This window comes from Nocardiopsis quinghaiensis (assembly GCF_008638365.1).
Taxonomy (GTDB): Bacteria; Actinomycetota; Actinomycetes; order Streptosporangiales; family Streptosporangiaceae; genus Nocardiopsis; species Nocardiopsis quinghaiensis.
This window is the reverse complement of sequence record NZ_VWVU01000002.1, coordinates 1-115,050: the sequence shown is the minus strand read 5'-3', so window position 1 is coordinate 115,050 and position 115,050 is coordinate 1. Positions and strand designations below refer to the sequence as shown.

Here is a 115,050-nt window from a genome sequence, read left to right as displayed (position 1 = left end):
GTGCTCGCTGTTCGAGGAGCACGGCTTCCGCGACATCAAGATCTCGGTCAAGCACAACGACCCCGTGGTCATGGTCAACGCCTACCGGCTGCTGTCCGAGGCGTGCGACTACCCGCTGCACCTGGGCGTGACCGAGGCCGGCCCGGCCTTCCAGGGCACCATCAAGTCCTCGGTGGCCTTCGGCGCGCTGCTCTCGGAGGGCATCGGCGACACCATCCGCGTGTCCCTGTCCGCGCCCCCCGCCGAGGAGGTCAAGGTCGGCAACCAGATCCTGGAGTCGCTGGGACTGCGCGAGCGCGGCCTGGAGATCGTCTCCTGCCCGAGCTGCGGCCGGGCCCAGGTGGACGTGTACACACTCGCCGAGGAGGTCACCGCCGGCCTCGAGGGCATGGAGGTTCCTCTGCGCGTGGCCGTCATGGGCTGCGTCGTGAACGGTCCGGGCGAGGCGCGCGACGCGGACCTGGGTGTGGCCTCCGGCAACGGCAAGGGCCAGATCTTCGTCAAGGGCGAGGTCATCAAGACCGTGCCCGAGTCCAAGATCGTGGAGACCCTCATCGAGGAGGCCATGCGCATCGCCGAGGAGATGGGCGAGGCCGGGGCCGAGTCGGGCGAGCCGACCGTCTCCGTGGCCGGCTGACCCTTCCCCTGCTCCGAACGGGGCGCGCGGCGACCGCCGCGCGCCCCGCTTTCGTGTGTGGCGGGTCGGTCCGCACGAGGCCGGTCCCCGGGGCCTCCGCGCGGGGAAGCGATGTCCTCGCAGGTCAGGCGGAATTGGTGACCTAACGTGACGATATGTGGCATGTATCACGCTTGCGTGCGTTATGTTGCACGAGAACGCAGGATTGCTTCACTTGTCCCTGAGAGACGCAACGAATGTGGGTCATGTTACGTAGGTAACGCCGCTACCGTTGCTGAGGGCATTTTCGGGTCGTTGCAGGTACGAAGCGCCCCCTTCCGCCCCCCACCGTTCCTTCTCCCGGGGATCGGTGTGCCCGTGTACAGGAACGAGGAGTAGTCACGTGGTGGACCAGAAGAGCCCGGCGGGCAACCGCGGGCCCGGAGGCCCGGGCGGTGCGCCCGCGCTGAAGGAGCGTCTCACCCGGCGTAAGCCGATCGAGAGGCTCATCGCCGAGACGGAGGACAGCGAGGGCACCGGCCTCCAGAGGCACATGGGCTTCTGGCAGTTGTCCATGATCGGCATCGGCGCCACCCTCGGCACCGGGATCTTCGTCGTGCTGGGCGAGGCCGTGCCCGTCGCCGGACCCGCCGTCATCCTCTCGTTCGTGCTCGCCGGGATCACCGCGCTGTTCTCCGCGCTCGCCTACGCCGAGATGGCCGGGATGATCCCCGCCTCGGGGTCGGCCTACTCCTACAGCTACGCCACCATCGGCGAGTTCATGGCCTGGGTGTGCGGCTGGTGCCTCATGCTCACCTACGGCGTGTCGGTCGCCGCCGTCGGCGTCGGCTGGGGCGAGTACGTCAACGAACTCCTCCGGCTCACCACCGGCATGTCCCTGCCGAGCGCAGTGCTCGCCGGTCCGCTGGAGGGCGGCCTGGTCAACCTGCCCGCCGCCGTCGTGGTCGTGCTGGCCATGTTCGCCCTGCTCGCGGGGGTCCGCGAGAGCAGCCGCGCCAACGCCGTCATGGTCGCCGTCAAGGTCGCCATCCTGGTCATGTTCGTGGTCATCGCGATCACCGCCGTCCAGGACGGCAACTTCGCCCCGTTCATGCCGATGGGCATGGCCGGTGTCAGCGCCGCGGGCGCCACACTGTTCTTCTCCTACATCGGTTTCGACTCGGTCTCCACGGCGAGTGAGGAGGCCAGGAACCCGCAGCGCGACCTGCCCCGCGCGATCATGTTCGCGATGATCCTGGTGACGGCGATCTACTGCCTGGTCGCCTTCACGGCGGTCGGCGCGCTCGACTGGACCGGCTTCGTCGACGGTGAGACCACGCTGGCGGGCATCCTGACCGAGGTCACCGGCACCCCCGTGTGGGCGGTCATCTTCGCCGCCGGTGCGGTCCTGGCCCTGGCCAGCGTGGTCCTGGTCGTGCTCTACAGCCAGACCCGCATCCTCTACGCGATGTCGCGCGACGGGCTCGTCCCCAGGGCCTTCTCCACCCTGGACGCCAAGGGCACCCCGCGTACGAACACCCTCATCACCTCCCTGCTCATCGCGGTGCTCGCCGCGCTGGTCCCGCTCGGCCCGCTCGCCGACGCCACCGCCATCGGCACGCTCTTCGCGTTCGCCCTGGTCAACGTGGCCGTCCTGGTGCTGCGCCGTACCCGTTCCGACCTGCCGCGCGCCTTCCGCGTGCCCGGTTCCCCGGTCACCCCGGTCCTGGGCGTGCTCGCCTGCGCCTACCTGATGTTCAGCATGCCGCTGAGCGTGTGGGCGGCCTTCCTGGTCTGGCTGGCCGTGGGCATGGCCATCTACTTCGGCTACAGCATGCGCCGCTCCGCGCTGGAGGCCGAGCCGACCGAGCCGGTCTCCGGGGCCCGCTCCTGACGGACACGTGAACAGACGGGGGCCGGGGAGACTCCCCGGCCCCCGTCTGTTCTCCGAAGGCTCTCCGCGCACCGATGTCGGCACGGATCCACGCAGACGCGCAATGAAGCGCCACGGTCCAGCGAGAATACGCAGGATTCCACGGGTTCGGCGCACTGTTCGGACGCCTTCGCCCACCTAGAGTGGACGCGGCGCCCAGCGACGGAGGAAACAGGAGGTGAGGCGTGACACGCGGACCCCTGCGCGTGGCCCTGGACCAGGGCACCGGACACAGCGGCGACCCCGCCGACGCCCTCGACCGGCTCGCCGACCGCGCCGCGGCCGCGGCCGGTGCCGGAGCCCGTCTGCTCGTCGGCCCCGAGATGTCGCTGACCGGCTACAACCTCGGCCCCGGAGCCCTGGCCGCACTCGCCGAGCCCGCTGACGGCCCCCTCGGCGAGGCCGTCGCCGCCATCGCCGCCGACACCGGCGTCGCCATCGTGCACGGCTTCCCCGAGCGGGCCGACGGCACCGTGTACAACTCCGTCCAGCTCGTGGACGCCACCGGTACCCGCCTGGCGACCTACCGCAAGACCCACCTGTTCGGGGACCTGGACCGCGGCGCCTTCACCGCGGGCGCCGACCCGGTCGTCCAGGCCGACCTCGGCGGAGTCCGCGTCGGCCTGCTGGTCTGCTACGACGTCGAGTTCCCCGAGGCCGTGCGCGCCCACGCCCTGGCCGGTACCGAGCTCCTCGTGGTCCCCACCGCGCTCATGCTGCCCTTCACCGAGGTCCCCGAGCGGATCGTGCCCGTGCGCGCCCTGGAGAACCAGCTCCACCTGGCCTACGTGAACCGCTGCGACACCGAGGGGAACCTGCGCTACGCGGGCCGGAGCGTCCTGCTCGCCCCCGACGGCTCCGAGACGCTGCGCGCCGGATCCGGTGAGCAGCTCCTGGTCGGCGACGTGGATCCGGACGCGGTCGCCCGCGTCCGCCGGGAGCAGTCCTACCTGGGCGACCGCCGCCCGGACCTGTACCGGACGCTCACCGTGTGACCGCGCTCCGCACCCGCCGGACAGGTGGCGCCGACCCGACCGGTGCCCGGCTCCGGGCGCCGCCCCGAGCAGCGCTTGGAGGGCCTCCGGGCACACCACGAACACCATTCGCACGCACGCAACCGACCGGTACTTCGCCGGAGGACACCCATGTGAAGGAGGGGCCTGATGACGTCTGCCGTGCCCACGGCCGCTGGCGCCGCACCCACGCGGAGCACGCCGCTGAACATGTGCGGGCCGGACTTCCCGTTCGCCTACGACGCCTATCTAGAGCACCCCGCCGGACTCGGGCAGGTCCCGGCCGCGCACCACGGCACCGAGGTCGCCGTCATCGGCGGCGGGCTGTCGGGGATCGTCACCGCCTACGAGCTCATGAAGATGGGCCTCAAACCGGTCGTCTACGAGGCCGACCGCATCGGCGGGCGGCTGCGCACGGAGAAGTTCGAGGGCTGCCCCGACGACGTGGTGGCCGAGATGGGCGCCATGCGCTTCCCGCCCTCCTCCACCGCCTTCTGGCACTACGCGAACCGGGCGGGCCTGGAGACGGAGCCCTTCCCCAACCCTCTCTCCCCGGCCACCCCCAGCACCGTGGTCGACCTCAAGGGGAGGTCCCACTACGCCACCACCCTCGACGACCTGCCCGAGGTCTACCGCGAGGTGGCGCGCGCCTGGGAGGCCACCCTGGAGCGGGCCCAGCACACCCGCATGCAGCAGGCCATCCGCGAGCGCGACGTGGCCACCCAGAAGGAGATCTGGAACGAGCTGGTCGCCCGGCTCGACAACCAGACCTTCTACGGCTTCCTGTGCGAGTCCCCGGCCTTCGCCTCCTTCCGCCACCGGGAGATCTTCGGTCAGGTGGGCTTTGGCACCGGCGGCTGGGACACCGACTTCCCCAACTCCATCCTGGAGATCCTGCGCGTCACCTACACCGGCGCCGACGACGACCACATGGGCATCGTCGGCGGCGTGGAGCAGCTGCCGCTGCGCCTGTGGGAGGACGCCCCGGACAAGCTCGTGCACTGGGCGGGGGGCACCACCCTGGCCTCTCTGCACGAGGGCGGACCGAGGCCGGCCGTCACCGCGCTGCGCCGCACCGCGGCCAAGGGCTCCCCGGCCGGGAACATCACGGTCACCGACGCGTCGGGGTCCACCCGTACCTACGCGACGGCCGTGTTCACCGCGCAGAGCTGGATGATGCTGTCCAAGATCGACTGCGACGAGGACCTGCTGCCCATCGACCACTGGACGGCGATCGAGCGCACCCACTACATGGAGTCCTCGAAGCTCTTCGTTCCGGTGGACCGCGCGTTCTGGCGGGACAAGGACCCCGAGACCGGCCGTGACGTCATGAGCATGACGCTCACCGACCGCATGACCCGGGGCACCTACCTCCTGGAGGGCTCCGACCCGGAGGGCCCGGCGGCGATCTGCATGTCCTACACCTGGTGCGACGACTCGCTCAAGTGGCTGCCGCTGCCGGCCAACGAGCGCCTGGAGGTCATGCTCTCGTCGCTGTCCAAGATCTACCCGGGCGTGGACGTGCGCTCGCACATCACCGGCGACCCGGTGACGGTGTCGTGGGAGGGCGAGCCCTACTTCATGGGCGCGTTCAAGGCCAACCTGCCGGGCCACTACCGCTACCAGCGCCGCCTGTTCACACACTTCCGCCAGGACGGACTGGAGGAGCGCCACCGCGGCCTGTTCCTGGCCGGTGACGACGTGTCCTGGACGGCGGGCTGGGCCGAGGGCGCCGTGCAGACCGCGCTGAACGCCGTGTGGGGCGTGGTCCACCACCTCGGCGGTGAGACCGACCCGGGCAACCCGGGCCCGGGTGACCTGTTCGACGAACTCGCCCCGGTCGCCCTTCCGGAGGACTGAGGCGGCGCCCCTCCGGGGCTCCGCTCCTCCCCGTGTTCCGGCGCCTCGCAGGCGGGAGCCCCCGGATCCTCCGGTGCGACGACGACGGCCCCGGCCGCACGACGACGTGCGACCGGGGCCGTCGTCCGTGTCCGGGAGCGGGGGTCAGGGCAGGTCGGCGGTTCCGGCGAGGATGGGCCGGTCCACCAGACGGGACAGGACCAGCGTGCTCTTGGTCCGCACCACGAACGGCTCGGCGCCCAGCCGCTCGATGACCTCCTCCAGGTGGTGGGTGTCGCGGGCCCGGACCTGCACGATGGCGTCCGCGTCCCCGGTGACCGTGTACGCGGAGGTGATCTCGGCGTATCCCGCCAGGCCGGTCCGGATCTCTCCCGGAGAGGTGCGGGCGCGGCAGTACAGCTCGATGAACGCCTCGGTGGTCCATCCGACGGCCTGGGGCTCCACCACCACCGTGAACCCGCGCACCGCGCCGGACCCCACCATCCGGTCCACGCGACGCTTGACCGCCGAGGGGCTCAGTCCGACCTGACCGCCGATCTCGGCGAAGCTCATCCGCGCGTCCGCGCCGAGTATCGCGATGATCCGCTCATCGACACGATCCAGCCGCATGGTGTTCCTTCGCCCCGTCTGTTTTGTCCAAATCTGCTCCAGGCAGGGCACATGCTACCGGGGCACACCCGCTTGGACCTGGTGAGTGGACGCGTCACTTCCGTTTGTAACTCTACGCATTGGTAATAATTCATAGAGTAACAAAGGGTGCGAGGGGGTAGACGAGTGCGAGCACGAACCCGGGCCGCGGTCTCGGCAGGGGCGGTCCTGGCCTCCCTGGTCGCCACGGTCCCCGCCCAGGCCGATCCGGTCGAACGGGCCCGCGAGAGCGTCCGCGTCGACGAGGGGACCCTCACGTGGGGACCCTGCGAGGACCTGCGGCCCGTCGCCGGCGAGGACCTGGAGTGCGCCACCCTCACGGTCCCCCTCGCCCGCACCTCCGACGGCGGCCGGATCGGCGACGACACCGTCCAGATCGCCCTGTCCCGGGTCCCCGCCACCGGAGAGGCCCGGCACACCCTGCTGGTCAACCCCGGCGGTCCCGGCAGCGCCGGACGCGTGTGGGCCTCCCACACCCATCAGCGCCTGCCCGCGCGGCTGCGCGGGATCTACGACGTCGTCGCCTTCGATCCGCGCGGGGTCGGCGCCTCCACGCCCTCCATCACCTGCGATCCGGACTTCTTCGCGCCCGTGCGCCCCGACACCGTCCCGGCGGACGCCACCGCCGAGGCCGCCCTGCGCGCCGACGCCGCGGACTACGCCCGGTCCTGTGCGGACAACACCGGACCCCTCCTCCAGCACACCCGGACCGAGGACACCGCCCACGACATGGACGCCATCCGGGCGGCCCTGGGCCGGGACCGGATCGACTACCTCGGTTACTCCTACGGCAGCTACCTGGGCACCGTCTACTCCGCGCTCCACCCCGACCGGGTCCGCGCCCTGGTCCTGGACAGCGTCGTCGACCCCGACAACCCCTGGTACGAGAGCAACCTCGTCCAGAGCAGGGCCCTGGACCGCGCGGCCCGGAACTTCTTCGACTGGACGGCCCGCCACGACGGCGTCTACGGACTCGGCACGACCGGGGAGGAGGTCGCCGAGGCCTACCACGCCCTGCGCTCCGACCTGGCCGACGAGCCCGCCGGGGGCACCGTCGGCCCCACCGAGCTGGAGGGCGCCGTCATCGTCATCGCCTACAGCGGTGCCTCCTGGCCCTCGGTCGCCAGGGTGCTCGCGGCCCGGATCAACGACGGTGACGACGCGCCGCTGCTCGCGCTGTACGAGGCCCACGGGGAGGACGCTGGCTCCGACCGGGGCTACGGCGGCTACCTCGCGGTCCAGTGCACCGACGCCCACTGGCCCCGGGACTGGTCCACCTGGCGTGCCGACGCCGGGAAGGCCCACCGGGAGGCCCCCTTCATGGCATGGAACAACACCTGGTACAACGCTCCGTGCGCGACCTGGGGCGCCGAGTCCGACGACTGGTTCCAGGTCGGCGACGGCCCGGGCGAGCACCCCGCCTACGGCGGCGACGCACTCCTCGTGCACGCCACCGAGGACGGCGCCACCCCGGTGGAGGGAGCCTTCGCCCTTCGCGAGCGCCTGCCCGGGGCGGCCCTGGTGACCGAGGAGGGCGGCCTCACCCACGGCGTCGCGCTCAGCGGGAACACCTGTGTGGACGAGGTCGTCACCGCCTACCTCCGCGACGGGGAACTGCCCGCCCGCGCCGACGGCACCGGCCCCGACGTCACCTGCCAGACACGCCCCGAGCCCCGTCCCGGCACCGTGCGCGACGAGCCCGGGAACCCGGCCGAACCCGTCGCCCTCGGGGTGCGGGGGGCATCCGGGCAACCGGTCGAATAGGCTGGAAACAGCGCGAACAGGCTCGACCAGTCGTCCTCCGGGGCCCACATGAGGCGACCGGGAAGAGGGGGGAGATGCGATGCTGCGAACCTCGCCGATACGGATCCTGGGAGAACGCGACCGGGAGCCCGTCCGGGCGCTTCTGGACACCGATCCCGTCGGCAACGTGTTCGTCGCCTCCCGCCTGATGGCCACGGGTATCTCCGGCAGATCCAGCGGTACCGAGGTGTGGGGACACGTGGAGCGGGGCCGTCTGACCGCCCTGTGCTACTCCGGCGCCAACATGGTCCCCGTCAACGCCGGCCCGGCCGCCATCCGCAGCTTCGCCGACCACGCCCGCTGGCGCGGCCGCCGCTGCTCCTCGATCGTCGGCCCGGTCGACGCGGTCAGCGACTTCTGGCAGCAGGTCACCCCCGCGTGGGGGCCCGCCCGCGCCATCCGGGCCAGCCAGCCGGTACTGGAGATCAGCGGCGAGCCCGTCGTGCCCGCCGACCCCCTGGTGCGCCGGGTCCGCCTGTCCGAGATCAACACCCTCGTGCCCGCGTGCGTGGCCATGTTCACGGAGGAGGTCGGCGTCCCGCCGGACTCCGGCGACGGCGGCACGCTCTACCGGGCCCGTGTGGAGGAGCTGGTGCGCACCGGCCGGGCCTTCGCGCGCATCGAGAACGGCCGTGTGGTGTTCAAGGCCGAGATCGGCGCGGTCACCCAGCACGCCTGCCAGGTCCAGGGGGTGTGGGTGCACCCGGACCTGCGCGGTCGGGGCCACTCCACGGCGGGGATGGCGGCCGTGGTCAACTACGCGCTCGCGGAGATCGCACCCCGCGTGACCCTCTACGTCAACGACTTCAACACCCCGGCCCGGGCCGCCTACCAGAAGGTCGGCTTCCGGCAGGTGGGAGAGGTGATGTCGGTACTCTTCTAGGGTGCCGGCCCGATCCGTCCCTTCCGAACCGGACGCTTCCTGACGGCCCCGCGTCGGTCCCGCCCCCGCCGGACCGCCGGAGACGGCCGCCGCGGCCAGCCCGACGTCAGGTTCGCGGCGCGCAGCGCCCTCCGTCCCCATGAGAGAGCGCCGATGCAGCACAATCCGACCGGCAGGGCACGTCTGGGCCTCGCCCTCCTCCTCGGCATGCTCGCCGTCCTGGGGCCGCTCAACATCGACATGTACCTGCCCGGCTTCCCCGAGATCGCCGCCGACCTGGACGCCAGCGCCTCCCACGTGCAGCTGAGCCTGACCACCTGCCTGGTCGGACTCGCCGTCGGCCAGGTGGTGGTGGGCCCGATCAGCGACGCCCGGGGCAGGCGCGGGCCGCTGATCGCCTCCCTGGTCCTGTTCGTGCTGTCGTCGCTGCTGTGCGCGCTGGCCCCCGACATCGCCGTCCTGGCGGCGGCCCGCTTCCTCCAGGGATTCACCGCCTCCGCCGGGGTCGTGCTCTCCCGCGCGGTCGTGCGCGACGTGTTCTCCGGCAACGACCTGACCAGGTTCTTCGCCCTGCTGATGGTGATCAACGCGGTCGCGCCCCTGGCGGCGCCGATCGCGGGCGGCGCCATCCTGTGGCCGTCCTTCACCGGCTGGGAGGCCGTCTTCCTGGCCCTGGCGCTGCTCGGCGTGGTGATCGTCCTGGTCGTGGCGCTGCGGCTGGAGGAGACCCTGCCGGTGGAGCGGCGCATCCCCGGCACGGTCGGCGGCACCCTGCGGACGATGGGCGCGCTGCTACGGGACCGCTCCTTCCTCGGCTACGCCCTGGTGGTCGGCCTCGTGCACGGCGGCAGCTTCGCCTACGTCGCCGGGACGCCGTTCGTCTACCAGGACCTGTACGGCGCGTCCCCGCAGGCCTTCGGGATCCTGTTCGGGATCAACGGCGCCGCCATCATCGCCGGAAGCTGGGCGGTGGGGCGGTTCAGCGCCCGGTTCGGCGAGCGCCCCCTGCTGCTGGGCGCCGTGGCCACGGCGGTGGCGGTGACCGGTGTGCTGTTCGTGGCGACGCTGGCCGGCGGCCCGCTGATGACCCTCGTGGTGCCCGTCTTCGTGTACATGACGTGCATGGGGATGATCCTCACCAGCTCCTTCGCGCTGGCCATGCACGGCCAGGAACGGAGGGCGGGCAGCGCCAGCGCGGTACTGGGTGCCCTGTCCCCGCTGTTCGGCGCGGTGGTGGCGCCGCTGGTGGGGCTGGACGAGAGCACCGCCGTACCCATGGGCGCCGCCCTGTTCGCCACCTCCGCCCTCGGACTGGTGGCCCTGCTGGCCCTGACCCCGCCGCGTGCGCGCGTACCGGAGGCCGACCGGGCACGGTGACCGGTGGCTCCGGTCCGCTACTCCGAGGTCCCGGCGAGGGCGGGCTGGAAGTCCGGGGTGTCCGAGATCAGCGCGCGCGTGTACTCGTGCTCGGGCGCCGACATCACCCGGCCGACCGGTCCGTACTCCACGATCCGTCCCTGGTCGAGCACCGCCACCCGCTGGGCGATGTTGGACACCAGCGCGATGTTGTGGGTGACGAACAGGAGCGCCATCCCGCCGTCCTGCAGGTTCCGCAGCAACTGCACGATCTCCGCCTGCACCGACACGTCCAGGGCGGAGGTGATCTCGTCGCACACCATCAGGTCGGGGCGGGTGGCCACGGCACGCGCGATGCACACGCGCTGGCGCTCGCCGCCGCTGAGCTGCTCGGGGAAGCGGTCGGCGTAGGAGGCGGACAGCGCCGCCCGCTCCAGTGCCTCGGCCACCACCGCGTCGGGGTCCCCGGGCCTGCCCGTCAGGTGCCGGTAGGGGCCCAGGATCTGGTCGCGCACCCGCTTGCGCGGATTGAGCGCCTCGTAGGGGTTCTGGAACACGTACTGCACCCGGCGCCGCTGCTCGGCGGTGCGCCGGTAGCTGCTGGTGGCCATCCGCCGACCGTCGAAGAGCACCTCGCCGGTGAACTGGTGGTGCAGTCCCGCCACCGAGCGCGCCAGGGTGGTCTTGCCCGAGCCGGACTCGCCCAGCAGCGCCACGCACTCGCCCCGGGAGACCGACACGTCGATGCCCTCCAGCACCCGTGTGCGTCCGTACCCGGCCGACAGCCCCGAGACCCGCAGCAGCGGCTCCCCCTCGGGCTCCGCCTCGTCCTCGTGCCCTTCGGTGCGCAGCAGCGGCACCGCCCGCAGCAGTTGGCGTGTGTAGTGGTGCTCGGGAGCGCTCATCACCTCGTCGGTGCGCCCGCGCTCGACCAGCTCGCCCCGGTACATGACCGCGACCTCGTCGGCCAGGTCGGCGACCACCGCCATGTCATGGCTGATGTAGACCCCCGCCGTCCCGTACTCGCGGGTCATCCGGCGGATCGTCCCCAGCACGTGCGCCTGGGTGGTCACGTCCAGGCCGGTGGTCGGCTCGTCCAGCACGATCACGTCCGGGCGGCCCACGAAGGCCATCGCGATGGCCACCCGCTGCTGCTGGCCGCCGGACAGCTGGTGCGGGTAGCGGGTCAGGAACGCGTCGTCGTCGGGCAGCGCCACCTCGCGCAGGACCTCGCGCATCCGCGCCACGGCCTCGGCCGCCGACAACGACGCGTCGTGCAGGGCCTCGCCCAACTGCGTGCGCAGCCGCAGGGCCGGGTTGAGCGCCGAGGCGGGCGACTGCGGGATGTAGGCCACCGCACGCCCGCGCAGCTCGCGCACGCCCCGCTCCGACAGTGACGCCAGGTCCTTCCCCGCCACCTCCACGCGCCCGGCGCTGATCCGCGTGGCGCGCTTGCAGTGCGCCAGCAGCGACAGCCCCAGGGTGGTCTTGCCCGAGCCGGACTCGCCCACCAGGCTGAGGATCTCGCCCCGGCCGACCGAGACCGACACCCCGCTGACGATCTCCACGTCCGAGGGCCGTCCGATGACCTTCAGTCCGTCCACCGCCAGTACGGTCTCCCCAGCGGTCGTGTCCTGGTCCTGTGCCTTGTCCCGTGTCACTTCCCGACCCCCCGGTCGATACCGATGGCCGCCCGCGACAGCCCGTCGGTGATGAGGTTGACTCCGATGGTCAGGACCGCGATCGCCGTCACGGGCAGCGCCACCGCCCACGGCTGCGCGGCCATGCCCTGCCGGTTCTCGTTGATCATCAGGCCCCAGTCGGCGGTCGGCGGCTGCAGGCCCATGCCCAGGAAGCCCAGCACCGCGACCACACCGATCGAGTAGGTCAGCCGCAGACCCAGCTCCACCAGCAGCGGGCTGGACACGTTCGGCAGGATCTCCACCGCCATGATCCGCCAGCGCGGCAGACCGATCGCCTCGGCGGCCTTCACGTAGTCCTGCTCGATCACCTTGCGCGTCGCCTCGCGGACGACCCGGGCCACACGCGGCATGTGCGAGACCGCGATGACCGCGACGATCAGCCACACCTGTGGACCGAGGACCGACATCACCAGCAGCGCGGCGATCAGCTGGGGGAAGGCCAGCAGGATGTCGTTGGCACGCATGAGCGCGTCGTCCAGCCAGCCGCGCTGGTAGCCCGCGACCACGCCGACCACGGCTCCGGCCACCACGCCGATCCCGGCCGCGGAGCCCGCGAGCAGCAGGAGAGTCCATCCGCCCCACAGGAAACGGGTGAGCACGTCGCGTCCGCGGTTGTCACCGCCGAACACGGTGCCGTCCGCACCCGTCTCGAAGGGCTTGGCCACGAACTCGGTGGGCGTGTACGGGGCGACGAACGGCCCCGCCACCGCGATCAGGACGATCAGGCCCGTCAGGACCACGCCCACCTTCGTCCGGCCGAAGCCCCACGCGGTACGCAGCAGTCCGGCGCCGCGGGTGCGCACCGCCGCGGGCACCGTGTCCGTCTTCGAAGGAGCGCTCATCGGTTCGCCACCCTCACCTTCGGGTTGGCCGCCAGCCCGGTCACGTCGGCGAGCAGGTTGACGAGGATGTACACCCCGGCGATGAGCAGCACCACGGCCTGGATCAGCGGTACGTCGCGGTTCTCGATGGCGTCCATGAGGATCTTTCCGACGCCGGGGAAGTTGAACAGGAACTCGACGGCCACCACGCCGCCCGCCAGCCAGGCGAGCTGCAGGGCGACCACCTGGGCGACCGGTCCGATGGCGTTGGGCGCGGCGTGCCGCCAGAGCACCACACGCTCGTCCAGGCCCTTGAGCCGCGCCTGCTGCACGTACTCGCTCTCCAGGACCTCGATCATCGTCGCCCGCATCATCCGTACGATCGGCGGCGCCACGGCGAAGGCCAGGGTCAGTACCGGGAGCACCCACTGGTCGGGGCCGCCCACACGGGAGTACACCGACGGGAGCAGGTCGAGCCCGCCGGGGCCCAGCAGCAGGATCAGCAGGATGCCGACCACGAACTCGGGGATGGAGGCCACGACCAGCGTCCCCAGGGAGGAGGCGTGGTCGAAGGTCCGGTCCCTCCGCAGCGCGCTGAACGCGCCCACGGCCAGGGCGACGGGGGTGGCCACCAGGGCGGCCATCCCCATGAGGGCCAGCGAGCTGCCCACCGGAGAGGCGAGGACCTCGCTCACGGGCATCCGGTTGGAGTAGGAGGTGCCCAGGTCGCCCTGGACGATCCCCTGGAGCCACTGCATGTACTGCACGGCCACCGGCTCGTGCAGGTTGAGCTGGTCGCGCAGCACCTCCACGCGCTGCGGCGTCGCGTCGCGGCCGAGGATCATCTGGGCGGCGTCGCCGGGCAGTGCCTGCGTGGCCGCGAAGACCACGAGGGACACCGCCCAGAGCGTCAGCGCGCCGAAGAGGAGGCGGACGACGATGAGTCGGGTCATGGGGAGCTTCCGGTGGTGGTCGGCTTCGGCGGGGAGGGGAGCCGGCCCACTACTGCTCCATCCAGACCCGGTGGAAGGCGTAGGAGCCCAGCGGGTGCCCGGAGACGGAGGGCTCCAGCCCGTGCACGGCGGTGCTGTGGCCGTCGAGCAGGTTCACGAAGCCCCACACGATGTAGCCGCCCTCCTCGTACTCGACCCGCTGCGCCTCGCGGATCAGCTCGTGGCGCTCCTCCTCGTCGGCGGTGCGGCGGGCCTCCTCCAGGTAGCCCAGCCACTCCTCGTGCTCGCCCCACATGGTCTCGTTGTAGGGGGCGCCCACCACCGAGCCCTGAGCGGTCTGGGTGATGTAGTTGCGCGCGCTCCAGAAGTCCTGGCCGAAGGCGTAGGGGAAGCCCTCCTCCTCGCTCCAGTAGTCGCTGGGGTTGACGCGGCGCAGGTCGACGGTGACCCCGGCCTCGCGGGCCTGCTCCTGGAAGACCTCGGCGGCGGCCACCACGCCCGCGTTGATGTCGGAGGTGACCAGCTCGACCTCCAGGCCGTCCTCGTGCCCGGCCTCGGCCAGCAGGCGCTTGGCCTCGTCGATGTCCTGCTCGCGCTGCTCGAAGTCCTCGGGGTAGGAGGGGTCCATCCGCGCGTACATGTCGTTGCCGACCTGGCCGTATCCGGCGAGCGCCTGGTCGATCATCTCCTGACGGTCCACGATGAGGCGGAAGGCCTGGCGGACCCGGACGTCGTCGAAGGGCGCCTGGTCCACGCGCATGGTGAACGGCAGCCACATGCCGGTCTCGGACTCCATGATGTCCACGTCCGGGTTGCCCTCCAGCACGGGCACCTGCGCGTGCGGGACCTGGGAGATGAGGTCGACGCTGCCGCTGCTGAGGGCGTTGACACGCGCGTCGTCCTCGGGGAAGTCCACGATCTCCAGCTCGTCCACGTAGGGCAGGCCCTCCTCGTGGTAGCCCTCGTGGCGCTCGAAGAGGCTGTACTCGCCCGCGGTGAACTCCGCGTGGCGGAACGGGCCGCAACCGACCGGGGCCTTCGGGTCGTAGCCCTCCGGCACGACGCAGTTGTAGTACTCCGCCAGCGCGTCGGGCAGGGTGACCGTGGGCTCGGTGCAGTGGATGACGACGGTGCGCTCGTCCACGACCTCCAGCGCGTCGGGGTCCACGCCGGCCAGGTCGCCCGCACCGCGCAGGGGCTCGTCCGGGTCCAGGATGCGCTGGAGCGAGAAGACGACGGAGTCGGCGGTGACGGGGGAGTCGTCGTGGAAGGTCAGGCCCTCCTTGAGCACGACGGTCCACTCGGTGGCGTCCTCGTTGGGCTCGAAGGACTCGGCCAGGTGGTTCTCGATGACGCCTTCGTTGGTGTAGCGCACCAGGGTGGCGTAGAGGGCGTGGTTACGCGCGATGTCCACGTTGTCGGTGGGCTTGTGCGCGTCCAGGGTGTCGTTGACACCGCCGCCCGCCACACCGACGCGCAGCCGACCGCCCGACTGGGGCTCGTCCCCGCCCGACCCCCCGGAGCCGGAGTCCCCTCCGCAGGCGGCCAGTACCGGGGCGACGGCCATACCCGTCGCCGACGCGCGGAGCAGGGAACGGCGGCTGGGGACGAGGGCACGGGAGGTCTGGGGATCTTCGGGCAGGGACGGCACTGGGCACCTCGTGTGGGGACGGATAACTTCGGTCGTCCGGCACCGGGGAGGGCGCCCGGGGGCGGCGCCGGGGGGACACCGGACGGGTGTCGGACCCCAACGATCCTTGTTCTTCCACCTGAAAGCGTCAAACCGGGTCGGAACGGATGTTTTGGTGCATGCGAAGCTTCACCCCGGCGTCACGGGTGCGTGTTCGAAGAGGCGACGGGATCCGCTGTGACCTGGTGCTTCGGGCGGCTTCGGGCGGGTGCCGCGCGCTTCCGTGTGAGCGTGGCGCCCGCCCGCCCGCCGTGCCGTACGGTGCGGTGTGAGTGGCCCCGGTTGTACTCCAATCGATGTCATGGGGAAGTGAAAATGTGGTGTTTAGTGTGGGATTTGTCGTTTTTGTCTTTCTTTGTGTTGACTTAATCAACCAGTGAGAGCTGTGGGACCCATGAGGAAGTCGGGGTCCAACTGGGCGGCCAGGTCCGCGCCCTTGGCCTCGTTGGCCCACGCCCGCGCGTTGCGCAGGTGGAACTCCGCCGACTGCCGTGTGAACTTCTCCCAGTCCTTGGGCGCGGCGTCCACCATGTCCCGCATCCGGGCCAGGGTCTTGACGTTGTCCTCCTCCAGGTCCGACAGGTCCGGGTGGCGGCCCTTCTCCATCGAGCGCACGAACCCCGAGTGCGTCATCCACCCCGACAGCGCCTCGCCCACGTGCTCACGCAGGAACTCCACGTCCGCCTCGTCCTGCACCTTGTTGCCGATCACCCGGACGGCCACGTCGTGGTCGCGGGCGTACTCGGCGTACTGGCGGTACACGCCCACGCCGCGCACGGTGGGCTCGGCGACCAGGAAGGTCATGTCGAAGCGGGTGAACATCCCCGACGCGAAGGAGTCTGCGCCCGCGGTCATGTCCACGACCACGTACTCGCCCGGGCCGTCCACCAGGTGGTTGAGGTACATCTCGGCCGCGCCCACCTTGGAGTGGTAGCAGGACACGCCCAGGTCCCCCTCTGCGAACGGGCCGGTGACCATGAGGGTGGCGCCCCGGGCCGGTGCGCCGAAGCGCGAGTGCAGCGGGTTGTCCCCGGTCACGGTCAGCAGGCGCGATCCACGGCCCGGCGGCGTGGTCTTGATCATCGCCTGTGCCGAGGCGATGCGCGGATTGTCCCCGCGCAGCAACTCCTTGATCTCCTCCAGGTGGGCGCCCAGGGGCGGGAGCCCGGCCAGGCTCTCCTCCGGCACGCCCAGGGCGGCACCCAGGTTCTGGTTGATGTCGGCGTCGATGGCCACCACGGGGACGTGCTGGGCGGCCAGGTGGCGGGTGAACAGTGCGGAGAGGGTGGTCTTGCCGCTGCCGCCCTTGCCCGCGAACGCGATCTTCATGTGGCCCCTTCGGTGTCGGCGCGCGGGCGTCCTCGCCCACGGCGGATGGCGGGCCGGAGGCGGCCCGAATATGGGAACGATTATCGTTCCTGTCCATCGTTCTGTCAGCGGAACCGCTGATCCGGGCGTGTATTGCCAACGTGTTACACCTCACATGGGTGACCCTGGGGTCCGGACTGTTTCCTTTGTCCACTTCGGGGATGACACGTGACGGGGTTTTGTGGCCGATCTCGGGCAGGGGGAACCCGGGTGTGCTGTTCTGGAGCCAGTACACCCTTGTCTAAGGTGAGTGCAGGCGGCGCAACCCGCGCGCCCGTCGCGGGTGATTGGAGTGACCGGATGGCTGAGGCGAGGCAACTCCGGGAATACGTGCCCGCGGAGGTGCCGGAGGGCATGGCTCCGACCGCACCGCCCATCGAGACGGGGGACCTCACCGGAGGGGTCACCGACCACACGGTGTGGAGCTGTGCGGGGAACCTGACCGCGGTGCGCTCGATCCGCGCGCGCGTGCGCGACTTCCTCGCCCGGGCGGAGCACTCCGAGAGCTCACTGGACGACGCCGAGCTGGCCGTCAGCGAACTGGCGACCAACGCCCTGCTGCACTCGCGCTCCGGGCAGAGCGGCGGCGTCATGACGCTGTTCATACGCTCCGGAACCGGGCGCCTGCGCGTGGCCGTCGCCGACCAGGGAGCGCGCGACGGCGAGGGCCTTCACTCACGCGAGGACGGCGGTGACTTCGGCCGGGGCAAACTCATCGTCGACAGCTGCGCCACCCGCAGCGGCGAGTACTGGAGCGAGGCCACGCACGTGGCCTGGTTCGAGATCGACGACCAGCTGCCCGGCGACGACACCGACGAGGAGTCCCCGACGGCGGAGATGGCGCTCGGGGACTGAACCGGTCCGCGGCCGCCCCCGGTCGCGGCGCCTCCCCTCACGCCCCGACGGTCAGTACGCTCCGGCGGCCGGTGGTTCGGCGACCCGCTCCGGTTCGGGAGCGCAGCGCACCGTCACCTGGCGTCCCTCGGGCGGCGGACAACCCGCACCCGCCACCACGCACGCCCCCGTCCACAGGGCCAGTGCCACCAGCACCACCCGTGCCACCTCGTCCCCGCTCTCGTCCACCGCCACCACGTCGTCGGAGGTGAGTTCGAGCCGGTCGCGCAGCTCCGCGAAGCGCGCCATCAGGTCGCTGTAGGGATACAGCGTGGTCAGCAGTCCGTTTCCGGTGCGCTCATAGCCCAGGATGCCGTTGTCGAACAGGCCGCGGGCGGGGCTGTAGCCGCTGCCGTCCGGGCTGGGCTGCAGCAGTTCCCTGAAGGGCGTCGTCCCCAGCGCCGTTCCGAACGAGATGACCTGCCGCACCCTCGAACGCTCCGCGAGCTCCAACGCGGTCGGAGCCATGTCGGCGCTGACGAACAGCAGGCGCGTGTCGGTCTCGGTGAGCACGGCGCACTGGGTCTCCATGTCGGAGGTGACCGACAGGGGCAGGGCGCGCCCGCCCACGGCCTTCACCGTGTACGTGGCCAGGAACCGATGGGGGGAGACCGGCGCGAGGATCCCCACCACGTCGCCGAAACATATGCCGCGGTGGCTCAGTCCGGCGGCGGCCCGTTCCACCTCGGTCGCGAAGGAGAGCGCGTCCACGCGGTACCCGTGTCCGCGGATCGTTCCCACCCGTCCGGACCGCAGACGCAGCCGTTCGCACAGGCCACCGGTCAACGAGCCGATCGGGTCGTCCCGACGCGGCAGGTGGCGTCCCGGTCGTCCGGTTCCTGAAGACAGCCCTACCCCCATACGTACCCCCAGCTCACCCATCTGTCGGTGGCACCGCCACCCGGGCTCGTCACGCCCCCTCCACGTGGCGAACCCGGCGGCGGCGCTCCGGTCGGCGGGTACGGTCTTCCTCCCCAGGACGCACCTCGCGCCGACGCGGTCTCCCCTCGGCTCCGAAGACCTTCCCGGAACCGGGGGCCGTGGCACTCCCGGTTCTGGATCCGGTCCCCGACGGCCGTTTCCGGGACCCACACGTTCGTGTCACCGCAGTGTCACGAACGTGATGTCCCATGGCTTGAAGCCTAACGCGTTCACAGCCAGATGCACATGCATCTTGCCATGCACATGCATATGTAGATTCGATGGGGAAGGAGATCGCCCACCCGGGAGTGGGGCGGAACCGGGCAGATCGGACAGTCAGTCCGGCCTCTGGTGACGCCGTACCCATGCGGCGATCTGCGTACGTGAGTGGAAGCCCATCTTGCGGTTGATGTTGGCCACGTGTCGTGCCGCCGTCGACGAGGTGATGAACAGCGCACGGGCTATTCCGGGGTTGCTCTCTCCCCGGCTCACCAGGAGGGCGACCTCCAGCTCGCGCCTGGTCAGGGTCTCCTCGGGGGTCACCGAGTCCGGCGAGGGAGGTACCACCTTCCGCGCCTCGCGCCCGCGTTCGTTACGCCTGGCCTGCGGTGAGGTACCGCGGCGCGGCGGGGGGCGCCGTCCCTCCTCGACCAGCCGCTCGCCCTCGCGGACCGCGCCCGACAGGCCCAGGCCACGGCCCTGCTCCCACCAGTGGACCAGGCGGCGGCGCCGGCGACGCGTCCTCTCCTCGTCCGCGAACGGCCACGGGGCCGCGTGCACGGGCAGTCCCAGCCGCTCGCGCACGCTCGTCGCCGCACCGGCCAGGCGGCAGGCGGACTCGCGCAGTCCGGAGCCGAAGGCCACCCGGGCGATCGCGGTCAGAGCACAGGCCGCGTCGGCGCGCTGTCCCGTCGAGTGGCTCAGCAGCAGCCCCTCGCTCAGGTAGTCGTAGGCCTGGCCCGTGGAGCCCTGGGCATGGGCCACCCGGCCGATTCCGGCCAGGCAGCGCGCCTCCTCGGCCACCGCGCCGATCATCCGCTGGGTGTCCAGCGCCTCCCGGTAACAGCGGTCCGCCGTCACCAGGTCCCCACCGGCCTCGGCCGCGTGGGCCTGGCCGATGAGGGTGACGCCCACCCCCCACCGGTGGTCGATACCGCGCAGCAGGGTCAGAGCGGCGTTGTAGTGGTGGTCGGCCGTGGGATGGTCACCCTGCTGGGCGACCAGGGCCGCCCGGGTCCCCAGAGCTATCGCCTCGCCCCACAGGTCGCCCGCGTCACGGCACAGCCGCAGCGCCTCCTCCACCCGCACCGCGGCCTGGTCCGGTACGCGGTTGAGCACCTCCACCAGGGCGAGCAGGTTCAGCGCGGCGCGGACGGACACGTCGTCCCCGGCCTCCCGGCACAGCCGCAGACCCTCCTCGCCCAGGGACAGGGCCAGCGCGTGGTCGTGCCGCACCCGCGCGAGCTGGGCCCGGCCCACCAGCGCCCGCGCCCGTGAGGGCGCCTTCGCCGCGTCATCCAGCTCCAGCAGCCGGTCCATCCAGTAAGTGCCCTCGGCGTAGTGCTGGTGACTCACCCAGTGCGCGACCAGGCTGGCGCACAGCCGCAGTCCCGGCTCGGCCGCGCCGTGGTCCAGCGACCAGCGCAACAGCGAGCGCAGTGTGTCGCACTCGGCGCCCACCCGCCGCCGTGCGGAGTCGCGCTCTTTCCACGGCATGGACCGGCTCGACTCCAACGTGCGCCCCAGGTCCTCGACCAGGTGCAGCATCCGGTTCATGAGCCGCTCCTGGAACAGTTCGGCCTCGCCCTCGGCGACCAGCCGGGAGCGCGCGAACCGCCGTACCGCCTCCGGCAACCGGTAGCGCACACGGCCCTCGAACTCGCCGGTCACCGTGATCAGCGAGCGGTTCAGCAACGACGCCGACAGGTCGAGGACGGCCGACTCCGGCAGCGCCTCGTCGGCGCACACCCGCTCTGCCAGCTCCAGGTCCCACCCCCGGAACACCGACAGGCGCCGCAACAGCACCCGCTCGGCCTCCGGCAGGCCGCTGTACACGAAGTCCAGCACCAGGGGCAGCATCTCGATGCGTGAGACGGCCTGGCCCGGCCCGGGCCGGGCCGCGGGGGAGGCCAGGTACGCGCGCAGCTTCTCGACGAGCTCCCCGGGACCGGTCCCGGGCGCACTCGCGCCCAGCACCTCGATCCCCAGCGGGATCCCGCCCGCCAGGTCGCACAGCTCCGTCACGGTCTCCAGCTCCCGGGCCGAGACCGAGAAGCGGGGGTCGCACGTGCGCGCGCGGTCCAGGAACAGCCGTACCGCCTCCGAACCCGAGGGGTCGGGCGGCGGCCCCTTGCGCGCGGGCAGCGGCAGGGCCATCGGGGTCACCCGCCACACCGTTCCGCCCGACAACCGGAACGGGTCCTCGCTGGTGAGCAGGACCGACACGGCGGGGCAGGCGGCCAGCAGGGCCTCGCCGACCTCCGTCACCTCGTCGATGACGTGCTCGCAGGAGTCCAGCACCAGCAGCAGGCGGCGGTCGCGCAGCGCGTCGGTCACCGTGGCCGAAAGCGGCTGTCCGGGCTCCTCGACCACGCCCACCGCGGCGCACACCCGCGCGTACACCTCCAGGGCCGTGCGCGCGTCCGCCAGGTCGGCCATCCACACGCCGTCGGGGAAGGAGACGGTGGACTGCTCGGCCAGGCGTATCGCCAGACGGGTCTTCCCCATCCCGTCGGCTCCGCACAACGTGACGGAGCGGCTGGAGCCGAGCAGGCGGAGCAGATCACTCAGGTCCCGTTCGCGGCCCACGAATCCGGTGCCCGGACGGGGGAGGTTGTGCCGCGCGGGCGCGGTCAAAGGTGCCATGGCCTTCACATGTAGGGGCGGTCGGGGAGGGTTCTCACCAGGGACGGGGGAGAAGGTCGGCAGGGTGGACGTGGTCGGGTGGGCGTTGGTACCTGGGGTTCCTGTCTTAGCGGGTGCACGCGCACTGTGCAAGTGCTTCCCGCCGTCCGCGACCCCTCTCAGACACCGTCCTCCGACACGGCCCAGCCGGTCAACTGTGCCCTGGAGGAAATCGATAGTTTTCTGAAGATGTTCGCGATATGTCGGGCTGCGGTCGCCTGGCTGATCGTCAGCCGCTCGGCGATCTCCCGGTTGGACAGGCCCCGTTCGACGAGTTCGGCCACCTCCCTCTCCCGGGGGGTCAGGGAGCCCGGACCGGTGGTTCCTGGGGCCGGGGGCCGGGGAAATGCCAGCGCCCGGTCGAGCACCTGCTCCAGGGGCAGGGAGCGCCACGCGTTCCACGCCTCGGCGGTCCGCGCTCCGCCCACCCGCCGCTCCACCGCCGACCGGAGCCGCAGCGTCTCGGCCGAGGGCTGGTCCAGCGACGTGCGAAGGTCGGCGGCCACCCCCACCAGGGCGGCGGCCCGCTCCGCCTCGTCCTCGGCCAGCGCCAGTTCCGCCAGCGCCTCCAGGGCGCGCGCCACGGCGATACGCTGCCCGGAGGTGAAGCTCACCCGCAGACACGTCGACAGGGGCTCCCTGGCCCGCAGCGCCTCGCCCTCGGCCAGGTACAGGCGCCCCAGCTCCCGGGCGCAGTGCGCGGTCGCCGGAGCCGCCTCCAGCTCGCCGAAGACCGACAGCGCCTCGGCGAACAGGGCGCGCGCCCGCGGGAAGTCCCGCCGTTCGGCGGCGATCGATCCCAGCCCGTGCAGACAGCGGGCCACGCTCCACCGGTCGCCCAGGTTCTCGGCCACCGAGATGCTCTGCTCCAGGTAGCCGCTCGCCAGGGCGGCATCGCCGCGGCGGCGCGCCAACTGCGCCAGCACGTCCAGCGTGGTCACCTCGGTGACGGGGTCGTCGACCTGGGAGGCCCACTCCCTGGCCCGCTCGGCGTGCCGCTGCCCCTCGTCCAGCGCGCCGGTGCGCTGGGACAGCACCGCCTTGGTGGCCAGGGACGAGGCCGCGGCCCCCGCCTCACGGCAGGCCCGCGCCGCTTCCAGGGCGCACGTGGCCAGGGTGGACACGCGCGGCGCCGTGTCCAGGTCCAGACGCAGTTCGGCGTGCAGGGCCAGGGCACGCGCCCTCAGGCGCGGGGACTGCCTGTCGGGGTCGGTGTCCAGCGCCCGCTCCAGGACGCGGCTGCCCTCGGCGGCCAGACCGCGCACCATCCAGTAGGAGCGCAGAGCCACGCACACCCGCAGGGCCTCGTCCACGCGTCCCCGCGACAGCGCCCAGTCCACCACCCGGACGTGGTTCTCCCTGTGGTGGTCGAGCAGCCTCAGACGTGCCAGGCGCTCGCCCCAGGCCAGCGGTGCGCAGTCGGCCTTGGCCCACTCCTCCAGGTGGGTGACGCAGAAGCGCAGGTAACGCTCCCACCGGTCGTCCCCGCCACCGCTCCGCGCCAGGTGCTCGGCGGCGTAGGCGCGCACCGTCTCGGTCAGCCGGTAGTGGGTGGTGCCGTCGATCTCGGCGTCCATCACCACCAGCGACTTGTCCAGCAGGGAGAAGTGCAGCGGCAGGATGTCGGAGGGGTCGACCCCCTCGCCCGAGCAGACGTCCTCGGCGACCTCCAGGTACCACGTGGAGAACACCGACAGACGGTGCAGCAGGAGCCGCTCCGCGTCGGTGAGCAGGTCGTGGCTCCATTCCAGGACCGCGCGCAGGGTGCGCTGGCGCGGCGGCAGGTCCTCGGAGCCGTCGCTGGTCAGAAGCTGGAAGCGGTCGTCCAGGCGGTGCAGGATCTGTTGCACGGACAGCAGCCGGATACGGGCGGCGGCCAGTTCGATCGCCAGCGGCATGCCGTCCAGCATCCGGCAGATCTCCGCGATGTAGCCGGAGTTCTCCCTGGTCATCTCGAACCCGGTGCGGGCGGCGTGCGCGCGGGTGACGAACAGCCGTACCGACTCGTAGCGCTGCGTGTCGCGACGGGGGATGGGATCGGGGCCGGCCGCGTGGGGGTCGGTGGGGGTGGGCCGCGCGGGCAGGGACAGCGGGGGCACACGCCAGATGGTCTCCTCGGGCACGTGCAGCGGCTGGCGGCTGGTCGCCAGGATGCGGACCCGGGGGCAGTCGCGCAGCACCGCCTGGCACAGCTTGGCCATCGGCCCCACGGCGTGCTCGCAGGTGTCCAGGAGCAGCAGCAGGTTGCGGGTGCGCAGCGAGGTGATGACGGCGTCCATCGCCGTGCGCGAGTCGTCCTCCACCGCCTGCAGGCCGACCGCCACCGCGCGCAGCGCCTGGTCGTGGGTGGAGGCCTCGCTGAGGTCGATGAAGCGCACGCCGTCGGGGAACCGGCGCATGACGCGCTCGGCCAGGTGCAGGGCCAGGCGCGTCTTGCCGATGCCTCCGGTACCGGTCAGCGTGACCATCCTGGCGGTACCGAGGAGGCGGCCCAGATCGACGATGTCGCGTTCACGCCCGACGAAGCTGACGAACTCGCCGGCGGACAGGGGCAGATTGTGGCGGGGAGGAGACATGGCCTCGATTACTAGGACACCGAACCGGCCCGTGCACCGCGCCGGACGCGGCGCACGGGGAACTCCGTCTCCAGTGTCGCACTCGCGGGTCGGACCTGTCCCCACGGTGGCCGGTTCCGGCACGAGCGGGCCGAAACCGCCCATCCCGACCGGGAAGGTGGTAGGGCGTGTCCCGTGTTCGCCGAACACGCCCCCGAAGCGGCTACCCCGCGGTGCCCGTGCCCGTGCCCGGCTCCGAGGCCGTGACCGTGTCGCCGGGAGCCCAGGTGCCGGGATCGGCGGGGCCCTGCTCGCCGGAGCCCATGTCCTTGACCTCGTGGTCGCCGTCGGCGTCGAACGGCGGGAACCACACGAAGGGGATGCCCTTCTTGGCGGCGTACTGGATCTGCTTGCCGACCTTGGCGGCGGAGTGGAACACCTCGGTGTTGAACCCGCGGCCGCGCAGCAGCTCGCCGGTGCGCAGGGCCTCGCGGCGGCGCTCGGCGCCGGGCACCACGACCATCACGTCGGTGGGGCAGGACCGCCCCTCCCGGATCCGGCCCTCCGCGACGAGCTTGGCGAAGATGCGGGTGAGACCGATGGAGATGCCCACGCCCGGCAGCCTCCTGCGGATGAACTGCCCGGCCAGGTCCTCGTACCGGCCGCCCGCGCAGATGCTCCCGTACCCGGGGTCGTCGTCGAAGGAGGCCTCGTAGACCGTGCCGGTGTAGTAGTCCAGGCCGCGGGCGATGGACAGGTCGGCGACGACGCTGTCCCCGGGCAGGTCGGCCAGGTCGCCCATGACGAAGGCGAGCTCGTCCAGGCCCTCGTCGAGCAGCTCGGAGGAGGCCCCCAGGGCGCGGACCCGCTCGGCGACGTCGGACCCGGTACCCCGGATCCGGGCCAGCGCCAGGCACGCGTCGGCCTGCTCGCCGGTCAGGCCGTCGGCCAGCAGGATCCGGCGCACGCCGTCGTCACCGATCTTGTGGAGCTTGTCCACGGCGCGGATGACCGCGACCGGGTCCTTGACGCCCAAGCCCTCGTAGAAGCCCTGGAGGACCTTGCGGTTGTTGACGTTGAGCGTCCAGGCGGGGATGTCCAGGCCGCTGAGCACCCGGTGCACGATGCGCGGCAGTTCGGCGTCGAAGTGCAGCGGCACGGAGTCGACGTTGATGACGTCGATGTCGCACTGGGTGAACTCGCGGAAACGCCCCTCCTGGGGGCGCTCACCCCGCCACACGCGCTGCATCTGGTAGCGCTTGAACGGGAAGGTCAGCTCGTTGAAGTGCTGGGCGACGTACCGGGCGAAGGGCACGGTCAGGTCGAAGTGCAGTCCGAGCCTGGCGTCGGAGTCGTCCTTGGCGTCGGACTGGAGGCGGTGCAGGGTGTAGACCTCCTGGGAGGTCTCGCCCTTGGCCATCAGCACGTCCAGGTTCTCCACGGACGGGGTCTCCACCGACGCGAAGCCGAAGGACTCGAACCCGGCGCGGATATGGTCCAGCCAGCGCTGCTCCACGGCCCGGACCTGGGGGGTCCACTCGGGGAAACCGCTGATGGGAGTGGGGCGGACGACGCGCTGATCGGACATGTGGGGTTCTCGGCTCACAGTTTCGTCTCGGACTTGCTTGCCCCGGCCGCGCCCTCGCGCACGTACGCGCGCGGGTGTGAGAAGTGATGCTGGAACGGACGGGGAGGGCCAGCCCATACTACGGCCAACGTGGGTGGCGGGTCGCGGATACTCCGGCCCGGCACCTCCGGACGCGGTGCCCGTCCTGCGGCGGCGGGAGCGCGGGGCCGCGGGAGCGGGCGGGGGAAGGCCGCCACCGGCCCACGTGGACGGTTGTGGGCCGGTGGGGCGCCGGAGCGCCGACCGGGGGTACCGACCGGCCGACGCCGAAGAGCGAGACGTCGGCGGGTGGTCGTCCACCCGGGACGCCGCCGAGGCTCCCGCGGATGGTCGCGTCCTCGTGCCAGGAGTCTTTTCCGCGACCGCACTTGCCGGTGCGGGGGCCTGCCTCCACCGTAGACTCCGGGGACCGAGCCAGACAGGGATCGGCACGGCCGAAAGCGGCCGAAAATGACCGCTCACAATGTCGTAAAGTCCCCCCTTCAGGGTACAAATGTGTGCTTACCTGGTTACACTCAGTTCCGAGTGGAGGATCCATCGCCACGGAAGGTCGCCGGCGTCCGTGACTCCCCAGACTGCCCGCGCCCCGTGGTCCCCCTGTCTCACGAAAGCTGTGTTCCGTTACACCAAAGAGCCGAAACGCCGTCTCTGACGGCTATCCGGTGTTAGGTTCCAGGAGCGGTGCCTCTCGCGGCGGTACCAAACCCGGCGAGTCCCGTACCCCTCAGGACCGGGTCGTGCGAGCCCCTCAGCTCCCACAGGCCCGGCACTCCCGCTAGGACTAACTGTGATCGATCCAGCAAACAGCACGAACCATGTCCACGCATCCAACGAGCTGTCCACCAAGATCATCGTCGCCGGGGGCTTCGGGGTCGGGAAGACCACGTTCGTCGGCGCCGTCTCTGAGATCCCGCCCGTCCGCACCGAGGCCGCGGTCACCGCCGCCAGCGTCGGTGTCGACGACCTCTCCCACACGCCGGACAAGACGAGCACCACGGTCGCGATGGACTTCGGTCGTATCTCGTTGGACACCGATCTGACCCTCTTCCTGTTCGGTACCCCGGGCCAGCAGCGCTTCTGGTTCATGTGGGACGACCTGGTACGCGGCGCGCTGGGCGCGGTGATCCTGGCCGACACCCGCCGCCTGGAGGACACCTTCCAGGCACTGGACTACTTCGAGCGCCAGTACCGGCTGCCCTTCGTCGTGGCCGTCAACGAGTTCGACCCCGAGGCGCTCTACAGTCCCGATGAGCTGCGCGAAGCCCTGGACCTGCCCCCGGAGGTCCCCGTCGTCTACTGCGACGCCCGCGACCGCAACTCCGTCATCCGGGTCCTGGTGACGCTGGTCAAGTACGGCATGGCCCTGGAGGCCCGGCAGGGCCACCACCGCCAGCTCGCCTGAGCCGCGGGTGCCCCCATCGACGCCGGGGAGAGGTCGCGACCGAAGTATCCGGATATGTGGGCACCCGTGGTTCCACAAACATGTGTGTCCGGCGTTACTCTGTGGTGGTGTTCGGACGAATGGCGGAAAGCGTCCGCCGCTTCCTGGGTAAGCCCGGTGCGGTGGATCTACGGCCCTATACCAAGCTCCTGTCGGCGATCGAGGCCGAGGAGGATGGTCTGCGTGAGCTCAGCGATGCCGAGCTGACGGACAAGGCCATCGAACTCGGCAACGCCGAACTCCCCTACGGTCGTGAAGACCTCGTGCTGCTGTGTGCCGTCGGTCGTGAGGCCGCCCGGCGCTCCCTCGACGAGCGACCATTCGACGTGCAGCTCCTCGGTGTCATGGCCCTGCTCGACGGCCACGTCGCCGAGATGGCCACGGGCGAGGGCAAGACCCTCTCGGGCGCCCTGGCCGCCGCCGGATTCGCGCTGCGCGGCCAGCGTGTGCACCTGCTGAGCGTCAACGACTACCTGGCCAAGCGCGACGCCGAGTGGATGCGCCCCCTCTACGACATGCTCGGCGTCACCGTGGGCTGGATCAACGAGGACTCCACGCCGCAGGAGCGCCGCGCGGCCTACTCCTGCGACGTCACCTACGCGGCCGTCAGCGAGCTGGGCTTCGACATCCTGCGCGACCGCATGGTCACCGACATCGCGGACCGGGTCGTGCCGCCGCCCAACGTGGCGATCGTCGACGAGGCCGACTCGGTGCTCGTCGACGAGGCCCGTGTCCCGCTGGTGCTGGCCGGTGCCGCCGAGAGCGTGGCCGCCGACATGGAGATGGCCGACGTCGTCCGCACACTCAAGCCGCGTCTGCACTACGAGGTCGACGCCGAGGGGCGCAACGTCCAGCTCACCGACGCCGGGATCGACGCCGTGGAGAAGACGCTGGGCGGTGTGGACCTCTACTCCGAGGACGACACCTCCGTCCTTCCGCAGGTCAACCTGGCCCTGCACGCCCACGTCCTGCTCCAGCGCGACATCCACTACGTGGTGCGCGACGGCGAGGTCCGGATCATCAACGAGTCGCGCGGACGCATCGCCCTGCTCCAGCGCTGGCCGGACGGCCTGCAGGCCGCGGTCGAGGCCAAGGAGAAGGTGGCGCTCAGCGCGACCGGCGAGGTGCTGGACTCCATCACCGTGCAGTCGCTCGTCCTGCGCTATCCCACGCGCGGCGGTATGACCGGTACCGCGATGGCCGTCGCCGAGCAGTTCCGCGAGTTCTACGAGCTGGAGGTCGCGGTCATCCCCTCCAACAAGCCGAACATCCGGGAGGACCACGGCACGCGCCTGTACGCCACGCGCGAGGAGAAGGAGGACGCCCTCGTCGTCCAGGTGGAGGAGGTCCACAAGACCGGGCGGCCGATCCTCATCGGCACCCAGGACGTGGCCGAGTCCGAACTGCTGGCCGGGCGCCTGCGCGAGGCCGGGCTGGAGTGCGTGGTCCTCAACGCCAAGAACGACGCCGACGAGGCCTCCATCATCGCCGAGGCGGGCACCTACGGCGCCGTCACCGTCTCCACGCAGATGGCGGGCCGCGGTACCGACATCCGCCTGGGCGGCAGCGACATGACCGACCGCGACCGGGTGGTGGAGACCGGCGGCCTGTACGTGATGGGCTTCGGCCGCTACCCCAGCAGCCGCCTGGACGGGCAGCTCCGCGGCCGCGCCGGGCGTCAGGGCGACCCGGGCGACTCCATCTTCTTCGTCAGCATGGACGACGACCTGGTGGTCAACCACGCCTCGGAGACCACGGGGTACAAGACCACCGCCGAGGGCGAGATCACCGACGAGGGCTGGCTGAACATGGTGGACCACGCGCAGCGGGTCGCCGAGGGACAGCTGTTGGAGGTGCACCGCAACACCTGGCGGTACAACCAGCTGATCGACGTGCAGCGCGACGTGGTGCTGGAGCACCGTGAGATGGTCCTGACCGGGGACCAGGGCGACCGGCAGATCAGGGCCGACCGCAAGGAGCGGCACGCGGAGCTGGTGGAGGAGCTGGACGAGGAGAAGGTCGCGGAGGCGGCGCGCCTCATCACCCTGTACCACCTGGACCGGGGCTGGACCGACCACAACGCCTTCCTGTCGGAGCTGCGTGAGGGCATCCACCTGCGCTTCCTGGGCCGCCGTGACCCGCTGGACGAGTTCAACCGCGAGGCGGTGCCGGTCTTCAAGGGCTTCCTGGACGAGGCACGCGCCCACGCCGCGGAGAGCTTTGAGGAGCTGGAGGTGGAGGACGGCGAACTCGACGTCGGCTCGGTGGGTGTCAAGCGCCCGTCGATGACGTGGACCTACATGGTGCACGACCACCCGTTCAGCTCGGCGTTCGAGACTCTGGTGGGCAGGCTCAAGGGCGGCCGGGGCTCCTCCGGGGACTGATAATTCAGTCATTCACCGATGCGCGGGTCAGGACTTTGGTCCCGACCCGCGCATTACTTTTGTCAGTGACTTCGCTCGAAACGACGTGTGGGCCCGAAAACGGCGTCCACAATGGCTCTGTCCGGGTTAGCATGGCTGCGCTTTCAATGGAATCCGAGACGGTTGGGACTGAATCCACTGTGGTCCACGAGGTCGGCGCGCAGGAGAAGATCAGTTACGGGCGGAACGACCGCTTCGCGGGAGGCCCGGTCGGCGGGGGCAGCTTCTGGACCGGTGATGACGGTCAGGCGGTCGCCAAGATCGGGGGGCCGAAGGAGTGGCGCCCCACGCCCATGATCGACGTCCGTGTGGGCGATGTGTTCAGTGTCGGCGGCCAGGCGTGGAGGGTGACCGATATCGTCGACGCGGACAGCCCTTCCGCGTATCTGCTGGCCACGCGGATAAGCTGACTCCGTGCCCGGGGCGAGTACCCCCGGGCACACGCCTTTCTTGCACCGACCGGGAATCGCAACCCCGTGCAACCTTCCCCCGGGTTGTCGCGGAGCGTTTCGGCTCCCGGTTTTTCTGTTGCCGCTTCTCGTGGGAAGGGGTTCGTTTCCTTGCGGTTTCTGGGGCTTTTGTATCCCCTGTGGGTGCTGGGGTTCTGGAGGTGCGTGGAGGAGGGGGAGCGCGTTCGCGCAGGTCACGAATCAGGGCGGGGTGTCCACCGGGGCGAATCGAGACGCTCCGGTTATCTGATGGGGGGTGTTCGCGTTACCGGTGCATCGTTAACGTCTGTTGGGTAGGACGCGCCCCGGCGGGGAGGATCCCCCACCTCCGGCAGACTCGGGCCGCTGCGCCCTGCCGCCCCCCAAGGTCGGTCCCAGGGGCTGTCCCCCGCCCCTGGGCCTGACCGCCCCGCGACGGCGGGAAGGAGTTCCCCCGGCTCCGACCGCGCCGTCGCCGGGCGGGGACGCGCCGCCGTGCGTTGCGCGGCCCTCGCGCCGCCGGTCGTGCCGTGTGTGCTCCACCGCCGGATCCGGTCGCCCTGACCGGCATTCTGTTCCGGCCGAGCCGATGAGATCCTGTTCCAACGCCATGGCTGGCCCTGTTCTCCTTGGTTTGTGCGGTATTCGGATAGAGTCCTGGGCCTTGCGGTAGAACGCGTTCCAGTATTAATCTCTGGGTGTGCCTGGACCGGTGAGGGCGCCCGGCGGTTCGCCCGCGGGGTGTCAGCGGACGGCAGGCGAGGACCGTCGCCCGTCGAAGTCGGATCGCGCCCCGACTTCGGCGGGCGACGTCCGTTTCGGGAGGTCCTCGGATGTGGCGGTCGGAGCCGGCGGGGCCGGTCCCGCCTCGACGGCGAAGCGGCGGATCACCGGACCGGTTCCCGGGCGGCTAGGGGAGAAGGCGGCGGAGCCGGGCGAAGGTGGGGCAGGGCCAGGCCAGGAGGCACCCGCGGCAGTGACACGCGCCGGGCTCCCCCGTGTCGGGGGCGTGCAGGTGCAGCAGGTCCACGCACGCACCGGCCAGGGCGGACACCTCCTCGCGGGCGTTCGCGTAGAAGGCGACGTCGTTGATACGGACCAGGGCACTGGAGGGCCCGGTGGCCGGGACCCCGACCGTGCCCGGTTCCCAGGGGGCCGCCCGCGCCGAGCGCTCCCGGACGCACAACACGTACTGGAGCAGCCTCGCGTGTTCGGAGAGGTGGCCCCTTCCCGACGCTGGCCTGGTGAACGGCGGCATCGCTGATCTCCCCCAACGGGTGGACGCGCAGCTTCGCTTGGTCACACAGCGTATACCCATCATTGCCTGCTGTCGCGACATGCCGGGGCGGGGGAGTGAGGCCTGGCCGGAACATGGGAGCGGGCCACCCGGTGGGGGCGGCCCGCAGGAAGGGGACAGGGGTTCTCCGGCTCCCGGGGGGCCCGGGGCCGGAGGTTCTCTAGCTGCAGCTTCCGCCGCAACTGCAGGAGCCGCCGCTCTGGCAGCCGCAGCCGCAGCCCGATCCGCAGCTGCATCCGCTCAGGTCGGGGGTTGTGGTCAGGGGGTGAGTCACAGTCCCTCCTCAGGGGCTCGACAACGCCCGCGCACGAGCACGCCGTAGCCCTCCCCCGGTGGGAGGGGCGCCACGGGCGTGTTTCCCGGACGGGGACGTGCCCGCTCTCCCGACTCCCCAACCCGGCGAGGATGCCCCGGCAGGCGCCACGGAACCGCTGTGGGACAGCCGTACACGTGGTGACCTGGGTGTTCCCCTGGCCGGGTCAGGAACAGAAGGTCGGTGCGACCGCCGGACGGCGTGTCATTCGGTAGAGCCAAACCCGGCCGACGAACATGACCGGAACCACGGGGACCAGAGCCGCCCACACGAACACCGTGACCGTGGAGGGTAACGGGGCCCGTGGGGGCGCCGTCATCCGGTGGGAGGGTCTTCCGGCGCCGGCGTACTCCCCGCGGAGTACGGGGAACCGTTCTCCGGTCGGATCCACGGGCGCGGAAGGGCCACCACCCCGGGCGTGCTCTCCGCCACGGCGTCCAGCAGTCCGAACGGCGGTGTACCCGAGGCCTCCTCCGCACCGTCCTTGGTGAACTCCACACTCCCCGCGACGAACTCCGACCTGTGGAAGCTCGCGCCGCCCTCCTCGAAGCGGGAGTCGTGGAACAGGACTTCGGCGCCGTCGAAGCGCGCCTTGGCGAAGTCGACGTGCGTGCCCTGGAGCCGCACGGCCTCGGGATCGCCGCCCCGGCCCCCGGGGAGGCCGTGGTGCCTGCCCGACAGCCGCACGTGGCGGAAGTTGACGGTCCCTCCGTTGAAGTGGGCGCGGCGGAAGGACACGGTGGCGCGGCCGAACCGCGAGTAGCGGAAGTCGACCTCTCCTCCGTTGAAACGCGCCTCGTCGAAGTTCAGACGGCCCGAGACGAGGTCCAGCCTGCGGAAGTGCCCGCCGTCGAAGGCAGCGCCGGTGAAGTCGAAGTTGTGGCCCTGCCAAAGGCTGTCCGCCTGCCGCAGACGATCGCTGACGACGCGGAGGATGCTGTGCCGAACCTCCCGGAAGGACGCGGACTCCAGCCGTCTGGCGTGGTCCTCGTCGGACTGCCGCGCAGTCCCCTCCTGTCCGCTGAGCAGGAGGAGGGATCCGTGTTCGACGGCGCGTTCCGCCCCGGATCCGGGATCGGCCCCGTAGGGCATGCGGACGTAGGCGCACAGGACGTCGATGCAGGTCTGCCTCAGCTCGCGGTCGGGCGCGTCGTCGGCCAGGTGGGCCAGGGCGTGGACGGCCCCCAGCCGGACGGCCGCGTGCCCGCCGCCGAGCTCGGTGTAGGCGGCGGTGAAGCGGTCGTTGAAGAGCTTGACGTCCTCGCGCTCGGCCGCCTTCCGCGCGCGCAGGTTCTCCTGGTTGTTGTTGCGCTGCCGGTGGTAGGCGATCACCAGCAGGGCGATACCGCTCAGTCCGGCGACGACGGCGAACGCGCGGGTGGCGATGGCGTCCAGGGCGGTCACCGGGATCTGATCCGGGCGGTCGATCTCCGGGAAGCCCAGGAACCACAGGATGCCGAGGCTGGTCGCGCACACCCCGCCGACCGTGACCACCCACGCGCCCAGGATGTGCGGCCACAGTCGCGGAGCCGGCTCCTCCCGTGCCCCGGGAACGGCGGGACGCGTCCTGCGGATGCCGCGTATGGGCCCGGGGAAGACTCGCATGGCCCAACGGTAGGGCTTTTCCGTCTTGCCCCGCTATGGGTTAGAAGACGCCGTCCGGGGGAGCGGGGGAGTCGACGGCGCCGGCGTCGTGGACGGGGACGCGGCCCGAGACGAAGCGGTCCAGGTCCTCGCCCTCCAGCAGGCGGGCCATCTCCGGATCGCGGTGGGCCCGGCGGTCCAGCTCGTCCAGGGGGAGGGGCCGGTGGGAGGCGGTCAGGACGAGATTGCCGAACCGGCGCCCGCGCAGCACGCCCGGTTCGGCGGACAGCGCCGTGTGCGGCAGCGCCGTCCGCGCGGTCGCCACCTGGCCCCGGGCGTGGATCAGGCCCCCGCCGTCGCCGATGTTGACCACCAGTATCCCGGTGGGCCGCAGGACACGCGCCAGCTCGGCGTAGAACTCCGCCGACGTCAGCCGGGCCGGGGTGCGCGCGCCGGCGAACACGTCGCTGATCACCAGGTCCGCGCTGTCGGTGCGCCGGGCGGCGATCCACTCCCGGGCGTCGCCGATGCCCACGCGCAGCTGCGCCCTGCGGTCCCAGGGCAGGCGTCGGCGCACCATGTCGACCAGGGGCGCGTCCACGTCCACCGCGCGCTGCCGGGACCCGGGCCGGGTGTGCGCCACGTAGCGGGCCAGGGTGAGCGCGCCCGCGCCCAGGTGCAGGACCTCGACGGGCTCTCCCGGGGGCGCCACGAGGTCGGCGGCGTGCGCGATCCGGCGCATGTAGGAGAAGTCCAGGTAGGAGGGGTCGGACAGGTCCACGTGGGACTGGGGCGTGCCCTCCACCACCAGGAACCACGAGTCCGGCCGGTCGGCGTCGGCGAGCAGCTCCATGCCCGGCTCCCCGGCCGGCTCCTCCTGCTCCCGCTCCCGCTCCCGCGTGCGGCGTCTGCCCACTTCCGCCTCCGTTCCTCGGCCCCAGGCTATGCGTACGCGTCCGCGCGAGCGCGCCCGCACTAGCGCTAGCCTGGGGATCCCGACTCCCTCCGGGTCTGCCGGAGGTGTTCGGGACTTCCAGTTTTCCTGCGTATCCCACGAGGAGTGGCCGTGCTACTGCGGATGTCGACCCTGTTCCTGCGCACCCTGCGTGAGGACCCGGCGGACGCCGAGGTGCCGAGCCACAAGCTGCTCGTCCGCGCCGGCCTGGTGCGCCGCGCGGCCCCGGGCGTCTACTCCTGGCTGCCCCTGGGCAAGCTCGTCCTGGACAACGTCTCACGGGTCGTGCGCGAGGAGATGGGCGCCATCGGCGCACAGGAGGTCCTCCTGCCCTCGCTGCTGCCCAGGGAGTACTACGAGGCCAGCGGGCGCTGGGAGGAGTACGGCGACACCCTCTTCCGCCTCAAGGACCGCAAGGGCGCCGACTACCTGCTCGGCCCCACCCACGAGGAGCTGTTCACGCTCCTGGTCAAGGGCGAGTACTCCTCCTACAAGGACTTCCCGGTCATCCTGTACCAGATCCAGGAGAAGTTCCGCGACGAGGCGCGTCCCCGGGCCGGTGTGCTGCGCGGCCGCGAGTTCCACATGAAGGACTCCTACTCCTTCGACATCGACGACGAGGGCCTGCGGACCTCCTACGGCAAGCACCGCGACGCCTACATCCGGATCTTCGACCGGCTGGGCCTGGAGTACGTGGTCGTGTCGGCCACCTCGGGCGCGATGGGCGGCTCGGCCTCCGAGGAGTTCCTGGCCGTCGCCCCGAACGGCGAGGACACCTTCGTGCGCAGCACGGAGTCCGACTACGCCGCCAACGTCGAGGCCGTGTCCGTCCCGGCTCCCGACGCGCTGCCCGTCGAGGGGCTGCCCGAGGCCGTGGTGCACCACACCCCGGGCACAGCCACCATCCAGACCCTGGTGGACTTCCTCAACGGGGCCGGTCTGGGCCGCGACTTCAGCGAGGCCGACACCCTCAAGAACCTCCTGGTCAAGACCCGCGCCCCCGGCTCCAAGGAGTGGGAGCTGCTGGCCGTCGGCCTGCCCGGCGACCGCGAGGTGGACCTCAAGCGCCTGGAGGCCGCGCTGGAGCCCACCGAGGTCGCGCTCCTGGAGGAGTCCGACTTCGCCGCCAACCCGTTCCTGGTCAAGGGCTACGTCGGCCCCCGCGCGCTGCTGGACAACAAGGTCCGCTACCTGGTCGACCCGAGGGTGGTCACCGGTACCGCCTGGGTGACCGGCGCGGACAAGGCCGAGCACCACGTCATCGACCTGGTCGCGGGCCGCGACTTCACCCCGGACGGCACCATCGACGTCGCCGAGGTGCGCGACGGCGACCCCTCCCCCGACGGGCAGGGCACGCTGTACACCGCGCGCGGCATCGAGATCGGCCACATCTTCCAGCTGGGACGCAAGTACACCGACACCTTCCAGGTGGACGCGCTGGGCGCGGACGGCAAGCCGAAGCGGATCACCATGGGCTCCTACGGGATCGGCGTCTCGCGCACCGTCGCCTCGATCGTCGAGCAGTCCCACGACGACAAGGGCATCGTCTGGCCGCGCGAGATCGCGCCCGCCGACGTGCACGTGGTCGGTACCGGCAAGGGCGAGCAGATCGAGGAGTCGCTGCGCATCGCCCGGGAGCTGGAGGGCCGGGGCCTGCGCGTGCTGGTGGACGACCGTAAGGGGGTCTCCCCCGGCGTGAAGTTCACCGACGCCGAGCTGCTGGGCGTCCCGACCGGGGTCATCGTCGGCCGTGGTCTCAAGGACGGCGTGGTGGAGCTGCGCGACCGCGCCACCGGGGACCGCGAGGAGGTCGCCCTGGCCGAGATCGTGGAGCGCGTCGTCGCCGCCTGCCGCCGGTAGGGACGAGGGGGAGGGCCGGGGGCGCTCCCCGGTCCCCTACCCGGCCTCGTCGAACCCGGGCAGGGCGTCCAGCGCCCCGCCCCACTCCAGTGCGCGTACGGTCGCCTCCTGCAGGGCCCTCGCCCCGGTCACCCGGAGCCCGGTGTCCCGCGAGGCCGTCAGCCACAGGTAGGCGTGTACCGTCGTCTCCTCCAGTGCCACGGCGTAGGAGTCGACGGCCTCGTCGCCGTGCCCCTGCGCGAGCGGATACGAGGCCAGGGCGGGCGGCGGGTCGAAACCCCGCTCCACCGCGGCCGCGTGCAGCGCGTCGCGCAGCGCCTTGTGCTGGTAGGCGTTGTCCCTCGCGCGCTCGCGGCGGTCCTCGTCCTCGGCCACCCCGCCGACGTACTCGTACCCGTACACGGCCGCGTGCTCGGCGCGCAGCGCCTCGGCCAGCGCGTCCGGACCGACGTCCGGGGGGTCCTGCCCGGGGGACGCGGAGCTCTCCCTCACCTGCCACCTGCCTTCTGTCTCGGGGTACCCGACCGTCCGCCGCTCCCGTCGGACTAGGCCTCGGCCAACAGGTGCGCGTGCCCTGCCTCGCAGGCGCCGATCGCACTGATCAGCTGGGACAGGCCCGGGTCGGTGACGGCGCCGGCCTGGTCCAGCCGGGCGCTCGTCGCGGCCGCCTCCAGCACGCCGAGCCCGGCGGCGCCCCGGACCGCGTCCAGCGCGGGATCCTCCTCCGGGGCCGACGGGGACGCGTCCGGCCCCTCCGCCGAAGGCGTGGGCGCGGAGTCCTCGGGCAGGGCCTCCAGCAGCGCGTCCAGGTGGGACAGGTGGTGCTCCAGGAACCGCTCCAGCAGCTCCGGAGGCCCCGAGTCCCCGGCGACCGCGGCCTCGTAGCGCGTGACCATCCGTTCCTTCTCACGGATCACGGAACGCAGCACGTACTCGTCCGGGGTCATGTCCGAGGGGTACCACTCGGTCCCGCCGCATCCGGCCAGGACCCCGGTACCCACCGCGGCCGTCGCGCCCAGCACCGTGCGACGGCTGACGCAGCCGATCCCCACACGCTCTCCCTCCGTGCCAGCGGACCGCCCGTGGCGGCGGCCGGTCCCCATCTTTCCACGCCCCGCGCGGGCCCGGTCCGCCGCCTCACAGGCACTTCCCGCGCACGGGGGCCACACGGCGACGCGCCCCCGACACTGACGGCGACCTGGAAGGGGTCCGGGTGTGGATACCCTTGCAGCACAGCCGCCGTCGTACGCGACGCGCGGGCGGTCCGCGTCCCCGTCCAAGGGGAGCGGACCGGTTTCAGTCGAAGACTACGTACAGAGCTGGACCGCCCCGTACACCGGCCCGACGGCCGAGCGGGCGGGATTTCGCCGTTGGAGGGGCAAGACCACATGGGAGCGCAGTCGCGCGAGGAGCGCATCGCCGAGCTGCTGGAGCCGGTACTGGCCGAGGTCGGACTGGACCTGGAGGCCGTCGAACTGACACCGGCGGGCAAGCGGCGCGTCCTGCGCGTGGTCGTGGACTCCGACAACGGGGTCGACCTGGACACGGTCGGCAAGGTCAGCCAGGAGGTCAACACCGTCCTGGACTCCTCCGACGTCATGGGCCGGCAGCCCTACGTCCTGGAGGTCACCTCACCAGGGGTGGACCGTCCGCTGACGCAGCCGAGGCACTGGCGCCGCTCCCGCGGCCGTCGGGTGCAGGCCCCCCTCGCCGAGGGCGGGCAGGTCACCGGCCGCGTCACCGACGCCGACGACGAAGGGGTCACCCTGGACGTCGAGGGCCAGCCCCGCACCTTCACCCACGCCGAACTCGGCAAGGGCAGGATCCAGGTGGAATTCCGCCGCGAAGCCGACACCGACGCGGCGGACTAGAGGGGGAGCCCCGTGGACATTGACATGAGCGTTCTGCGCAGCCTGGAACGCGAGAAGGACATCTCGGTCGAGCTGGTGGCCAAGGCCATCGAGGACGCGCTACTGATCGCCTACCACCGCGAGGAGGGCCCCGACAAGCGGGCGCGCGTGGAGCTCAACCGCTCCAGCGGCCACGTGGTCGTGTGGGTGACCGACACCAACGAGGACGGCGAGGTCGTCGGCGAGTTCGACGGCACCCCGACCGGGTTCGGCCGCATCGCCACCTCCACCGCCAAACAGGTCATCCTCCAGCGCCTGCGCGACGCCGAGGACGAGTTGACCCTCGGCGAGTTCGCCGGGCGCGAGCACGACATCGTCTCCGGGATCATCCAGCAGGGCAGGGACCCCCGCAACGTGCTGGTGGACCTCGGCAGGATCGAGGCGGTCCTGCCCCCGCAGGAGCAGGTGCCCACCGAGACCTACACCCACGGCGAGCGCCTGCGCGCCTACGTCGTGCAGGTCCGCAAGGGCCACCGCGGCCCCTCGGTCACCCTCTCGCGCACGCACCCCAACCTGGTGCGCAAGCTCTTCGAGCTGGAGGTGCCCGAGATCGCCGACAACACCGTCGAGATCGCGGCGATCGCCCGTGAGGCCGGGCACCGCACCAAGATGGCGGTGCACTCCAACCGGGGCGGCGTCAACGCCAAGGGCGCCTGCATCGGCCCGCTGGGCAGCCGCGTCCGCAACGTCATGGCCGAACTCCACGGGGAGAAGATCGACATCGTCGACCACTCCGAGGACCCGGCCGAGTTCGTGGCCAACGCCCTGTCCCCCGCACGGGTCAACTCCGTGGAAATCCTCGACATGGCCGCCCGGGTCGCACGCGTGGTCGTGCCCGACTACCAGCAGTCCCTGGCGATCGGCAAGGAGGGCCAGAACGCCCGCCTGGCCGCACGTCTGACCGGTTGGCGCATCGACATCCGCTCCGACGCCGACCCCAGTGAGAGCATCCGTGACCAGGGTGCGACCGAGGACGACGACGCCACCGCGACCGGCTGATCGGACCGCGGGGATGTCTCGACGCGCTAGAGTGGTCCCAGACGGTCCTGACCGTCCCGTGCGTACGTGCGTGGGGTGCCGGTCGCGGGCAGTCCAGTCCGACCTCGTGCGGCTGGTGGCTGTGGGCTCAACCATCACGCCCGACACCCGGGGTCGACGTCCGGGGCGCGGCGCCTACCTGCACCACGACCGGCGGTGCTTCGAGTTCGCCGAGCGACGCAGGGTGTGGTCCCGCGCATACCGGAGGGGAGCGGGGGACGCCGGATGGGACACCTCGTCCGTGGCGGCCCTGTTCGACGCCGCCCCGTGTGGCGGATCGAGTCAGCGCTCCCGATAGGGTTGGAATGTCTGGGTCGATCTTCGGGTTGTACTGACCGAGGTCGGCGTACCAGTGCTGTGTCGGCACCTAAGAACCGGCCCATTGTTGTGTAGCGATGAGGAAGCAGGTCGAGATTGCGATGAGCGCCTGATGAGTACGCAGCGATGAGTAACTCAAGCTAACGACGGTCCGGCACGAGCCCATGTCCCGGACCGAAGCTGAAGGAGAGTAGTGGCGAAGGTCCGGGTGTACGAACTCGCCAAAGAGTTCGGTGTGGAGAGCAAGGCCGTTCTGGCCAAGCTCAACGAGATGGGCGAATTCGTTCGTTCGGCGTCCTCGACGATAGAGGCCCCCGTCGTACGACGCCTACAAGAAGCTTTCAACAACGGTTCCGACGGTGGACAGAAGGGCCCGGCAGCCAAGCCCGGCCCGCGTGCCGCCGCGGACAACGGCGCCGCCCCGAAGCCGGGTCCGGCGCCCAAGCCGGGTCCCAAGCCGGGTCCCGCGCCCAAGCCGGCCGCGCAGGGCGAGTCCGCCCCGCGTCCGGGCGCGCCCAGGCCCGGTCCCAAGGGGCCCAAGGGCGAGGCGGGTTCCCGCCCCGGTGGTGCGCCCAAGCCCGGTGCTCCGGCGGGCCGTCCCGAAGCCGTCCGTCCCGAGGACGGTCGTTCCGAGGGCGACCGTTCCGAGGGTGACCGCCCTGAAGGCGGTCGCTCCGAGGGTGGCCGTCCCGAGCGCCCGCAGCGCGGCGACCGTCCCCAGCGTGGTGACCGCGCCGAGCGCGGCGGAGCCCGTCCGGGCCCGCGTCCGACCGGTCCGCGTCCGGGTAACAACCCGTTCGCGTCCAACGCCTCCGGCATGGGCTCCAAGCCCGCTCCGCGTCCGGGTGGCGGCGCTCCGCGTCCGGGTCCGCGTCCCGGCCCGCAGGGCGGCGGCGACCAGCGTGCCCCCCGTCCCGGTGGCGGCGCTCCGCGTCCGGGTCCGCGTCCCGGCCCCCAGGGCGGCGGCGACCAGCGCGCCCCGCGTCCCGGTGGCGCCGGCGCTCCCCGTCCGGGTGGTGCCGCCGGCGGCGGCCCGCGTCCGGGCCCCCGTCCCGGTGGCCCGCGTCCCAGCCCGATGAACATGCCCTCGTCCCGTCCGACCCCGCCCGCCGGCGCCGGTCGCGGCGGTGGCGGCGGTCGTCCCGCCGGCGGTGGCCGCGGTCGCGGGGGAGCCCCCGCGGGTGCCGGTCCGCGTCCCGGTGGCGGCGGTGGCCGTCCGGGTGGCTTCGGCGGTCGTCCCGGTGGCGGCGGTCGCGGTCGCGGCGGCGGTACGGCCGGTGCGTTCGGCCGTCCCGGCGGTCGTCCCGGGCGCGCCCGCAAGTCCAAGAAGCAGCGGCGCCAGGAGTTCCACGACCTCCAGGCCCCGTCCTTCGGCGGCGTCAAGATCCCGAGCGGCAACAACCAGACCATCCGCCTGTCCCGCGGCGCCTCGCTGTCGGACTTCGGCGACAAGATCGACGTCAACCCGGCGTCGCTGGTCCAGGTCATGATGCACCTGGGCGAGATGGTCACCGCGACCCAGTCCCTTCCGGACGAGACCCTCCAGCTGCTCGGTGACGAGCTGAAGTACCGGGTCGAGGTCGTCAGCCCGGAGGACGAGGACCGCGAGCTGCTGGAGTCGTTCTCCATCGAGTTCGGTGAGAACGAGGGCACCGACGAGGACCTGCGTCCGCGTCCGCCCGTGGTCACCGTCATGGGTCACGTCGACCACGGTAAGACCCGGCTGCTGGACACCATCCGCAAGACCAACGTCGTCAGCGGCGAGGCCGGCGGTATCACCCAGCACATCGGTGCCTACCAGGTCGCCACCGAGGTGGACGGTGAAGAGCGCAAGATCACCTTCATCGACACCCCCGGTCACGAGGCGTTCACCGCCATGCGTGCCCGCGGTGCGAAGGTCACCGACGTCGCGGTGCTGGTCGTGGCCGCCGACGACGGTGTCAAGCCGCAGACGGCGGAGGCCATCGACCACGCCAAGGCGGCCGAGGTCCCGATCGTGGTCGCGGTCAACAAGATCGACGTCGAGGGCGCCGACCCGCAGCGGGTGCGCGCCCAGATGACCGAGTACGGCCTGGTGGCCGAGGAGTTCGGCGGCGACGTCCAGTTCGTGGACATCTCCGCGCTCAAGGGCGACAACATCGACGCCCTGCTCGAGTCGGTCGTGCTGACCTCCGACGCGGCCCTGGACCTCCAGGCCAACCCGGAGATGTCGGCGCAGGGTCTGGCGATCGAGGCCTACCTGGACCGCGGTCGCGGTTCCATGGCCACGGTGCTGGTCCAGCGCGGCACGCTCAACGTCGGCGACTCGATCGTCTGCGGCGACGCCTTCGGCCGCGTTCGCGCCATGCTCGACGAGCACGGCCAGAACGTGCAGAGCGCCGAGCCGTCCCGTCCGGTGCAGGTGCTGGGTCTGACCAACGTTCCCAGCGCCGGTGACAACTTCCTGGTCGTCAAGGACGACCGGGTGGCGCGGCAGATCGCCCAGCAGCGTGAGGCGCGCGAGCGCTTCGCCCAGCAGGCGCGTTCGACCCGCCGGGTCACCCTCGACAACTGGCAGAACGCCATCAAGGAGGGTGAGCGCTCCGAGCTGCTCCTCCTCATCAAGGGCGACATGTCCGGTTCCGTCGAGGCGCTGGAGGAGTCCCTGCTCAAGATCGACGCGGGTGGCGACGAGGTCAGTATCCGGATCATCGGGCGCGGTGTCGGTGCGATCACGCAGAACGACATCAACCTGGCGGCGTCCGCGGACGCGATCATCGTCGGCTTCAACGTTCGGCCCGAGGGCAAGAACAGCCAGCTGGCCGACCGCATGGGCGTCGACATCCGGTACTACTCGGTCATCTACCAGGCCATCGACGAGGTCGAAGCCGCCGTCAAGGGTCTCCTCAAGCCCATCTACGAGGAGGTCCAGCTCGGCAGCGCCGAGATCCGCGAGGTCTTCAAGGTGCCGAAGATCGGCAACATCGCCGGTTCGATCATCCGCAGCGGCCTCATCCGCCGCAACGCCAAGGCGCGGCTCATCCGTGAGGGCGTCGTCGTCTCCTCGAACCTCAACGTGGACTCGCTGCGTCGGTTCAAGGACGACGCGACCGAGGTCCGCGAGGGCTTCGAGTGCGGTATCGGCGTCGGCTACAACGACTTGCGTGTCGGTGACGTCATCGAGACCTACGAGATGCAGGAGAAGCCCCGCGACTGACACCCGCGGAGCTTGATCCGACGGGGCCCCGGCCGTGTGGCCGGGGCCCCGCGTTTGAGACCGAGTACGGTTTTCCCGCAACCTCACACACCACGGGTGATCACTTGTACGTTGGGGCGCTGACCCTGGACGTCCTTCTCGGTGACGTCCACTCGCTCAAACAGAAGCGTTCGCTGGTGCGGCCGGTCACCGCCGAGCTGCGCCGCAAGTTCTCTGTATCGGTCTCCGAGGTGGGGGACCAGGACCTGTACCGCCGGGCCAGGATCGGCGTCGCGGTGGTCGCTCCGACGGCGGCGCACGTCCGGGACCTGATGGACACCTGCGAGCGCTTCGTCGCGGCCCGTCCCGAACTGGAGCTGCTCTCCGCCAGGCAGCGGCTCTTCAACGAAGAGGAAGACTGACGATGGTTGACGCCGCACGCGCGCGGAAGATCGCCGACCGTATCCAGCGCATCGTCGCCGAGATGCTGGACCGGCGGATCAAGGACCCGCGCCTGGGATTCGTCACCGTGACCGACGCGCGTATCACCGCCGACCTGCGGGACGCCAAGGTGTACTACACGGTGTTCGGCACCCCGGAGGAGAAGGCCGCCTCCGCCGCCGCACTGGAGAGCGCCAAGGGCGTGATCCGCACCGAGGTGGGTCGCCAGACCGGTATCCGCCACACGCCGAGCCTGACCTTCGTCCTCGACGAGGTGCAGGAGAACGCCCAGCACATCGAAGAGCTGCTGCTCAAGGCGCGCGAGTCCGACGAGGAGCTGGCCAAGCGCGCCAGCGGCGCCAAGCCCGCAGGCGAGGCCGATCCCTACCGGGTTCCGCGCGAGTACGAGGACGAGGACGAGTAACACCCCGGCGGCGGCGCGGACAGCGCCGCCGCCCCACCCTTTTCGAGGAGTTCCATGGCCGAGAGCGGCGTCGTGGTCGTCGACAAGCCCGCCGACTGGACCTCGCACGACGTGGTCGCCAAGACGCGCGGGCTGGCACGCACCCGCAGGGTGGGCCACGCCGGCACCCTGGATCCGATGGCCACCGGTGTCCTGGTGCTGGGAATCGAGAAGGGCACCAAGCTCCTCGGTCACCTGACCCTGACCGAGAAGGTCTACGAGACCACCGTCCGGCTGGGCCTGACCACCAACACCGACGACGCCGAGGGCGAGCCCGGTGTCCGGGTGGACGCCTCCGGTGTCTCCGCCGATGCCGTGCGGGCGGCGGCCGAGAAGCTCACCGGTCGGATCCAGCAGGTCCCGCCCCAGGTCAGCGCGATCAAGGTGGACGGCAAGCGCGCCTACAAGTCGGCGCGCGAGGGCAAGGAGGTCGTCCTCAGGGCCCGTACGGTCACCGTCTCGGAGTTCGCCGTCACGGACGTGCGCCGCGTTTCCGACGCCGACGGTGACTTCGTGGACGTGGACGCCGCCGTCACCTGCTCCAGCGGCACCTACATCCGCTCGCTGGCCCGCGACATGGGTACCGGCCTGGGCGTGGGCGGTCACCTGACCGCGCTGCGGCGTACCCGCGTGGGCCCCTACGACCTGTCCCGGGCACGCACGCTGGACCAGCTGGCCCAGGAGTTCGCGCAGGTCCCGCTGGCCGAGGCCGTCGCCGCCGCCTTCCCCCCGCGCGCGCTCACCGAGCAGGAGACGCGCCGCATCCAGCACGGTAACCGGATCGAGCCCGACGGGTCGGGGAGCGGGCCGGTCGGCCTGTTCGCCCCGGACGGCCGTGTGATCGCTCTGGGGGAGAACCGCCGGGACCACATGAAGCCCGTGGTGGTCTTCGAGCCCGCCTGACCTCACGCGGCCCCCGCCCCGGTCAGGGGGCGGCCAGGAACTCCGCGAGGGCGGCGGTCAGCTCGGCGGGGCGCTCCACGGACGGCAGGTGGCCGGTGTCGGCCAGCTCCAGCAGCCGTGCTCGGGGCACGTTCCCGGCGTACAGGTCCGCGAGTTCCCGCACCTGCGCGATCTCGGAGGCCCCCTTGACCACCAGTGTCGGCACGGCGATCTCGCCGAGGCGCTCCTTGGCGGGCCGCTCGGGCCAGCGGGTGGCGCCGACGGGGCCGGACCACCGGCGCGCGAACAGCTCACGCAGCATCAGCAGTGTCAGGTCCCACGCCTCGATCGGCATGTCCTCGGGTACGCGCCCGGGGCCCAGCACCATGAACCGGGCCTGGGCCTCGGCCATCGCCGCCACGTCGCCGGGGTCCGGGTCGGCGTGGCCCGCCCGGTACACCTCCAGCTGCTCGTGGGGGACGGCGCCCAGCACCATCTTCCGTGCCTCCCGGGTGAACGCCTCCGGCCACTCGTGCCCCGACATGCCCGGGCACACCAGGGCCAGTGCCTCCACCCGCTCTGGGGCGGCCAGCGCGGCGTCCGCGCAGTAGGCGGCCCCGAGGGAGGCGCCGACCAGGACCGCCCGGTCGATGTCCAGCGCGTCCATGAGGGCCAGCAGGTCCTCGTGGTGGGCGACGGGCCCCTCGTGGTCGGCCGAGCCGCCATGGCCGCGCCAGTCGTAGCGGACCACGCGGTGGGTCCTCGCGAGCGCGGTGAACTGGTGGTCCCACATACGACGGTCGGCCACTCCGGCGTGCACGAACACGATCGCGGGACCGGAGCCGGCCTCGTCGTAGGCCAGACGGGTCGTACCCGTGTCGATCATCGCCATCCGGGAACGGTAGCCGCCGTCCGCACGTGTGCCAACCCGAATCCGCGCAGGGCGGAGCGCAGACGTGTGGCGGTCACCCCCACCCGCGACGGCAGGTCCGGCGCCGTGGCGCTCTCCGTGGACGGCCGCGGGCCCGTGCCCGCACGTCACGGCGCTCGTCACGGCGCCGGACGTCCGGGGTCGCTCCGAGGTCCACCACCACTCGGGAAGAGCTGGTTCCGGGAGTTCTGGCAGTGGCGCTCGGCGTGTGCCGGGCCACACACCCCCTTGTGGCGATGGGGATCCGCGGACGTGGCACCCTTGGTTCGGGCGGAACCCGGCCGCGCTGGGCACGGCGGGGTTCGCGCGGATCACGAGGAGCAACGAGCAGGGGAGCCTGACGTGCGGCGATGGGACGGGCTGGAGGGCGTGCCCTCCGGATGGGGGCGCTCCGTGGTGGCGGTCGGCGTGTTCGACGGAGTGCACCGGGGCCACCAGGCCATCCTGGAGACCGCGGCCGGGCACGGCCGTGAACTCGGGCTCCCGGTGGTCGTGGTGACCTTCGACCCCCATCCCGAGACGGTGCTGCGCGGCACCACCCCACCGGTGCTCACCCCGCTGGAGCGGCGCCTGGCGCTGCTCGGCGAACACGGTGCCGAAGCCGTGTGCGTCCTGTCCTTCGGCAAGGACCTGTCCTCCCTGTCCCCCGAGGAGTTCGTCCAGCGAGTCCTGGTCGACCGCCTGCACGCCTCGGCCGTGGTCGTGGGAGAGGACTTCCGCTTCGGGCACCGCGCGGCCGGCGACGTCGCCACGCTGACCGGGCTGGGCGCCGAGTACGGCTTCACCGCCGACGGGGTCGCGCTGGTCGCGGACGGCGACACCATCACCTCCACCCGTGTGCGCGGACTGCTCGCCGAGGGCTCCGTGACCAAGGCCGCCGAGCTGCTCGGCCGCCCGCACCGGGTCGAGGGCGAGGTCGTGCACGGGGCCGCGCGCGGACGCGAACTGCTGGGCTTTCCCACCGCCAACATGGACCTGCTCCCCGACACCGCCGTCCCCGGCGACGGCGTCTACGCGGGCTGGTTGAACCGCGCGGTCCCGGCCACCGGGGAGGAGGCGTGCTGGCCCGCGGCCATCTCCGTGGGCACCAACCCCACGTTCGACGGCGCCGAGCGCACCGTGGAGGCCTACGCCCTGGACCGGGACGACCTGGACCTGTACGGACTGCGCATGTCGGTGGACTTCACCGTGCGCATCCGCGGCCAGGAGCGCTTCGAGAGCATCGACGAACTGATCGTGGCCATGCGCCGCGACGTGGACCGGTGCCGCGAGGTCCTGAGCGCCGGGTAGACGGGCGGGAGGGAGGGCCCGCCCCGCTCGCGTCGCGGGCCCGCCACCTCCCCGTTTACGGTAGGGTGGTCGATGTCCACGTGTGCCCTGCGGCCGGTCGCCTCACCGCGACACGCCGCCGGGGGAGCGCGGTGCACCCACGCCATCGGCGGCGGGCCGCGCAGCCACACGCGACGGCGACTGTTCGTACGCGCGGTCGTCGCGTCTGATCCCGGTCGCGCACCGGGTTCGTCCTGCGTACCGACTTTCTAGAGAAGGAGCGTTGTGTCGATCGACACCGCCACCAAAGAGAAGATCATCGCGGAGTACGGCACCACGGAAGGTGACACCGGCTCCCCCGAGGTCCAGGTCGCTCTGCTCACGCACCGCATCATCGAGCTGACCGAGCACCTCAAGGGTCACAAGCACGACCACCACAGCCGCCGTGGCCTGCTGCTGATGGTCGGTCGCCGCCGCCGTCTGCTCAAGTACGTCGCCAAGCAGGACATCACCCGTTACCGCTCGCTGATCGAGCGCCTGGGTCTGCGCCGCTAGGCCGACCGGCGGGAGTGGCTTCGGCCGCTCCCGCTTTGTTAGTAAGGTGTAACACGACGGGGGCCACGGGCCGCCGTCCGCACCGAACTCCACAGAGAACCACCCGCGCCTCTCCCTCGGCCGCAGAGTCGAGGCCGGTCCTCGGTAGTGGCCTCCGGACATCCCCGCCAGGGTATGCCGTGGGCTTCGATCGATGACCGGCCGTCATCAACTCCGGGGCACGGACGCGGGAAGACGTAATGACGGTCGCGCACAGGGCACCCCGTGTCCAGCGCGACGAACGCGAATCACGTGTAGTAGGAGGTCGCCCATGGAGGGCGTGTACTCGGCCGAAGCCGTCATCGACAACGGCTCTTTCGGCACCCGCAACATCCGCTTCGAGACCGGTCGCCTGGCTCGCCAGGCCGCCGGTGCGGCCACGGTGTACCTGGACGACGAGACCGTCGTGCTGTCCGCCACCACCGCCTCGAAGCGTCCCAAGGAGAACCTCGACTTCTTCCCCCTGACGGTGGACGTCGAGGAGCGCATGTACGCCGCGGGCCGTATCCCCGGCTCCTTCTTCCGGCGTGAGGGGCGTCCCTCCGAGGACGCCGTCCTCACCTGCCGTCTGATCGACCGGCCGCTGCGCCCGTCGTTCAAGAAGGGCCTGCGCAACGAGATCCAGGTCGTCGAGACGATCCTGGCCCTGCACCCCGAGCACCTGTACGACGTCGTCGCCATCAACGCGGCCTCGTTGTCCACGCAGATCTCCGGGATCCCCTTCTCCGGTCCGATCGGCGGCGTGCGCGTCGCCCTCATCGACGGCCAGTGGGTGGGTTTCCCGACCCACACCGAGCTGGGGAAGGCCACCTTCGACATGGTGGTCGCCGGTCGCGTCCTGGAGGACGGCGACGTCGCCATCATGATGGTGGAGGCCGAGTCCACGCCCCACACCCTCAAGCTGGTCTCCGAGGGCGCCGTCGGCCCCAACGAGCAGACCATCTCCGAGGGCCTGGAGGCCGCCAAGCCCTTCATCAAGGTCCTGTGCAAGGCCCAGCAGGCCGTCGCAGACCAGGCCAGCCGTGAGCAGGCCGAGTTCCCGATCTTCCTCGACTACGAGGACGACGTGTACGCCGCCGTGGAGGGCGCCGTCCGCGAGGAGCTGTCCAAGGCGCTCACCATCGCCGACAAGCAGGAGCGCGAGGCCGAGCTGGACCGCGTCAAGGCCACGGCGGGCGAGAGGCTCGCCGAGGACTTCGAGGGTCGCGAGAAGGAGGTCGGCGCCGCCTTCCGCTCCCTGAGCAAGCAGCTCATGCGTGAGCGCGTGCTGCGCGAGCAGATCCGTATCGACGGCCGTGGCCCCAAGGACATCCGCCAGCTCAGCGCCGAGGTCGGCGTGCTGCCGCGGGTGCACGGCTCGGCCCTCTTCGAGCGCGGTGAGACCCAGATCCTGGGCGTCACCACACTCAACATGCTGCGCATGGAGCAGATGGTTGACACGCTCAACCCGGACAAGACCAAGCGCTACATGCACAACTACAACTTCCCGCCCTACTCCACCGGTGAGACCGGCCGGGTGGGTTCGCCCAAGCGGCGCGAGATCGGGCACGGCGCCCTCGCCGAGCGCGCCCTGCTCCCGGTCCTGCCCGCCCGTGACGAGTTCCCCTACGCCATCCGGCAGGTCTCCGAGGCGCTGGGCTCCAACGGTTCCACCTCGATGGGCTCGGTCTGCGCCTCCACCATGTCCCTGATGGCGGCCGGCGTGCCCCTGAAGGAGATGGTGTCGGGTATCGCCATGGGCCTGATCAGCGAGGGCGACAAGTTCGTCACGCTGACCGACATCCTCGGCGCCGAGGACGCGTTCGGCGACATGGACTTCAAGGTCGCCGGCACCCGCGACCTCATCACGGCCCTGCAGCTGGACACCAAGCTCGACGGCATCCCCGCCGAGCAGCTGGCGCTCGCGCTCCAGCAGGCCCGTGGCGCCCGCCTGGCCATCCTCGACGTCATGCGCGAGGCCATCGAGCGTCCGTCCGAGATGAGCCCGTACGCTCCGCGCATCCTGACCGTCAAGGTTCCGACCGAGAAGATCGGCGAGGTCATCGGCCCCAAGGGCAAGATGATCAACTCGATCCAGGACGACACCGGCGCCGAGATCTCGATCGAGGACGACGGCACCATCTACATCGGTGCCACCGACGGCCCCTCGGCCGAGGCCGCGCGGGACACGATCAACCAGATCGCGAACCCGACGATGCCCGAGGTCGGCGACCGCTACCTGGGTACCGTCGTCAAGACGACCGCGTTCGGTGCGTTCGTGTCGCTGCTGCCCGGCAAGGACGGCCTGCTGCACATCTCGCAGATCCGCAAGCTGCACGGCGGCAAGCGGATCGAGAACCTCGACGACGTGATCGGCATCGGCGAGAAGATCCAGGTCGAGATCCGCGAGATCGACGACCGCGGCAAGCTGTCGCTGGTCCCGGTCGAGGTCGTGGAGGCCGAGTCCGCTCCCGCCCCGGCCGAGTCCGCCCCGGAGGAGGACGCCGGGTCCTCGGACGAGGACGGCGACGGCGGGGAGAAGGCCGAGCGGAACGGGGACGCCCCGCGTCGCCGCCGCCGCCGCAGCTCGGCGCGCTCCGAGAACACCTGAGCCTGACCGACGCCTGAAGGGGGCGGTCGCACCGTGGGGTGCGGCCGCCCCCACCGCGTATCCTCGGCTGGGCCCGCCGGGCGGGCCCGGCCACCGACGTCCGACGAAGAAGAAGGATCTATGAGCTCTGTCCCCATCGCCGCCGAACAGGAGCCGGGCACGACCGTGACGCTGCTGGAGCCGGACGGCGGCTCCGGCCTGGTGCGCCGCACGGTGCTGCCCGGCGGGTTGCGCGTGGTCACCGAGACCGTCCCGGGCGGTCGGTCCGCCGCGTTCGGGATCTCGGCGACCACGGGTTCCCGCGACGAGGACTCCGCGCACGCGGGGTCCTCGCACTTCCTGGAGCACCTGCTGTTCAAGGGGACCAAGGCTCGCTCGACTCTGGAGATCTCCGCGCTGTTGGACGGTGTGGGGGCGGACCACAACGCCTACACCACCAAGGAGCACACCTGCTACTACGCCAAGGTGCTCGACCGGGACCTGCCGCTGGCCGTTGACGTGGTGGGCGACATGGTGGCCAACTCGGTGCTCGACGAGGGCGAGGTGGAGACCGAGCGGGGCGTGATCCTGGAGGAGATCGCCATGTACGAGGACGAGCCCGCCGACCTGGTGGACGACGTCTTCGCGGCGCACTTCTTCGGCGACTCGCCCCTGGGGCGCCCGATCCTGGGCACCAACGACACCATCCGGGCGCTGTCCCGGGACCGGATCGCCGAGCAGTACCGCGACGCGTACGTGCCCGGCGGGCTGATCGTGACCGCCGCGGGCAGCCTGGACCACGACCGGGTGGTGGAGCAGGTCCGGGAGGTCTTCGCCGAGCAGCTGGCCGCCTCCGGTGACGCCCGCCCGGTGCGCCCCCGCGCGGGCGGCTCCCCGGCGGCCACCCACGGGGGCACGGTGGTGGAGTCGCGCGAGACCGAGCAGGCGCACATCATCCTCGGCTCGGAGGGCCTGACCCGCAACGACCCGCGTTGGAACGCGCTGCGGCTGCTCAGCGCCGCCCTGGGCGGCGGGATGTCGTCCCGGCTGTTCCAGGAGGTGCGCGAGAAGCGGGGCCTGGCCTACGCCGTGCACGCCTACCACACCAGCTACGCCGACACCGGCATCTTCCAGATCTACGCGGGCTGCCTGCCGGAGAAGGCCGACGAGGTCATCGGGGTCTGCCGCGAGGAACTGGCGAAGGTGGCCGCCTCGGGGCTCACCGGCGAGGAGCTGAAGCGCGCCAAGGGCCAGATCCAGGGGTCGCTGGTGCTGGGCACCGAGGGCACCAACGCGCGGATGGGACGGCTGCTCTCGCACGAGCTGAACCGTCCCCGCCACTTCTCGATCGACGAGGACCTGGCGCTGGTCGAGGCCGTGACCGGGGAGGAGGTGGCCGAGGTGGCCGCCGACCTGCTGGCGAAGCCCCGAGCGCTGGCCGTGATCGGCCCCTACGAGGCCGACCGGACCTTCTAGAGGCCGGCGCCTTCGACGCACCGCCCGCTCTCCCGGACGCCCCGGGTCCCCGCCGCCCACGCGGCCGGGACCCGGGGCGTCGGCGCTCCACACCGCCGACGTGCTCCGGTCCGCCTTCCTCAGGCGGTGAACCCGCGTAGCAGCTCGTCGCGGGCGCGGGCGACCCGCGAGCGGATCGTGCCCACGGGGACACCCGCCGACCGGGCGGCCTCGGCGTAGGTCAGGCCCTCGACCTGGGTGAGGACGAACGCCCGCCGCCGCTCGGCCGGGAGCCCGTCCAGCAGGGCGCGCAGGGCGACGTACTCGTCGAACCGGGCCGACCGCTCGGGCAGGAGGTCCCAGTCGGCCGGGCCCACGCAGTCGGGCCGTGCGGCGTCGCTGCGGTAGCGGTCGACGACGGTGTTGCGGGCGATGGCCAGCAGCCAGGCCCGTGCCGGGGCGCGTCCGGCGAACCGCGGCAGGCCGTGCAGTGCCCGCAGGTAGGTCTCCTGGGTGAGCTCCTCGACCCGGTCGGAGTGGACCCTGCGGGAGATGTAGCGGGCGACGTCGGGACGGGTGCACCGGACGAACGCCTCCAGCGCGGTGTCCGAGCCCCGGCGTGCGGCGAGCGCCAGCCGGTCGAGTTCGCGGTCGTGTTCCTCGGGGGAGCGGGGCTCTCCCCCCGGGCTCGGTGCGGTGCTTCGGGGTGCACCCGCGGGACGGTCGGTCCGCGGGCGGTGCGTGGGACGTCGGGAGGGGTGCCGCGCCCGGACCGGGCGCTGTTCCTGGGACGTGGTTTCGGTGGGCATCGGTGCTCCGGGTTCCGGGCGCGCACGACCGGCCCGGCGGCGGACGGCCTCGGGCGGGGTGGTGCGCGCGGTGGTGGAAGGCGTGCGGGGCCGGCCTCGTGGAGGGGGACCGGACGCGGGCACGCGGGAACCGGGCGTGCGCGGGAGGCGCGTGTGGCGCGGTGGGGCCGCGGCACGGCGCGGGGCACGCCGGGGCCGCGGTCCTCCCGGGTCGCGCGGGCGCGGGGAAGACGGCGGGGGAGCGCGGGCGCGAAGCGGTCCGGGACGGACGGCGGCCTAAAGCCCCGGCGGACCCCTCAGAACCAGGCTGTGCCGCAGGTAGGGCGTGACGGGCGCGGGCGCGTCCCGCTCGGGGAACGGGGACGACGGTACCCGCTCGTGCGTCGGACGCGGTACCGCGAGCACCAGGACGGGCAGCAGCGCGGCGGCGGTCAGCCGCAGGTAGGAGAAGAGCGCCGCCTCGCCCTGGCGAAGCCACCAGGCGCACACGGCGCCCGCCACCACGTGGGCGGCGAGCATGTCGGCGCCGCCCGAGGCGGCCTCCACGGCGGCGGGGCCGACCGTGTGGGCGCCGTGGGCGCCCGCTGACCAGTCCGCGGAGAACACCAGGTGCAGGCCCAGTTGGCCCCACGCCATCCACCCGGCGATCGTGCCGAACCCGCGTTCGCGGCCGGTCGCGGCCCAGGCGAAGGCGTAGACCAGGACGGCGCCCACGAGCAGGCCGCCGAGCGGAACGCCGTGGTCCGAGGTCAGGGTGTGGCCGCCCACGGACACGGCGGTGCACACCGAGGCGAACACCCCGGCGCGGGCCGCGCGCAGGGGTGGCCGCTCCGTCATGGACTCATCGTCGCACCCGCTCGTCCCGCCCTGTGTCCGGGGCCCGAGGCGGGGCCGTTCCAGAAGGTGCGGCACGCGGACGGGTACGGGGCTCTCATCCTTCGAGCAGGGGCCGGCCCACGTATCCTCCCTCCTCGCAGCCCGGCGGAAGGGCGAACACCGCCGATCCCACGGCGGTCGTCCACTGGTTGAGCAGATCCAGTTCGTCCAGGCGCTGCTGGACGGGTGCGAACTGGCGCAGCGGGTCGGCCTGGTAGGAGGCGAACAGCAACCCCGCGTCCTGGCCGCCGGAATCCCGGTGGTCGTAGTTGTAGCCGCGGCGGAAGATCCGCTGGCCCGGGTCGTCGGTGCGGGCCCGGCGCACGTGCGCGAACGCGGGGATGGCCGGCAGCCCCGAGGAGTCGGTGGCGTCCAGGTCCACCTCGTCGTGCTCCTCGGTGCCGGTCAGCGGCGCGCCGTTGTCCACGCGGCGGCCGATGACCGCCTCCCGCGCGGGCCGGTCCAGCTCGTCCCAGGTGTCCAGGTGGGTGGCGATCCGACGCAACACCAGGCTCGTGCCGCCCTCCAGCCACTCCGGTTCGCCGCCGACCCACACGAGACGGTCGAACTCCTCGGTCCCCGGCACCGGGTTGACGGTACCGTCCACCTGCCCCATCAGGTTGCGCATGGTGGTGCCCCCGGGCTGGGATCCGTGGGCACGGCGGAACCCGGTCTGTGTCCACCGCACCCGCGCGAAGGACCGCGCGTCCTTGAGCATCATCCGCACCGCGTGGGAGACGGTGACGGGATCGTCCGCGCACACCTGGAGCAGCAGGTCCGCCCCGCCCCAGGCCGGGTCGAGCCGGTCGTGGTCGAATTCCGGCAGCGGCCCCAGCCAGTCCGGTACGGCGGTGGCGTCCACCCGTTCCACCAGGCCCCTGCCGAACCCGAACGTGGTGGTGAGCCGGGCCGGGACCTCGGCGAGTTCGGGCTCGGTGTCGGCCAGGGCGGGTTCGCCTTGGGACATGCGTGCCGCGTCGTCGCTGAGCAGCCGCATGAGCCGCCGAACCCCGTCGGCGTCGGTCCCCGGTTCCAGATCCAGGGCGACGAAGGTGCCGTGCGCCTGCGGCGGCGTCTCCACCCCCGCCTGCCGGGTGCCGTGGAACGGTACGGTCAGCGTGCCGTTGAGGACGGGGGCCCGGGGAGCCGGCGCCGGCTCCGCCGTCCACCGGTGGGCGAGCGCGCCCCCGGCGGCACCGGCACCGGCGGCGGCGCCTCCGAGGAGCAGGCCCCGGCGGCTGAACTGTGCCTCGCCGTCACCCATCAGTGGTCCTCGTGCCCTTCGTGCCCCCCGTCCTGGGACTCCTCCGGCCCTTCGCCCCCGTACTCCTCGTCGGCTCCGGCGTAGTCCTTGACGGCCGCGGTGAACTCGGCCGTGGAACCGTCGGAGAACTCCACGGTGACGTTCGCGTCGGCGCCCGGTTCGAGGTCCTCGGCCAGGTCCATGACCATGATGTGGTCGGCGCCGGGCTCCAGCACATGGCTGCCTTCCGGGGGGACGGTGAAGCCGCCCTCCTTCTCGCGCATGGTGGAGTCCGCCCCCTCGGTGACGGACTCGTGCAGTTCGACCTTCCCGGCCGCGCCGTAGCTCGCGGAGACGAGGGTGATCTCCTGGCCGGAGCCGTTGACCAGCTCCCCGAAGACGCCGGTCATCCCCTCCTCGGCGGTGACGGCCTTGATCCAGGGATCGGTCACGGAGAAGGAGTCGGCTTCGGTCGCCGCGGCGCCGGCCTCCTGGTCCGCTGGGGCGGTGCCCTCCTCCGGGGCCCCGCCGCAGGCGGTGAGGGCGAGGCCGAGGCAGAGCAGGGAGGCCGCCCAGGCGGTGTGAGCGGTACGGATGGTGCGGACGCGATCCATGTTCTCTCCATGGGTTCGGGCCGCGCTCTCGCGGCCGTTCACCCCACGGGTCGGTCCGGGGCGCCGTTCGGTTCCCGGCGACTTCCGTCACACGCGCCGCACATGGCGGGGCCCCGCGGGAATGCTCCCGCGGGGCCCCGCCGACGGTTCAGGACTTCTGGTCCCGGGACCGCCTGCGCACGGTGATGCGCTTGGGCCCCTTGGCGTTGGCGGCGCCGTGCACCACCACCTCCAGCAGCCCCTCGTCGTAGCTGGCCTCGATGTCCTTCTCCTCCACCTCCTCCGGGAGGCTGATCTCCCGGCGGAACTTTCCCATGAACCGCTCGGAGGAGTAGTAGACGACGCTGCTCTCCTCGTCCCGCTGACGCTCGCCGGTGATGGTGAGGATTCCGTGGTTGAGGCTGACGGACACGTCCTGTTCCCGCACACCGGGCACTTCGCAGCGGATGATCAGCTCGTTGCCCCGGGCGAGGATGTCGGTGGGCGGGCTCCACGCGTCGGCGTGTCCGCGCTCGCGCTCACCGACGTGCCCGGTCTCCACCGAGGCCATGCTGTCGGAGATGCGGTTCATCTCGGTGATCATGTCCACCACACCGTGGAAGGGGTTGTTGAATCTCTTCGGCGCCACGGTCGCCTCCTTTCTTCGTGCTGTCTGGGACTACACGCGCGGCTGTCCCTCAGGGAACGGGCCGGAGGGTTGACGGTCCTCGGCGCGCCGTTCCCTCGGGCCCCCCGGCCTGGGTTCGTCCGACAGTGCCTTGACCAGGCCCCACACCATGAACAACAGGATGATCGCGAAGGGCAGACCGGTGACGACGGACGCGGCCTGTAGGGCCGCCAGCGCGTTCTCGCCGCCCAGCACCAGCAGGATCAGGGTGACCGCGCCCTCGCTGATGGCCCAGAAGGCGCGCTGGGCCCGGACCGGCCTGATGCCGCCGCCGCTGGTGAGCGTGTCCACCACCAGGGATCCGGAGTCGGAGGAGGTGATGAAGAAGACGGTCACCACGATGATCAGCAGGAGGGAGATGAGGCCTCCGACGATCGCTCCCCCCGGCAGCAGTTCCAGCAGGCGGAAGGACCGGTCCTCCTCGCTCAGCGCGTTCAGGCCGCCGTCGCCGAACAGCTCGTAGTAGAGCCCGGAACCGCCGAACACGCCGAACCACAGGATGGACACGACGACCGGGGCGAACAGCGCCCCGAGCACGAACTCGCGGATGGTGCGTCCGTAGGAGATCCGGGCCAGGAAGATGCCGACGAACGGTGCCCAGGAGATCCACCAGCCCCAGTAGAAGATGCTCCAGGCGGTGACCCACTCGAACGCCTGCGGGTCCACGCGCGGGCTGGGGAAGGACAGGCTCCAGGGAATGAGGTTGTTCAGGTACTCGCCCGCGCCCGTGGTCATCATGCTGATGATCCACAGCTTGGGACCCAGGGCGAAGACGACCACCAACAGCAGGAACGCCAGCCACAGGTTGATGACGGACAGTCGGCGGATGCCCTTGTCGATGCCCGAGAGCACGCTGACCAGGGCGACCCCGGTGATCACGATGATGATCAACGACTGCACGGTGGAGTTGGACGGAATGCCGAAGACGGAGGTGAGGCCGCCGTTGATCTGGAGCGTTCCCAGGCCCAGGGACGTGGCCAGGCCGAAGATGGTGCCGAACACGGCCACGATGTCCACGATGTTGCCGGGCCAGCCGAAGGCGCGGTCGCCCAGCAGCGGGTAGAGCGCGGAGGCGGGGCGCAGGGGGAGGCCCTTGCGGAATGCGAAGTAGCCCAGGGACAGGCCGAGCGCGATGTAGATCGCCCAGGGGTGGAGGCCCCAGTGGAAGTAGCTCAGGGCCAGGGCGTCGTTGGCGGCCTCCGCCAGGGGCGGTGACCCCTCGACAGGGGTCAGCTCCGCGGAGCGGGGCGCGTGCAGGTGGTGAATGGGTTCTGAGACCCCCCAGAACACCAGGCCGATCCCCATGCCGGTGGTGAAGAGCATGGCGAACCAGGGCAGCGTCCCGAACTCGGGGCGCGAGTCGTCGGGGCCCAGACGGACCTTCCCGAACCGGCTGAGCATGAGGAAGAACGCCAGCAGGAGGAAGAAGGTGGTGGACAGGACGTAGACCCAGCCCAGGGTCTCACCGATCCAGTCCCGTGCGGTCGTGGCCGCGGTCAGCAACGGATCGGTGGCGACGATGCCGATGACGACGAAGGCGAGGATCACGATCCCGGAGACTCCGAAGACCGTGGGGTTGGTGTGTTCTCGGATGTACTCACGTAGGGGTGAGATGGTGGCTCCTTCCCAGCCCCGGAGGGTCGGGCGTCCCCTCTGGTCGGGGGATGCCGGGCCGTGCGTGTCCGGCCCATGGTCATGTCTCGTGGGATGGTAGGGGCTGAGCGCCATGTCGTGAAGCAACCGCACGATCGCGGAGTGTTGGCTTACGAGAGACAAAGCGCGTTTTTGGGGTTTATGGGTCCCATTCGGCCATGTCGGACTGTGTTGTGCCGTGGAAGAGGGCGACCGCGCCCCGCGTCCCCGTCAGCCGGACGGCCATCCGGTACGGCGAGCGGGTGAAGCCGACCGGCGAGTCGCTGCCCGTCGCTCCGGAGAGCGTCGTAGAGTTCGGCGCGCGACCTGATTTCCGGATCCACCGGACGGGGCTCCCCGGAACCGGGTGGAGAGGACGCGGTCGACGCGGTGTCCATGCCTCCTCTCCCGCACTCGTGCGACCGGCGCCTCCGGCCGTCCCCGGAAGTCCGAGCGTGGCGGCTCGCCGGGCCCAGCCCGAAGCGGGACACGTCTTCGACGCGGGGATTCATCCTCGGCGAGGGGGGAAGTGGTTCGCCTACCAAGATGCATGGACTCTGAGTCTTCCGGGCGCGAAGTCCGGGACCATCCCGGGGAGGATGCCGTCAATCCCATCCTGAACACCCACAGGCACACCGACCACGGGAACGGCGCGGCCGGGGACGAGCGTGCCGCCCTGGACGACGCGCTGCGGCACTACCTCGACCGCAGGCTCGACGAGGCCGGGCGCGTCGACGGTGAGTTCGGCAGGGACCTGGCCGGGACGACCGCCCGCTTCACCCTGGGCGGGGGCAAGAGGATGCGGTCCCGGCTGGCGTGGTGGGGATGGACCGCGGGCGGGGGCGCGTCCAGCGGGGACACGGCGCGCTCCGCCCTCCAGGCCTGCGCCGCCCTGGAACTCATCCAGACCTGCGCGCTCGTCCACGACGACGTGATGGACGGCTCCCCGACCCGCCGGGGCCGCCCCTCGGTGCACGCCCACCACATCGGCGAGCACCTGCGTGACGGACTCGTCGGAGAGCCCCGCCGCTACGGCGAGGCGCTGGCCGTGCTCGTGGGGGACCTCGCCCTGGTGTGGGCCGACGACATGCTGGGAGAGGCCCTGCCGGGCGTCCCCGAGCCCACGCGGGCTCGGGCCGTGTGGCGGGAGCTGCGCACCGAGATCATGGCCGGACAGTTCCTCGACGTGCGCGCCCAGGCCCGCAGGGAGCGCTCGGAGGAGGCGGCCCTGCGCGTGGACCTGCTCAAGACGGCCTCGTACAGCGTCGAGCGGCCCCTGCACCTGGGCGCGGCGATGGCCGGGGCCGACCCGGCGACGGTGGACGTGCTGCGCGGCTACGGCAGGGACGTCGGCACGGCCTTCCAGCTGCGCGACGACCTCCTCGGCGTCTACGGGGACAGCGGCCGGACCGGCAAACCGGTGGGCGAGGACATCCGCGAGGGCAAGTGCACCCTGCTGCTCGTGGCCGGCATCCGCCTGGCCCGGGAGCGCGGGGACACCGCCGCGCTGCGGCTGCTCGACCTGGTCGGTGCCCCCGACACGGACGCGGACCCCGCCGAGGTGGCCGACGCCCTGGACCGCGTCGGCGCCCGCGACCTGGTTCGGCGCAGGTGCCGGGAACTCGCCGCGCGGGGCGAGGCCCGGCTGGAGGGACTCGACGCGCCCGGGCCCGTGCTGGAGGGGCTGCGCACTCTGTCGGCCCTGACCGCGCGGGAGTCCCCATGACGGGCCGTGCGTGACCACGGCGCGGGAAGGCGTCCGAGGTGTCCGTCCGACCGGAGAGGAGTACCGCCGTGCCCGACCCCGAGAAACCCGAGCCGCGAACGGCCCCGCCCAGGACGCGGTCGGGACCGCGCGGACGCGATCCCGTGGTGGTCGTGGGCGCCGGGCTGTCCGGACTGGCCTGCGCGCTGCACCTGCTGGGCGCCGGCCGAGAGGTCACCGTGGTCGAGCGCGAGCCGCATCCGGGCGGGCGTGCGGGTCGGCTCGACCTGGACGGCTTCCAGATCGACACCGGCCCCACCGTGCTCACCATGCCCGAACTCCTCGACGAGGCCCTGGGCGCGGTCGGCGAGACCGTGGCCGACCGCCTCGACCTGGTGCCGCTGAGCCCCGCCTACCGGGCCTCCTTCGCCGACGGATCCTCGATCGACGTGCACACCGAGCGCGAGGCGATGGCCGCCGAGGTCGCCCGGGTGGCCGGACCGCGCGAGGCCGACGGCTACCTGCGGCTGCGCGACTGGCTCACCCGGCTGTACCGGGTGGAGATGCGCTCCTTCATCGACGCCCAGTTCGACTCGCCGCTGGACCTGGTCCGCCCCGACCTCCTCCGGCTCGCCGCGATGGGGGGTTTCGGCAGGCTGGCCCCGGCGGTGGGCCGCCACGTGCGGGACGAGCGGCTGCGCCGTGTCTTCTCCTTCCAGTCGCTGTACGCGGGGGTGGCGCCGGAGAGAGCCCTGGCCGCCTACGCCGTCATCGCCTACATGGACACCGTCGCCGGGGTCCACTTCCCCAGGGGCGGGATGCGCGCGCTGGGCGAGGCCCTGGCGGGCGCGGTCGTCAAGGCCGGGGGAACCGTGCGCTACGGGGACGCGGTCTCCCGGCTCGAACGCGCCGGTACGCGGGTCACCGCCGTCGTCACCGAGGAGGGGGACCGGCTGGCCTGCGACCAGGTGGTGCTCACCACCGACCTGCCCGCCGCCCACCGGCTGCTCGGCCACACACCCCGGCGTCCGGTGGCCACGCGCTACTCGCCCTCGGCGGTAGTCCTGCACCTGGGCACCGACCGCACCTGGGAGGGACTGGGCCACCACACCATCTCCTTCGGTGACGCCTGGAAGCGCACCTTCACCGAGATCATCCACCGGGGCCGCACCATGAGCGACCCCTCCCTGCTGGTCACCCAGCCCAGCCGCACCGACCCGACGCTCGCCCCCGAGGGCCGACACCTGCTGTACGTGCTCGCCCCGGCGCCCAACCTGGCCGCGGGCGACATCGACTGGGACCGGGAGGGCCCCCGCTACCGGGACCACCTGGTCGAGGTGCTGGAACAGCGGGGACTGGACGGGCTGGACGCCTCCGTGCGCACCGAGCACCTGGTCACCCCGGCGGACTGGGCACGGCAGGGGCTCGCCCACGGCACGCCGTTCTCGCTGGCGCACACCTTCGCGCAGACCGGGCCCTTCCGGCCCCGCAACACCGTTCCCGGGACCTCCAACGCCGTCCTGGCCGGATGCGGGACCACACCGGGGGTCGGCCTGCCGACCGTGCTGATCTCGGGCAAGCTCGCCGCCGCCAAGGTGGTCCGACGGACGGGAGGGCGCCGATGAGCGCGGGGACCGCGGAACTGGACGCAGCGGGGATCACCGGCCAGCCGTTGCGGGAGGCCTACCTCAGGTGCCGCACCCTGCACGCCCGTCACGGGCGCACGTACTACACGGCCACGCGGGTGCTGCCGCCCGAGCACCGGCCCGGGGTGCACGCACTGTACGGGTTCGCCCGGTGGGTGGACGACATCGTGGACGAGCCGCCGTCCGGCACCACCCCGGGAGACCAGGCCGCGCGTCTGGACGGCATCGGCGCCGACCTCGCCCGCGTGCTGGCCGGAGGGCGGGCGCGGGACGCCGAGAACGCGCCCGTGCTCAGCGCCCTGGCGCACACGGTGGACCGGTACGGGCTGCCGTACGTCTACTTCACCGCGTTCATGTCCTCCATGCGCATGGACCTGGCCGTCACCGGCTACCGCGACCTGGACCACCTGCGCGAGTACATGTACGGCTCGGCGGCGGTGATCGGCCTGCAGGTCCTGCCGGTCCTGGGGACGGTGGTCCCGCGGGAGGAGGCGGCCCCGCACGCCGCCGCGCTGGGCGAGGCCTTCCAGCTCACCAACTTCCTGCGCGACGTGGCCGAGGACCTGCGGCGCGGCCGCGTCTACCTGCCCCGGGACGTGCTGGCGGCGCACGGCGTGGACCGGGACCTGCTGGAGCGGTGCGAGCGGGCACGGGAGTCCCATCCGCGCGTGCGCGACGCCCTGGCCGACCTGGTGGAGGTCAACCAGGGCTTCTACCGGCGGGCCGAACCGGGCATCGCCATGCTCTCGCCGGTGGCGCGCCCGTGTGTCGCCACCGCCTTCCGGCTCTACCGCGCGATCCTGGACGAGGTGCGCGCGGCCGACTACGACGTGTGGAGCGTCCGGCACCGCGTCTCGGACACCCGCAAGGCGGCCGCGGCCGTGCCCGCCCTCGCGCGCTCGCTGTTCGCCCGGTCGCTGAGGGGCAGGGTGCCGCGTCCCCGGACCGGCTGAGGAGGCGGCTCCCCGGCCCGGCCGGCTCCGGACGGATCCGGCGGGTCCTGCCCGGCTCCGGGCGGACCCGGTCCCCGGCCCCGAACCCCTCGGCCCGACGTATCTGGAGGACTCCCGTGACACTGCCCGATCCCCGGCCGCGGCGGTTTCCCCTGCGCCGCATGCCCGCCACCATGTGGAGGGCCCAGGAGCCCACCTGGCGGGAGGGGTCGCCCGCCGTCATCGAAGCGGCGCTCAAACGCGCTCTCGCCCGTCCCTCCGGGAACTGGTTCGTGCTGGCCGCGAGCGCCGAGGTGCGCGCGGACCGGCCGTTCGGACGCGTCGTGGCGGGAACCGAGCTGGTGGCCTGGCGCACGCCGGACGGGACCGCGCACGCGGGGCCGGGCGCCTGCCCCCACCTGGGTGCCCCGCTGTGCCGGGGGGCGGTGGACTCCGGGCGCCTGGTGTGCCGGTGGCACGGGCTGTCGCTGGACGGGGACGGGTTCCCCGGCTGGGACCCCTATCCGGTCCACGACGACGGCGTGCTGGTGTGGGTGCGCCTGGACCACGCGGGCGGTGAGGAGCCCCTGGACGCGCCGGTGGTGCCCGAGCGCCCCGGTCCCGGGGGGAGCCTGGCCGCGGTGGAGAGTATGGCCGGGCGGTGCGAACCCGAGGACGTGGTGGCCAACCGGCTCGATCCGTGGCACGGCTCGTGGTTCCATCCCTACTCGTTCGTGGGGTTGGAGGTGACCGAGGTGCCCCGGGGAGCCGATCCGGACCCGGACCGGATGGTGGTGGACGTGGGTTTCCGTGTGGCGGGCCGGTGGGGCGTACCGGTGCGCGCGGAGTTCCACTGCCCCGAACCGCGCACCGTGGTCATGCGCGTCATCGAGGGTGAGGGGCTGGGCAGCGTGGTGGAGACGCACGCCACCCCGCTGGGCGTGGACGGGCGCGGGGTTCCGCGCACGGCGGTCATCGAGGCCACGGTGGCGAGTTCGGAGCGGACCGGGTTCGCGATCGCCAGGAAGGTGGCCGGGGCGGTGGTGCGCCCCGCCATACGGATGGCCGCCCGGCGCCTGTGGAGGGACGACCTGGCCTACGCCGAGCGCCGGTACCTGCTGAGGAGCACCGGCCGCTGGCCCGGCTGACACGGCCTCCTGCCGCGGTGCGGTGACCGGGCGCCTTCACCGGATGCTCTTGCTCCCGGCGGCACTCTCGACCACCGACAGTGCCGCTGGGAGCGAGATCATCGCTGTGCGCGCCCTAACGCGAGCGCCGGGCCCACCGGGCGAGTGCCCGAAGCGGGGCAGACCTGCCCCGCCGGGGCACGGTCCACACCGTGTGTCCCGGCCTCCCCCAGCGCGACAGCAGCGCGTTGGCGGCGAGCAGGCCGCTGGTGGCCGCGCGTTCCATGAGCGCCACGGGCAGGTCCGTGCGCACGTGGTCGCCCGCCACCACCACGAACGGGTCGGGGGCGGCCACCCCGCAGCGGTCGCGGTGGCTTCCGGGGGCGAACAGCGGGCAGTCCGCGCGCGTCTCGTGCCGGGAGTCCACCGCCCGGGCCCGCGCGAGCTCCGGGTAGACGGTCCGCGCCTGCTCCCACAGCCTGCGCCGTTCGAGCACGGGATCGCACCCCTCCTCCAGCGCGTAGGCGTGCAGTTCCACCACGGACCCGCCGGTGCGCCGCGCCCATGCGCGGGCCTCGTCCTCGTAGCGATCCAGCACGCTGACGTTGTCCAGCGTCGGGTAGCCCGCCGTGCCCAGGAAGGCGGGCCGGTGCGGACGCACGGGCCGGTCCAGCCAGTAGCGCGACACTAGGAACGGGGGAGCCGTCTCCACACGGGCCATCCGGTCGCGCCACTCCCGGCCGCCCCCCGACTCCGGGCCGCCCGGTCCGGGGGCGCCCAGCCCCGGCGATGCCGCCACCAGGCCGCGCGTCCCGGCCGGGGTGGCGGCGAGCACCACGGCGTCGGCCCCGGCCTCGAAGGACCCGCCCTCGGGCGCCCGGCCGCGCACCGAGAACCGGTGCTCCCGGCCCGGGTGGACCGCGTCGACCGGGGAGGCCGTGCGAAAGCGCACCCCGAGCTTGGCGAGGTGGCGTTCCAGGGGGTCCCACAGCGCCTGCGGGAACGGCGAGCGCGGCACGTCGAACACCAGCCCCTCGGACGAGCCGAGGAAGTAGACGTGGAACATCACCGCCAGCTCGGCCGCCGACAGCCGTCCCGGATCGGCGAAGAAGCTGCGCGTGAACACCTCGAACGCCAGGTGCCGGGCCGTGGGCGGGAAGCGCACCGCCTCCAGCAGGTCCCGGGCGCTCAGCCGGTCCAGGCGCTCGTACACGCCGGGCACGTCCACGTCGAGCAGTTGTAGCGCCGCGGGCACGTTGACCCGGGCCAGGTCGCGTGGCGGGAAGCTCGGACTGGTCGCCGCCAGGACGGCGGCGTTCCACGGCGGCGTCGGGGGCAGCCCCGAGAAGCGGTCGCGCGGGCCGTTCCGGTGCACGAGCGGGTAGTCGGTGAGCGGGACCAGGGAGTCGAGCCCCGGGTCCGCGCGGCGCAGCAGTGCGCGCAGGTTGTAGTACTGGCGGAAGAACGCGTGGAAGCCCCGGGTCATGGTCGCGGGCGAGCCGTCGGAGAGCGTCGTGGTCCAGCCGCGCAGGCGGCCACCGAGCGAGGGCTCGCGTTCGAACACCGTCACGTCCACGTCCCGTTCGGCCAGGGCGCAGGCCGCGGCCAGCCCGGCGATGCCGCCGCCGACCACGGCCACGTGGGGCACGGCCGCCGTGCGCGGCCCGATGGGCGGGGCGGGCGGAACGGCCTCGGCCAGGGGGTCGCGTACGCCCTCGGGCCGGGCGGCGCCGTCAGCGGCCATCGGCGGGGCCCTCGTGGGCGTCGAGCGGGCGCCGGCCGACGAAGGTGTGCGTGACCCCGTACTGCCAGCCCGGCAGCGGCGCGCTGGCCACCGACTCCAGTCCCGCGCGGCGCATCCGCTCCAGCAGCGCGGTCCGGCCGTCGAACTCCAGGACGCTGCGCCACAGGTACCGGAACAGGTCGGCGCGGCCGGTCAGCACCCTTCCCGCCGGGATCACCGCGCCCCAGCACACCGCCGACCACACCATCCGTGCCGACGCCGAGTCGGCCACGGAGTACTCGTGCAGGGCGATCCGCCCGCCGGGCCGCAGCAGGGCGCGCACGGCCGACAGCAGGGCGTCGGGGTCGGGGCAGTTGCGGATCAGGTAGGCCCCGAACACCGCGTCCACGGGTCCGTCAAGGTGCTCGGCCGCCCACGCGGGGGTGAGCTCCTCCGCCCGGGCCCGGCGGAAGGAGACCGAGGCGGGCCAGCGCTTGGCGCGTGCGGCCTCCAGCATGCCGTCCGAGGCGTCCACACCCGCGATCCGGGCCCCGGGAAGCGCGTGCAGCAGGGCGGCGGTGGAGGCCCCGGTGCCACATCCGAGGTCGAGCAGGCGCAGCCCCGATCCGTCGCCGGGCAGTCCCAGCCGCCTCGCGGAGATCCGCAGGTGGGCGTGGTAGCCGGGGTTGGCGGCCACGAGCCGGTCGTAGGCCCCGGCGGCGTGGTCGAACTCGTCGGTGACCGCGCCGTCCTTCATCGCGTGCGTCGTGGTGTTCACGGACTCTCCCGGGGCGGGTGTTCACTGCGGGCACGGACGGACTCCCAGTGCATGCTGGGAACATGGCCGACTACGACGTGGCGATCATCGGCGGGGGAGCCGCTGGGCTCAGCCTCACCCACCAGCTCCGCGGGGTCAACGACCGACGTGGCCGACCGTTGCGCGTCGCCCTGGTGGAGCCGCCGCCGGGCCCGCACACGCCTCCCGCGCGCACATGGTGCTTCTGGGAGCCCGACGGCGGGTCGTGGGACGACCTGCTGGCCGCCCGCTGGGAGCACCTGTCGGTGGTGGCGGCCGACGGGGCCGAGCACTCCTCCCCGGCCTCGCCCTACGTGTACAAGATGCTGAGGTCGGCCGACGTGGACGCGCACGTACGCGCCTCGGCGGGCGGGCGCGTGGACCAGTTGCCGCTGCTGGTCACCGAGGTCCGCGACGGCGCGGACCACGCCGTGGTCCGGGGCGGGGAGCCCGGCGGGGGGACGGCGTCCCTGACCGCGGAGTGGGTGTTCGACTCGCGGCCCCCCCAGCCCGTCCCACGGGGGCGGACCCACCTGCTCCAGCACTTCCGGGGATGGTTCGTGCGCACCTCCCACGACGCCTTCGACCCCGCCTCGGCCGTGCTGATGGACCTGCGCCCTCCCCAGCCCCCGGCCGGGGTGGCCTTCGGCTACGTGCTGCCGCTGTCGCCGCGCGAGGCGCTGGTGGAGTACACCGAGTTCGGCCGCGAGGCGCTCACCACCCCCGAGTACGAGCGCGCGCTCAAGGACTACTGCGGGCTGCTGGGCCTGGCGGACGTGGAGGTGACGGCCGCGGAGCAGGGTGTCATCCCGATGACCGACGCCCGCTTCCGGCCCCGGGCGGGGCGGCGCGTGTTCCGGCTGGGCACGGCGGGCGGCGCCACCCGGCCCTCGACCGGGTACACGTTCAGCGGGGTGCGGCGCCAGACGGCGGCCGTGGCGCGGGCCCTGGCCGAGGGGCGCGTCCCGGTCCCGCCGGTGCCGCACCGGCGCCGACACCTGGCGATGGACGCGGTCATGCTGCGGGCCCTGGACACCGGCAGGGTCCGGGGCTCGGAGTTCTTCTCCGGACTGTTCGCGGCCAACCGCCTCGGTGACGTGCTGGCCTTCCTCGACGGAGGCTCGCGCCTGCACCGGGAGCTGGCCATGGGGTTCACGACCCCGGTGGCGGCCATGTCGCTGACCAGCCTGGACCAGGCGTGGTACTCGCTGCGCACCAGGCACTCCCGCCCCTGAGCGGCCGGCTCCGCCGGACGCGGAGACGGGGCCGTTGACCAGGCGGTTCGGCTTGTGATGCGCGCCCTGGTGCCCGACTCTTTCCGGGAGGACACCGAAGGGGGAATCACCATGGAACTGGACACCGGACGCCCGGCCGACCGCCACCGTCCCAGCGCGGACCGCCACACCCGCACCGCCGGGGCGGCGGGATGACGGCGGGACCGACCCTGGTCACCGGGGCCACCGGCTACATCGGCGGGCGCCTGGTCCCGGAGCTGCTCGACGCCGGTTACCGCGTCCGCTGTCTGGCCCGTGCCCCGGACAAGCTGCGCGACCAGCCCTGGCGCGACCGCGTGGAGGTGGTCCGGGGCGACGTCGTCAGTGGTGAGGGCCTCGACGAGGCCCTCCGGGACGTGGCCACCGCCTACTACCTCGTGCACTCGATGTCCGGAGGGCGCGACTTCGGGGGCACCGACGCCGACGCGGCGCGCAACTTCGCGCGCGCCGCGGAGCGGGCGGGGGCGTCCCGCCTGGTCTACCTGGGCGGACTCGCCCCGGAGGGGGTCCGGCTGTCGCCGCACATGGCCTCGCGCGAGGAGGTCGGCCGGATCCTGCTGGAGTCGGGCGTGCCCACCGCCGTGCTGCGCGCGGCGGTGATCCTCGGTTCCGGATCGGCCTCCTTCGAGATGCTGCGGTACCTCACCGAGCGGCTGCCGGTGATGACCACGCCCCGGTGGGTGCGCAGCCGCGTGCAGCCGATCGCCGTGCGCGACGTGCTGCGGCTGCTGGTCGGCACGGCCGGGCTCCCCGACCACGTGGACCGGACCTTCGACATCGGCGGTCCGGAGGTGCTCACCTACGCGGAGATGGTCCAGCGCTTCGCGCGTGCGGCGGGGGTTCCCAGAAGGACGATCATCCCCGTCCCGGTGCTCACCCCGGGGCTGTCCAGCCTGTGGGTGGGGCTGGTCACGCCGGTTCCGCCAGCGATCGCCCGGCCCCTGGTGGAGTCGCTGCGCCACGACGCCGTGGTCGGCGAGGACGACCTGTCCGAACTGCTGGGGGACCGCGACAGGCTCCGCTTCGACCACGCGGTGGAGTTGGCCCTGCGCAGTACCGACGAGTCCCGCGTGGACACCTGGTGGTCCTCGGCGGCCTGGCCGAGCGCCCCGTCCGACCCGCTGCCGACCGACCCCGACTGGGCGGGCGGCAGCCTCTACACCGACGTGCGCGCCCGCTACGTGGACGCCGCTCCCGAGGCGGTGTGGAGGGTGATCGAGGGGATCGGCGGCGAGCACGGCTGGTACTCGTGGCCCCTGGCCTGGGCGGCGCGCGGGTGGATCGACCTGGCCGTGGGCGGGGTCGGTCCGCGCCGGGGGAGGCGCGACCCCTCACGGCTGCGGGTGGGCGACTCCCTGGACTCCTGGAGGGTGGAGGAGGTCGTCCCGGGCGGACTGCTGCGTCTGCGCGCGGAGATGCGGCTGCCGGGTCCGGCCTGGCTGGAGCTGGGCGTGAGCCGTGTGCGCGGGCGCACGGTCTACCACCAGCGCGCGCTCTTCCAACCGCGCGGCCTGGCGGGGCACCTGTACTGGAAGGCCGTGACGCCCTTCCACGGGCTCGTGTTCGGTGCCATGGCCGACAACATCGCCGCGACCGCCGAGGCCGGGGAGACGGGAGAGGCAGGACCCGAGGCCCCCTGACCTTCCCGCGCATGCCGGGGGCCGCGGACGTGCCCGTGCGAGGGCCGGTGCCCCGGGGCGGGTGTGACGTGAGGGGGCCGGGGTAGGGGCTGGCTCCGTCATCGACCCGCAAAGCGCGATTCTCGTTCTCCAGGCCGAAAGCCGCTGGCAGCAGTAGGGGCCCGTACGTGGACAAGGACAACGGCCGACCAGTCCGGCGGTCGCGCTGGTGGATCGGTGCGGCCCTGCTGGTCGCCCTGGTGTGGCTGCTGGGAGCCGGGCCCCTGGGCATGTTCCTGGGCAGGCTCGGCGAGGTGCAGACCAACGACCCCGGCGCGTTCCTGCCCGTGGGCGCCGAGTCCACCGAGGTCGCCGAGATCGCCGAGGAGTTCGACCGGGAGGACTCCGCACCGGCGGTCGTCGTCTACTCCCGGGAGGACGGCGGCGGGGAGATCTCCGGGGAGGAACTGGCCGACATCGCGGCGGTCGCCGAGGACGTCGCCGGGGAGCCCTGGGTCTCCGGCGACGTCGCCGGACCCTTCCCCGGCACCGAGGACCCCTCCGTCGCCCAGTTCGTCGTCCCGGTCGACTCGGCCGCCGACACGGGCGACGCGGTCACCGAACTGCGCGCGCTGCTGGACGAGGATCCCGTCTCCGGGCTCCGGGCCCAGGTCACCGGGCCCGCCGGCTACGCGGCCGACCTCGCCGCGGCCTTCGGCGGCATCGACTCCACCCTGCTGGTCGTCGCCGTCTCGGCGGTCCTGGTCATCCTCGTGGCCGTCTACCGCTCACCGCTGCTGCCGGTGCTGGTCATCCTCGCCTGCCTGCTCGCCCTCGGCCTGTCCGGGGCACTGGTCTACCTGGCCGCCGACACCGGGTTGGTCAGCCTCAACGGCCAGAGCCAGGGCATCCTGTTCATCCTGGTCGTGGGCGCCTGCACCGACTACGCCCTGCTGCTCGTGGCCCGCTACCGGGAGGAGCTGGCCGTCCGGGAACGGGTCCCCGAGGCCGTCCTGGCCGCCGTACGGGGGGTGACCGGTCCGGTCCTGGCCTCCGGCGGCACCGTCGTCCTCGGCCTGCTCTGCCTGCTCGCCGCCGACCTGGCCTCCACCCGCAGCCTCGGACCCGTCGTGGCCGTCGGCGTCGTCGCCGCACTGCTCGCGGCGACGACCTTCCTGCCCGCGGTGCTCGCGCTGTGCGGACGCGCGGCGTTCTGGCCCGTGGCGCCGCACGGGGCGCCCGGAGGGGAGGGGGGCTTCGAGGAGGTCGCCGCCCGCCACCGGTTCTGGGGGGACCTGGCGACGGCCGTCGCCCGCAGGCCCCGAACGTACTGGGTCCTCACCACGGCGGTCCTGGCGGCCGCGGCGGTGTTCGCGCCACGGTTCGACGCCGGGGGAACCGGCCAGGCCGAGGTCTTTCGCACCGAGGTGGAGGCGGTGGAGGCGCAGGAGGTGCTCGACCGGGGCTTCGGCTCCGACGCCAGCGCCGCCCCCGCCCTCGTGGTCGCCGACGCCGACCGTCTGGACGAGGTCGTCCGGGTCGCGGAGGGCCTGCCGCTGGTGGACGAGGCCGCGCCGGTCACCGAGCCCGGCCCGCACGGAGCCGACCCGCCGCCCCTGGAGGAGGACGGCCGCGTGCTGGTCGAGGCCGTCCTCACGGTCGGCCCCGAGTCGCCCGAGGCGGTGGACGCCGTGCGGGACCTGCGCGAGGAGTCGCGCGCCGTGGAGGGCGCCGACGCGCTGGTCGGCGGGGTGAGCGCCACCGACCTGGACACCCTGGAGACGGCGCGGCGCGACTTCGCGGTCGTGGTGCCGCTCGTGCTCGTCGTGGTCTTCCTCGTGCTCATCCCGCTGCTGCGTTCACTGGTGGCGCCACTGCTGCTGATGGCGGTCAACGTGCTGTCCTTCGCGGCCGCGCTGGGTGTGGGAACCGTGGTCTTCGACCACGTGCTCGACCTGCCCGGAGCCGACCCGGTGGTGCCGCTGTTCGCTTTCGTGTTCCTGGTGGCGCTGGGGATCGACTACAGCATCTTCCTGATGTCCCGGGCCCGGGAGGAGACCCTGGAACACGGGCACCGCGAGGGCGTGCTGCGCGCGCTCACCGTCACCGGCGGGGTGATCACCTCCGCCGGGGTGGTCCTGGCCGTGACCTTCGCCGCGCTGGCGGTGATCCCGCTGTTGTTCCTGCTCCAGTTGGCGTTCCTGGTGGCGTTCGGGGTACTGGTGGACGCGCTGCTCGTGAGGACCGTGCTGGTGCCCGCGCTGGCGCTGGACATCGGGCCGCGCGTGTGGTGGCCGGGCGGGGCCCGGACGGCGGGGAACCGACCGGCGGGGGAACCCGCGGGCTACAGCGGTTCGTCGGGGAGCGCGGAGTAGGCGGCGGCGAGCTTGCGGACCAGTGCCGGCTGCGGCAGGTGGACGCCGTCGATGGCGGCCACCGGTCGCACCCCGGTGGTGGCGTTGGTGACGAACGCGCCCGCCGTCCGGGTGCTCGCGGCCGAGGCGATCGGCCGGGTGCTCACCGGAACGCCCAGTTCCCCGGCCACCCGCTCGATCAGCCGTGTCGTCACACCGGGGAGGCACGGGGCCTGCGGCCAGACGATGCCGCCGCCGTCCAGGAAGCCGATGTTCCAGGTGGGGCCCTCCGAGACCCGGCCGTCCACGCCCGTGAACAGGGCGTCGTCGTAGCCGTCCAACTGGGCGGAGCGCCGCTGCTGGATCGCCCCGAACAGCCCGGTGCTCTTGATCCGCGGGGTGTCGCGGGTGAACAGCCGGGTACCCAGGCGCACGGGTGGTGGTGTGGTGCCGGGCGCGGAACGGGTGGTGACCAGGATGTGCGGGAGCTGGCGCGCGGAGGGGCGGCCCAGGTCCATGCGGGGGTCGAACACGGTCACGCGCACCACCGCGGGGGAGGGGTGCGCGCGGGCGGTGCGGCGGGCGAGTTCACGGACCCGGGAGAGGTCCAGGTCGGCGCCGAAGAGGGCACGGCAGTCGCGGCTCAGGCGCTCCATGTGCAGGTCGAGCCCGCGAACGCGCAGGTCGTTGACGAGCATGGTGGTGAAGTGGCCGTAGCCGTGCAGGGCGAGGCCCGCGAGTTCCCCGGTGCTGACGGGGCGTCCGTTCAGTTCCATGGTGTCCTCATGATGGCACTTCGGGACTCCGGCCACCGGGCTTTCCGCGTCCGGTCCTCCGGGTGCGCAGGGCCCCACGCCGAAGGGCTGGCCGGTTCTCCTCCGTTCCGGGTGCTCAGCCGCGGGGGTCAGGGGGAGCGGGGTCCTCTGGCGGCCGCCTGGGCCCGTGGGGTTGGCAGAGCCTCCAGCGGACCCCGACCAGGCATCCGTAGGGCGCGGGCTGGTGGCCCGCCGAAGAGGGTCGGCGTAGGGCGTTCCGGTGGTCCCGGCCAGGCACCCGTAGGGGGAGGTCCGCCCCTGTGGTTCTCCCGACCCGGCTGGGGCGGAGGTTGGCAGTCGGCTTCTCGACCCCAGGGGCGGGCCACTCCCGCACGTGCGCGGGATCCGCCCCTCAGCCCCGGGCGGCTGACAGCACCACGTCGACCAGGCGCTCGGCGGCGTCGGGCCGCCCGTGCTCACGGGCCCGCTCCGCGATCCGCGCGCGCCGCTGCGGGTCGTCCAGCAGCGGCTCCACCGCCGCCTGGAGCCCCTGCGCCGTGACCTCGTCCAAGAGGGCCACCGCGGCACCCGACTCCTGGAGGTGGCGGGCGTTGTGCCGCTGCTCGTCGCCGGCGGAGGAGGCGAGCGGAACCAGCACGGCTGCCTTGCCCAGCGCGGTCAGCTCCGCGATCGTCCCCGCACCGCTGCGGGAGATCACCACGTCGGCCAGCGCCAGCACGTCGGGCAGTTCCGGGCCGACGAAGTCCGTCAGGTGGTACCGCTCGGCGAGGCCGGGCGGAAGGTCGGCCGCGCTGTGGCGCAGCCCCTCCAGGTTCGCCGCTCCGCACTGGTGGACGACGTTGGCGCGTGCGAGCAGCCACGGCAGGACGGCGCGGACCGTGTCGTTGATCTGCGCCGAACCCTGCGCCCCGCCCGTGACGTAGACGGTGGGGAGCGCGGGGTCGTGCCCCTCGAACCCGAGCCCCTTGGCCGCGCGGTCGGCCTGCCCGGTCAGCACCTCCGGACGCACCGGGTTGCCGGTCACGGCGGCGTGGGCACGCACGGGCGCCGGAAGCAGTTCGATCGTGGACGGGGAGGACACGGCGACACGGGCCGACACACGGGCGAGGACCTTGTTGGCCAGGCCCAGGCGGACCGTCTGTTCGTGCACGACGAGCGGGCGGCGGCACAGCTTCGCGGCCAGGCCCACGGGAACCGCCACGTAACCGCCGGTGGCCAGCACCGCGTCGGGCGCGAAGCCGGCGACCAGGCGCCGGGCCTGCGCGATCCCCCGGGGGACGTTGGCCATGTCCCTGATGTTGGCCGGGGAGAGAAGTCCGAGCGGGTTCTTCGAGCGGCGGATCTTGCCCGTCGCGACCGGCGCGAAGGCGATCCCCTCAGCCGCCGCGACCCGGGACTCCAGGCTGTCCGCCGTGCCCACCCACAGCACGTCCAGGCCGTGGCCAGCCGCCTCCAGCCGATCCCGCAGCGTGCGGACGGAGGTGAGGGCGGGATAGGTGTGTCCACCCGTTCCCCCTCCGGTCACGATCAGACGGATATCCCGCGGAGGGAGGTCGTCGCTGTTCACATGGTTCCCATCTGGTCGCCCCGAGGCGGGGCAGAGCGAAGGTATGACAAGGAAGGAGGCACATGCGGGCGATGTGGTGCCCGCGCCGTGCCCCCACAGCACGTTAGCCTCCGGAGGACCCGTCGCAGAACAGGCGTTCCCGTGCCGTCGCGGTGGACGGGGACGGAGTACGCGGACGCCCGTGGTTCCCCTGATGCGCGCCGGAGGGATCGTCACGGACAATCAGGACTCCCTTACGGAAAGGAGTCGACGATGCGATCCTCCCTCGCACCCGTCCTCACCGCACTGACCCTGGCCTCCGCGGTCATGGTCCCGGCGACCGCCCACGCCCAGGAACGCGACCCCGTCCTCTTCGTGCACGGCTACAGCGGGAGCGGAGACAACTGGGACTCGATGATCGCCGACTTCACCGACGACGGATGGAACGGCGACCGGCTGTACACCATCAGCTACGACTACGACGCCTCCAACGAGGCGACCGCCCGGCTGATCGGACGGGAGGTCGACAGGATCCTCGACGAGACCGGACACGACGCGGTGGACCTGGTCACCCACTCCATGGGCGGGCTGTCCTCCCGCTGGTACCTGAAGTTCCTCGACGGGCACGAGGACGTCGACGACTGGGTCTCGCTCGCCGGCCCCAACGAGGGCTCCCTCGTGCGGCTGCCGTGCGTGGAGACCTCCCCCTCGTGTCAGGAGGTGGTCGTGGGGTCGGAGTTCCTGGAGGAGCTCAACTCCGGCGACCCGACTCCGGGAGACGTCACGTACACGACCTTCCGGTCGTTGTGCGACTTCGTCGTCCGGCCCTCCACCAGCGTCACCCTTCCCGGGGCCGACAACCACCGGGTCGGCTGCGTCGGACACATCTCGTTCCTCACCGACCCCGAGGTGTCCCAGGACGTGCGCGACACGCTGTCCTGACGCTCCCCGGCGCCCGCTCTCCGTTCCGGAGCGCAGAACGGGCGGGCCCGGCGGCGGCGCCCGCCGCGGTCAGGCCCGCTCCTCCATGGCGGTGAACGCGGTGACCAACTGGTCCTCGGAGGTGTCCAGGTAGGTCGCCAGCTCCTCCGCCGCGCGCCGCGGGTCGCCCGAGGCCAGCAGCATGTGGATCCGGCGGTTCCAGTCCAGGTACGGGGCGTGGAACTCCCGGGGCGCGTCCATCACGTGGAAGACCAACCGGGTCTCGGCCAGTACCTGGCTCATGAACTCGTTCAGCCGCGCGCTCTCCGAGAGTCCGGCGACGGCCTGGTGGAAGCGCATGTTGGCGGTACCCATCCGCCACCAGTCCTCCCGCTCCCGCGCGGCCTCGCCCTCGTCCACGGCCGCGCCCACCAGGCGCACCGCCTCCTCGGCGGGGGCCGTGGCCTCGCGCAGCGCGGGGAGTTCCAGGGTCCTGCGGGCCTTGAACAGGTCGCGGACGTCATCGCTGGTCGGAAGGCCGACGAACACGCCCCGGTGCATCTGGTGCACCAGCAGCCGCTCGCGCACCAGCAGCCGGAACGCCTCGCGCAGGGTGTTGCGGGAGACCCCGAGCTCCTCGCACAGGCGCTCCTCCGACAACCGCCGCCCCGGCGGGTACACCCCGTCGATGAGGGACTCGCGCAGCAGCTCCGCGACCCGTTCGGCCTGGGTCGGCATCGGGGGGAGGAGGCGCGTACGGCCGGTGGACCGGTCGGCGCGGGCGTCCGTGGCCGTCACAGGTTCTCCTTCGGTGCTGGCGTCGGTCGTTCCATTGTCGCCGACGCGCCGCACTCCTGGGGGAGCGGGGCGCCGGAGATACCGGGCCATCGGACCATCGGACCATCGTGGCAGAGCTCTCCGAAGGGGCCTCAGAGGCGGGTGAAACAGGTGGATCCCCTGCCACGCGGGTGACCTGGGATTTTTGCTGACCCACCCTTTACCCGGCTTGTTGAATTGAAGTATCGTTCAACAATCCAACGATGGCACGGCCGTCGGTCGTCGCGTCACCGCCCCCGTCCCGCACCCCCTGGAGAGCTCCATGGGCGACACGCCCCCCGCACCCCCGAAGGTGCGCCCCCGCCCCGGGCGGATCGTGCTGAGCAGCAGCCTGCTCGGCGCGATGTTCCTCATGGCGACCAGCGCCATCGGTCCCGGCTTCATCACCCAGACCACCACCTTCACCGCCCAGCTCGGCGCGACCTTCGCGTTCGCCATCCTGGTCTCGGTCCTGGTCGACATCGCCGTCCAGCTGAACATCTGGCGGATCATCGGGATCGCCGACATGCGCGCCCAGGACCTGGCCAACAAGGTCCTCCCCGGCGCGGGCTACCTGCTGGCCGCCCTGATCGTCTTCGGCGGCCTGGTCTTCAACGTCGGCAACCTCGCGGGCACGGGCCTCGGGCTGAACGCGATGCTCGGATTCGATCCCGAGCTCGGCGCCGTCCTCTCCGCGCTCCTCGCCGTCGTCATCCTCGGCGTCAAGAAGCTGGGCGTGGCCCTCGACCGCGTCCTGATCGTGCTCGGCCTGGCCATGATCTGCCTGACCGTGTACGTCGCCTTCGTGTCCCAGCCCCCGGTCGGCGACGCCCTGCGCCAGGCCGTCTGGCCCGAGCGGATGGGCACGGACGTCTTCCTCGCCACGGTCACCATCATCGGCGGCACGGTCGGCGGCTACATCACCTACGCGGGCGTGCACCGCCTCGTCGAGTCGGGCCGGGGCGGCCGCGGCAACCTCCGGGCCATCACGCAGACCTCCGTCACCGGCATCGTCGTCACCGGGGTCATGCGCGTGGTCCTGTTCCTGGCCATCCTCGGCGTCGTCGCCGGCGGAGCCGACATCCTGGCAGCCCCCAACCCCTCCGCGGAGGCCTTCCACCAGGCCGCGGGCGAGGCCGGGATGCGCCTGTTCGGCATGATCATGTGGGCCGCGGCGGTCAGCTCCGTCATCGGCGCCTCCTACACCTCGGTCTCCTTCGTCACGAGCTTCCACCCGTGGCTGGAGAAGCGCCGCGGCGTCCTGGTCACCGTGTTCATCGGCGTCTCGCTGGGGATCCTGCTGCTGTCCGGACAGGCCCCCAACACGCTGCTGATCCTGGCCGGCGCGCTGAACGGCGTGATCCTGCCGGTCGGCCTCGGCATCATGCTGTGGGTCGCGGCCCGCCGCTCCGGTGACCTGCTGGGCGGCTACCGATACCCGCGCTGGCTCATCGCCGTCGGCGTCGCCGCCTGGGCGCTCACCGCCTACATGGCGGCCAGTTCCCTGAGCGGCATCGTCGCCCTCTGGCAGTAGGAACCGGTCCGCGGTCCGGGCGGGGTAGGAACCCCCGTGAGGAACCAGAAGAAGAACGAGGAGCACCGACGTTGCGCATCGACCTCAACTCCGACCTCGGCGAGAGCTTCGGCCGCTGGGAGCTAGGCGACGACCAGGCCCTGCTGTCCATCGTCACCAGCGCCAACGTCGCCTGCGGATTCCACGCCGGTGACCCGTCCGTGCTGCGCCGCACCACAAGCGAGGCCGCGGCCAGGGGGGTGGCCGTCGGCGCGCACGTGAGCTACCGCGACCTCGCCGGGTTCGGCCGCCGCTTCGTCGACGTACCGCCCGCCGAGCTGACCGACGAGGTCGTCTACCAGCTCGGCGCCCTGTCCGCGTTCACCCGCCTGGCCGGGGACCGCGTCCGCTACGTCAAGCCGCACGGTGCGCTCTACAACACGATCGTGCACCACGAGGAGCAGGCCGCCGCGGTCGTCGCGGCCGTGAGGGCCTTCGACCCCCACCTGCCCGTGCTCGGGCTGCCCGGGTCCCGGTTCCTGCGCCTGGCGGAGGAGGCCGGACTGCCCACCCACCGCGAGGCGTTCGCCGACCGCGCCTACACCCCGGAGGGCGTACTGGTGCCGCGCCGCGAACCCGGCGCCGTGCTCCACGACCCGGAGGAGATCGCCGAACGCTGTCTGCGCATCGCCCACGGCGAGCCGGTCGAGGCGGTCGACGGCACCCGGATCCGCGTCGAGGCCGACTCCCTGTGCGTGCACGGCGACAGCCCCGGAGCCGTGGACATCGCCCGGGCCGTGGCCGCGAGGCTGCGCGCCGGGGGCGTCACCGTCGCACCGTTCACGGGGGAGAACGCGTGAACCCCGCCGGGAAGGAGGAGTCCTCGTGCGTTTCCTGAGGTGTGCCGACACCGGCGTGCTCGTGGAGGTCGCCGACCTGGCCGAGGTGATCGCGCTGCGTGCCGCACTGGAGGCGGATCCCGTCCCCGGCGTCACCGACGTCGTCCCGGCCGCCCGTACGCTGCTGCTGCGCATCGGGCCCGGTACCGACCCGGACGCGGTCGCCGGGGCCGTCTCCGGGCTGCGGCCGGCTCCCGGGGCCGGACCGGGCTCCGGCGAGACGGTCACCATCCCGGTGGCCTACGACGGGGAGGACCTGGACGACATCGCCGAGCTGACCGGCCTGACCAGGCGCGGTGTGGTCGAGGCGCACACCGGCGCCCTCTGGACCGTCGCGTTCTGCGGCTTCGCGCCCGGGTTCGGCTACATGGTCGGCGACGACCCGCGCCTGCACGTGCCCCGGCGCGGTGAGGCGCGCACCCGCGTGCCGGCCGGTTCGGTGGCGCTGGCCGGGGAGTTCACGGGTGTGTACCCGCGCAGCTCGCCCGGGGGCTGGCAGCTGCTCGGCCGTACCGACGCCCGGATCTGGGACCTGGACCGCGATCCGCCCGGCCTGCTCAGGCCCGGTGTCCGCGTGCGCTTCACCGAGGCGGAGGCCTCATGAGCGGCGACGCCCGGCGCAGCGCCCTGGAGGTCCTGGCCGCGGGGCCCATGACCACGGTCCAGGACACGGGCCGCTTCGGCCACGCCGACCTGGGCGTGGGCCGCTCCGGCGCCGCCGACGCCGACTCCCACGCCCTGGCCAACCGGCTGCTCGCCAACCCCCCGGACGCCGCCGCCCTGGAGACCACCCTGGGCGGGCTGCGCGTGCGCGCCCGCGGCCCGGTGACCGTCGCTGTCACCGGTGCCGAGGCGCCCCTGAGGGTGGAAGGGCGCGGCGCGGCCGCCAACACGGTGCTGCACCTGCCCGACGGAGCGGAGCTGACCATGGGGATGCCCGACCAGGGGCTGCGCTCCTACCTGGGCGTACGCGGCGGGGTGGACGTCCCGCCGGTCCTGGGCTCGCGCAGCACCGACGTCCTGGCCGGGCTGGGACCCGGCCTCCCCGTGCCCGGGGCGCTGCTCCCGGTCGGACCCGCGCCCGCGGCGCTGCCGAACGCGGACCACGCCCCCACCGCGCCTGTCGGCGGACCCGAGGCGGTCCTGCGGGTCGTCCTGGGGCCGCGCGACGGCTGGTTCACCGAGGCGGCCGTCGACACGCTGCTGTCGTGCGGGTACGAGGTGACCCCGCGCAGCGACAGGGTCGGCGCCCGCCTGTCCGGTCCCGGCCTGGAACGCGCCCGCACGGGTGAACTGCCCAGCGAGGGCATGGTCGCGGGATCGATCCAGGTCCCGCCGGGCGGCGAACCGGTGCTGTTCCTGGCCGACCACCCCGTGACCGGCGGCTACCCGGTGGTGGCCGTCGTGTGCTCGGCGGACCTGCCCGGGGCGGCCCAGGCGCGTCCGGGCACCCTGGTCCGCTTCACCCTCTGACCCCGCCAGACCCGACCGGACCCCACCAGGGACGAAGGACAGGAAACGATGACCTCTCCGGCCGACCTCTCCCCGGCCCGAGCCCGCGCGCTGTTCCGCGACGGGCTGCGGGTCCCCACCTCCGGATACAGCGCGGGATACGCGCAGGCCAACCTCATCGCCCTGCCCCGCGAGGCGGCCTTCGACCTTCTGCTGTTCGCCCAGCGCAACCCCAAGCCCTGCCCGGTCCTGGACGTCACCGAGCCGGGCGAGACCAGTGCCTCGGTCTTCGACGGCGACCTGCGCACGGACCTGCCCGCCTACCGGGTCTACCGCGACGGCGAACTGGTGGAGGAGCGCACCGACGTCACCGACCTGTGGCGGGACGACCTGGTGGCCTTCCTCATCGGGTGCAGCTTCACGTTCGAGGCACCGCTGCTGGAGGCCGGTGTGCCGGTCCGCCACATCGAGACGGGCGGCAACGTCGCCATGTACGCGACCAACCGGCGGTGCCGTCCGGCGGGCCGGTTCCACGGCCCGCTGGTGGTGTCCATGCGGCCGGTCCCCGCCGACCGGGTGGCCGACGCGGTGCGCGTCACCTCACGCTATCCGGCGGTCCACGGCGCGCCGGTACATGTGGGCGACCCCGCCGCGCTGGGCATCGAGGACCTGGGTCGGCCCGACTACGGCGACCCGGTGGAGGTGCGTCCCGGTGAGATCCCGGTCTTCTGGGCGTGCGGAGTCACCCCGCAGGCCGCCGTGGCCGCCTCCGCCCCCGAGCTCGCCATCGGCCACGCGCCCGGCCACATGGCCGTCACCGACGTGCGCGACGCCTCCTACCAGGTGCCCTGACGGGTTTGTGGCCAGGCCGCCGGGGTAGTCGCGGGACCGAGGACATGCCAGACCGCAACCTTAGGGGGACGCACAGTGGATGCCCGTGAGCAGTTCATCTCCTGGCTCAACGACGCCTACTCGATGGAGAAGTCTCTGGAGGAGACCCTGGAGCGCCACGCCAAGGACGCGGAGGGCGAGCCCGAGGTCCACGCGCGCATCACGCGCCACATCGATGAGACGCGTAGCCAGGCGGAGACGGTCCAGGGATGTATCGAGTCCATGGGCGGCAAGGTCTCGAAGGTCAAGAGCGCGTTGTCGGGGATGATGGGCGCCGCGCAGGGCATGTCGAACAAGCCCGCGAGTGACACGATGGTCAAGAACGCCATCTCCGACTACGCGGCCGAGCACTTCGAGATCGCCTCGTACCGTGCGCTGATCGAGTCCGCCCACGCGCTGGGCGAGGAGCAGATCGCCCTCAAACTGACCTCCATCCTGCACCAGGAGGAGGACATGGCCCGCTTCCTGGAGGAGAAGCTCCCGGAGGCGGTGCGCGGAGCGCTCTCCTCCGCCCAGTCCTCCCAGAGGTAACGGCACGGCGGTCGGGGGCCGGCCGCACCGTGTCCGAACGCCCCGGGAGGCCGCGCCTCCCGGGGCGTTCGTGTGCCGTGGCCCTTCCGACAGGACCGCGGCACGGTGTCCGGGCCCGGGTCAGGACCCCTGCGGGGGTTCGGTCCCCTGGTCGGGGGTGGGACGGCCCCTGTCCGTCTGCTCGCCCCGGACCACACCCCTTCGGCCCCGACCGCTCCGGTCGCCGTCCCGGGCCCCGTCCCCGCCGGTCCGCCTCTCCCCGGCCGGCGGGGTTACGGGTGACCGCTGACGGCCGCTCTTGCGTGAGTAGCCCGACTGGCTGGCGTACAGCGTCTTGGAGGTTCGGGCCGCGTCGTCGGTCCGCGCCATCCGCGCCATCCGCTCCAGTTCGGCGACCTGCTCGGCCACCTCCGGGGGCGGAGGCGCCGACGCGGCGGCCCCCCGCCCCGCCCCGGGAGCCGGGGGCCCCAGCAGGTCCCGGCGGGCCCGTTCCAACCTCTCGGCGGCGGTACCGCGATCGCCCCCGCGCAGGGCCTCGCTGGCCTCGCGCTTGGCGGTCTGCGCCCGTTGCAGGGCCTCCTCGGTGCGCACCTCCGGCCGGGGCACCCTTCCGGCGGCCTCGTCGCCCGGGACCACGTTGACCGCGACGGGCAGGGTCACGGTGTAGGTGGTCAGCGTCGCCGGGTCCACGTAGGTGGCTTCGAGGGTGGTGACGGCGGCGGTGCCCAGGGAGGACACGCCGGGTACCTCCAGGCGCAGAAGGAGGCGGCGCCTCTCCCCGGAGTGGAAGTCGCCCAGATCCACCACCACCGACCGGTCCGCCCGCTGATGGGAGGGCATCTCGCCCACCACGCTGATCGCGCGCAGGTGCGGGCCGACCGGGACCCGCAGCGACACGGCCTGGGCGGTCTTGGCCAACAGGTACTCGGCCTCCTGGGCGATGAGGCCGCCCGCGGTGTCGGGGTCCTCGGCGAACAGCGCGCTGCCCGCGCCGCCGTCGGCCACCGTCCCGAGCAGCTCCTCGTCGTAGCCCAGGCCGTATCCCAGGGTCGTGGTGGTGACCCCGTGCGCGTAGGCGTCGCCCGACACCTGCGCGAGCAGGCCGTGGTCGGTGACGCCCTGGTTGGCGTGCCCGTCCGAGATCAGCAGCAGGGTGGCGCCCCCGTCTGCGCTGGTGCGTCGGGCCTCCTGCACGCCGCGCAGCAACCCGCTGGAGAGGTCGGTGCCCCCGGAGGCGCGCAGGGCCGAGATCCGGCGGCGCGCCTCCGCCTTGTCGGCCAGCGGTCCGCTCGGCACCTCGACGCGGGCCTGCTGGTTGAAGGACACGAGTCCGAAGTTGTCCGAGGGCGCCAGCCGGTCCACCAGCGAGAGCAGGGCCCGGACCGCGCCGTCCAGGCGCCCGCCGCCCATGGAGCCGCTGCGGTCCAGCACGACCTGGAGGGTCGCGGGCGGGCGTTCTGCGTCCTCCTCGCGTTCGGGCGCGGTGACGTCGAGCAGGACGGACACGGCGTCGTCGGTGTCCAGGGGGACGGCGTCGAAGTCCAACAGTGCGGACAGGTGCATGCTGTCTCCGTGGGTTGTGGGGGCGGCCCTCCCGGGGGCGGCTTGGTCCCAGCTTAGGAAGCGGTACCGACACGTGGGAGGGGCACGCCTGGCCGGACGGGGACGCTCCCGCGCGGACCGCACGCGGGGCGTGCCCGGGGGGACACGGACCGGGGCCGCGGGGGCTCAGAACCCGCGCAGCCCCAGGCGGCGCAGCTCCAGGGAGGCCAGCGCGTGCACGGCCTCCCGGTCATCGGAGCGCCAGGCGCCCGCCGGGTCCTCGTGCGCACCGGCCAGTCTGGACGGGGACACCGACGACAGGGCGCGCAGGGCCAGCAGCCGGGACCGCGCCTCGGGCGTGAGCCCGCGCAGGCGTCGGGTGGAGGCGGCCTGGCGTACCCACCGCGCACGGGCGGGCAGCCACGTCGCGGCGAGCAGCAGCAGCGGGAGTGCGGCGGTGAGCAGCGGCAGGGCCAGCGCGAGCGAGGCCACCGACTCCTGGAGGGACGCGCCCGCCGCGGAGAGGGACTCGCCGGTCCCGCTCATGTTGGTGAACGGTGTGGACAGGGCCTCCCCGGCCAGGGGAACCTTCAGGGCCTGCTCGGCCGCGCTGTCCATGTGCTCGGTGAAGCCCTCGCCGGTGCTCGCCATCAGCTCGCCGGGACGGTTCAGGGCCAGGACGGTCTCGCGCAGCGACAGGGCCGCCCTGATCCACAGGTACACCCAGGCCAGGGCGAGCAGGTCGGCGGCGATCTGGAGGAACATCCGCACGGGGTTGTCGGCGTACAGTTTCACGGTGGCTCCGAAGGTCGGGGGACGGAAGGCGCGGGCCCTCGGGACCCACGGCTGCCGATTATCCGCTCCGAAGCCCCGGCACGCCGCGGGCCGTCCTCCCACAGCGGCTCGGGACCGCCCCCACCGTCGAAAGCGGCCCTCGGCCGTGTCGGCGGCATCCGGCCGGTGCCGGAACGAAAGCGTGGCCCCGGCCCTCTTTGAAAAAAGTGCTGTTACCTGCTAAAAAGATTTTCACCCTCCGCTGCGCTGCCCAGGGTTCCGTCCCAGTCAATGGGGCGATGTTCAAATCGAGGTCACGCCATGTACCTGGTCCAGCTCTCTTTCCTTCCCTCCGTGGGAGGTCGGGAGTTCCCCAGCGATGTCCGGGAAATGATCTACTCCAGCGCCCGTGCGGAGGACGGTCTCGAACACGTGAGTGTCAGTGAAAAGCCCGGTGCCGACCCCGTGATCGGGCTCTTCCTCCTTTCTCCGAACCTCGCCGGGGCCGAGTGCACAGCGGTTCTCCTGTGGGGGCGAGCCGCCGACCGGCACCCGGAACTCGCTGATCACCAGCTTTTCAAGGCGGAGGCGCCCCTCATCGGCGACGGTGGTGACTGGCCTGGGGAAGGGGTGTAGCCGTGCGTCTTCTGAGGCTCCCGAGGGGTGGACAAAAGGGGCCATGGACCGTTTAGGACACGGCTGGAACCTTCACTTCAATTCGGGGCTGTGCTCATAATGGACATCACAGGGGCAGCAGCAGAAAAGAAGGGAAAACCCAGTGTCCATTCGCGTAAACGCTCTTTATGTGGCCGCTTTCTCCGCATTCGCCATTGCCTTCTCGTTTTTTGTCGGACTTTCTCCCGCGTCGGCGGTGGACGGCGACGCGGAAACGCTCCGGGCCGCCTCCGCGGCCATCTCGGAGGACTCCGGCTGGCAGTCGGACGGCACCGACCTCCAGCCGGACGACTCGGGCTGGCAGTAGGGGCGGAAGCGGTCCGCCACATCCCACGAACGACCGACGGAAGGTGAAAGGTGCCCACCACCGAGTCCCCAGGACCCGACCACGTACAACTCGCAGAGGAGTTCGGAACCCCGCTCTTCGTCTACGACGCCCAGACCGTCGAACGCTCCTACACCGACCTCAGACGGGCGCTCCCCGAGGGCGTCGACATCATGTACTCCCTCAAGGCCAACCCGAACGTCAGCGTCTGCGCGCTGCTCGGCTCACTCGGGGCCGGCGCCGAGGTCAGCTCCCACGCCGAACTCGTCACCGCGCTGCGGGCCGGGATCGCACCCGAGGACGTCATCTTCCTCGGACCGGGAAAGTCACGCCAGGAACTGGAGGCGTGCCTGGACGCGGGGATCACCGCGCTGGTCTGCGAGTCCCTGGACGAGGTGGAACGCATCGACGCGCTGGTCGGACAGCGCGGCTCGGCGCCCTTCCCGGTGATGCTCAGGGTGAACCCGTCCTTCGCCGCCAAGGGACAGGGCCTGGCCATGGGCGGCAAACCCCGCCAGTTCGGGATCGACGAGGCGGTGGTACGCGACGCCAAACGCCGTCTGGGCGACCTCTCCGGCGTCCGGATCACGGGGATCCACGCCTACATGGGCACGAGGTTCCTCGACCACACCAGCGTCGTCCGCAACACCGAGCGCATCCTCGGCCTGGCCGAGTCCCTCGCCGCCGACCTGGGGATCGGCCTGGAGGTGGTGGACTTCGGCGGCGGTCTCGGCGTCGCCTACTTCGCGGGCGAGAACGATCCGGACATGGCGGCCCTGGGCCGGGGCATGCACGAGGCGGTCGCCGACTTCCGGGACCGCAACCCCCGCTGCCGCCTGATGATGGAGTCCGGCCGCTACCTGACCGCCGCGTCGGGTACCTACGTGGTGCGCGTACGCGAGGTCAAGGAGTCCATGGGCGAACTGTTCGCCGTGGCCGACGGGGGGACCAACCACCACATGGCCGCCGTGGGCGTCGGCAGCTTCGCCAAGCGGAACTTCCCCGTGCGCCGCCTCGGCCCGGTGGAGGTGCCCGCCACGCACGAGTACTCCGTCACCGGGCCACTGTGCACGCCCAACGACCTCATCGCCAAGAAGGTCGTCCTGCCCGAACTGCGCGCGGGCGACCTGCTCGGAGTCGGGCGCTCGGGTGCCTACGGGCCCACCGCCTCACCCGTGTTGTTCCTCAGCCACGGCTATCCCGCCGAGGTCATGGTCCACCGGGGCCGCGCCCACCTGGTGCGGCTCCCCGACACCACCGGGGACCTGCTGGGCAGGCAGCGCCTCGTCGACCTCCGGTGAGTACGTGTACCGGCTCCACCGCCCTGCGCGTCGGCGTCGACGTCCTGGACCGGCGCGAACTGGACCGGCTCACGCGCCGACCGTGGTTCCTGCGCTTCGGGTACGCGCCGGGCGAGGTGGAGGAGGCCGCCGGCATGGGCGCGCGGCGCCGGTCGGAGTTCCTGTCGGGGCGCTTCGCCGCCAAGGAGGCGGTCCTCAAGGCACTGGGACACGGACTGCTCCAGGGAGTGGCGCCGAGCGACATCTGGGTGGTCCGGGAGGAGGGAGGCGCGCCCCGGGTCGTCTTCCTCGGGGAGGCCGCGCGGATGGGCCTGCCCCCCGTGTCCCTGTCGATCTCGCACAAGGAGAACGTCGTCGTCGCCGTGGCCCTGTGCGTGCGTGGAAGCGGCGCACCGCGTCCCCCGGGGAGCGGACCGAACGACGAGAAGGAGGTAGGAGTACATGAGCACCACCACTGAACGGCCCGAGCTGCGGGAAGCGCCCACCGCCTCGGCGGACGGGGGCCGGGAGACCGGCGAGACCACGGCGTTCCTGCGGGTGCGCCTGAACGAGGCCGACGCCTACTACGGCGGGAACGTGGTGGAGGGCGCCCGCGTCCTGCGCCTGTTCGGCGACCTGGTCACCGAGATCACCGTCCGGGAGGACGGGGACGAGGGCCTGCTGGCCAGTTACTCGGACGTGCGCTTCACCGCTCCCGTCTCGCCCGGCGACTACCTGGAGGTCCGCGGCCGCCTCGTGCGCCGGACCCGGTTGCGCAGGGTCGTGGAGATGACCGCCCACAAGGTGATCGCCGCCGACTCCGGGACGCGTCCCAGCGCGGCACGCCTCCTCCCCGAACCCCGGCTCGTGTGCGCCGCGACGGCCACGACCGTGGTCCCCCACGAAGCAGTGAGAAAGAAGGAGTCCTCGTGAACACCGAGCCGCGACTACTGCACGACCTGCTCGACCGAGCGGCCGAGCGCGACCCGCACGCCCCCTTCCTGTCCTTCCGCGACCAGGCCGCCGGTCTCGGCGATCTCGCCGCCACCAGCACCCGCATCGCCCACCACCTGCGTGAACGCGGCGTGGGCCGTGCGGACCGGGTGGTCGTGCGGACCGGGGACCCGCTGGCGGCCGTCGCCGCGCTCTTCGCCGTCTCCCGCGTCGGCGGGGTGTTCAGCCTCCTGCACGAGAGCGTTCGCGACGGCGCCCTGTCCCACGTCCTCAAAGACTGCGAGCCCGCGGTCGTGGTCTGCGACACCGACGAGGCCGAGGACGAGGCCATGGCGAGGGGCGCCGACTTCCTGACCACGGACGACCTGCTCAGCGCGGCCGACGGGCCCGCTCCGGCCCACGCGCCCATCGGCTCCGGCCACGACCGTGCGCTGGAGGTGGACCCGGTGTGCATGATCTACACCTCCGGCACCACCTCCCGGCCCAAGGCCGTGGTGAGCACGCACCAGCAGGTGCTGTTCTCCGCCCGGGCCATTCAGCGGCGCCTGGCCTACCGGTCCGACGACACGGTGTACTGCCCGCTGCCGGTCTCCTTCGACTACGGGCTCTACCAGGTCTACCTGGTGCTGCTGGCCGGTGCGCGGATGCGTTTCGGCACGGCCGCCGAGTCCGGGCCGCCGCTGCTGCGCAGCCTGGTCGAGAGCGGCGCGACCGTCCTGGCCGGTGTGCCCGCCGTCTCCGACCGGCTGGCGTGGCTGTCGGCCCGGACCGAGCACAGGCCCACCTCCCTGCGCCTGCTCACCAACACCGGCGCCGCGCTCTCGGAGAAGACCGTCGCCTCGCTGAGGAGCTCTCTTCCCGGGCTGCGGGTGCAGGTGATGTACGGCCTGACCGAGTGCAAGCGGGCCACCATCATGCCGCCGGACGGCGACCTGGACCATCCGGGCTCGTGCGGCCTGCCGCTGGACGGGACCGAGGTCTTCGTCACCGGTCCCGACGGTGAGCGGCTCCCGCCCGGCGAGACCGGCCAGATCGTGGTACGCGGCCCCAACGTCATGGCCGGCTACTGGAGGCGCGAGGAGCTGACGGCCGAGCGCTTCCACCGCAGGGACGGGCTCTTCCCGGAGCTGCGGACGGGCGACTACGGATGGCAGGACGAGGACGGCTACCTGTACTTCGACGGCCGTAGGGACGACATCTACAAGGAGCGCGGCTTCCGGGTCAGCGCGACCGAGGTCGAGGCGGCCGCCCACCGGGTCGACGGCGTGACCTCCGCGATCGTCCTCCCGCCGGAGGGCCGGCGCCCCGCCCAGCTCGCGGTCATCGCCGCCATCCCCAGGGAGGAGGTCCTGCTGAGGATGCGCGCGGAGATCGAGGAGTACAAGATCCCCCGGGTCTGCACCCGGTTCGAGGACCTGCCCACCAACGGCAACGGCAAGGTCGACCGCAAGCGGCTCGCCCGGCTGATCTCGGCCGGAAGGGGCCGCGACTGAGCGACGACCGCGCACGAGCCGAAGACGACACCCGCATCACCACAGCAAGGAGACGAACATGCAGCGCAACGACGTGACCAAGGCTCTCGAAACGGCCCTCTCGGAGGCCCTGGAGCGAGAGGTCGCCGACCTGGACGGCGGCGTCCGCCTCTTCGACGACCTGCACCTGGACTCCACCTCGATGCTGGAGGTCCTCATGGGCCTGGAGGAGTCCATCGGACTGGAGGTGGCCCCGGAGGACCTGGAGATCGAGGTGTTCGACTCCGTGGACACCCTCACCGACTTCGTCCTGGCCTCCACCCGGCCCGCCGCGGTCTGAGCACGACGCCCCCACCGAATCCCCACCCCCAGAGAGGCCGCCATGCTGATCCGTTCCTTCGCGGAGATCGAGGACACCGAACGCCACGTCAAGGGTGCCAAGGGCACCTGGGAGAGCAAGCGGATCGTGCTCGCCAGGGAGGACGTCGGGTTCTCCCTGCACGAGACCACCGTCTACGCGGGCACCGAGACGTCCCTGTGGTACGCCAACCACTACGAGGCCGTCCTGTGCGTCGAGGGCGAGATGGAGCTGACCAACGACGAGACCGGTGAGAAGCACTGGATCACCCCCGGGGTCATGTACCTGCTCGACGGACACGAGCGGCACACCCTGCGCCCGACCAGGGACTCCCGTTTCGTCTGTGTGTTCAACCCCCCGGTCACCGGCCGCGAGGACCACGACGAGAACGGCGCCTACCCCCTCCTGACCGACACGGCGGACGCCTGACGCCGCCCCCGTCCACCGCCCACGGCCCCGCGGGCGACGACCTAGACACGACCACCATGACCAAGGAGTCACGATGACCGTCACGATGGAAGACCGGTCCCCCGTCCCCGCGCGCGACCGGGTCGTCTTCCGCAGGCCCGAGCCCTCCGACGCCCACGCCGTCCGGGAGATGGTGGACGCCTCCGAGGAACTCGACAACAACAGCGAGTACTACTACATGATCTGGTTCCGCGACTTCGCGCGGACCTCGATGGTGGCCGACCTCGACGGCGAGGTCATCGGCTTCCTCAGCGGCTACCGCCGTCCCGACCGGCCCGACACCTACTTCGTCTGGCAGGAGGCGGTCACACCCAGGCACGGCATCCCCTTCCTCGGGGTGAAGCTCTTCGACCACGCCGTGGAACAGGAGCTCCTGGCCGGCGCCAGGTACGTGGAGGCGACCGTCTCCGAGGCCAACACGCCGATCGTGATGGTGCTCAAGCGGTTCGCCAAGCGGTGGGGCGCCGACATCGACAGGAGCGTGCTCTTCACCAGCGCGGACTTCGGCGGCGGCCACCACGAGGAGACCCTGTACCGGATCGGTCCGGTCGCGCCCTGACACGGTGGCCGCGTAACCGGTGAACAGCGCACCGGGACGGTGGGAGGACCCACCGCCCCGGTGCTCGTGTGCGTGGGGTCCGCGCACGGCGCCGGCGTGGTCAGGCCGCGTGCGACGTGCCCCGGAAGGTGCGCCGGTAGGCGCTGGGCGACACGCCGAGCTCGGCGTGCATGTGCTGGCGCAGGGACGCCGCCGTGCCGAAACCCGCCTCGTGCGCGATCCGGTCCACCGGCAGGTCCGACTCCTCCAGCAGTTGCCGGGCCCGGTCCAGGCGCTGTTGGGCGACCCACTGCCCGGGCGAGAGCCCCACCTCGTCGCGGAAGCGGCGGGTGAAGGTGCGCACGCTCATGGACTCCTGGCGGGCCATCTCCCGCAGGTTCGGCTGGAGGTGGAGGTGGTCCAGGGCCCAGGAGCGCGCGCGGCCGGTCGCGGCCCGTTCCGGTGCGGGCACGGGGTGGCGGATGTACTGGGCCTGGCCGCCGTCCCGGTGGGGCGGCACGACGGTGCTGCGCGCCACCTCGTTGGCCACGGCGGCGCCGTGGTCGACACGGATCATGTGCAGGCTCAGGTCGATGCCGGAGGCGACCCCGGCGGCGGTCAGCACGCGCCCGTTGTCGGTGTACAGCACGTTCGGGTCCAGGTCGATGCCGGGGTACATGGCGCGGAAGAAGCCCGCCGACTTCCAGTGGGTGGTCACACGGCACCCGGCCAGCAGCCCCGCGGCGGCGAGCACGAACGCCCCGGTGCAGATGGAGGCCACGCGCGCGTCCGGCCGGATGCGGGCGACGGCCGCGGCCAGGGCCGGGGCGAGGGGGTCGTGCGGGCGTTCGACGTAGTCCTCGTCGGCGGCGGGCAGGATCACCGTCCGGGCCTCGCGGAGCACCTCCGGGCCGTGGGCGACGTTGACGGTGAAGTCGGTGTCGGTCCTGATCTCACCGGGCTCCAGGGCACAGGTGAGGACCTCGTAGAGCAGTTCTCCTTCACTGTCGCGGGCCTGGCCGAAGAGGCGGTGGACGATGCCCGCCTCGATGGGCAGCACGCCGTGCCGGACGAGTACGGCCACGCTGTGGCGTTCGGGGTGGGTGAAAACGCTCATGGCCCGATTCTTGCGCATGTTGGCTTTCAGGACACTGTCGGGGGCGGGGGTCCCCGAAGGACTCTGGAGGCATGGTTGAGGACACCGCTTCCGCACGGAAGCCAGCACACACCCCGTTCCACCGCGCGTGGCTGATCGCCCTGGTCGCGTGCCTGACCATCGTGGCCGCGGCGGCCTTCGCCGCGATGCCCGGACTGCTGACCGACCCCCTGCACACCGAGTACTCGTGGTCCCGCGGGACGATCGGTGTGGCGGCCTCGGTCAACATGATCGTCTACGGCCTGATCGCCCCGTTCGCCGCCGCCCTGATGGACCGGTTCGGTATCCGCCGCATCGCCCTGGTGGCACTGGCGACCATCGTCGTGGGCGCCGGACTGACCACCCTCATGACCGCCGCCTGGCAGCTGACCCTGTACTGGGGACTGCTCATCGGCGCGGGTACCGGATCGCTGGCGATGACGTTCGCCGCCACCGTCACCAACAACTGGTTCGTCGAGCGCCGCGGGCTGGTCATCGGGACCCTGACCGGGGCCAGCGCCTTCGGGCAGCTGGTGTTCCTGCCCGCGCTGGCGTGGATCATCGACCACCAGGGATGGCGGCCGGCCATCGTGACCCTGGCGCTGACCGCGGGCGTGATGATCGTCCTCATCGCCTTCGTGCTGCGGGACCACCCGGCCGACCTGGGCCAGCGGCCCTACGGGGCGACGGCCTTCGTGGAGAAGCCCAAGACGGACCAGGGCGCGGCGCGCCGGACCCTGAGGGTCCTGTACTCCTCGGTCAACAGCCGTCAGTTCTGGCTCCTGGGCGGGACGTTCGCGGTGTGCGGGGCGACCACCAACGGCATCCTGTGGACCCACTTCGTGCCCGCCGCACAGGACCAGGGGATGGCCGTCACCGTCGCCGCCGCGCTGGTGTCGACGGTCGGTGTGTTCTCCCTCGTGGGAACGGTCCTGTCGGGATGGCTCACCGACCGGATGGACCCGCGTGTGCTCCTGGTCGTCTACTACGTGAGCCGGGGCGCCCTCCTGGCCATGCTGCCCGCGCTGCTGGGCCCCGACGCGGGGGCGGCGATGATGGCCTTCGTCGTGGTGTTCGGCCTGCTCGACGTCGCCACGGTTCCGCCGACCATCATGCTGTGCCACCGGGTCTTCGGCGCGGACGGCGCCATCGTCTTCGGCTGGGTCAACGCCGTCCACCAGGTCGGCGCGGGGACCATGGCGGTCTTCGGCGGCTTCACCCGTGACGTGACCGGCGGCTACGGGCCGGTGTGGCTGCTCGCGGCCGCCCTGTGCGGTGTGGCCGCGGTGCTCGCCCTCCAGATCGGCCGCGGCGGCGGGAGCGGCGCGGAGAAGCCCGCCGAGGAGAGTCATGAGGACGAGGGAGCGAGGGCATGAGCACTCCGAGGACGCTCGGCACCGGCACCGGCACCGGCACCGGCACCACCGGAGGCGTTGCCACCGGCCACGCCGGCGGACACGACACGCGGAGGAGCCGCCGACGTCCGTCCCCGCAGTTCTCCGTCGTCGTCGTGGTCCTCGCCGCACTGGTGGCCCACGTGGGTTTCGCCGGACTGGAGCAGGGGCTGCGCGCGGCGCGCGGCGAGGGCACTCCGGGAGTGTTCAACGTGAGCAGTATCACGTGCGTCCAGCATCCGGGGCACGAGTCGTGCACCTGCAACGGTTCCTTCGCCGAGGCCGGGGGAGGGGAGCCGCGAGCGGTGTACCTGCACGCGGCCGGGCGTGACACCTGCGAGGAGGGAGCGCGGATCCCGGCCGTGGACGCCGGGGCGTCCAACCGCGTCTACGGGCCGGACGGCTCCCGGGAGTGGCTCCTGTCGTCGTTCGTCCTCGCGGCGTGCCTGGCCGTGGTCGGCGGCGTCGCGGTGAACTGGGTGCGCTATCTGCGGAGAACGGGAAGGACCAGGTAATTTCCCGTGGGTAATGTGTTTCGGCAGCTCTTTCTTCCTCGTGAACCACTCGGTAAGTGTTAATCGGTAACAAAGTACATAAATTGGTACATTTGTGTTCTAAATGTACAAGGATTCCTTTCTCGTGATATAAGAACACTGGTTCTGGCAACGGCCGTCGGCGGTGCCGTGGCGGCGTTCACGAGGATGGTAAACGGTGTTGAACGGTCTTGGCATCGACCCTGTGGCCGAGTCGGTCTACCGGCGCATGCTGTCCCACCCCGACGACGGGGTCGCGGAACTCGCGGCCGGGCTGGACGTTCCCGAGAACCGCGTCCGTGAAGCCCTGGACCTGCTGAACGAAATGGCGCTGGTCCGCTCGTCGAGCCGTGCCGGAGGGCGGTTGCACGCCGTCAACCCGCAGTTGGGAATGGAGATCCTGCTTTCGCATCAACAGGCCGATCTGGCCCGGCGGCAGCAGCGCCTGGAGGAGAGCAGGGCGGTGGCGGTCGAGCTGATCGCCGAGTTCTCCGAGGCCGGGAACGCGGTACCCGATGATTCGGGGCTGACGGTGATCTGGGGACTGGAACAGATCCGGGACAACCTGCGCATGATCAACGAGCAGGTGCGGGAGGAGTTCCTGACCTTCGCCCCCGGCGGGTCGCAGACCGCCGAGAACATGGAGGCGGGCCAGCCCCTGAACCGCAGGCTCCTGGAGCGGGGAGTACGGATGCGGACCGTGTACCTGGACAGCCTGACCAACGACCCCGACAGCGTCGCCCACGCCAAACACCTCGTGGAGCTCGGGGCGCAGGTGCGCACCGCGCCGACTCTGCCCACGCGGATGATCGTCTGTGACCGCAGTATCGCGGTCGTCGCCGCGGACAACGAGGACACGGGCAAGGGCGCGGTCCTGATCAGGGCGCCCGGACTGGTGACGGCGCTGTGCACGCTCTTCGACGCGGTGTGGCGCGAGGCCCGGGAGTTGGCGCCCACGCAGAGCAAGGACCCCGACGGCGACATGACCCCCCAGCAGGCCGAGGCGCTGCGTCTGCTCGCCGAGGGGCACACGGACGAGGTGATCGCCCGCAGGCTGGGGGTCTCGCCCCGCACGGCCCGCAGGTTCGCGTCGGAGATCATGGTGAGACTGGGCGCGAGGAGCCGTTTCCAGGCGGGCGTCAACGCCGTACGCCAGGACCGCCTGCCCACCGAGTGAGGAGCCCCTCCCGGCGCTCCCGCCGTGCCCGGTGGTCCGGCCTGGCGGACCCGGCCGTGAGGAGCAGGCCGGTGACCCGGACGCGGCCACGGTCAGAGGTCGGGACGCGCGGCACCGCGCGGGGAACGCGGGTCAGGGCGGGGAGGAGGCCTTCGGGCGCGCCCGCACCACCTGGCTGAGCAGGGCCAGCACCGGGAGTTCCAGGAGCGGACCGGCCACCAGGGCCACCGCGATGAGCGGCCGGCCGGGGAAGGCCGCCACGGCGATCGCCAGGGCGATCGGGGAGTTGCGGGCCACCGTCGTCATCGTCAGGGTGACCCGTTGGTCGGCGGGCAGCCGCAGCAGCCGGGCGGCGAGCACCGCCACCAGCGGTGCGACCGTGAAGAACACCGCCAGGGGCGGCAGCAGCGCCACCAGGTCGCCCAGGTGGGCGAGCACCGTGCGCGCCTGCCAGGCGAACATGGCCAGCACCGCCGCGTACAGCAGCGGCAGCACCGCGCCGGAGGCCCACGGGACCAGGACCGCGTCGCGCCAGGCGTCGCCCCTCCACCGGCGGGCCGCCTCCCTGAGGAGCACCGCCAACACCAGCGGTACCACCAGAACCAGGAGCACCGCCTCCACCAGGGTTCCGGTGTCCACCCTCGCCGCCTCGCCGCCGAGCAGCAGCACGTACACCGGCAACAGCAGTAGCTGAAGCACCAGGTTCACCGGCAGCACCGCGGCCGCCACACCCATGTGCCCCCGAGCCAACCCGGTGAACACCAGGTACCAGTCCGTACACGGTGTGACCAGCAGCAACAGCAGGCCGATCCGCAGGTCGGGAAAGCCGCCCAGGAGCCCGGCGCCCAGGGCCCAGGCCACCAGCGGGGTGAACACGAAGTTGAGTACGAGGCTGGCGGCGACCACCGTGCGCGCGGACCTGGCCCGGCGGACCTGACCGGCGTCGACCTGCGCGAACACCGCCGTCAGCATCAGCATCAGGGCGGGGAGCACGAGGTGGCCCGCCGCCCCGCCGACCGGCCACAGCAGGCCGACGCCCAGTCCGACGAGGGCGGCCAGCGCCACGAACACGCTCTGGAACTTCTCCGACGTGGACACGGGCTGCTTCCTGGGTCGTGGTGTGGGACGGCGCCTCCACGCTAGCCGAGGGCGCGCGGGGCCGCGCCGGGGCGTCAGCCCGTGATCTCACCGCGGGCGATCGCGGCCCGCCGCCGGGCCTCCACGTTCTCTACCAGCAGGTCGATCATCTCGGCGGTCACGCCCAGACCGAACGTGCGCAGGGTGGCCAGCGGCATGGAGTCGGCCATGCGCAGCAGGTCTTCGGGCACCTCGGAGAGCTCCGGCATACCCGCCCGCAGCTCGGCCATCACCGGTCCGCCGACCGGGTGCGCACGCCACTCTCCGACGGTCGAACACGCGGTCAGCGGAGGAGCGAACCGGTCCCCGGGCGTGCTCACCTCGGCGGTGAGCCGGATGTCGCGGGAGGACGCGCCCACGGCCACGGTGTACGTCCCCTCGGCCAGCGACCACCTCTGGTGTTCGGGGTCCCATGTGGACAGGTCCCTTCCGGTCAGCGCCAGCTCGACCCGCTCGCCGCGCCCCGGCTCCAGGAACACCTTCGCGAAACCGCGCAGCTCGCGACGCGGCCGGGTCGGGTACTCCTGCTCCACGCCCGTGTACAGCTGGGCGACCTCGGCGGCGGCCCGCTCCCCGGTGTTGGTGACGGTGAAGGCCACCCGCCAGGAGTCCTCCCCGGCGGCGGTCACCGCCAGGTCCGAGTAGGCGAACTCCGTGTAGGTGAGCCCGTGCCCGAACGGGTAGGCGACCGGCCGATCCAGGGTGTCGAAGTACCGGTAGCCGACGAAGACGCCCTCCCCGTAGACCGATCTCCCGTGTTCGCCCGGGAAGGCCAGGTAGGAGGCGTGGTCGCTCAACCGCAGCGGAACGGTCTCGGTGAGCCTGCCGGACGGGGACGCCGCCCCGGTCAGGACGTCGGCGACGGCGGCGCCACCGGCCTGCCCGAGCAGCCACCCCTCCAGGACGGCGTCGGCGTCGTGCTCCCAGTCGGTCACCGACACCACGCCCCCGTTGGACAGCACGACCACCACCCGTTCGCAGGCCCGCCGGACCCGGGACAGCAGGGCGAGCTGGTCGGAGGGCAGGTCGAGCGTGGTGCGGTCGTAGCCCTCGGACTCGGCGGCCTCGGGCAGGCCCAGGAAGACCACGGCCGTGCCGGCGGCGGCCGCCGCCGACACGGCCTCCTCCACCAGCGCCGGGTCGGCCGTGCCGTCGAGCCGGAACCCGGGCGCGAACGCCACCCCGCCGGGAACGGCCTCGGTGAGCGACTCCAACGCGCTGTGCACCCGGGTCGGCACCACGTGGGAGGAGCCGCCGCCCTGGTAGCGGGGGGTGCGGGCGAACTCGCCGATGACCGCGACCGGCCGGTCCGGGGCCAGGGGCAGCACGCCGCCGTCGTTCCTGAGCAGGACGAGCGCCTCGCGGGCGGCCTCGCGGGCCAGCGCGTCGTGCGCCTCGTGCTCCAGCGGACGGGAGGTGTCGGCGGAGACCCTCTCCTGGAGCCGCCTCAGCCGCTCCATGACCGTGTCCAGCACGGACTCGTCCAGATCGCCCCGCTCGACGGCGTCGACGACCTCCTGGTCGGTGCCGCTGGGCGGCATCTCCAGGTCCAGCCCGGCGCGTACCGCCGCGACGCGGTCCACCACGGCGCCCCAGTCGGAGACCACGGCCCCGTCGAACCCCCACTCGCCGCGCAGCAGTTCGGTGAGCAGCCACGGGTCCTGACTGGTGTGCACGCCGTTGACCCGGTTGTAGGAGCACATCACCATCGACGGCCTCGTGGTGGTGATGACCTCCTCGAACGCCCTGAGGTAGATCTCGCGCAGGGTGCGGTCGTCCACGTCGGCGCTGACCCGCATCCGGTCGGTCTCCTGGTTGTTGGCGGCGAAGTGCTTGACGCACGCGCCGACCCCCTGGGACTGGACGCCCTCCACCAGCGCGGCGGCGATCCGCGCCGTGACGTGCGGGTCCTCGGAGACGTACTCGAAGTTGCGTCCGCACAGCGGTGACCGCTTGATGTTCATTCCCGGACCCAGGAGTACGTCCACGCCCATGGCGCCGGCCTCGGCGCCCAGCGCCTCGCCGACCCGGCGCACGAGGGCGGGGTTCCAGGTGGCGCCCAGGCCGACGGCTGGCGGGAAGCAGGTGGCGGGCAGGCTGCCGCCGATCCCCAGGTGGTCGCCCTCCTCCGGCTGTTGGCGCACGCCGTGCGGGCCGTCGGCCAGGTGCAGCGAGCGCAGGTCGGTGCCGACGGCGGTGGTGTGCCAGGTGTCGGAGCCGGAGGTGGCGGAGGCCTTGGCGGTCAGGTCGGGGGTACTCATCTGGGGCCTTTCAAGCTCGGTCGGGCGGCCCGGGCCGCTGGTCCCGGTCACGGGCGTCCTGGTGCGGGACCCCTCACCCATGGGCACCGCCTCCTCCATGGCCGGCGGCGCGGTGGGGCTCGGGGATCCTCCGTTTCCCAGTCAACCGTGCACGGCGAGGGGACGCCAGACCCGGGCCGTCCCTGTGGACGCCCGGTCCCGGTGCCCCCTCGCCGCCGGCCGTGTGCGCGACCAGTCCGCCCGGGGCGGGCAGCTCAGCGCGCCCCGGGAGCCGCCGCGGTCACCGTTTCCATGCCCCGGCGGCCCCGGCCCGGCGGGCGTACTCGTCGAAGCCGGTGGCCGGACGGCCCAGCGCCCGCTCCACGCCGTCGGCGGGCTCGACGTTGCGACCGTCCAGGATCTCCCCGAGCAGGTCGGCCAGCCCCTGGGCCACATCCCCGGGAACCCCGGCCGCGACCGCCCCGGCGACGAAGTCCTCCGCCGACACCTCCTGGTACACGACCGTGCGCCCGGCCGCCCGGCCCAGCACACCGGTGGCCTCGGCGAACGTGACCGCCCCGGGACCGGTCAGTTCGTACAGCTCTCCGGCGTGCCCGTCCTCCGTCAGCGCCCGGGCCGCGACCTCGGCGACGTCGTCCAGGTCGACGAAGGGCTCGGGCGCGTCCGGGGCGGGCAGGGCCACGGTGCCCTCCAGGGCCGGTCCGTGCAGGAAGCTCTCGGAGAAGTTCTGCGCGAACACCGCGCAGCGCAGCACGGTCAGGTCCGGGAACTCCGAGCGCACGGCCCGCTCCGCGCGCTCGGACCCCGGCTCACCGCGCCCGGACAGCAGCGCCATCCGGCGGACGCCGTGCCGGGCGGCGCGGGCGGCGAAGGCGGCGACGGTCTCGTCGGCCCCGGGGAAGCCCAGGTCCGGGTGGTAACACAGGTAGACGGAGGTGATCCCCTCCAAGGCGGGGTCCCAGGTGGCCCGGTCGTGCCAGTCGAAGCGGGGGCTGCCGGACCGGGAGCCGACCCGGATCCCGGCTCCGCGCTCGCGGAGCAGGTGGGTGACGCGGCGGCCGGTCATGCCGGTGCCGCCGGTGACGAGGACGTGTTCTGTGGTCATGCCCCCAGTCCATCAACCCGGGTTCGGACGGAACATAGTCCAGAAGCTGATTTCCATAAGAGAACGTCTGGCACTGGCTAGGGTGGGGACATGGATCCCCTCGTACACCTCCTGGACGGGCCCCGCGCACGCGGCGCCTTCACCCTGCGCACGGTCATGAGCCCGCCCTGGGGCATCGACAGCCGCGACGGGTCCGCCCTCACCCTGATCGTGGTCGTCTCCGGCAGCGCCTGGGTGGGCACGCCCCGCGGCGAGGCCGACGCCGGCCCCGGCGACCTGGTGCTCGTCCGCGGCCCGGAACCCTACGTGATCGCCGACAGCAGGGAACGCGAGCCCACCATCACCGTCCTTCCCGGGCAGCGGTGCGTGGCCCACGACGGCGAGGAGGTCCACGTGACCATGAGCCACGGGGTGGGGATCTGGGGGAACGATCCCGACGGCACCGACACCACGGTGGTGGGCGCCTACGAGGACGACAGCGAGGTCGGCCGCCTGGCCCTGTCGGCGCTGCCTCCGCTGGCGGTACTGCCCAGCGGCCGGGTCGACCCGGCGCTCGTGGCGCTGCTGGCCGACGAGATCACCACCAGCCGCGTCGCCCAGACCAGCCTCAACGACCGGCTCCTGGACTGCCTCCTGGTGATGGCGGTGCGCGCCTGGCTGGAGGACAACCCCGACAGCGCCCCCAACTGGCTGAGCGCCCAGCACGACCCCGTCGTCGCGCGGGCGCTGGAGCTGTTGCACGATCGCGTCGCCGACCCCTGGACCCTGGAGGCGCTGGCCCGTGAGTGCACGGTCTCCCGGGCCACCCTGGCCTCGCGTTTCCAGAGGGCCGTGGGCACCCCGCCGATGACCTACCTGCGCACCTGGCGGCTCACGGTGGCCGGTGACCTGCTCACCGCCCGGCCGGAGCTGGGCCTGGAGGCCGTGGCCGCGCGGGTGGGTTACGGGAGCGCGTTCGCCTTCAGTTCCGCGTTCAAGAACCACACGGGGACGAGCCCGTCCGCGTACCGAGCCGTGCGCGGGGAGCATGTGTCCCAGGGGGCGTAGCGCGCACCGGTTTCCGGAAGCCCGGGCACGAACCCGGTAGGTTCGTGCCCGCCGACCCGACGGGAACGAGGACTCCATGAACGACAGGACCCAGGCCTTCGACCGGCTCAGCGACGACTACCGCCGCTTCCGGCCGGGGTACCCGGACTCCGTCCTCGACCGGCTCCGCGCGCACGTCCTCGACGGCGTCCGCGACTCCTGGCCCGACCCCTGGCTCCTGCTCGACGTCGGCTCCGGGACCGGCATCTCCACCCGGGCCCTGCGCCGCGTCCTCGGCCCGGGGCCCCGCGTGGTCGGCGTCGAACCCGGCCACGCGATGCGCGACGCCGCCGACGACGGGGACGTCGAGTACGTGGACGGCCGCGCCGAGGAGGTCCCCCTCCCCGACGCCTCCGCCGCCCTCGTGCTCGCCGCGCAGGCCGTCCACTGGTTCGACCGGCCCGCCTTCTACGCCGAGGCCGCCCGCCTGCTCGTGCCCGGGGGAACCGTCGCCGTGCTCAGCAACGACCGCGACTGGACCGCCAGCGCCTTCGTCGACGCCTACGAGTCCCTGATGGAGGAGCACGGCGATGACTACAGGCGCGACTACCGGGTCTTCGACACCGTGGGGGAGATGGAGGCCCAGGACGGCCTCGCCGACGCCGTGGAGTTCACCGCCGCCTGGACGCGCGAGCTCGACCCCGACGGGCTCGTGGGAACCGCGCTGTCCTCCAGCAAGATGGCCGCCGTGGTCCGTGCCATCGGAGAGGAGCGCACCCGGGCCGCCGTCACCGCGCTCGCCGCCGAGCACTTCCCCGACGGGAACGTGCGCGTTCCCCACGTCACCCGGCTCTTCCTCGCCCGCCGGGTGCCGTAGCCACGGGTGGGTGTCCCCGCCGGCGGGGACAGGAGGCCCCGGGCCTCAGCCGGTCCTCTTCTTGAAGCCGACGTGGGAGGCGGTGTAGCCCAGCCGTTCGTAGAAGCGGTGCGCGTCCTCCCGGGAGGCGTCCGAGGTCAGCTGGAGCATGGCGACGATCGCCGCCACGTCCTCGGCCCGGGCGCGGTCGATGGTGACGCCGTCGTCCAAGGGTGCTCCTCACGGTAGAGGTCGGTCGGCCCCGACCTAGAGCAGCAGCCCGGCCGCGGCTTCGAGGTCCCCCACCACGGTGGTCGCGTGCGCGAGGTCCCCGGGGCCGGTCGTGGACGCCACGGCGATCACGGGCATCCCCGCGTCCAGCCCGGCCCGGACACCGCTGGCGGCGTCCTCCACCACCACGCACCGCTCGGGAGCGGCTCCCATGCGCTCGGCACCCAGCAGGTAGGGGCCCGGACGGGGTTTGCCCTCGTCCACGTCGTCGGCGGTCACCAGCACACGGGGAAGGGGCAGTCCGGCGGCCTCGATGCGGGAGTTCGCGATCCGGTCGCCCCCGGAGGTGACGACCGCCCAGGAGCGCCCGCGGCCGTCCAGTTCGACGAGGAGTTCGCGCGCGCCGGGCACGGCCCGCACGCCGTCCCCGGCGGCGGCCTCGTGGGCCTCGATCCGCGGCGCCTCGGCGGCCGGGTCCAGGTGCGGGGCCAGGAGGCGCACCAGGTCGGCGTCGGTCCGCCCGTGGTGGTGCGCGAGCACGGCGTCCACGTCCAGGCCGCGCTCCACCGCCCACGCGGTCAGCCCCGCGCGGATGCTCTCGGCGGAGTCCACCAGCACACCGTCCAGGTCGAACAGCACCGTCATCCCGTCGTAGTCGCCCACGTCGCGTCCCCGTCCCCATCGTCGTTCGGCACTCCAGGGTGCCATCGGCGCCACCGGAGGTCCGGCGGGGGCCGTCTCCTGCGCCCGTGCCCACATGTCAATCACAGTTGACCCATGGGCGCCGAACAGCCGACCGCCCTCGCCCGCGCCACCGAGGCCGGCGACCCGCTGGTGGGCCTGGACGCCGCACTCCGGATCCGCGGGGAGACGGAGCGGGGCGAGGCCGTCCTCGTCCGCCGTGCACGGGTCCAGGGCTCCACCTGGACCGAGACCGCCGAGGTCCTCGGCGTGTCCAAGCAGGCCGTCCACAAGAAGTACGGAGGCCGGGCCCCTTCGGCTCGCGGAAGTAGCGCCGGGAGCACCGCCCCCCGGTCCCTGATCCGTCGGAACGCGCTTTGCGGGGCCGCACGGCCGCGTCCACCGGCCGGTGCCGACCCACCGGTCAGCGCAGGGCCGCCGCGAACCGCTCCATGCGCTCGCCGAACCCCTCCGCACCGCCGAACCACACCGCCACCGAGTCCGCCCCGGCCGCGGCCAGCTCGCGGAAGAGCCCGACGGCGCGGTCGAACTCCTCCTCGCCCCCGGACCAGGCGATCCGGGTGCCCGCCCGCACGGGCCGGTGGGTCAGCTCCCGCAGCCGGTTGCGGGCCGCCACGAACCCCTCCGCGTCCAGCCCCACCCCCTGCCAGGCGTCGGCCCACGTCGCGGCCCGCCGCAGCGCACGGTCCGACGTGCCGCCCACCATCACCGGTACGCGCCCGGCCGGGCGCGGCTCGAACACCCCGCGCTCGTAGGAGTGGAAGCGCCCCTCGAACGCCCCCTCTCCCTCGAACAGGTGGCGCAGCAGCCGCAGTGCCTCGTCCGTCCGGGCGCCGCGCGTGGTGAAGTCCGCCCCCAACGCGGAGAACTCCTCCCGTGCCCAGCCGGTCCCCACGCCCAGGACGAACCGCCCCTCCGACAGGGCGTCCAGGGTCGCCACCTGCTTCGCGAGGAGGAAGGGATCGCGCAACGGCGCCACCAGCACCGACGTGCCCAGGCGGACCCGTCCGGTACGGGCGGCCAGGTGGGACAGGGTCACCAGCGGCTCGTACACGCCGCCGAAGGTCCGCCCGTACGGCGCGGGCGGCAGCAGGTGGTCCGGCAGCCACACCGCGTCCACGCCCAGCTCGTCGGCGCGTATCCCCAGGTCGACGAGGGTTCTCGGGGACATCTCCGGAGACTCGTCGGGCAGGACCGCCTGGAGGCGGGTGCCCGTCATCGGTTCGGTCAGCTCGCTCATGGTGCGACGTTAGACCGTGCCACCGGCGTGGGGGCACGACCCGGGAGCCCTTCCCGTGCCGGTGGCGCGTGCGGCCCAGGCCGCACCACCCCTCGGGCAGGGGTCACCTCGGCCTCCCGGGCAGGGTCACCTCGACGAACACCGCGCGGTGGTCGGTGCCCGGCACCTCCAGGACCTCCAGCCGGTCGACGCCCGTCACGGGGTCCACCAGCACGTGGTCGATGGTGAGGCCCGGCACGGGACGGCCCGAGGGCCATGTCGGCCTCAGCCCCTCACCCAGGACCTCAGCGGCGTCGAGGTACCCCGAGTCCAGGACCGCGCGCAGCTCCGCGTGGTCCAGAGTGGCGTTGAAGTCCCCCGCCAGCACGCGCGTCGTGCCCGAGTCCGGTGCCTCGGCGAGGGCGCCCAGACCTCTGCTCCAGGCGTCGGCGTACGAGGGCGTCAGCGGCGGGGGGACGTGCACGGACGTCACCTCGACGGTGTCCTCCTCCCCGTCCTCGTTCCCGTCCTCCGGCAGCCTCACGAGGGAGGTCGGCATCGCGAAGGCGTCTCCACCCGTCGCCGCGTCACCGAGGTCGGTGAGGGGGAAGGCCGAGTGGATGGTGCTCCCGTGCGCCCCGCGGGGATCGGAGTGGTCGTCCACGTGGGGCAGGAGGTCGTCCAGCCCCGCGGTGGACAGGTCGCGTACCAGGTCCGGGGTGACCTCCTGGAGGGTGAGCACGTCCACACCGCGGTCGCGTACCAGCGCCACCACCTCCGCGGCGCCGGCCCCGCCGCCGAGCGTGTTCAGGGTCATGACCCGCACGGCCGGGCCGCCTGCCGAGGTGACCCCGAACGGCACCGCACGCGGCACGACCGCCGCCGCCAGCACCGCCGCCACCGCGACCAGCGCACCCGTGGACACCCACCGCCGCGCCAGGCCCGTCCCTGCCCCCGCCAGCAGGGCGAGGCCCAGCAGGTAGGGGGTGAAGGCCAGCGCGGGTACCAGGGGCCAGCCCCGTTCCAGGCCGAACACTCGCAGCGCGGCGAACACCGCCAGCCCCAGGGCCACCAGCGCGACCAGGACGGTCACCGCCGGGGACCGTCGCCGGGGCGCGGCGGCCCGCCGTCCCGCCGTCTCCGATCCGGTCACCGGTTCCTCCGCCCCTCTCATGGCCCTCCCCGCGCCCGGGTCACACCCGAGACGGACGACCCCCGTCCACCACCGTCCCCCGGTAGGACCGCGCGCCGGGGGAAACGGTTCGGGGGACAGCGGAACTCACCAGCCGCGGGCGGCCGACACCAGGTGCCGGTGCACCCTGTCCAGGTGCGGGTTGTCCGACACACCCGGGCGCCGCACCAGGTACATGGTGTTGACCGGCGGCTTCTCCGGTTCCGTCAGCGCCACCAGCCGCCCCTGGTCCAGCGCCTCCCGGCACAGGTAGCGCGGCAGCACCGTGACCCCCGCCCCGTTCTCGGCGGCCGCCATCATCCCGCGCAGGTCGGGCACGGTGACCGCTGGGCCGCACGTCAGACGCACCCCGAACACGTGGCGCCAGTAACGGCGCAGGATCGGCAGGTCGTCACCGTAGGCCACCAGCGGGGCCCCGCACAGCGAGGAGGCGCCCTGCCGGGTGAGCCGGTCGCGGCGGATCCGGTCCGCCCACGAGGGCGACGCCACCAGCACGAACTCCTCGTCCGCCAGGGGATCGGCCACCAGCGCGCGTCCGCGCGGGCACAGCGGGGACAGCACCAGGTCGTGCCCGCCCCCGCGCAGTTCCTCCAGCAGGTCGTCGACCGGTCCGGTGCGCACCCGCAGCCGTACGCCCTCCTCCACCAGTGGGGCGAGCGACGGCAGCACCAGCTCGTGCAGCACCTCGGCGGGGCCCGCCACACGCAGGGGCGCGGGCGGCGCGGACGCGTCGCCCGCGCCCGGTCCGGCCACCACCTCCAGGGCGTCCAGGGGCTCGGCCACCTGCGCCGCCAGGTCGTTGGCCTCCGCGGTCGGCGCCACCCCGCGGGGCAGCCTCTCGAAGAGAAGGTGTCCCAAGCGCTGTTCCAGGGAACGGATCTGTGTGGTGACCGTCGGTTGCGACAGCCGCAGCAGCTGCGCGGCGGCCGTGAAGGACCCGGACCGGTGTACGGCCAGGAAGGTCCTCAGCTGCTGGAGGTCGAGCGTTCCATCGGCGCGCGGGCCGGTCGCGGCGTTCGACCTATCGGTATTCCTATAGCTCACTTCGCCGATTTTATTGGTGAGCGAATACGTTGCCGGACTAGTGTCGGTCCGGGCCGCAGGTCGCCGCGCCCACACCCAGTGAAGTACCGGAGGTTTCGCCATGCCCGTCACCAGCAGGGAAGTCCACCTGGTCTCCCGTCCCGTCGGAGAACCCCGGCCCGACGACTTCTCCCTCGTGGAGACCACCGTCGGTGACCCGGGACCCGGAGAGGTCCTGGTCCGCAACGACTGGATGTCCGTGGACCCGTACATGCGCGGGCGCATGAACGACGTCAAGTCCTACGTACCGCCCTACCAGCTCGGCGATCCGATGGACGGCGGCGCGGTGGGCGTGGTCACCGCCTCCGGCAGCGACGACGTCCCGGTCGGCACCGCCGTCCTGCACTCGGCCGGGTGGCGCGAGTACGCGCTGCTGCCCGCGAAGGCCGTGCGCCCGGTGGACACCTCCCTGGCCCCCGCCCAGGCCTACCTCGGCGTGCTGGGGATGGTCGGTCTCACCGCCTACGCGGGCCTGACCGAGGTCGCCCCGGTCCGGGAGGGCGACGTGGTGTTCGTCTCCGGTGCCGCGGGCGCGGTCGGCTCCATCGCCGGGCAGGTCGCCCGCCAGCTGGGCGCCTCCCGTGTGGTCGGATCCGCGGGCGGCCCGGAGAAGAAGCGCCGCCTCCTGGAGGAGTTCGGCTTCGACGCCGCCATCGACTACCGCGAGGGCCGTCTGGAGGAGCAGCTCGCCGAGGCCGCGCCCGAGGGCGTCGACGTCTACTTCGACAACGTCGGCGGCGACCACCTGCGGGCGGCCATCGCCGCGATGCGCACGTACGGCCGGATCGCCCTGTGCGGCGCGGTCTCCCAGTACAACGCGACCGAGCCCGCTCCCGGCCCCGACAACCTCTTCCTCGCCGTCGGCAAGCGCCTCAACCTGCGCGGGTTCATCGTCGGCGACCACGGCCACCTCATGGGGGAGTACGCCGAGCGAGCCTCCGGATGGATCTCCGACGGCGGGCTGCGCACCGAGGAGACCGTCGTCGAGGGCGTCGACAACGCGGTGCGGGCCTTCCTCGACATGATGCGGGGCGCCAACACCGGCAAGATGCTGGTCCGCCTCACGTCCTGACCGCTTCCCTGGAGCGCGCTCCTTGCCTGGAGCGCGCTCCAGGTCGTCATCATGGGGGAGAACCCCCCACGGCCACACCACCTACTCCGTGATCACGGAAAGGGCATCCATGCAGCACGTCACGCTGAACAACGGCCTCACCATGCCGCAACTCGGGTTCGGCGTCTTCCAGGTCCCCGACGAGGAGGCCCGGTCCGTCGTCACGACCGCCCTGGAGACCGGGTACCGCAGTATCGACACCGCCCGTATCTACGACAACGAGAAGGGCACGGGCCTCGCCCTCGCCGAGTCCGGTGTCCCCCGCGAGGAGCTGTTCGTCACCACCAAGCTGTGGAACGACGACCAGGGCTACGACCAGGCGCTCAAGGCCTTCGACGCCAGCCTGGAACGGCTCGGCCTGGACTACGTCGACCTGTACCTGATCCACTGGCCCGCCCCGAAGCAGGACGCCTACGTCGACACCTGGAAGGCGCTGGAGCGCATCCACTCCGAGGGCCGCGCCAAGGCCATCGGCGTCTCCAACTTCACGGCCCGGACCCTGGACCGCCTGGTCGCCGAGACCGACGTCGTCCCGGTCCTCAACCAGATCGAACTGCACCCCTACCTCTCGCAGGAGGCCATGCGCGCGGCCAACGCCCGCCACGGTCTGCTCACCGAGGCGTGGAGCCCGCTCGGCCAGGGCAAGGAGCTGGAGGACCCGGAGCTGACCGCCCTCGGCGAGAAGTACGGCAAGTCCGCGGCGCAGGTCGTGCTGCGCTGGCACCTGCAGCTCGGCAACGTCGTGATCCCCAAGTCCGTGACCCCGTCCCGGATCCGGGAGAACTTCGACGTGTTCGACTTCGAACTGTCCGCCGAGGACATGGACAGGGTCGGTTCGCTCGACCGCGGCGGTCGCATCGGTCCGGACCCCGACACGATGGGCTGATCCGGCGGTGTTCCCGGGTCGGGGAGGGCCCGGGGACACCACCTCCGGGGCGCGGGGGCACCCCGCCACACTGCGGACGCGGGTAAACACCGCGGCGTCCGATGGCCGGAAGCGGACGGGCAGGACACCTCCGCACCAGGGTGAACAGCCGTAACAGGGGGACGCTCCGCAACGGGTATGGATCTGCTGAGTCTCAGGTCGGAAACACCCACCACCCCGGGTGGCGTGGTACCGAACGGAGGCGTACAGTTCCTCTCTGGTGCGTCGGCTAGCAAGGACGGCGTCACCGCTCTCCTCTAGGCGAAACCAGACCCATGACCGTCGTCCCCCTTCGCGCAGCACGTGTGTACCGTTCGGAGAACGCCGAGCGCTCCGTGCACGCGTGGTGTCACAAGGCCCTGAGCCAGTGGCCCGAACTCGGCCCCCTTCCTCCCGTGGAGACCCGCCTGGGGAGCACGCAGGCCTTCCGTGCCACGGGCGGTCCCGGTACCCCGGTACTGGTGCTGTCGGGAACCAACTTCAACGCGGCCACCACGGTGCCCGCCGCCCGCGCGCTGTCCGAGGACCGGCCGGTACTGTTGGCCGACCTGCCCGGGCAACCCGGCCTCAGCTGCAGCCAGCGGGTCGGGGGCACCAGGATCGACGCCTACGGCGCCTGGCTCGACGAACTCCTGCCGCAGATCACCGACCGGCCCGTGCTCGTGCTGGGCCACTCCCGGGGTGCCGCCGTCGCGCTCGCCTCGACCCCGTCCCCGCTGGTCGCGGGGATGCTGCTGCTCAACCCCGCCGGGCTGACCGCCGCCGGTGTGAGCTCGGAGTCGATGCGCACCGTGCTGCCGTGGATGATCCACCCCAACGAGCACACCAGCGGGCGGATGGTCGAGTTCCTCAGCGGCCCGTCCACCGCGTGCGACGAGCACCGTGCCGAGGCCGAGTGGCTCACCCTGGTGGCCCGGTACTGCCGCACGGGTTCCATGCCCAGCCCCCTGCAGGCGGAGTGCTTCCGTGCCTGGGCGGACACCCCGGTCGCCGTCGCGACCGGATCGCACGACCAGTTCTTCTCCCCCGCGCGTCTGCACGGACCGGCCCGCCGGTTCCTGGACGCCGAGGTCCGCACCATCGAGGGCGCGGGCCACCTGTCGCTGTACGAGCAGCCCGAGGCCGTGCGCGAACTGCTGCGCGGCTTCGACTCCTGACCGCCGCCCCGCTCCCGGCGGCCGTACACCGCCGGGAGGAGGCCGGACGCACCCGTCCGTGCGGCCACGGCGCTGAGGCGCCGGGACGATCGGCGATCCTTCCTCACGTCCGCTCCGGACGCCACCACCCGTACCCCGTCGGGGCCGGGGCGCCGCGGTGAGCGGTACATACATGGATGAAACTGAAGGAAAGTACCTTATGTGGCTTTTGCTATATCCTTTTTGATGTTTTCCAGTGTGTCGATAATGCTGCTGGGTAAGGGCGGTTCCGACTCCCCTCGAAAGAAGGGATAAACAGGGGAGTCCGTCCCGAGACGTATCCTTGTCCGAGGCCGGTGCGGGCCGACGGGCCTTTATCCCCCGCCGAACGTCTCCGAAACACCAGAAAGCAGTCGGCATGTTCGAAAAGCTGGCACAAAAGCTGGGGCTCGATACGAACCCGGCGATCTTCTTCGTGTCCGCCGCGTTGACCGTTGTCTTCGTGGTGAGTGCGATCGCCTTCACCGACGTGGTGGACGCCATCTTCGGCACGACCTCGGACTGGATCCTCACCAACCTCGGATGGCTCTACATCCTCGGTGTGACCACCTTCCTCGTCTTCCTGATCTGGATCGCGTTCAGCCGGTTCGGGACCGTACGCCTGGGGCAGCCGGACAGCAGGCCCGAGTACAGCAATCCCGTCTGGTTCGCGATGCTGTTCGCCGCGGGTATCGGCAGCATCCTGATGTTCTGGGGCGTGGCCGAGCCGATCAGCCACTACGCCGACCCGCCGCGGGCGGGTGTCGAGCCGCAGACGATCGAGGCGGCCGAGGAGGCGATGGGCTTCACGCTCTACCACTTCGGCCTGCACACCTGGACGATCTTCTGCCTGCCGGGGCTCGCCTTCGCCTACTTCGTGTACCGCAAGGGCCTGCCGTTCCGGGTCAGCTCGGTCTTCCACCCCTTCATCGGGGAGCGGATCCACGGCCCCCTGGGACGGGCGATCGACATCATCGCGGTCCTGGGCACCCTGTTCGGCGTCTCCGTCACCATCGGCCTGGGCACCCTCCAGATCAACAGCGGCCTCAACACCCTGTTCGGTGTGGAGGAGACCCGCCTCACCCAGCTGATCCTCATCGCGGTCGTCACGACCATCGCCGTGATCTCCGTGGCCAGCGGCCTCGACATCGGCATCAAATGGCTGTCCACGATCAACATCTTCATGGCCGTGGGTCTGCTGCTCTTCGTCTTCCTCGCGGGTTCGACGCTCTTCCTGGCCAAGGGGATCATCGAGACCACGGGCATCTACCTGGAGATGCTGGTCCCGCTGTCGTTCTGGAACGACACCTTCGCCAACACCGGCTGGCAGGGGTCCTGGACCGTCTTCTACTGGGCGTGGACCATCACCTGGTCGCCGTTCGTCGGTATCTTCATCGCGCGCATCTCCAAGGGCCGCACCATCCGGGAGTTCATCCTCGGCGTGCTGGCCGCGCCCACCGCGTTCAGCATCATCTGGTTCAGCGTGTTCGGGCTGTCCTCCTTCAACATCGAGAGGAACCGGGACGGCCAGCTGGTCGAGGAGGTGGTCGCGCAGGAAGACGTCCCCGGCGCCCTCTTCGCGTTCCTGGAGAACTACCCGCTGACCACGTTCACGTCGATGGTGAGCATCCTCATCGTCATCATCTTCTTCACCACCTCCTCGGACTCGGCCTCCCTCGTGGTGGACATCCTCTGCTCCGGTGAGGCGGGCAACCCGACCCGTCAGCGGATCTTCTGGGGGATCACCGAGGGCGTCGTGGCCGCGACGGTGCTCACCGCGTCCGGTACGGGCGGCCTGGACGCCCTGCAACAGACGATCATCGTGTTCGGCCTACCGTTCTTCGTGATCGGCTTCTTCATGATGGCGGGGCTCGTGCGCTCGCTCCAGGCCGAGTTCGCGGAGGCCTCGGGCGTACAGCGAGAACGCAACGCGCCGCTCGCCACCAGGGCGCGCAGGCTCAAGCGGAGCCAGAGGCGCCAGGGCGGTGACACGGGCACCCGTGCGGGGGAACGCGGCGGGGGCAACGGCGACGGCGGCGGTTCGCCCTAGGAGGGCTGACCGGACGCCGCCGGGCCCGGACCGGAACGCTCCGGTCCGGGCCCCGCCCGTCGGGGGACCCCTGTGACGGGAGTTCCGCGACGGACGGGGAGGGATCCGCCATGATGGCCCCATGCCCACCTCCGAACGCACCCTTGACGACGCCCGTTTCCTGTCCGCCACCGCCGACCGCCTCGCCGCCCTTCCCGCCGTGGAGGCCGTCATGGTCGGCGGCTCCCGGGCCCAGGAGACCCACCGCCCCGACAGCGACTGGGACCTGGCGGTCTACTACCGGGGCGGATTCGACCCGCGGTACCTGCGGGACGTCGGATGGGAGGGAGAGGTGTCGGAGACCGGCGGCTGGGGAGGAGGAGTCTTCAACGGCGGCGCCCGGCTCCGGATCGACGGCCGGTCGGTGGACGTGCACTACCGCGACATCGACGTGGTCGAGCACGAGCTCGCCGAGGCCGAACAGGGGCGGTTCCGGGTGGAACCGCTCATGTTCCACCTGGCCGGAATCCCCTCCTACCTCGTCGTCGCCGAGCTCGCCCTCGGCAGGGTCCTCGTCGGAGACCTGCCCCGGCCCGGCTACCCGGAGGAACTGCGCGGGAGCGCGCCGCCGGTGTGGCGGGGCCTGGCCGCGGCCACCCTGTCCTACGCCGAGCACAACCACGCCCCGTACGGCCGGGTCGCCCAGACGGCGGGCCTCGTCGCCCAGGCCGTCGCCCAGGCGGCGCACGCGGTCCTGGCCGAGCGCGGGGAGTGGGTCACCAACGACAAGACCCTTCTGGCCCGGGCCGGTCTGGAGGAGGCCGACCTCGTGATCGCGGGAATGACCGCCGACCCCCAGGACCTCACCGCGGCCGTCGCCGAGGCCGGGCGGATCCTCGCCACCGCCTGAGACACCGCTCCGGGGCCGCCGGGACACGGGAGGGCGGCGGGGACGCCCGCGTCTGGGAAACCGGGGCCGGGCGGGCCCGCGCCGGCCCGGCCCCCACGGCGGACCGCTCCGCCGGTGTACTACTTCTTCCAGTCCATGTTGACGATCCCGCTGAGCGTGGCGTACCCCGCCCGCTGGAAGGCCCGCGCCATCGGCATGTTGCCCTTGTCGGTGGCTGCGCGGACGCGCTCGACGCCCTCCTCGGCCAGGACACGGGTGCCCTCGGCGAGGATGTCGTCGATGTACCCGTTCCCGCGGTGCTCGGGCAGTACCGCGATGTAGCCGATCATCGGGTGGTAGTCGTTGCGCGCGGGCAGCACGAACCCGACCGGCCCACCGTCCGGCAACGTCGCGATCCGCCACCACTCCCGGGGCGTCGTGTACTGCTCGAACTCGTCGGCGTAGTTCTCGGCGGCCACCTCGTCCGCCGTCCTGTGTTCGAGGTCGACGCGGTCGTGGGCGTCCAGGGTTCCCTCCAGCGCCCGGACCATCAGGCCGAGGACCTCCTCCTCGTCCCGGATCGGCCGGAACCGGAGGCGGTCGCCCGGTCGGGGGGCCGTACCGCCGGGGGTCCACTCGAAGCGCAGGCGCTCCACGAGCAGTGATCCGCCGTTGCGCTCGACGGCGGCCATGCGCTCCTCCACGGCGCGCCGGTCCCGGGGGTCCCGCTGCCAGTCGGCCGGGACGAAGCGCAGGTACTCGGGCGGGGTCCCCCCGTCGGGCAGGGTCGCCGCCGAGGCGGTGCGCAGCAGGTGCTCGGCGACCTCCACGCGGTCGACGTCGTCGGCCGCGCCGTCCACGTCGAGGACGTCCAGCAGGAGGGGAGCGACGTCGCTGTTGCGGCACCACCAGGACAGGCGGGCCAGGAGGCGGTCGCCGTCCAGGGCGACCCACATCCAGGAGGGGTGGCGGCGGCCCTCGGCGAGGTCGGCGCCGATCTCGGAGTTCTGGGCGTAGGGGAGCCGGTTGAACAGGTCCAGCTCTTCCGGTCCGGTGATCGGACGGACGGTCAGGGCATGCGTTGTGACGGTCAAGCGACACCTTCGGTGTGTGTGCGCCCGCCCGGTCCAGGGTCAGCTGTCGAGGATGCCCCGGGAGGACACGAGCGCGGTGAACGCGGTGAACACGGCTCAGCCTCCTTTCGTCGTCGCGCCCCGGTACCGCTGTGGTCGGGGCCCAGTCAGTTGTAGCGGTGTCCGCGCCGGCGACGCAAGCCCTTTTCCCGCGGTCCCTCTCAGGGGTGTTCCGGAGTGTCGGTGACCTCGCCCGCTCCGGCCTGCGCGGACGGTCCGCTCTCGGGTCTCGCCCCGGTACGGACGAAACGCCCGGCGTCGGGGACCGTCCCGGCGCCGACCGCCGTCCCGTCGGCCCTCGTCCCGTCGGCCTCGTGCCCGTCCGCGTTCCGCCCGTACCGTGACCGGCGCCAGGAACGTGTCACCGCCAGGGTCAGCGCCCCCGCGAGCAGACCCCAGAAGGCCGACCCCACCCCCAGCAGGGTGAACCCCGAGGCCGTGGCCAGGAAGGTCACCACCGCCGCCTCCCGGGAGCGTTCGTCCCCCAGCGCGGAGGCCAGTGACCCCCCGATGGTGCCGAGCAGGCCCAGCCCGGCGATCCCCAGGATCAGCGGCGGCGGCAGCGCGGCCAGCAGGGACGCCACCGTCGCACCGAAGACCCCCACCCCCAGGTAGAAGACGCCCGCCCACACCCCCGCCAGGTAGCGGCGCTCCCGGTCCGGGTGCGCCTGCGGCCCGGTGCAGATGGCGGCGGTGATCGCGGCCAGGTTCATCCCGAAGCACCCGAACGGGGCCAGCACGAGGTTGGTCGCCCCGGTCCACCCGATCACCGGGGAGATCGGCACCCGGTAGCCGTCGCCCCGCAGCACCGCCACCCCCGGCAGGTTCTGTGAGGCCATGGTCACCACGAACAGCGGCACGCCCACACTCACCAGTACCTGCCAGGAGAACTCGGGCGCCACGAACACCGGCCTGGCCAGCGACGGGGACACCCCGCCCAGGTCCAGCGTCCCCCGCACCGCCGCCGCGGCCCCGCCCGCGACCAGGGACAGGATGACCGCGTAGCGCGGCAGCCACCGGCGACACAGCAGGTACACCGCGAACATGGTGAACACGACCGCGAAGTCGTCCTCCATGCTCGTGAACAGGCCCGTCCCGAACTGGAGCAGCACACCGGCCAGCAGCCCCGCCGCGAGCGGAACCGGTACGCGGTCCATGACCCTCTCGAACCAACCGGTGACACCGCTCAGCGTGATCAGCGCCGCCGAGAACAGGAACGCACCCACGGCCTGCGCCATCGTGACCCCGTCCAGGCCCACCGCCAGCAGTGCGGCGCCCGGCGTGGACCAGGCGGTCACCACCGGTGCCCGGTGCCGCAGGGACAGGCCCACACAGGTCACGGCCATGCCCACGCCCAGGGCCAGCATCCACGAGGCGATCTGCCCGGAGGAGGCTCCGGCCGCCTCGGCGGCCGTGAACACGATCGCCGCCGAACTGGTCACGCCGACCAGGACGGCGATCAGACCGGCGGCGACCGCGGGCGCGGGGGCGACAATACCGACATAGCGGACGAGAGTTCTCATAGTGCACCATTCTCGCGCGCCGCCGGGCGGCCCCCGCCGCCCGGGTTCGCGCACCCCGCTGGTCCGCCCTCCCGCCCCGGGACGGGAGGGCGCGGAATCAGGACTCGGCGGAGACCCGCTGGACGACCTCGAAGCCCCAGATCTCGCTGTTGCTCGCGGCCGGACCGCCGTGCCCGTGGCCGTGCCCCGCCGGCGCGCCCTCCTTCTGGGCGTCCGCTGCCGCCTGGGCGTGACCCCGCCGGAACGCCTGGCCGTTCACCCAGTTCTGGAAGTCCTCCTCGGACCGCCACCGGGTGTACACCAGGTACTTGTCGGTGCCCTCGACCGGGCGCAGCAGCTGGAACTCCTCGAACCCGGGCTGGTCCTCCACCAGCCCGGCCCGCTTGGCGAAACGCTCCTCCAGGGTGGCCCCGGCGCCCTCGGGGACGGTCAGGACGTTGAACTTGACGACGCTGCTCACACGGCACCTCTTCTCGGTTGTCTCCGGTCTTCCCGCCCAACCTAGGACAACCTCCGTCGACGCCCGTGCCGCCCCACCCGTTCCGGTGACCACAGCCCCCGGCCGCTTCCACGGTGCGCCCGCCTCCCACCGCGGCCGCTCCCCGGAGCCGTGACCGGTTCCGGCCGGTGCCCCCTCAACCGAAGACGACCCTCCCGGTGTCGTCCACGTGCCAACCCGGGTTGTGCGCGATCTCCCACACCACCCCGTTCGGATCCTCCACGTGGGCGTGGAAGATCCCGCCGAACTCGCCCCGCTGCGGGGCCTTGAGCACCTTCGCGCCCGCTCTGGCCATCGCGTCGACGGTCCACTCGACCTCCTCGGGGCCGCCGACGTTGTGCGACAGAGTCACCCCCGACGCCCCGGCCGTGCCGGGCGGGCGCCCCAGGTCCCGGTCGAACTTCTCCGCGTCGAACAGGCCCAGGACCAGCCCTGGGGCGACCTGGAAGAAGATGATCTCCCCGGGGACGTCCATGAGCGGTTCCCAGCCGAGCCCGTCCCGGTAGAAGCCCCGGGCGGCGTCCAGGTCGGCGGTCGCGAGCGTGACGAAGTGGACCTGCTGTTTCACGATGTCCTCCGGTGGTCGGTCGGTCACCCCCGCATCCTTCCGGAAGGAGGGGACCTTACCGGGGAGCGGCGCCGCGCGTCCCCCCCAGTCCGCTGGGGCGTGTTCCGCGGGACACGCCCTAGCGCAGCCCGTGCCTGCGGGCGACCAGCTTCAGGACGGCCGAACGCGGGAACAGCCGCCGCAGCGCGAACACCACCGGGGCGTTGCTGCCCACCGCGTAGAGCGGCCTGGGCGGGTCGGCCTCGACCGCGCGCACGACCGTGCGGGCCACCGTTCCCGCCGAGATCCCCCCGGCCTCGTTGGCGTTGAGAGCGTCGAGCATGGTGCGGTACTCGGCCGCGTACGGCGAACCGTCCTCCAGGTACTGGGTCCGCCGTTCGCTGATGCCGGTGTTGATCGATCCCGGCTCCACCGTGGTCACTCCCACGCCGTACGGGGACACCTCGCGGCGCAACGCGTCGGCGAACCCCCTCAGCGCCGCCTTGGAGGCCACGTACGACGACCGGTAGGCCAGCGGGAAGCTCGCCAGCATCGACCCCACCATCACCACCCGCCCGTACCGGCGGGCGCGCATGCCCGGAAGCAGGATCTGGGTGAGACGCACCGCGCCGAACACGTTGATCCGGAACAACCGCTCCACGGCGTCCGCGGGCAGCTCCTCGAACGGTCCGCTCTGACTCTCACCGGCGTTGTTGACCAGGACGTCCACGTCGCCGGCGGCGGTGGCGCACGCCTCCACGGACGCGTCGTCGGTCAGGTCCAGGGGCAGGTACTCCACACCCGGGACCGGATCGGCCACCGACTCCGGCCCGCGGCTGGTTCCGTACACGCGATAGCCGCGCCGGACGAGTTCGGCGGCCACGGCCGCGCCGATACCCGACGACGCGCCCGTGACGAGCGCGGTCCGCCGCGCGGTGGGACTGTTCATGGGTTTCCTTCCGGCAGGAGGGGACGGGGAGGGACGCGATCGCGCCGCGCGTGTGAGCGATGATCGCACGCCGCCCGTCGCCGAAGGGCACCGTCCCCGGCGCTCCCACCGTCACCCGGCCTGGTCAGCCCCAGCGGTGGGGGTCGAACATGCCGATCGGCAGGTCCGTGTCCCCGTGCTGGGCGAGGTCCGCCAGGGCCGCCCCGACGGCCGAGGCGAACTTGTAGCCGTGGCCGGAGAAGCCTCCCGCCAACACCAGCCCGGGCAGGTCCCGGCGGTGTCCGATGAGGAAGTGCTCGTCGGTGGTCATCGTGTACATGCACGCCACCATGCGCTCGGGGAGCGCGGAGACCCCGCGCAGTCCGGCGGCCAGCTCGCCGAGCCGCCTGGCGTCGGCGGCGTCGGGTGCCCTGGGACCCGTGTCGGGGTCGACCGGCTCGCCCCACTGCGCGCCCCCGGCCCTGTTCCCCGGAGCCTCGGCGTGCACGCCGATCTTGACGGTCCGGCCGCCGTCCATGCTGGGAAATCCGTACCACGTGCAGTCCGCCCCGTCCCGGGCGAACACCGGGCCGCGCGTGTGCGGGGACGGGTCCTGCGTGGTGCGGAACCAGCCCAGCACCCGGCGTTCGACCCGCAGGCCGCCGCCCGGCTCCGCCGCCCCGGGCACCAGCCGCGGCAGCCAGGACCCGGCGGTGACCACCACCCGGCGGGCCCGGACCTCGGCGCCGTCGTCCAGCAGCACACGGGGACGGTCCGGGTCCGGCACGATCCGAGCCGCCCTGGTCCCGGTGAGCATCCGCGCGCCCGCCTCCTCGGCGAGGCGCACGGCCGCCCGGATCGCCGCCTCGGGCAGGACCACGCCCGCCTCCTCCTCGAAGACCCCCACCTCGCCCGGGCCCACCGCGTGCTGGGGGAAGCGTTCGGCCACCTGCTCGTGGGAGAGCAGCCGGTAGGAGAGGCCGTGCCGCTCGGCGGCGTCGACCGATCCGGTGACGGCGGAGCCGTCCGGGGCGCCGAGCATCAGCGCGCCGGTGGGTACCACCAGGCGTGTCCCGGAGGCCTCCTCCAGCTCCGACCACGCGCGCCAGGCCGACCGCACGAGAGGCACGTATCCGGCGCCCTCCATGTAGGCGGTGCGGATGATGCGGGACTCGCCGTGGCTGGAACCGCGGTCGTGCCCGGGGGCGAACTGCTCGATCCCGACCGCGTCCACGCCGCGTCGGGCCAGGCGCCACAGGGTCTGTGCCCCCATAGCGCCCAGTCCGACCACGACGGTGTCGGTCTCCACCCGCTCCGTCACCCGTCTGCCCCCACGGTCGTGCCCGGGTCCCCGCTCCGAGGACCCGGGGGCCATGATCGCAGGTCACGCACATGGCGGACGCCCGCCCACCCCCTGGGGTGGACGGGCGCCCTGTCTCGGAAGGGAGCCGAGAGCGGGGGAGTGAGGGATTACTGGATGGGCGGGTGGGCGTTGGCCAGCAGCTCCTGGAACTGCTCGGAGAACCAGTGACCCGACACCGGAGCGTTGGCCAGCGCCCCGCTCAGGTTGTTGCCGTTACGCGGGTTGCCCTCATAGG

The 115,050-nt window shown here is 72.3% G+C and carries 100 protein-coding genes and 2 pseudogenes (1 of these 102 only partly in view); 58 read left to right on the top strand and 44 right to left on the bottom strand.

Features of this window, described 5'->3' with window-relative positions; genetic code table 11:
- From ispG to FYX01_RS07390, 4 genes are all read left to right on the top strand, one after another.
- Positions 1-637, top strand: partial view of a flavodoxin-dependent (E)-4-hydroxy-3-methylbut-2-enyl-diphosphate synthase gene (gene ispG / locus FYX01_RS07405; protein WP_150238914.1) — the 3' portion only. Its footprint begins 521 nt before the window's first position; the window shows 637 of its 1,158 coding nt (coding positions 522-1,158); the start codon falls outside the window, past its left edge; its stop codon occupies positions 635-637.
- Between the two features lie 382 nt (positions 638-1,019).
- On the top strand, positions 1,020-2,510 hold the full coding sequence (locus FYX01_RS07400; protein ID WP_150238912.1) for an amino acid permease: 1,491 nt from the start codon (positions 1,020-1,022) through the stop codon (positions 2,508-2,510).
- 224 nt (positions 2,511-2,734) lie between these two features.
- Positions 2,735-3,544, top strand: coding sequence for a carbon-nitrogen hydrolase family protein (locus FYX01_RS07395; protein ID WP_150238910.1), 810 nt, complete (start codon positions 2,735-2,737; stop codon positions 3,542-3,544).
- Positions 3,545-3,712: 168 nt separating this feature from the next.
- The gene (locus FYX01_RS07390; RefSeq protein WP_150238908.1) at positions 3,713-5,422 is read left to right on the top strand and encodes a flavin monoamine oxidase family protein; all 1,710 of its coding nucleotides are present in this window, start codon (positions 3,713-3,715) and stop codon (positions 5,420-5,422) included.
- 144 nt (positions 5,423-5,566) lie between these two features.
- On the opposite strand, the gene FYX01_RS07385 is transcribed toward FYX01_RS07390, so the two are convergent.
- Positions 5,567-6,031, bottom strand: a complete 465-nt coding sequence (locus tag FYX01_RS07385) for an Lrp/AsnC family transcriptional regulator (protein ID WP_150238906.1) — start codon at positions 6,029-6,031, stop codon at positions 5,567-5,569.
- Positions 6,032-6,196: 165 nt separating this feature from the next.
- Between FYX01_RS07385 and FYX01_RS07380 the strand changes: the two genes are divergently transcribed.
- The 3 genes from FYX01_RS07380 to FYX01_RS07370 all read left to right on the top strand — a co-directional run bounded on the left by FYX01_RS07380 (position 6,197) and on the right by FYX01_RS07370 (position 10,133).
- Positions 6,197-7,834, top strand: coding sequence for an alpha/beta hydrolase (locus tag FYX01_RS07380; protein WP_150238904.1), 1,638 nt, complete (start codon positions 6,197-6,199; stop codon positions 7,832-7,834).
- Positions 7,835-7,913: 79 nt separating this feature from the next.
- Positions 7,914-8,756 (top strand): GNAT family N-acetyltransferase, encoded by an 843-nt coding sequence (locus FYX01_RS07375; RefSeq protein WP_150238902.1) that lies wholly within the window; start codon positions 7,914-7,916, stop codon positions 8,754-8,756.
- A gap of 153 nt (positions 8,757-8,909) precedes the next feature.
- A complete protein-coding gene (locus FYX01_RS07370) occupies positions 8,910-10,133 on the top strand; it encodes a multidrug effflux MFS transporter (RefSeq protein ID WP_150238900.1) in 1,224 nt (407 codons plus the stop codon).
- A gap of 17 nt (positions 10,134-10,150) precedes the next feature.
- Here the strand turns inward: FYX01_RS07370 and FYX01_RS07365 are convergent, their stop codons facing one another.
- The 5 genes from FYX01_RS07365 to FYX01_RS07345 all read right to left on the bottom strand — a co-directional run bounded on the left by FYX01_RS07365 (position 10,151) and on the right by FYX01_RS07345 (position 16,608).
- Complete coding sequence (locus FYX01_RS07365; protein ID WP_150238898.1) at positions 10,151-11,773, bottom strand: ABC transporter ATP-binding protein; 1,623 nt, start codon at positions 11,771-11,773, stop codon at positions 10,151-10,153.
- Positions 11,770-12,657, bottom strand: a complete 888-nt coding sequence (locus tag FYX01_RS07360) for an ABC transporter permease (protein ID WP_150238897.1) — start codon at positions 12,655-12,657, stop codon at positions 11,770-11,772. Before FYX01_RS07360 ends, FYX01_RS07365 begins: the two co-directional genes overlap by 4 nt.
- A complete protein-coding gene (locus tag FYX01_RS07355) occupies positions 12,654-13,589 on the bottom strand; it encodes an ABC transporter permease (RefSeq protein ID WP_150238895.1) in 936 nt (311 codons plus the stop codon). Before FYX01_RS07355 ends, FYX01_RS07360 begins: the two co-directional genes overlap by 4 nt.
- 49 nt (positions 13,590-13,638) lie before the next feature.
- Positions 13,639-15,240, bottom strand: a complete 1,602-nt coding sequence (locus FYX01_RS07350) for an ABC transporter substrate-binding protein (RefSeq protein WP_150238893.1) — start codon at positions 15,238-15,240, stop codon at positions 13,639-13,641.
- 408 nt (positions 15,241-15,648) lie between these two features.
- Positions 15,649-16,608 (bottom strand): ATP-binding protein, encoded by a 960-nt coding sequence (locus FYX01_RS07345; RefSeq protein ID WP_150238891.1) that lies wholly within the window; start codon positions 16,606-16,608, stop codon positions 15,649-15,651.
- A gap of 339 nt (positions 16,609-16,947) precedes the next feature.
- Between FYX01_RS07345 and FYX01_RS07340 the strand changes: the two genes are divergently transcribed.
- Positions 16,948-17,502, top strand: a complete 555-nt coding sequence (locus tag FYX01_RS07340; protein WP_150238889.1) for an ATP-binding protein — start codon at positions 16,948-16,950, stop codon at positions 17,500-17,502.
- A gap of 51 nt (positions 17,503-17,553) precedes the next feature.
- Here the strand turns inward: FYX01_RS07340 and FYX01_RS07335 are convergent, their stop codons facing one another.
- The 4 genes from FYX01_RS07335 to hisS all read right to left on the bottom strand — a co-directional run bounded on the left by FYX01_RS07335 (position 17,554) and on the right by hisS (position 25,509).
- Positions 17,554-18,402: an AMP-binding protein gene (locus tag FYX01_RS07335; protein WP_150238886.1), complete on the bottom strand. Its 849-nt coding sequence runs from the start codon at positions 18,400-18,402 to the stop codon at positions 17,554-17,556.
- Positions 18,403-18,798: 396 nt separating this feature from the next.
- On the bottom strand, positions 18,799-21,327 hold the full coding sequence (locus FYX01_RS07330; protein ID WP_394350439.1) for a LuxR C-terminal-related transcriptional regulator: 2,529 nt from the start codon (positions 21,325-21,327) through the stop codon (positions 18,799-18,801).
- Between the two features lie 158 nt (positions 21,328-21,485).
- Positions 21,486-23,942: an ATP-binding protein gene (locus FYX01_RS07325; protein ID WP_150238883.1), complete on the bottom strand. Its 2,457-nt coding sequence runs from the start codon at positions 23,940-23,942 to the stop codon at positions 21,486-21,488.
- Positions 23,943-24,144: 202 nt separating this feature from the next.
- Positions 24,145-25,509: a histidine--tRNA ligase gene (hisS, locus tag FYX01_RS07320; protein ID WP_150238881.1), complete on the bottom strand. Its 1,365-nt coding sequence runs from the start codon at positions 25,507-25,509 to the stop codon at positions 24,145-24,147.
- Between the two features lie 826 nt (positions 25,510-26,335).
- Between hisS and FYX01_RS07315 the strand changes: the two genes are divergently transcribed.
- The 3 genes from FYX01_RS07315 to FYX01_RS07305 all read left to right on the top strand — a co-directional run bounded on the left by FYX01_RS07315 (position 26,336) and on the right by FYX01_RS07305 (position 29,822).
- A complete protein-coding gene (locus FYX01_RS07315) occupies positions 26,336-26,950 on the top strand; it encodes a GTP-binding protein (RefSeq protein ID WP_150238878.1) in 615 nt (204 codons plus the stop codon).
- A gap of 119 nt (positions 26,951-27,069) precedes the next feature.
- Positions 27,070-29,373 carry an accessory Sec system translocase SecA2 gene (gene secA2 / locus FYX01_RS07310; protein WP_150238876.1) on the top strand — a complete coding sequence of 768 codons (2,304 nt, stop codon included), beginning with the start codon at positions 27,070-27,072 and terminating at the stop codon, positions 29,371-29,373.
- Positions 29,374-29,519: 146 nt separating this feature from the next.
- A complete protein-coding gene (locus tag FYX01_RS07305) occupies positions 29,520-29,822 on the top strand; it encodes a DUF6406 domain-containing protein (protein ID WP_223830345.1) in 303 nt (100 codons plus the stop codon).
- Positions 29,823-30,750: 928 nt separating this feature from the next.
- Here FYX01_RS07305 and FYX01_RS07300 read toward each other — a convergent pair.
- From FYX01_RS07300 to FYX01_RS07285, 3 genes are all read right to left on the bottom strand, one after another.
- Entirely contained in the window at positions 30,751-31,098 is a 348-nt protein-coding gene (locus FYX01_RS07300; RefSeq protein WP_150238874.1) for a hypothetical protein, read from the bottom strand.
- Between the two features lie 667 nt (positions 31,099-31,765).
- The gene (locus tag FYX01_RS07290; protein ID WP_190394217.1) at positions 31,766-33,055 is read right to left on the bottom strand and encodes a pentapeptide repeat-containing protein; all 1,290 of its coding nucleotides are present in this window, start codon (positions 33,053-33,055) and stop codon (positions 31,766-31,768) included.
- Between the two features lie 40 nt (positions 33,056-33,095).
- Positions 33,096-33,950, bottom strand: coding sequence for a spermidine synthase (locus FYX01_RS07285; protein WP_150238872.1), 855 nt, complete (start codon positions 33,948-33,950; stop codon positions 33,096-33,098).
- Positions 33,951-34,112: 162 nt separating this feature from the next.
- Between FYX01_RS07285 and FYX01_RS07280 the strand changes: the two genes are divergently transcribed.
- Positions 34,113-35,849, top strand: a complete 1,737-nt coding sequence (locus tag FYX01_RS07280) for a proline--tRNA ligase (RefSeq protein WP_150239395.1) — start codon at positions 34,113-34,115, stop codon at positions 35,847-35,849.
- Positions 35,850-35,885: 36 nt separating this feature from the next.
- Here the strand turns inward: FYX01_RS07280 and FYX01_RS07275 are convergent, their stop codons facing one another.
- Both FYX01_RS07275 and FYX01_RS07270 read right to left on the bottom strand, forming a co-directional pair.
- On the bottom strand, positions 35,886-36,341 hold the full coding sequence (locus FYX01_RS07275) for a ferritin-like domain-containing protein (protein ID WP_150238870.1): 456 nt from the start codon (positions 36,339-36,341) through the stop codon (positions 35,886-35,888).
- Between the two features lie 53 nt (positions 36,342-36,394).
- Positions 36,395-36,901, bottom strand: a complete 507-nt coding sequence (locus tag FYX01_RS07270) for a ferritin-like domain-containing protein (protein WP_150238868.1) — start codon at positions 36,899-36,901, stop codon at positions 36,395-36,397.
- A gap of 336 nt (positions 36,902-37,237) precedes the next feature.
- On the opposite strand from FYX01_RS07270, the gene rimP reads away from it, so the two are divergent.
- The 7 genes from rimP (at position 37,238) to truB (ending at position 44,097) form a co-directional block, all read left to right on the top strand.
- On the top strand, positions 37,238-37,720 hold the full coding sequence (gene rimP, locus FYX01_RS07265; RefSeq protein WP_150238866.1) for a ribosome maturation factor RimP: 483 nt from the start codon (positions 37,238-37,240) through the stop codon (positions 37,718-37,720).
- A gap of 24 nt (positions 37,721-37,744) precedes the next feature.
- Positions 37,745-38,758 carry a transcription termination factor NusA gene (gene nusA / locus FYX01_RS07260; protein WP_150238864.1) on the top strand — a complete coding sequence of 338 codons (1,014 nt, stop codon included), beginning with the start codon at positions 37,745-37,747 and terminating at the stop codon, positions 38,756-38,758.
- A gap of 13 nt (positions 38,759-38,771) precedes the next feature.
- Positions 38,772-39,095, top strand: coding sequence for a YlxR family protein (locus tag FYX01_RS07255; protein WP_150238862.1), 324 nt, complete (start codon positions 38,772-38,774; stop codon positions 39,093-39,095).
- Between the two features lie 213 nt (positions 39,096-39,308).
- Positions 39,309-42,311 carry a translation initiation factor IF-2 gene (gene infB / locus FYX01_RS07250; RefSeq protein ID WP_150238860.1) on the top strand — a complete coding sequence of 1,001 codons (3,003 nt, stop codon included), beginning with the start codon at positions 39,309-39,311 and terminating at the stop codon, positions 42,309-42,311.
- 104 nt (positions 42,312-42,415) lie between these two features.
- Entirely contained in the window at positions 42,416-42,712 is a 297-nt protein-coding gene (locus FYX01_RS07245) for a DUF503 domain-containing protein (protein WP_150238858.1), read from the top strand.
- A 2-nt stretch (positions 42,713-42,714) separates the two neighbouring features.
- Positions 42,715-43,155, top strand: coding sequence for a 30S ribosome-binding factor RbfA (rbfA, locus tag FYX01_RS07240; protein WP_150238855.1), 441 nt, complete (start codon positions 42,715-42,717; stop codon positions 43,153-43,155).
- A 54-nt stretch (positions 43,156-43,209) separates the two neighbouring features.
- On the top strand, positions 43,210-44,097 hold the full coding sequence (gene truB, locus FYX01_RS07235) for a tRNA pseudouridine(55) synthase TruB (RefSeq protein WP_150238853.1): 888 nt from the start codon (positions 43,210-43,212) through the stop codon (positions 44,095-44,097).
- 22 nt (positions 44,098-44,119) lie between these two features.
- Here the strand turns inward: truB and FYX01_RS07230 are convergent, their stop codons facing one another.
- Positions 44,120-44,968: an alpha/beta fold hydrolase gene (locus tag FYX01_RS07230; RefSeq protein WP_150238851.1), complete on the bottom strand. Its 849-nt coding sequence runs from the start codon at positions 44,966-44,968 to the stop codon at positions 44,120-44,122.
- 381 nt (positions 44,969-45,349) lie between these two features.
- Here FYX01_RS07230 and FYX01_RS07225 point away from each other — a divergent pair, with 381 nt between their 5' ends.
- The 4 genes from FYX01_RS07225 to FYX01_RS07210 all read left to right on the top strand — a co-directional run bounded on the left by FYX01_RS07225 (position 45,350) and on the right by FYX01_RS07210 (position 50,915).
- Positions 45,350-46,297: a bifunctional riboflavin kinase/FAD synthetase gene (locus FYX01_RS07225; RefSeq protein ID WP_150238848.1), complete on the top strand. Its 948-nt coding sequence runs from the start codon at positions 45,350-45,352 to the stop codon at positions 46,295-46,297.
- A 264-nt stretch (positions 46,298-46,561) separates the two neighbouring features.
- The gene (gene rpsO, locus FYX01_RS07220) at positions 46,562-46,831 is read left to right on the top strand and encodes a 30S ribosomal protein S15 (RefSeq protein WP_150238846.1); all 270 of its coding nucleotides are present in this window, start codon (positions 46,562-46,564) and stop codon (positions 46,829-46,831) included.
- Positions 46,832-47,141: 310 nt separating this feature from the next.
- Positions 47,142-49,460 (top strand): polyribonucleotide nucleotidyltransferase, encoded by a 2,319-nt coding sequence (locus FYX01_RS07215; protein ID WP_150238844.1) that lies wholly within the window; start codon positions 47,142-47,144, stop codon positions 49,458-49,460.
- A 120-nt stretch (positions 49,461-49,580) separates the two neighbouring features.
- Positions 49,581-50,915, top strand: coding sequence for a M16 family metallopeptidase (locus FYX01_RS07210; RefSeq protein WP_150238842.1), 1,335 nt, complete (start codon positions 49,581-49,583; stop codon positions 50,913-50,915).
- A 119-nt stretch (positions 50,916-51,034) separates the two neighbouring features.
- Here FYX01_RS07210 and FYX01_RS07205 read toward each other — a convergent pair whose 3' ends face one another.
- The 6 genes from FYX01_RS07205 to FYX01_RS07180 all read right to left on the bottom strand — a co-directional run bounded on the left by FYX01_RS07205 (position 51,035) and on the right by FYX01_RS07180 (position 56,696).
- Positions 51,035-51,703: a sigma-70 family RNA polymerase sigma factor gene (locus FYX01_RS07205; protein ID WP_150238840.1), complete on the bottom strand. Its 669-nt coding sequence runs from the start codon at positions 51,701-51,703 to the stop codon at positions 51,035-51,037.
- Positions 51,704-51,979: 276 nt separating this feature from the next.
- Complete coding sequence (locus tag FYX01_RS07200) at positions 51,980-52,540, bottom strand: hypothetical protein (protein ID WP_150238838.1); 561 nt, start codon at positions 52,538-52,540, stop codon at positions 51,980-51,982.
- Between the two features lie 94 nt (positions 52,541-52,634).
- Positions 52,635-53,843 (bottom strand): Dyp-type peroxidase, encoded by a 1,209-nt coding sequence (locus tag FYX01_RS07195; RefSeq protein WP_150238836.1) that lies wholly within the window; start codon positions 53,841-53,843, stop codon positions 52,635-52,637.
- Positions 53,843-54,436 (bottom strand): copper chaperone PCu(A)C, encoded by a 594-nt coding sequence (locus tag FYX01_RS07190; RefSeq protein ID WP_150238834.1) that lies wholly within the window; start codon positions 54,434-54,436, stop codon positions 53,843-53,845. Before FYX01_RS07190 ends, FYX01_RS07195 begins: the two co-directional genes overlap by 1 nt.
- A 148-nt stretch (positions 54,437-54,584) precedes the next feature.
- Positions 54,585-55,064, bottom strand: a complete 480-nt coding sequence (locus FYX01_RS07185) for an Hsp20/alpha crystallin family protein (protein WP_150238832.1) — start codon at positions 55,062-55,064, stop codon at positions 54,585-54,587.
- Between the two features lie 30 nt (positions 55,065-55,094).
- Positions 55,095-56,696, bottom strand: a complete 1,602-nt coding sequence (locus FYX01_RS07180; protein WP_223830358.1) for a BCCT family transporter — start codon at positions 56,694-56,696, stop codon at positions 55,095-55,097.
- Positions 56,697-57,285: 589 nt separating this feature from the next.
- On the opposite strand from FYX01_RS07180, the gene FYX01_RS07175 reads away from it, so the two are divergent.
- The 4 genes from FYX01_RS07175 to FYX01_RS07160 all read left to right on the top strand — a co-directional run bounded on the left by FYX01_RS07175 (position 57,286) and on the right by FYX01_RS07160 (position 62,166).
- Positions 57,286-58,461 carry a polyprenyl synthetase family protein gene (locus tag FYX01_RS07175; protein ID WP_150238830.1) on the top strand — a complete coding sequence of 392 codons (1,176 nt, stop codon included), beginning with the start codon at positions 57,286-57,288 and terminating at the stop codon, positions 58,459-58,461.
- 143 nt (positions 58,462-58,604) lie between these two features.
- The gene (gene crtI, locus FYX01_RS07170) at positions 58,605-60,065 is read left to right on the top strand and encodes a phytoene desaturase family protein (RefSeq protein WP_150239391.1); all 1,461 of its coding nucleotides are present in this window, start codon (positions 58,605-58,607) and stop codon (positions 60,063-60,065) included.
- Positions 60,062-61,039: a phytoene/squalene synthase family protein gene (locus FYX01_RS07165; protein ID WP_150238828.1), complete on the top strand. Its 978-nt coding sequence runs from the start codon at positions 60,062-60,064 to the stop codon at positions 61,037-61,039. The genes crtI and FYX01_RS07165 overlap by 4 nt, the downstream gene beginning before the upstream one ends.
- Positions 61,040-61,155: 116 nt before the next feature.
- Positions 61,156-62,166, top strand: a complete 1,011-nt coding sequence (locus FYX01_RS07160; RefSeq protein WP_150238826.1) for a DUF5914 domain-containing protein — start codon at positions 61,156-61,158, stop codon at positions 62,164-62,166.
- A 115-nt stretch (positions 62,167-62,281) separates the two neighbouring features.
- On the opposite strand, the gene FYX01_RS07155 is transcribed toward FYX01_RS07160, so the two are convergent.
- Together FYX01_RS07155 and FYX01_RS07150 are read right to left on the bottom strand one after the other, a co-directional pair.
- On the bottom strand, positions 62,282-63,889 hold the full coding sequence (locus tag FYX01_RS07155) for an FAD-dependent oxidoreductase (protein ID WP_150238824.1): 1,608 nt from the start codon (positions 63,887-63,889) through the stop codon (positions 62,282-62,284).
- Positions 63,879-64,646: a class I SAM-dependent methyltransferase gene (locus tag FYX01_RS07150; protein ID WP_150238822.1), complete on the bottom strand. Its 768-nt coding sequence runs from the start codon at positions 64,644-64,646 to the stop codon at positions 63,879-63,881. The genes FYX01_RS07155 and FYX01_RS07150 overlap by 11 nt, the downstream gene beginning before the upstream one ends.
- 62 nt (positions 64,647-64,708) lie before the next feature.
- Here FYX01_RS07150 and FYX01_RS07145 point away from each other — a divergent pair, with 62 nt between their 5' ends.
- The 4 genes from FYX01_RS07145 to FYX01_RS07135 all read left to right on the top strand — a co-directional run bounded on the left by FYX01_RS07145 (position 64,709) and on the right by FYX01_RS07135 (position 69,932).
- Positions 64,709-65,899, top strand: a complete 1,191-nt coding sequence (locus tag FYX01_RS07145; RefSeq protein ID WP_150238820.1) for a lycopene cyclase family protein — start codon at positions 64,709-64,711, stop codon at positions 65,897-65,899.
- A gap of 69 nt (positions 65,900-65,968) precedes the next feature.
- Complete coding sequence (locus FYX01_RS27025) at positions 65,969-66,094, top strand: hypothetical protein (protein ID WP_263363710.1); 126 nt, start codon at positions 65,969-65,971, stop codon at positions 66,092-66,094.
- A complete protein-coding gene (locus FYX01_RS07140) occupies positions 66,091-67,578 on the top strand; it encodes an SDR family oxidoreductase (protein WP_150238818.1) in 1,488 nt (495 codons plus the stop codon). The genes FYX01_RS27025 and FYX01_RS07140 overlap by 4 nt, the downstream gene beginning before the upstream one ends.
- Positions 67,579-67,745: 167 nt before the next feature.
- Positions 67,746-69,932 (top strand): MMPL family transporter, encoded by a 2,187-nt coding sequence (locus FYX01_RS07135; RefSeq protein WP_150238816.1) that lies wholly within the window; start codon positions 67,746-67,748, stop codon positions 69,930-69,932.
- On the opposite strand, the gene FYX01_RS07130 is transcribed toward FYX01_RS07135, so the two are convergent.
- Both FYX01_RS07130 and FYX01_RS07125 read right to left on the bottom strand, forming a co-directional pair.
- Complete coding sequence (locus FYX01_RS07130) at positions 69,902-70,687, bottom strand: aminotransferase class IV family protein (RefSeq protein ID WP_150238814.1); 786 nt, start codon at positions 70,685-70,687, stop codon at positions 69,902-69,904. The genes FYX01_RS07135 and FYX01_RS07130 overlap by 31 nt on opposite strands.
- A gap of 391 nt (positions 70,688-71,078) precedes the next feature.
- Complete coding sequence (locus tag FYX01_RS07125; RefSeq protein ID WP_150238811.1) at positions 71,079-72,254, bottom strand: UDP-N-acetylglucosamine--N-acetylmuramyl-(pentapeptide) pyrophosphoryl-undecaprenol N-acetylglucosamine transferase; 1,176 nt, start codon at positions 72,252-72,254, stop codon at positions 71,079-71,081.
- A 252-nt stretch (positions 72,255-72,506) separates the two neighbouring features.
- Between FYX01_RS07125 and FYX01_RS07120 the strand changes: the two genes are divergently transcribed.
- Positions 72,507-73,175: an esterase/lipase family protein gene (locus tag FYX01_RS07120; protein ID WP_150238809.1), complete on the top strand. Its 669-nt coding sequence runs from the start codon at positions 72,507-72,509 to the stop codon at positions 73,173-73,175.
- A gap of 69 nt (positions 73,176-73,244) precedes the next feature.
- Here the strand turns inward: FYX01_RS07120 and FYX01_RS07115 are convergent, their stop codons facing one another.
- Positions 73,245-73,952, bottom strand: a complete 708-nt coding sequence (locus tag FYX01_RS07115; protein ID WP_150238807.1) for a GntR family transcriptional regulator — start codon at positions 73,950-73,952, stop codon at positions 73,245-73,247.
- Positions 73,953-74,253: 301 nt separating this feature from the next.
- Between FYX01_RS07115 and FYX01_RS07110 the strand changes: the two genes are divergently transcribed.
- The 6 genes from FYX01_RS07110 to FYX01_RS07085 all read left to right on the top strand — a co-directional run bounded on the left by FYX01_RS07110 (position 74,254) and on the right by FYX01_RS07085 (position 79,256).
- Positions 74,254-75,504 (top strand): NRAMP family divalent metal transporter, encoded by a 1,251-nt coding sequence (locus FYX01_RS07110; protein ID WP_150238805.1) that lies wholly within the window; start codon positions 74,254-74,256, stop codon positions 75,502-75,504.
- A 71-nt stretch (positions 75,505-75,575) separates the two neighbouring features.
- Positions 75,576-76,343, top strand: a complete 768-nt coding sequence (locus tag FYX01_RS07105; protein ID WP_150238804.1) for a LamB/YcsF family protein — start codon at positions 75,576-75,578, stop codon at positions 76,341-76,343.
- 25 nt (positions 76,344-76,368) lie between these two features.
- The gene (locus tag FYX01_RS07100; protein WP_150238802.1) at positions 76,369-76,986 is read left to right on the top strand and encodes a 5-oxoprolinase subunit B family protein; all 618 of its coding nucleotides are present in this window, start codon (positions 76,369-76,371) and stop codon (positions 76,984-76,986) included.
- Positions 76,983-77,855 carry a 5-oxoprolinase subunit C family protein gene (locus FYX01_RS07095; protein ID WP_150238800.1) on the top strand — a complete coding sequence of 291 codons (873 nt, stop codon included), beginning with the start codon at positions 76,983-76,985 and terminating at the stop codon, positions 77,853-77,855. Before FYX01_RS07100 ends, FYX01_RS07095 begins: the two co-directional genes overlap by 4 nt.
- Before the next feature lie 48 nt (positions 77,856-77,903).
- Positions 77,904-78,686 carry a putative hydro-lyase gene (locus FYX01_RS07090; RefSeq protein ID WP_150238796.1) on the top strand — a complete coding sequence of 261 codons (783 nt, stop codon included), beginning with the start codon at positions 77,904-77,906 and terminating at the stop codon, positions 78,684-78,686.
- 75 nt (positions 78,687-78,761) lie between these two features.
- Entirely contained in the window at positions 78,762-79,256 is a 495-nt protein-coding gene (locus FYX01_RS07085) for a YciE/YciF ferroxidase family protein (protein ID WP_150238794.1), read from the top strand.
- Positions 79,257-79,376: 120 nt separating this feature from the next.
- Here the strand turns inward: FYX01_RS07085 and FYX01_RS07080 are convergent, their stop codons facing one another.
- Complete coding sequence (locus FYX01_RS07080; protein ID WP_150238792.1) at positions 79,377-80,819, bottom strand: vWA domain-containing protein; 1,443 nt, start codon at positions 80,817-80,819, stop codon at positions 79,377-79,379.
- Positions 80,820-80,984: 165 nt separating this feature from the next.
- Entirely contained in the window at positions 80,985-81,593 is a 609-nt protein-coding gene (locus tag FYX01_RS07075) for a hypothetical protein (RefSeq protein WP_150238790.1), read from the bottom strand.
- A 300-nt stretch (positions 81,594-81,893) separates the two neighbouring features.
- Between FYX01_RS07075 and FYX01_RS07070 the strand changes: the two genes are divergently transcribed.
- The 9 genes from FYX01_RS07070 (at position 81,894) to ectA (ending at position 87,663) form a co-directional block, all read left to right on the top strand.
- Positions 81,894-82,208, top strand: a complete 315-nt coding sequence (locus FYX01_RS07070; protein ID WP_150238788.1) for a hypothetical protein — start codon at positions 81,894-81,896, stop codon at positions 82,206-82,208.
- Between the two features lie 142 nt (positions 82,209-82,350).
- Positions 82,351-82,554 carry a hypothetical protein gene (locus FYX01_RS07065; RefSeq protein ID WP_150238786.1) on the top strand — a complete coding sequence of 68 codons (204 nt, stop codon included), beginning with the start codon at positions 82,351-82,353 and terminating at the stop codon, positions 82,552-82,554.
- A gap of 50 nt (positions 82,555-82,604) precedes the next feature.
- The gene (locus FYX01_RS07060) at positions 82,605-83,873 is read left to right on the top strand and encodes a type III PLP-dependent enzyme (RefSeq protein ID WP_150238785.1); all 1,269 of its coding nucleotides are present in this window, start codon (positions 82,605-82,607) and stop codon (positions 83,871-83,873) included.
- On the top strand, positions 83,870-84,331 hold the full coding sequence (locus FYX01_RS07055; RefSeq protein WP_223830344.1) for a holo-ACP synthase: 462 nt from the start codon (positions 83,870-83,872) through the stop codon (positions 84,329-84,331). Before FYX01_RS07060 ends, FYX01_RS07055 begins: the two co-directional genes overlap by 4 nt.
- Positions 84,315-84,785, top strand: a complete 471-nt coding sequence (locus FYX01_RS07050) for a 3-aminobutyryl-CoA ammonia lyase (protein WP_150238783.1) — start codon at positions 84,315-84,317, stop codon at positions 84,783-84,785. The genes FYX01_RS07055 and FYX01_RS07050 overlap by 17 nt, the downstream gene beginning before the upstream one ends.
- Positions 84,782-86,299 carry a class I adenylate-forming enzyme family protein gene (locus FYX01_RS07045; protein WP_150238781.1) on the top strand — a complete coding sequence of 506 codons (1,518 nt, stop codon included), beginning with the start codon at positions 84,782-84,784 and terminating at the stop codon, positions 86,297-86,299. Before FYX01_RS07050 ends, FYX01_RS07045 begins: the two co-directional genes overlap by 4 nt.
- A 58-nt stretch (positions 86,300-86,357) precedes the next feature.
- The gene (locus tag FYX01_RS07040; protein ID WP_150238779.1) at positions 86,358-86,618 is read left to right on the top strand and encodes an acyl carrier protein; all 261 of its coding nucleotides are present in this window, start codon (positions 86,358-86,360) and stop codon (positions 86,616-86,618) included.
- Between the two features lie 42 nt (positions 86,619-86,660).
- Positions 86,661-87,065 (top strand): ectoine synthase, encoded by a 405-nt coding sequence (locus FYX01_RS07035; RefSeq protein ID WP_150238777.1) that lies wholly within the window; start codon positions 86,661-86,663, stop codon positions 87,063-87,065.
- Between the two features lie 73 nt (positions 87,066-87,138).
- A complete protein-coding gene (ectA, locus tag FYX01_RS07030) occupies positions 87,139-87,663 on the top strand; it encodes a diaminobutyrate acetyltransferase (RefSeq protein WP_150238775.1) in 525 nt (174 codons plus the stop codon).
- Positions 87,664-87,763: 100 nt separating this feature from the next.
- Here the strand turns inward: ectA and FYX01_RS07025 are convergent, their stop codons facing one another.
- Complete coding sequence (locus FYX01_RS07025; protein WP_150238773.1) at positions 87,764-88,759, bottom strand: GlxA family transcriptional regulator; 996 nt, start codon at positions 88,757-88,759, stop codon at positions 87,764-87,766.
- Positions 88,760-88,830: 71 nt separating this feature from the next.
- Between FYX01_RS07025 and FYX01_RS07020 the strand changes: the two genes are divergently transcribed.
- The 3 genes from FYX01_RS07020 to FYX01_RS07010 all read left to right on the top strand — a co-directional run bounded on the left by FYX01_RS07020 (position 88,831) and on the right by FYX01_RS07010 (position 91,881).
- Complete coding sequence (locus FYX01_RS07020) at positions 88,831-90,153, top strand: MFS transporter (protein WP_150238771.1); 1,323 nt, start codon at positions 88,831-88,833, stop codon at positions 90,151-90,153.
- Positions 90,150-90,686: a hypothetical protein gene (locus FYX01_RS07015; protein ID WP_223830343.1), complete on the top strand. Its 537-nt coding sequence runs from the start codon at positions 90,150-90,152 to the stop codon at positions 90,684-90,686. The genes FYX01_RS07020 and FYX01_RS07015 overlap by 4 nt, the downstream gene beginning before the upstream one ends.
- A 196-nt stretch (positions 90,687-90,882) precedes the next feature.
- The gene (locus FYX01_RS07010) at positions 90,883-91,881 is read left to right on the top strand and encodes a helix-turn-helix transcriptional regulator (RefSeq protein WP_150238769.1); all 999 of its coding nucleotides are present in this window, start codon (positions 90,883-90,885) and stop codon (positions 91,879-91,881) included.
- Between the two features lie 132 nt (positions 91,882-92,013).
- On the opposite strand, the gene FYX01_RS07005 is transcribed toward FYX01_RS07010, so the two are convergent.
- From FYX01_RS07005 to FYX01_RS06995, 3 genes are all read right to left on the bottom strand, one after another.
- Positions 92,014-92,979 (bottom strand): arsenic resistance protein, encoded by a 966-nt coding sequence (locus FYX01_RS07005; protein WP_150238767.1) that lies wholly within the window; start codon positions 92,977-92,979, stop codon positions 92,014-92,016.
- A 74-nt stretch (positions 92,980-93,053) separates the two neighbouring features.
- Positions 93,054-95,279, bottom strand: a complete 2,226-nt coding sequence (locus tag FYX01_RS07000; RefSeq protein ID WP_150239387.1) for a glycoside hydrolase family 3 C-terminal domain-containing protein — start codon at positions 95,277-95,279, stop codon at positions 93,054-93,056.
- 280 nt (positions 95,280-95,559) lie between these two features.
- Positions 95,560-96,384, bottom strand: a complete 825-nt coding sequence (locus FYX01_RS06995; RefSeq protein ID WP_150238766.1) for a Rossmann-fold NAD(P)-binding domain-containing protein — start codon at positions 96,382-96,384, stop codon at positions 95,560-95,562.
- 90 nt (positions 96,385-96,474) lie between these two features.
- On the opposite strand from FYX01_RS06995, the gene FYX01_RS06990 reads away from it, so the two are divergent.
- Both FYX01_RS06990 and FYX01_RS06985 read left to right on the top strand, forming a co-directional pair.
- Complete coding sequence (locus FYX01_RS06990; protein ID WP_150238764.1) at positions 96,475-97,431, top strand: AraC family transcriptional regulator; 957 nt, start codon at positions 96,475-96,477, stop codon at positions 97,429-97,431.
- A gap of 76 nt (positions 97,432-97,507) precedes the next feature.
- Positions 97,508-98,287, top strand: coding sequence for a class I SAM-dependent methyltransferase (locus FYX01_RS06985; RefSeq protein ID WP_150238762.1), 780 nt, complete (start codon positions 97,508-97,510; stop codon positions 98,285-98,287).
- A gap of 45 nt (positions 98,288-98,332) precedes the next feature.
- Here FYX01_RS06985 and FYX01_RS06980 read toward each other — a convergent pair.
- Positions 98,333-98,440: pseudogene (locus tag FYX01_RS06980) on the bottom strand (GNAT family N-acetyltransferase); the annotation flags it as partial.
- Positions 98,441-98,533: 93 nt separating this feature from the next.
- Positions 98,534-99,205 carry an HAD-IA family hydrolase gene (locus FYX01_RS06975; protein ID WP_223830342.1) on the bottom strand — a complete coding sequence of 224 codons (672 nt, stop codon included), beginning with the start codon at positions 99,203-99,205 and terminating at the stop codon, positions 98,534-98,536.
- A 69-nt stretch (positions 99,206-99,274) separates the two neighbouring features.
- On the opposite strand from FYX01_RS06975, the pseudogene FYX01_RS26530 reads away from it, so the two are divergent.
- Positions 99,275-99,487: pseudogene (locus FYX01_RS26530) on the top strand (hypothetical protein); the annotation flags it as partial.
- 115 nt (positions 99,488-99,602) lie between these two features.
- On the opposite strand, the gene FYX01_RS06965 reads toward FYX01_RS26530, so the two are convergent.
- The 3 genes from FYX01_RS06965 to FYX01_RS06955 all read right to left on the bottom strand — a co-directional run bounded on the left by FYX01_RS06965 (position 99,603) and on the right by FYX01_RS06955 (position 102,654).
- A complete protein-coding gene (locus FYX01_RS06965; RefSeq protein WP_150238760.1) occupies positions 99,603-100,439 on the bottom strand; it encodes a TIGR03619 family F420-dependent LLM class oxidoreductase in 837 nt (278 codons plus the stop codon).
- A gap of 103 nt (positions 100,440-100,542) precedes the next feature.
- A complete protein-coding gene (locus FYX01_RS06960; RefSeq protein WP_150238758.1) occupies positions 100,543-101,592 on the bottom strand; it encodes an endonuclease/exonuclease/phosphatase family protein in 1,050 nt (349 codons plus the stop codon).
- A 105-nt stretch (positions 101,593-101,697) separates the two neighbouring features.
- Positions 101,698-102,654 (bottom strand): LysR family transcriptional regulator, encoded by a 957-nt coding sequence (locus tag FYX01_RS06955; protein WP_263363709.1) that lies wholly within the window; start codon positions 102,652-102,654, stop codon positions 101,698-101,700.
- Between the two features lie 100 nt (positions 102,655-102,754).
- On the opposite strand from FYX01_RS06955, the gene FYX01_RS06950 reads away from it, so the two are divergent.
- The 5 genes from FYX01_RS06950 to FYX01_RS06930 all read left to right on the top strand — a co-directional run bounded on the left by FYX01_RS06950 (position 102,755) and on the right by FYX01_RS06930 (position 108,843).
- Positions 102,755-103,765, top strand: coding sequence for an NADP-dependent oxidoreductase (locus FYX01_RS06950; RefSeq protein WP_150238756.1), 1,011 nt, complete (start codon positions 102,755-102,757; stop codon positions 103,763-103,765).
- A gap of 109 nt (positions 103,766-103,874) precedes the next feature.
- Positions 103,875-104,690, top strand: coding sequence for an aldo/keto reductase (locus FYX01_RS06945; RefSeq protein ID WP_150238754.1), 816 nt, complete (start codon positions 103,875-103,877; stop codon positions 104,688-104,690).
- A 314-nt stretch (positions 104,691-105,004) separates the two neighbouring features.
- Entirely contained in the window at positions 105,005-105,886 is an 882-nt protein-coding gene (locus FYX01_RS06940) for an alpha/beta fold hydrolase (protein ID WP_150238752.1), read from the top strand.
- 397 nt (positions 105,887-106,283) lie between these two features.
- Positions 106,284-107,954 (top strand): BCCT family transporter, encoded by a 1,671-nt coding sequence (locus tag FYX01_RS06935; protein WP_150238750.1) that lies wholly within the window; start codon positions 106,284-106,286, stop codon positions 107,952-107,954.
- Positions 107,955-108,075: 121 nt separating this feature from the next.
- Positions 108,076-108,843, top strand: coding sequence for a nucleotidyltransferase domain-containing protein (locus FYX01_RS06930; protein ID WP_150238748.1), 768 nt, complete (start codon positions 108,076-108,078; stop codon positions 108,841-108,843).
- A 119-nt stretch (positions 108,844-108,962) separates the two neighbouring features.
- Here FYX01_RS06930 and FYX01_RS06925 read toward each other — a convergent pair whose 3' ends face one another.
- The 6 genes from FYX01_RS06925 to solA all read right to left on the bottom strand — a co-directional run bounded on the left by FYX01_RS06925 (position 108,963) and on the right by solA (position 114,773).
- Positions 108,963-109,916 carry a GNAT family N-acetyltransferase gene (locus FYX01_RS06925; protein WP_150238746.1) on the bottom strand — a complete coding sequence of 318 codons (954 nt, stop codon included), beginning with the start codon at positions 109,914-109,916 and terminating at the stop codon, positions 108,963-108,965.
- A gap of 200 nt (positions 109,917-110,116) precedes the next feature.
- The gene (locus FYX01_RS06920) at positions 110,117-111,478 is read right to left on the bottom strand and encodes a benzoate/H(+) symporter BenE family transporter (RefSeq protein WP_150238744.1); all 1,362 of its coding nucleotides are present in this window, start codon (positions 111,476-111,478) and stop codon (positions 110,117-110,119) included.
- Between the two features lie 97 nt (positions 111,479-111,575).
- Complete coding sequence (locus tag FYX01_RS06915; protein WP_150238742.1) at positions 111,576-111,938, bottom strand: antibiotic biosynthesis monooxygenase family protein; 363 nt, start codon at positions 111,936-111,938, stop codon at positions 111,576-111,578.
- A gap of 175 nt (positions 111,939-112,113) precedes the next feature.
- A complete protein-coding gene (locus tag FYX01_RS06910) occupies positions 112,114-112,545 on the bottom strand; it encodes a VOC family protein (protein WP_150239382.1) in 432 nt (143 codons plus the stop codon).
- A gap of 118 nt (positions 112,546-112,663) precedes the next feature.
- Positions 112,664-113,473, bottom strand: a complete 810-nt coding sequence (locus tag FYX01_RS06905; protein ID WP_150238741.1) for an SDR family oxidoreductase — start codon at positions 113,471-113,473, stop codon at positions 112,664-112,666.
- Positions 113,474-113,597: 124 nt separating this feature from the next.
- Positions 113,598-114,773: an N-methyl-L-tryptophan oxidase gene (gene solA, locus FYX01_RS06900; RefSeq protein ID WP_150238739.1), complete on the bottom strand. Its 1,176-nt coding sequence runs from the start codon at positions 114,771-114,773 to the stop codon at positions 113,598-113,600.
- Positions 114,774-115,050 lie beyond the last annotated feature (277 nt).

Bases quoted from the DNA above. Each gene is read 5' to 3' on its own strand.
- FYX01_RS07040 (WP_150238779.1), top strand. From the start codon at position 86,358: ATGCAGCGCAACGACGTGACCAAGGCTCTCGAAACGGCCCTCTCGGAG.
- FYX01_RS07255 (WP_150238862.1), top strand. From the start codon at position 38,772: ATGTCTCGACGCGCTAGAGTGGTCCCAGACGGTCCTGACCGTCCCGTG.
- FYX01_RS07375 (WP_150238902.1), top strand. From the start codon at position 7,914: ATGCTGCGAACCTCGCCGATACGGATCCTGGGAGAACGCGACCGGGAG.
- FYX01_RS07095 (WP_150238800.1), top strand. From the start codon at position 76,983: ATGAGCGGCGACGCCCGGCGCAGCGCCCTGGAGGTCCTGGCCGCGGGG.
- FYX01_RS07015 (WP_223830343.1), top strand. From the start codon at position 90,150: ATGAGCACTCCGAGGACGCTCGGCACCGGCACCGGCACCGGCACCGGC.
- FYX01_RS06950 (WP_150238756.1), top strand. From the start codon at position 102,755: ATGCCCGTCACCAGCAGGGAAGTCCACCTGGTCTCCCGTCCCGTCGGA.
- FYX01_RS07215 (WP_150238844.1), top strand. From the start codon at position 47,142: ATGGAGGGCGTGTACTCGGCCGAAGCCGTCATCGACAACGGCTCTTTC.
- FYX01_RS06945 (WP_150238754.1), top strand. From the start codon at position 103,875: ATGCAGCACGTCACGCTGAACAACGGCCTCACCATGCCGCAACTCGGG.
- FYX01_RS07325 (WP_150238883.1), bottom strand. From the start codon at position 23,942: ATGTCTCCTCCCCGCCACAATCTGCCCCTGTCCGCCGGCGAGTTCGTC.
- FYX01_RS07290 (WP_190394217.1), bottom strand. From the start codon at position 33,055: ATGCGAGTCTTCCCCGGGCCCATACGCGGCATCCGCAGGACGCGTCCC.
- FYX01_RS07130 (WP_150238814.1), bottom strand. From the start codon at position 70,687: ATGGAACTGAACGGACGCCCCGTCAGCACCGGGGAACTCGCGGGCCTC.
- FYX01_RS06905 (WP_150238741.1), bottom strand. From the start codon at position 113,473: ATGAACAGTCCCACCGCGCGGCGGACCGCGCTCGTCACGGGCGCGTCG.
- FYX01_RS07360 (WP_150238897.1), bottom strand. From the start codon at position 12,657: ATGAGCGCTCCTTCGAAGACGGACACGGTGCCCGCGGCGGTGCGCACC.
- FYX01_RS07050 (WP_150238783.1), top strand. From the start codon at position 84,315: ATGAGCACCACCACTGAACGGCCCGAGCTGCGGGAAGCGCCCACCGCC.
- FYX01_RS07035 (WP_150238777.1), top strand. From the start codon at position 86,661: ATGCTGATCCGTTCCTTCGCGGAGATCGAGGACACCGAACGCCACGTC.
- FYX01_RS06920 (WP_150238744.1), bottom strand. From the start codon at position 111,478: ATGAGAACTCTCGTCCGCTATGTCGGTATTGTCGCCCCCGCGCCCGCG.
- secA2 (WP_150238876.1), top strand. From the start codon at position 27,070: ATGGCGGAAAGCGTCCGCCGCTTCCTGGGTAAGCCCGGTGCGGTGGAT.
- FYX01_RS06975 (WP_223830342.1), bottom strand. From the start codon at position 99,205: ATGGCACCCTGGAGTGCCGAACGACGATGGGGACGGGGACGCGACGTG.
- FYX01_RS07230 (WP_150238851.1), bottom strand. From the start codon at position 44,968: ATGGCGATGATCGACACGGGTACGACCCGTCTGGCCTACGACGAGGCC.
- FYX01_RS07205 (WP_150238840.1), bottom strand. From the start codon at position 51,703: ATGCCCACCGAAACCACGTCCCAGGAACAGCGCCCGGTCCGGGCGCGG.
- FYX01_RS07280 (WP_150239395.1), top strand. From the start codon at position 34,113: ATGTCGACCCTGTTCCTGCGCACCCTGCGTGAGGACCCGGCGGACGCC.
- FYX01_RS07025 (WP_150238773.1), bottom strand. From the start codon at position 88,759: ATGAGCGTTTTCACCCACCCCGAACGCCACAGCGTGGCCGTACTCGTC.
- FYX01_RS07145 (WP_150238820.1), top strand. From the start codon at position 64,709: ATGGCCGACTACGACGTGGCGATCATCGGCGGGGGAGCCGCTGGGCTC.
- FYX01_RS07080 (WP_150238792.1), bottom strand. From the start codon at position 80,819: ATGCACCTGTCCGCACTGTTGGACTTCGACGCCGTCCCCCTGGACACC.
- FYX01_RS06965 (WP_150238760.1), bottom strand. From the start codon at position 100,439: ATGAGCGAGCTGACCGAACCGATGACGGGCACCCGCCTCCAGGCGGTC.
- FYX01_RS06935 (WP_150238750.1), top strand. From the start codon at position 106,284: ATGTTCGAAAAGCTGGCACAAAAGCTGGGGCTCGATACGAACCCGGCG.
- FYX01_RS07000 (WP_150239387.1), bottom strand. From the start codon at position 95,279: ATGAGTACCCCCGACCTGACCGCCAAGGCCTCCGCCACCTCCGGCTCC.
- FYX01_RS07090 (WP_150238796.1), top strand. From the start codon at position 77,904: ATGACCTCTCCGGCCGACCTCTCCCCGGCCCGAGCCCGCGCGCTGTTC.
- FYX01_RS07210 (WP_150238842.1), top strand. From the start codon at position 49,581: ATGAGCTCTGTCCCCATCGCCGCCGAACAGGAGCCGGGCACGACCGTG.
- FYX01_RS07390 (WP_150238908.1), top strand. From the start codon at position 3,713: ATGACGTCTGCCGTGCCCACGGCCGCTGGCGCCGCACCCACGCGGAGC.
- FYX01_RS07195 (WP_150238836.1), bottom strand. From the start codon at position 53,843: ATGGGTGACGGCGAGGCACAGTTCAGCCGCCGGGGCCTGCTCCTCGGA.
- FYX01_RS07370 (WP_150238900.1), top strand. From the start codon at position 8,910: ATGCAGCACAATCCGACCGGCAGGGCACGTCTGGGCCTCGCCCTCCTC.
- FYX01_RS07120 (WP_150238809.1), top strand. From the start codon at position 72,507: ATGCGATCCTCCCTCGCACCCGTCCTCACCGCACTGACCCTGGCCTCC.
- FYX01_RS07355 (WP_150238895.1), bottom strand. From the start codon at position 13,589: ATGACCCGACTCATCGTCGTCCGCCTCCTCTTCGGCGCGCTGACGCTC.
- FYX01_RS07155 (WP_150238824.1), bottom strand. From the start codon at position 63,889: ATGGCCGCTGACGGCGCCGCCCGGCCCGAGGGCGTACGCGACCCCCTG.
- ectA (WP_150238775.1), top strand. From the start codon at position 87,139: ATGACCGTCACGATGGAAGACCGGTCCCCCGTCCCCGCGCGCGACCGG.
- FYX01_RS06985 (WP_150238762.1), top strand. From the start codon at position 97,508: ATGAACGACAGGACCCAGGCCTTCGACCGGCTCAGCGACGACTACCGC.
- FYX01_RS07165 (WP_150238828.1), top strand. From the start codon at position 60,062: ATGAGCGCGGGGACCGCGGAACTGGACGCAGCGGGGATCACCGGCCAG.
- FYX01_RS06995 (WP_150238766.1), bottom strand. From the start codon at position 96,384: ATGACCACAGAACACGTCCTCGTCACCGGCGGCACCGGCATGACCGGC.
- FYX01_RS07385 (WP_150238906.1), bottom strand. From the start codon at position 6,031: ATGCGGCTGGATCGTGTCGATGAGCGGATCATCGCGATACTCGGCGCG.
- FYX01_RS07330 (WP_394350439.1), bottom strand. From the start codon at position 21,327: ATGGCACCTTTGACCGCGCCCGCGCGGCACAACCTCCCCCGTCCGGGC.
- FYX01_RS07300 (WP_150238874.1), bottom strand. From the start codon at position 31,098: ATGCCGCCGTTCACCAGGCCAGCGTCGGGAAGGGGCCACCTCTCCGAA.
- FYX01_RS06940 (WP_150238752.1), top strand. From the start codon at position 105,005: ATGACCGTCGTCCCCCTTCGCGCAGCACGTGTGTACCGTTCGGAGAAC.
- FYX01_RS06930 (WP_150238748.1), top strand. From the start codon at position 108,076: ATGCCCACCTCCGAACGCACCCTTGACGACGCCCGTTTCCTGTCCGCC.
- FYX01_RS07305 (WP_223830345.1), top strand. From the start codon at position 29,520: ATGGAATCCGAGACGGTTGGGACTGAATCCACTGTGGTCCACGAGGTC.
- FYX01_RS07335 (WP_150238886.1), bottom strand. From the start codon at position 18,402: ATGGGGGTAGGGCTGTCTTCAGGAACCGGACGACCGGGACGCCACCTG.
- FYX01_RS07020 (WP_150238771.1), top strand. From the start codon at position 88,831: ATGGTTGAGGACACCGCTTCCGCACGGAAGCCAGCACACACCCCGTTC.
- rbfA (WP_150238855.1), top strand. From the start codon at position 42,715: ATGGTTGACGCCGCACGCGCGCGGAAGATCGCCGACCGTATCCAGCGC.
- FYX01_RS07110 (WP_150238805.1), top strand. From the start codon at position 74,254: ATGGGCGACACGCCCCCCGCACCCCCGAAGGTGCGCCCCCGCCCCGGG.
- FYX01_RS07070 (WP_150238788.1), top strand. From the start codon at position 81,894: ATGTACCTGGTCCAGCTCTCTTTCCTTCCCTCCGTGGGAGGTCGGGAG.
- FYX01_RS07340 (WP_150238889.1), top strand. From the start codon at position 16,948: ATGGCTGAGGCGAGGCAACTCCGGGAATACGTGCCCGCGGAGGTGCCG.
- FYX01_RS07200 (WP_150238838.1), bottom strand. From the start codon at position 52,540: ATGACGGAGCGGCCACCCCTGCGCGCGGCCCGCGCCGGGGTGTTCGCC.
- FYX01_RS07190 (WP_150238834.1), bottom strand. From the start codon at position 54,436: ATGGATCGCGTCCGCACCATCCGTACCGCTCACACCGCCTGGGCGGCC.
- FYX01_RS07140 (WP_150238818.1), top strand. From the start codon at position 66,091: ATGACGGCGGGACCGACCCTGGTCACCGGGGCCACCGGCTACATCGGC.
- hisS (WP_150238881.1), bottom strand. From the start codon at position 25,509: ATGTCCGATCAGCGCGTCGTCCGCCCCACTCCCATCAGCGGTTTCCCC.
- FYX01_RS06990 (WP_150238764.1), top strand. From the start codon at position 96,475: ATGGATCCCCTCGTACACCTCCTGGACGGGCCCCGCGCACGCGGCGCC.
- FYX01_RS06960 (WP_150238758.1), bottom strand. From the start codon at position 101,592: ATGAGAGGGGCGGAGGAACCGGTGACCGGATCGGAGACGGCGGGACGG.
- FYX01_RS07175 (WP_150238830.1), top strand. From the start codon at position 57,286: ATGGACTCTGAGTCTTCCGGGCGCGAAGTCCGGGACCATCCCGGGGAG.
- FYX01_RS07345 (WP_150238891.1), bottom strand. From the start codon at position 16,608: ATGAAGATCGCGTTCGCGGGCAAGGGCGGCAGCGGCAAGACCACCCTC.
- rimP (WP_150238866.1), top strand. From the start codon at position 37,238: ATGGGAGCGCAGTCGCGCGAGGAGCGCATCGCCGAGCTGCTGGAGCCG.
- nusA (WP_150238864.1), top strand. From the start codon at position 37,745: ATGAGCGTTCTGCGCAGCCTGGAACGCGAGAAGGACATCTCGGTCGAG.
- truB (WP_150238853.1), top strand. From the start codon at position 43,210: ATGGCCGAGAGCGGCGTCGTGGTCGTCGACAAGCCCGCCGACTGGACC.